This window comes from Neorhizobium sp. IRS_2294 (genome assembly GCF_050500145.1).
GTDB classification, from domain to species: Bacteria; Pseudomonadota; Alphaproteobacteria; order Rhizobiales; family Rhizobiaceae; genus Neorhizobium; species Neorhizobium soli.
Genome location: NZ_CP191440.1, coordinates 866,980 through 980,905, shown reverse-complemented (window position 1 = coordinate 980,905; position 113,926 = coordinate 866,980). Strand labels below are relative to the sequence as shown.

Sequence of the window (113,926 nt, the reverse complement as noted above, 5' to 3'; positions counted from 1 at the left end):
CAAGCCATTTTGGCGGCCGCATGACTGAAAATTTCCATCGGCTTTTCAGCCGGATCGGCGAGTTCAACGCACGCATTGAGGAAAACGTCGGTGGTATGCGTGTCGTGCAGGCTTTCGCCAACGAGGGTCACGAGCGCGCGCTGTTCGAAAAGGACAACCAAAGCTATCGCCGCGTGAAGCTGGAAGCCTACAAGCTGATGGCCGCCACCAGCTCCATGAGTTACCTCAGCATGCGGCTGACCCAGATGGTGGTGATGGTGACCGGCGCCTATTTCGTGCTCGCCGGCGAGCTGACGGCGGGCGGCTTCATCGGTTTTCTGCTTCTCGTCGGCATCTTCTTTCGTCCGGTGGAAAAGATCAATTCGGTGATCGAGACCTATCCGAAGGGGATCGCGGGCTTCAGGCGGTTTACCGAACTGATCGATACGGAGCCGGATATTGCCGATGCACCGGATGCGGTCGCCGTTGATCACCTGAAAGGCGAGATCGCGTACCGGTCCGTGACCTTCGGATACACCGCGACGAAGACTGTCTTCGAAGAGATCAACCTCGACATCCGTGCTGGCGAGACGATTGCGTTCGTCGGCCCCTCTGGCGCCGGCAAGACGACCATATGCTCGCTTCTTCCGCGCTTTTATGAAGTCGTGTCGGGCAGCATCACGATCGACGGGATCGACATCCGCAAGATGACGAAGGAATCCCTTCGCCAGCAGATCGGCATCGTGCAGCAGGATGTCTTCCTGTTCGGTGGTACGCTGCGGGAAAATATCGCCTATGGAAGACTGGGTGCTTCCGAGGCCGACATTGTCGAAGCGGCGCACCGCGCACGTCTGGAGGACATGCTAGCAAACCTGCCGGAGGGGCTCGACACTGTCATCGGTGAGCGTGGCGTGAAATTGTCCGGCGGCCAGAAGCAGCGGGTCGCGATTGCCCGCATGTTCCTCAAAAACCCACCGATCCTGATCCTCGATGAAGCGACCTCCGCGCTTGATACTGAAACCGAGCGTGCGATACAGCGTTCGCTTGCCGAACTATCGCAGGGGCGGACCACGCTGATCATCGCCCACCGGCTCGCCACGATCCAGGGCGCCGATCGAATCGTCGTCATTGATGATTCTGGTATTGCCGAACAGGGCACCCATCAGGACCTGATCGAACGCAGGGGCGCGTATAACCGGCTGCATTCCGGCCAGGTCGGCATGGTCTGATCGGTGATCAGGATCGAGCCACGCAAGATCGCCCGACTTTAGCCGACACCGACGTAGCGGGACAGAAGAGACGGATCGGCTCTCAGCGCCTCTACCGGCATAACCGCCTGCGCCTTGCCGTTCTCGACGAAACAGACGCGGTCGGCGATCGACAACACGGCCTCGACCCGCTGCTCGACCAGCAGGATTGCTTTCCCCTGATTGCGCAGCGTCAACACGACATTGCGGATCGTGGCGATCATCGAGGGCATCAGGCCTTCGGTCGGTTCGTCCAAAAGGATGACCTTGGGATCGAGACATAAGGCGCGCGCGGTCGCCAGCATCTGCTGCTCGCCGCCGGACAGCGTCCCGGAGACTTGGCCGAGCCGCTCCTGCAGCCGGGGAAACAGAGCCAATGTTTCGTCGAGCACGCGCGGCGGACTGCGGCGCGTCATCATGCCGATTTCGAGATTTTCCCGCACGGTCAGCTCGGAGAACAACCGGCGGCCTTGCGGCACATAGCCGATGCCGAGGCGTGGCCTTTCATGCGCCGGCAGCGCGGAAATCTCGGTGCCATCCAGCCGGATACTACCGGCACCGGTCTTTGCGAAACCCATGATGGCACGCAGGGTCGTCGTCTTGCCCGCACCATTGCGGCCGAGCAGGCAGAGAACCTCGCCCTTCTCCACCGTAAGCGACATACCCTGCAGCGTCTTGCTGCTGCCGTGATAGACATCGAGATTGGAGACTTCGAGCATATCAACCGGTTCCCAGATAGGCGGCCTGCACGGCTGCGTTGGCACGGATGTCTCCGGGCGACCCCTCGGCGAGGATTTGACCGTGGTTGAGAACCGTGATCGTGTCGGCGAGTTGCATGACGACGGGCATGTTGTGCTCGATCAAAAGGACCGTTGCAGACGTGGCGATTTCCTTGACCAGCCGGCAGAAACTTTCGATCTCGCTATCCGACAAGCCTTGCGTCGGCTCATCCAGGATCAGGAGTTTCGGCTCCAGCGCCAGTCCCATCGCGACTTCGAGAAGCCGCTGGTGGCCATAGGCCATGGTCCCGGCCTTCTCTCCCATTCGATCCGCAAGGCCAACGCGGTCCAGGGCTTCCTGCGCCTTCTCGGCAATATCAGACCGCTTCGAGCCGGGGTGACGCCTTAAAGCGCTTTGTGCCGACAGCGCCACGTTGTCGAACACGGTCAGCGTCGGATAGATGCTGGTGATCTGGAATGTATAGGCGATGCCGTCGCGCACGCGCTTATGCGCCGGTAGGTTGGTGATGTCCTTGCCCAGGAACTCGATCGAACCGGCGCTCGGCGCGATACGACCGGCCAGCAACGAGACGAAAGTCGTCTTTCCGGCACCGTTCGGACCGATCAGCGCGCGGATCTCGCCTTCTCTGATGGTAAAGTCGACATTGTCAACGGCTTTCAGCCCTCCAAAATGGCGGCTGAGACCTTTTGTCGAAAGCAGGCTCACGGAAGCCATGACAGCCACCTTTCGCGGATCGTCCCGAGAATGCCTTTCGGAAAGAAGAGGACCAGAACCACAAGCGCGACGCCGGTCACGAGCAGATAGGCCTGGGTGTATTCGCTGGTGATGTCGATCATGTAGAACATGAGGATTGAGCCGAGCAGCGGACCAAGGATCGTTCCGGCACCGCCGAGCAACGTGAAGAGCAGCGCTTCGATCGAATACTGGATCGTGGCAAAGGTTGCGCCGACATAGGCGAACATCAGCCCGTAGGCGGCACCGGCCATGGCGGATATCGTGCCTGACAGGACGAGCGCACCGAGCTTCAGCTTGAATGTGTCGAAGCCCAGCATCAGCGTGCGCGTCTCGTTTTCGCGGATCGCGATCAGCACCCTGCCGATCGGTCCGCGGACGACGATGAAGATGACGAGCAGTGTCAAAGCCAGAAGGCCGAGCGCCAGGTTGTAGCGCTGCACGGCATTCGTCAGGTCGATGTGGAGTCCGAGGAGATCGAAACTGCGGGCGGCTGCCGGCATCGTCAGGCCTTCTTCGCCGCGGGTATAGTCGGTGAAGTAGGTGATCGTGAGATAGGCAACCTGGCCGAACATCATGGTGACAATCATGAAGGCGACGCCGGTCGTTCGCAGAGCAATCACGCCGATGACGAGCGACAGGGCGGCACCACAGACAATTCCGATGAGAAACGCGAGTGGCACGCCGAGATCGGTGTAATAGGCCGTCATGCCGGCGCCATAGAGACCGGCGGCGAAGAACATCGCATGTCCGAGGCTGAGCAGGCCCGTATAGCCGAACAGCATGTTGTAGCCCATGGCATAGATCGCCAACAGCATGACGCGGGTCATGGCGAGGTGGTGATAGTCGGGCAGCACGAACTGGACGAGAAAGAGAGCTGCCAGCACGCCGACATGAAGCGCGATGACGCGCATGGTGTTGTCGCTCCTCATCGCGCCTTTGCCCCGAACAGACCTTCCGGCTTGAACACCAGAACAAGGGCGACAAGCAGGGTCGAGATGATCTTTGCAAGCGTCGGTGAGAAGAACACCGAAATGATGCCGTCGCTCAGTCCGATCAGAAGGGCTGCAATGACGGTGCCGCGCAGACTGCCGAGGCCGCCAAGGATGACGACGATGAAGGAGAGAAGCAGCGGATCGAGCCCCATTAGGTAATGGGCCTGACGGATCGGCACGATCAGCACCGCTGCTATCGCCGCCAGCATGGCGCCGGCGGCAAAGACGAAGGCACAGACCCGTTCGATCGGTATGCCGAAGGCCTGCGCCATCTCGCGATCAAACTGCGTTGCCCGCATGATGAGCCCAAGCCGGGTGCGGCTGAGCACGAACCAGACGGCGAGCAGCAACACGATCGCCGCTGCAATGACGAAGAGGTTGTAACCGGAATAGCCGAACCACGGCAGCTGGATGCGGTAATGGAATGGAGCCGACACCGGCCGCGCATCCGGACCATAGGTCAAAAGGACCGTCTGCTGGATGATGTAGAGCATGCCGATCGTGGCGACGATGGTCGATTCCGGATCGTAATTCAGGCGCTTCAGGATCAGCCGCTCGCTGGCGAATGCGATCGCCCCGACAATCAGCGGGCTGATGACGAGTGCCGCGAAGAAGCCGACGGCTGGATGCAGCGAAAACATCGATGCCACCCACCACGCAACGACCGCACCGAGCATGTAGAATTCGCCATGGGCGACATTGACGACGCGCATGACGCCGAACACCAGAGACAGGCCGAGTGCGGTCAATGTGAGGACCGCGGCCTGCAGCAGTCCTTCCAATGTCGCCAGCAGCAGAAACGGACCGAACGCCAAACCCTAGCTCCTATGCACGGACACGACTGTCCCCTTGCCTTATTTGCTGCGGTTAGACAGGAAAAACGACGCGGGGTGAAGAGCGAAGGGACCTGACAGCCGATCCGTCCGGAAAAGACCGGTCAGAGCGACATTTTCGTGTAGTCCGCCGTCACCTCGTACATCCCGTCTTCGATCGAGGTCCGGTGCACGACATCCATCCGGCCGCCTTCGACCTTCGAGATGTTCTGATGGCCGTAGACCTGATGGTTCTTGCCGTTGAAGATCTTGTTGCCCTGCGGATGATCGCGGCCTTCCTCGAATGTCTCGATCGCTTCCAAGGCTTCGATGAATTTGGCCTTGTCCTGCGGGCCGCTATATCCGGATGCCTGCATCGCCTGCTTGATGGTGAACAGCGTTTCCCAGACCCCGTACATATGGGCGTAGGTGGCGATGTCCTTCGGATCGGCGATGCTTGCACCATTCTCGTTGACGCCGACTGCCGTGCGATAGAACTTGTCCCATTCGCTCTGGTCCTTCTGGGCGTAGCGGGGCATGCCCTCCCAGAAATAGGTCCCATCGAGGAAGCTCAGTTGCGGCGTCGAAAGATCGACGGCCTCGACGCTATCGATGAAGCCGAAGATCTGGGGTCGCTGCGAGCCGTAGAACTGACCGAGCTCGGTGACGAAGGTGAGAACCGCCGGACCGACCATGATGTGGTAGAGCACGTCGGTGTCTGCGGGAATTCGCGGCAGGTAGCGCGTAAACGATGTTTCCGTCGGTGGCACCGCAATCATCTCGACGACCTCACCACCCTGCGCCTTGATTGCGGGCGGAAGATTATCGCGGTGGTCATAGCCGAAGGCGTAGTCCGGGAAGATCATCGTGACTTTCTTGCCGAGGTTTTGCGTGATCCAAGGTGCCACTGACGTGACCTGGCTGCGAACGTCGGTGATGCCGGGCTGGAAGCAATAGCGGTTGAGGCTGCCCGAGGATACGTGGGTGCCTTCCGATACCACGAGATAGGGCATTTTCAATTCGCCCGCCCGCGGCGCGGCGGCGACGACGACGTGTGAAAACAGCGTCCCGAACACAGCATCGACCTTATGCTGGGTCGCGAATTTCTCAACGACTTCGGCGCCTCGTTTCGGATCCGTGCCATCGTCTTCAACGATCAGTTCCACGGGACGACCGTTGATGCCGCCCTCATCGTTGATGATCTTGACGGCAGCGCGTGCGACGCGCTCGTACCAGCGACCATAGGATGCGCCGATACCGGTGCGGTGGCATTCAAAGCCGAGCTTGATCGGGGCGGAGGTCTGGGCGTGCGAGTATCGGACGAAGCCCGGCGAGACGGAAGAAAGAATGCCCGCACCCGTTGCCGCGCCCATTCCAAGAAGGGTCGTCCGGCGGGTCACCGAGGATTTCGGTGCTGAAGTCTTGTCGGTCATTCGAAATTTCCTCTCAACGGTACTGACGCCCATCATGCTGATGCGATAGTCGATGGTCTACCAGGTGCCACCGACAATAAGAGCCCTACCATGTCCTATAGCAAAGAATTCCGCTGTTCAGGAGACCTGACAGGAGCGGCACGAGGCCCAGTCTGAGCGAAGATGTCGTGTTATGGGATACGCTTCTCCATCCCGGCATGATGTTTCAGCCGATCACGCCACCAGACGCAGGATGAACCCGTTGCCGTCATTTCCCCGAAAACACCGGTTGCCGGCCTGTCCATCGGCGACGGCAGCTCTCTTGTGGACGCTCATGCCCTGCACGGCCAGCGCGCACGGGACGGAACGCGGGCTGGTGATGCTGCTGCCGACCGAATATTACCTGACAGGCGGCGCGATCGTCGTCGCAGTTACCTTCGTCGCATTGCTGCTGGTTCCGTCGCGCTGGTTCACACATGCTGGCAGTGCCTCCATCACGCTCGATCGCCGGCCGGTGCCGCCGATCGTGATGGTCAGCACTCTGAGCTTCGTGCTTCTGCTGGTACTGATCGCCGCCGGCCGCTATTCGACAGGCGATCCGCTCGAAAATCCGCTGCCGCTTGTCGTCTGGACGCTGTTCTGGGTCGGCCTGACCTTGGTGCAGGCCTTGGTTGGAAACCTGTGGCCATGGCTCAATCCCTGGACGGGTCCTCTTCGCCTCCTGCGGCGAGCGACGGGCGGCAGGCTTGGCGAAGCTCCCCTGTTGAAGCTGCCGGAGGCCGTCGGTTACATCCCCGCGATCCTCCTGTTTCTGATGTTTACCTGGTACGAGCTGGTTTCGCTCGCCCCGGAGGACCCTCCCCGTCTCGCCATCGCCGTCTCGGTCTACTGGATTCTCAATTTCATCGCCATGCTGGTTTTCGGAGAGCGAGATTGGACAGAGCGGGGCGAACCCTTCTCGGTGTATTTCCGCATGATCGGCATGATCGCGCCCTTTGAAATCACGCCGCCGAAATCCGGAATATGGACGAGTGTCCGGTTCCGCTGGCCGGGGCAAGACTGCGTCGCGGCGGAGCCGCCGCCGATCAGCGCGGCCGTATTCCTGCTGCTGACGCTCGGAACGGCGTCCTTCGATGGCTTTGCAGAGACCTTTACCTGGCTCTGGATGATCGGGGTGAACCCGCTGGAATTTCCCGGCCGCAGCGCTGTGACCCTGCCGAATACGTTCGGTTTGATCGCCGCTCCGGCGGTGCTCGCAGTGATCTATTTTACGGCTGTCATATCAGGAGCCCGGCTTGCCGGAGAGGCACGATTAGTCGCTGATCGAGGGCTGATCACGCATTTGGTCTATTCGATCATTCCGATAGCGGTTGCCTTCCATGCAGCCCACTATCTCAGCCTGCTTCTGATCAACGGGCAATATCTCTACTCTGCGATCTCGGATCCCTTTGCGCTTGGCTGGGATCTGTTCGGCACCGCCGATCGCCACGTCACGGCATCGATGCTGATCGACATCAACAGTGTCGAAAAGCTCTGGATCGCACAGACCGCGATCATCGTGGCCGGGCACTGCATCGGCATTCTGATCGCCCACATGATTGCGCTCAAGCACTTCGTGAAACCGGCAAGCGCCACCATCAGTGAGGCTTTTCTGGCCCTTGCGATGATAGGCTATACCGTCTTCGGCCTCTGGCTTCTTTCCACCCCGACAGCGGGATGATCGGGGTGGCAACCAATCAGCGGAGGAGAAGCATATCCCAGTGCCCGACTTCGCAGGCCGAACGCGATGCCATCTCGAGACGCATCCGTCGCCAGTCGTCCAGCATCGCCTTCTCTATTCGGTCCGTCTCAGACGCAGCGTTTGCCATGCCGTCAATGAACTGTCGCTGCAATTCGGCTTGATCGCCGCCGAGGCGCCAGGGGCTCTGACCGGTAAGAACCTTGAAGCCCGCCTGCTCTGCCAGTCTGGCCAAGACCGCTTCCGCCGTTGGACCAAGCGCCGGTCCAAAGCCCTTGTCGCGGCGTTGATGGGTATTGAACGCTTCGACAACCAAGGCATCCGCCTCGTGCGCGATCTCCCAGCTGCAGACGCCATCGTAGTTGAGCGCCGTATAGAGGCCGATGTCACGCTTCGCGAGGAGATGCAGAAGACGCTCCAGAAATTCGGCGGAGACCAGGTCGAAAAGCGCAGATGCTGTCACCAGCCTCGCATCCGTGAAGAGCTCAGGCGCCAACTGGCTAAGGTCGGCCTGCAGGCATTTCACCTGGTCGGGCATGCCGAGCCTGTTTGCCGCTTCTTCGAGCAGTTGCGGATCGTTGTCGACAAGCCGCCAGTGCCAGGACGAACTCTGGGGCGCGAGTGCGCGGACAGTGGAGCCGGTTCCGCAGCCGAGATCGACGACCGTCGCGCCGTTCCCGTCTGCGGTCACACTTTCAATGGCCGACCGCCGGAGGTCGGGATCGCGCGCAGCGTTGTCCGCGGGCTCGCGCAGATCGAGCCAGACCGTGTCGAAACCACTCATCGCATTTCCTCCAGGAAATCGGAAAGCACCTTTGCCGTTGCGGGCCAATCGGGCAGCTGCTGGCCAACGGCAAGTGCGCCCGCAGAATAAGCTTGTCGCGTTTCCGGCTGGTCGATCAGCAGCGCCAGAGCTTCGGAGAGCCCGGCGATGTCGCCCGGTTCCACGAGTATCCCGGCATCGTCAGTCACCAGATCCGGTATCGCCCCGCCGCGACAGCCGACGATGGGCAGGCCGCGCACCATGGCTTCCGCAAAGGCCATGCCGTAGCCTTCGTAGCGGCTGGCGAGAGCAAAAATATCCGCTTGGGTATACTCGGCTGCAACATCTTCAAGCGCGCCCGTCAAAGTCACCCGGTCGGAGAGCCCGCACGCCTCGATCTGTCGTCGCAGATCGGCCGCGCAGTGACGATCCATGTCATCGCTGCCGACGATCCGGCACTGCCACTTGCGATCGGAGATGCGCTCGAGCGCTGAAATCAGCGCCGCATGATCCTTGCGCTGCGTCAGCGATCCCACCGACAGGATCATCACCCCGTCTCCGCCTGTGCTGCCTGATGCAGGCTTTCCCTGCTCCGTTCCGGGCACCGCGACACGCACGAGATCCGGCGCCACGCGGAATTGCGACACCAATGTCCGGGCCGTGCTGGGGCTTGTGACGACAACACCCTTGGCGGCACCAAGTGCTGTCATTTCGCTCTTCCTCAACCGCTCGGCAGCGGCGACCGGAATACCGCTTTCAAGTGCCAGCGGATGATGGACAAGTGCTACCAGCGTGAGGCGGGCCGCCTCCAGCGTGGCAATCGCCGGCATCGCGCCAAAGGCCAGGCCATCGACGAGAACGAGACTTCCATCGGCAAGAGCTGCAAACTTTTCTGCAGTTTCGGCCAGCTCGCTTTCGCTAGGCTCCGGAAAGCCACCGGGAAGCTGCAGGTGCTCCACAGTCCAGCCGATCGCCCTGAGCTCCTCGATCATCCGCCGGTCATAGCCATAGCCGCCGCTGCGGATCTCGATGTCGCCAGGGATGGCGAACACGAGCCGTCGCTCTTGTGATGCGGCGTTCAAATTGCGGCCTCGTACCAGGCACGCGCCACATGGCTTTCATGCAGCGTCACCTTGAGACGGCGGATGCGGACACCGCCGGGACCAAGATCGCCGGCAGCGATGCCGGCCTTCAGCTGATCGAACACGTGCTTGGCAAGCACCTCCGTCGTGGTGACCTTGCCGCGGAAAATCTCCAGCTCGTCGAGGTTCTGATAGTTGAGCGGCGCAACGATTGCTTTCAGCACCGTCGTTGCAAGGCCGATATCGACACCGAGCCCGTTTTCATCGAGGTCTTCGGTCATGAAGGCGGCATCGACGATAAAGGTCGCTCCATGCATCGCCTGGGCCGGGCCGAATACCTCCCGTGGCAAGCTATGGGCAATCATCATGTGGTCGCGAACTTCAACTGCAAACATGCGGGGAATGTCCTTTCAGACTAACGGTATCGGATACGGTGGCAAAGGGTGCCGGGATCGGCGAGAATTTGGCAATAGTCTTGGGCAAGGTCGGGAAAGTCCGTCTCGCCGGAGAAGAGTTTGTCGAGGCGGTCATCCGCAAGCAGTGCAAGTGCCGCGGCCAGACGCCGCGAAAAAGGCCACCTTGCGCGCCTTTGAACCGGTACGTTGCCGACCTGCGAAGCGACGATCGACAGGCGTTGACTGTGGAAACGACCGCCCAGCGGAATATTCACGCTGCCTTCGCCATACCAGGACATCTCGACGATCCGCGCCTCGAAGCCGGCGAGCGCAATGGATGTGGCAAGACCTGCGGCCGTGGCTGACGTGTGGATCACCACATCGCATCCGCCGTCACCGTCGTTCGCCTGTTCGGGTGATGCAAACCGGCATCCGAAATCTTCGGCAAGACCGCGGCGATCGCCATTGACGTCCACGACGGTGACTTCGGTGCCCGGGATCCTTGCGGCGAGATAGGCAATCAGAAGCCCGACGAGCCCTGCACCGACGACCGCGACCTTGTCTCCAGGAAGAATGCCGGCATCCCAAACGCCGTTGAGGGCCGTCTCCATATTGGCTGCAAGGACGGCGCGCGAGGCGGGCACGCCTGCTGGAACCGGCACGACCATCTCAGCGGGGGCGTGGAAGGCATCCTGATGCGGATAGAGGCAGAATACTGTCCGGCCGACAAGCGCTTCCGTGCCGTCCTTTGCGGTTCCGACCACCGCGTAGCCGTACTTGATCGGAAACGGGAATTCTCCATCCTGCAACGGCGCCCGCATGCTGTCATATTCGCTTTCGGGGACCGAGCCGGCTGCCACCAGGGATTCCGTGCCGCGGCTGATGGCGCCGAAGAGGCTCTCCACCAGAACATCGCCGTTTCCGAGCGGACCAAGCGGTGTCACCCGCAATTCAGGCTGGTTCTCTCGCACCAGCCACAAGGCCTGCGCTATCGTCATGCTTGGCCATCGCGTGCCGGCTTGGGAAACTTGCCTTCAACTCTGGCGGACGGACGACGCCAGAGACGGGCTTCATGCGGAACGAGGCGGGTGAGGACCCGCGGAAGACAGCCTTCCTCGGGAATTGCGAACAGTCCGAGACGGGTCGTCCAGTAACCGAACCGCTGCGAGGCCGTGAAGACGGTGAACGGGATCGCCAGACAGAGACCGGCGACCACAGGCAGAGCCCAGAAGATCGCGTACCCACCGATCAGGCCCGTTATGATCGTTGCGAGGCCAACGCCGATCAATGTCTGAAGGCCCATCGCCTTAATAGCTGTGCCGAGCGTAACGCCGAGCCGGTCGCGGTTCTGACCGCTCCAGGTGACCGAACGTCCGAACAGAAGACCGATCAGGAACACCGAGACATAGACGGCAACGATGGGCGCCATGATCATCGAGGCCAGAAGTTCGATCACCGCCGACAGACCGAAGCGCAATGGTCCGCCATAGGAGCGGATCGCGCCGGGGGTAAGCAGCACATCGACGACGCCGGCGATCTTGGGGGTGACCGACAGAAGAAAGATGGTGATGAACGACCAGAAGCCGAGTTCGATATAGGTCGCATCAAAGCCGCCGGTCACACCCTTCCATGCGGCGGCAAACGTGGCAACGATCCAGGCCGGCGGTGCGACATACATCAGGACCGCCTGAAAAAGCTGGAACCTGCTGAGCGGCTTAAGGCCCGGCTCAAAAAGGAAACGCCAATACTGCATGTTGCCCTGGCACCATCGCAGATCTCGCTTGGCAAACTCCAGCAATGTCGGTGGGTTGGCTTCGAAGCTCTGTGTCTCGATCGGCAGCACACGAACTTCGTAGCCGCCCCGACGCATATAGGTCGCTTCCAGCTGGTCGTGGCTCAGCACATGGCCGCCCAATGGCGGCGATCCCGGGAGAACGGGCAGATTGCAGTGGGCCTCAAATGCCGCGGCGCGGATCAGTGCGTTGTGCCCCCAGTAAGGCCCGCAATCAGCGCTCCACCATGCGGAGCCGAGCGTGAAAGACCGCATTCCGTGACGCATACCGAACTGGAACATCCGGGCAAAGCCGCTTTCGGCGGGCACTCCGACGACGAGGGTTTGAAGAATGCCGAGCTCCGGTCGTGCCTCCATGGCGGCGACCAGCCGTATCATCACGTCGCCGGACATGACGCTGTCGGAATCCAGCGGCAGGAAAAAGTCGTAGCGGCTTCCGTGTTCCTTCAGGAAGTCCTGAATATTGCCCGCCTTGTAACCGGCATTGTCAGCACGACGACGATAGACCGGCCGGTTACCGCCATCCGCCACGACATGAGCGGCAACGAGATCGAAGCCCGCTTCTTCCAACTGGATGATGTCGGGCTCGGACGTGTCGCTGAGGACGAAGAACCGAAAGTGGCGTTGGAGGCCGGTCGCCTGAAGGCTCTTCTGCATCGCCTCTATCCGGGCAAAGACGGGTCGCGGATCTTCGTTGCGCAGGAATATCGTCAGCGCTGTCCGCGACGACAAAGCGATCGGCTGGCTTCCCTGACCCTGCGGATAGAAGGGGTAGATGCTTTTGGAGGGGTCGCCGGGGCCGTGCTGGAGGACGATCCCGATCACGGCGTTCCAGAACCCAAGCACCGTCCACGGCGTTGCCAGCATGAACCCGATCAGCATGACGGCTTCCGCACCATCAATGCCATCTGGGGAAAGAAGTCGGTAGACGACATACCCAAGCCCCGCGATCGTTGCGAGGTTGAGCGCCAGAACAATACGACGGCGCCACCGGACTGGAAGTCCGGAATATTGGAAGTCGGGACTTCGTTCGGGATCCGACTGCCAGCCCGTTGCACTTTGGTCGGCAGCCATCGCGTTGAGAACGCCTTCTTTTAAATTGCCCATGCGCAACACTTAGGCTGAACCTCCGTCCTAGCAAGCGCCGAGCGATTTCAAATGAAGTTTACCGACGCCGTTGCCCCGCTCCAGATCCGCGCCAGTGCGCAAACAGCCGCAGGTTTTACTGGGATCCTTTTGGATCGTCCGTCACCGCTCGAGGTAGGATGATCCTTCATCCGTCGCCTGGTCAGCTTGCATCGACTTCATTGGGGCGCACCGGAACGACACCGTGCGTCGGCGTTCTTTGCCCGCGTATATTGTATAGATGATCCCCAGAATTGACAGGGTTGCAGTACTGGACACAAAGAAAAACACTCAGTAGAAAGCTCAAGCGACGTTGTCAGACATCGGACAACAGATTGACGGGTGGAGGCCTGATCGATCGGCCGCGTGGAGGATCATAATGACTATACATGGCGGGCTGACGCCCGAACTGATTTTACCGCAGGATAGCGAGACCGCCACTCTGGTTGGTCGTGTCTGGTCGAAGGCTGCGGACGGCCCCTGCCCTGTCCTTTACCGGAATGGTAGGCTTCTGGATCTTTCGTCGCTCGCTGCGACGCTGTCAGCACTGCTTGAGATCGACGGCCTGGTGGAGCGCCTGACGGCAGCCACCGATTGGACGGATCTCGGCTCTCTCGATGACTTCCTAGACGGCACTGCCGGAACGCTGCTGGCGCCAGTTGACCTGCAGGCGATCAAGGCCGCGGGCGTAACTTTCGCAGACAGCATGCTGGAACGGGTCATCGAGGAACAGGCCAAGGGCGATCCGCTTCGGGCCCAGGAGATCCGTGGTCGCTTGGCGCCGGTACTGGGCGACAGCCTCAAGGGGCTTGTGGCCGGCTCGGAAAAGGCAGCAAGCGTGAAGGCGCTGTTGCAGGATATGGGGCTTTGGTCGCAGTATCTCGAAGTCGGGATCGGTCCGGATGCGGAAATCTTCACCAAGGCCCAGCCCATGTCGGCCGTCGGCTGCGGGTCGCTGGTCGGGATTCACCCGAAGTCGGATTGGAACAATCCCGAACCGGAAGTGGTGCTTGCTGTCACATCCACGGGTGCGATTGTCGGTGCGACGCTTGGCAATGACGTCAATCTTCGCGATTTCGAAGGACGGTCCGCCCTCCTTCTCAGCAAGGCAAAAGACAACAACGCATCCTGTTCTCTCGGTCCCTTCATCCGACTGTTCGACGGCGAATTTTCGCTCGAAGACGTCAAGAAGTCGGAGATCTCGCTTGTCGTCAAAGGCCCTGAAGGTTTCGAGATGACGGGCGTTAGCCCGATGCAGGCAATTAGCCGCACGCCGGAAGATCTCGTTTCGCAGCTTCTCAACCGCAACCATCAATACCCTGATGGCGCCGTATTGTTTCTCGGCACCATGTTTGCACCGGTCAAGGATCGGCGCGGCAAGGGTCTGGGCTTTACGCACGAGATCGGCGACCGCGTCGAGATTTCGTCGCCAAGGCTTGGGCGACTGGTGAATTGGGTGGAAAATAGTGAAGCCTGCCCGCCCTGGGACTTCGGGCTGACGGCTTTGATGAAGAACCTCGCGAAGCGCAAGCTCTTGTAGCCGCCGCGGTTGATGGGAGGAGGAACCCGATGCAACGAATAAACGATCTCTTTTACCGCTTTCTGGAACTGCTGCTGATCCTGCTTTTGGCAGGTATGGCAATCATGGTGTTCCTCAACGTGGTGCTGCGCTACGGTTTCAACTCCGGCCTCAACATATCGGAAGAGCTATCGCGCTACTTCTTCGTCTGGCTGACCTTTATCGGTGCAGTCGTGGCGTTTCGCGAACATTCCCACCTTGGTGTGGAGTCGCTGGTCGCCATGCTCGGTCGCTCGGGCCGTATCGCCTGCATGATCATTTCGAACCTGCTGATCATCCTGTGTTCGGCAATTTTCTTCTGGGGCACATGGGTCCAGTTGCCGATCAACGCCAGCATGGTCGCACCTGTGACCGGGCTTTCCATGGCGTGGGTCTACGGCATCGGCTTCTTCACCGGTGGAGGATGCGTGCTGATCGCGCTGGAGCGGCTGTTGCGTCTCGTGACCGGTCGCGTCACCGACGCGGAAATTGCGGCGTTCACGGGTGAGAACCTCACGATCGAACAACTGGCGGAGCGGACCTAAATGACTCTTTTCGTCTTTGTTGGATCGCTGCTCGGCGCGATGGCCGTTGGCGTCCCCGTTGCCTTCTCGCTGATTTTCTGCGGCGTCGTGCTCATGTGGTACATGGACATGTTCAACAGCCAGATCATCGCGCAGAACATGATCGCGGGCGCTGATACATTCACCCTGCTCGCTATCCCCTTCTTCATTCTTGCCGGCGAATTGATGAATTCCGGCGGTTTGTCGAAACGCATCATCGATTTCGCAATCGCCTGCGTCGGCCATATCAGAGGCGGCCTCGGGATCGTCGCGATCTTTGCAGCGCTCATCATGGCCAGCATTTCGGGTTCGGCCGCTGCCGATACGGCCGCCCTTGCCGCCATCCTCATCCCGATGATGGCCAAGGCAGGCTATAATATTCCCCGCTCTGGCGGTCTGATCGCTGCCGGCGGCATCATCGCCCCGGTCATTCCCCCGTCGATGGCGTTTATCGTATTCGGCGTTGCCGCAAACGTGTCGATCACCCAGCTCTTCATGGCTGGCATTTTTCCCGGCATCCTGATGGCCGTCTCACTGATCATTACCTGGCTGATCGTGGTGCGCAAAGATAACGTCCAGGCGCTTCCGAAGACTACCTACAAGGAACGCCTGCACGCAACCGGACGCGCTGCCTGGGCGCTCGGCATGCCTGTGATCATCCTCGGCGGCATCAAGATTGGCATCGTGACGCCGACCGAAGCTGCCGTCGTTGCCGCCGTCTATGCGATGTTCGTCGGCATGGTAATCTACAAGGAACTGAAGCCGAGAGACCTTCCGCACGTCATTCTGCAGGCCGCCAAGACGACTTCGGTCATCATGTTCCTCGTCTGCGCGGCACTCGTATCGGCATGGCTCATCACGGCTGCGAATATTCCGGCAGAAATCGCCGGCTATATCGAACCGCTGATTGATCGCCCGACGCTGTTGATGTTCGTCATCATGATCCTGGTTCTGGTTGTCGGTACGGCACTCGATCTGACGCCGACCATCCTGATCCTGACGCCGGTTCTCATGCCGATCATCAAGCAGGCGGGGATCGATCCGGTATATTTCGGCGTGCTCTTTATCATCAACAACTCGATCGGCCTCATCACGCCGCCGGTCGGTGTTGTGCTCAACGTCGTCAGCGGTGTCGGGAGAATACCGCTTGGCAAGGTGACGGCCGGGGTGTGGCCGTTCCTTCTGGCGCAGTCGCTCGTGCTTTTCCTGCTCGTGCTGTTTCCCGATCTTGTGATCGTGCCCGCACGTTGGTTGCATTGACGGCCTGCCATTCAACCTGTTCACATCAACGTCCAACTGGGAGGACTACTATGAAGAGACTGCTTCTTGCCACCACCGCGATCGCGCTTGCCTGCTCCACAGCGGCACCGGCCTTCGCCGAATTCAAGAGCCGCAACATTCGCGTTTCTAACGGCATCAATGCCGACCATCCGGTCGGTAACGGCATCAAGGCCATGCAGGAATGCCTGGACCAGAAGTCCGGCGGCAAGCTGAAGCTGACCGCTTTCTGGGGCGGCGCTCTTGGCGGCGACCTTCAGGCAACCCAGGCCCTGCGCTCGGGCGTTCAGGAAGCCGTCGTCACATCCTCGTCTCCGCTCGTCGGCATCATTCCGGCACTCGGCGTCTTCGACCTGCCGTTCCTGTTCCGCGATGCGCCGGAGGCCTACAAGGTGCTCGACGGCAAATTTGGCGACGAGATGAACAAGAAGCTCGACGGCGCCGGTCTGGTCAATCTTGCCTATTGGGAAAACGGGTTCCGCAACCTGTCGAATTCCAAGCGCGCCGTCACCAAGTGGGAAGATTTCTCGGGGATGAAGGTTCGCGTCATGCAGAACAACATCTTCCTCGACACCTTCCAGAACCTTGGTGCAAACGCGACCCCGATGGCCTTCGGCGAAGTCTATTCGGCGCTCGAGACCAACGCGATCGACGCGCAGGAAAACCCCTATGTGACAATCGACACGTCGAAGTTCTTCGAAGTGCAGAAATACGTCACCGAGACCAACCACGCATATACGCCTTTCCTCTTCCTCTTCTCCAAGGCGATCTTCAACACCTATTCGCCGGAAGAACAGACTGCACTGCGTGAATGCGCAGTGGTCGGTCGCGATGTGGAGCGCCAGGTGATCGGCGATCTCAACAAGAAGTCGCTGGAAAAGATCAAGGCCGCCGGCCTGGAGGTGAACACGCTGTCGCCTGAGGAGCAGGCTCGCATTCGTGAAAAGTCGCTTGCTGTCTATGAAAAGCACAAGGAACAGATTGGTGCCGATGTGGTTGATGGCATCCTGGCGGAACTTAAGGAAGTCCGTAAGTAAGCATCAGCCTTCGGCAGACGAGCCCGCGACGTTACCGTCGCGGGCTTTTTTCATGGCTATTCAACCGCGATCGGCTGCACCCTTTGGCGCTTCTTCAGCGTCTGCTCGCGCAGGAAGATGAAGACGCCGGAACCGACGATCAGTGCTGCACCGATCAGCATTCCGAATCTCGGCATATCGCCAAAGAACAGCCAGCCGAACAGAACCGCCCAGAGCAAAAGCGTGTACTGTAGGGGAGCGACCGTTGCCGCATCCGAGATCTTCAATGCTCTGTTAACGAGAACATGAGCGGTCATTGCTACTATGCCGAGCAATGCAAGCAGGCCAAAATCGCGGGTAGAAGCGATCGGCGACCAGTCGAAAGGCGCAAAAGCAAGGCCTGCAAGTGCCGCACCGACAATCTGGAAAAAGACAAGCGTCCGGTCTGGGGTGGCCCTCAGGAAACGACCTGAAATCATCATGAACGCGAAGGCGGCACTGCCGAAGATGGATACGATCGCTGGCGGACTGATCATCGCGCTCGACGGTTCGAGCGTGATGACGACACCGATAAAGCCGATGCCGATTGCAGTCCACCGACGCCAGCCTACTCTTTCACCGAGTAGAAGTGGCGATGCCGCGGCGACATAGATTGGTGCTGCGAGCCAATAGGTCATGACGTCTGCGAGCGGAAGATACATCACGGCATAGTAGAAGCAGAAAACCTCGGCAGTGGAGCAGAACACCCGAAGGGCCTGCATGCCGGGTCGTTCGACCTTCAGCAGAGAGCCGAATCCCTGAAAGAACAGGAAAGGCAGCAAGATGACAAGCGCGGCGAGGCTGCGCAGAAGCACGACCTGTCCAAGGCCGTAGCTCGAAACGAGCCACTTCCCCATGGCGTCGTTAAGCGCAAACATGACCATGCCGAGCAGCATGATGAGGGGCCCGGCCATGCGCGCCGAGACGATTTGCTTGGAGATGGATGCGATCATGCCGCGATGCCCTACATGTCTGCGAGGTTTGAGAAACGCCGTGTTACGGTGAAGACCTTGTCCAGGTCTGGATTGAGGTCCATTCCGAGGCCAGGACCAGGCGGAACCGTGATCATGCCGTTCTTCACCTCAGGCAGTGCGGTGACGAGATCGCGGTACCACGTCTTGTAGAAGGCGCGCACACTTTCCTGCACCAGCGCATTGGGTGCGTTAAGCGACAGGTGCGTCGATGCGCCGAGGACAACCGGACCGGTGCAATCGTGCGGAGCGATCGGCAAATGCCAAGCCTCCGCCATCGATGCGATCTTGCGTGCTTCCGACAGCCCGCCGCACCAGGAGATGTCCAGCATGACGATGCCGGCGACGCCCGTTTCGAGATAATCCCGGAAACCCCAGCGCGTTGCCAAGGTCTCAGATGCTGAGATTGGTGCGGGCGTTACGTCGGCATAACGACGCAGGCTCGACAGGCTATCCATCTTGATCGGGTCTTCATGCCAGAACGTGCTGTAGGGCGTCAGCGCCTTGGCAATCTGCATCGCTGGCAGGAGCTGCCACATGGAGTGAAACTCCACCATGATGTCGATCTTGTCGCCGACAGCGTTGCGGATCTTTTCGAATGGCTGAAGCGCTGCGTTGAGATCGGAAGGTGAAATATACTGTCCCCTCGTCTTTTCGGCGGCGGCATCGAAGGGCCAGATCTTCATCGCCGTGATCCCCTCCTCCAGCAGCGAATGTGCCAATTCGTCCGCCCGGTTGAGAAATCCGTTGAGATCGTCGTAGTCCGAGCCGGTCGACAGGCCATAGTTGCCCGTGGTCTGGCCAGTGGATTTCTTGATATACTCGGTGCCGGCGCAGGTATTGTAGGTGCGGATTTCCTTGCGGCTGAAGCCGCCCAACAACTGCGCGATCGGCTGGCCCGTGACCTTCCCGAACAGATCCCACAACGCGATGTCGAAAGCCGAGTTGCCACGCACCTCGGCACCCGAGGATCGGAACCCGACATAGCCCACGAGGTCCTGTGCGAGAAGATCGATGGCAAGCGGATCGCGGCCGAGCACCCGCGGTGCAACATATTCGTGAATGTAGCTTTCGACCGTCTCTGCCCCGAAGAACGTCTCGCCGAGACCGGTCCGCCCTTCATCCGTATGAACCAGAACCCAGATCAGGTTTGCGCGCTCTGCAACTCGCACGGTTTCGAGTTTCGTGATCTTCATTGATGCCTCCCTTAATGTCCTCCACGACATACCCTCATCATTAAGGGATCGTTTGGACGATAGAAAGGCCGGGAACACTCGTTTCAGTTCGCTTTTGTCTTTATTTGCAACGCGTTAACCCGTCAGATCAAAGTATTCCCCAGGCGCGAAAGCGCCCTCGCCCGGTAAATTCACGAAGATTGAGTTCGGCAGCAATTTTCAGCGCGCCCTGCGGGGTTATCTCCAGTGCGTCGGCAATCATCCCGCTCGAAACAAGCGGGCGCGACAAGACAAGTTCGATTAGCTGGGGAAGCCGCGACGACTGTCGCCGACCCACCAGACGGCGCTCGAGCTGCTGCTTGGCGAGCAACAACCGCTGGTGCTCTTTCATGCCATGCTCGGACGCGAGCGCAATTGCTTCCGTGAACGCGAGAAGCCTCACCATGCGGTTCCTGCTCATTCTGCGCTCCCGCGACACCTGCCGGAGACCGAAGTTGGCCGCGGACAACTGCGTTTCGGTTAACCCGGCTTCGCGCAACACCGCGCTCGCCAGCAAACGTCCAAGCCATGGCGCATGCTTCGACACCTGCAGGTGAAACCAAGCGTCCCACGCAACGGCGGCCCTGAGGAGGGGCGGCATGGACTGCGTTTCGTCCAGCACCACGCGCCATTCCGACAGACGAGCGTCCTCGTCCCAGTCCTCGTCATAGATGAGAGCGTCCCGGCCTGGTATCTTCATCGCACGAACGCTTACGGCGTCCGCAAGCAACGCCTGGCTTCGCGCGAGAACAGCATCGATAGCTGCCAAGGGATCCTCGAAATCATCGTCACGCGAGATCGTTGCGAGCCCTCTCGGTGCCGCTTTGATCTCAATGTCTTGAGCCTCGTCATGACGACCGGACCGCAGCGCGGCAAGACCAGCAGCGCTCAATGCCCATTCCGGTTCGCTCGCCGCAATTCGCCGGCGCGTTCGCAGTACGTCATGGGCAACTGTCAATTCGTGAGTGGAGGCTCGAACTGCCATCCCTGCGTCATGAAGAACAAGGTCTTCGATATGGACAAGTTCCCCATCGATCCACAGGGACGAGCAGGCTTCCAAGAATTGGGCGCGATCGATCCAGCCTTGCCGTACGGGGGAACTAGCGATCCGCTCATCGAGTCGTACAACGCCGGCTGTCGCTGCGGAGATCGGTCCGAACAACTCACCAAAGTCTATTTTTGAGAGATCGTAACGCATTGAAAGCGTTATAGTTCAATGCCGTTGTGAAAGCTAGCGTCAAGTTCGGTTTCTCTACCGGACACAAGATGGATGCGTCCGTGAGATGGAACCGTTTAGCTTCTGGCGTGATGGATCAAGCTAGCATCTGTATGGTGATAAGCAAGCACCATAAACACTTACAGACAGGTTAAAGATGGCAAAGGTTTAGCGATCCACTCAGCAAAATCTGATACCTTACCCCGCCCCACTTCCCGTTGTCCGCGGACAACGAGCGCGACTTTTGCTCTCCACAGGCGCAAAATTCATTTGCATTGAATCATTTGTACAACTCGTGCGAATCGGGGCATATTCAACTGCGCAGTTTTCCGAAGAACTTCGCCAATTGCGCAGTTGGAGAGAAAGATGCCGCAGCCAAGCTTGAAAGTCAACGAACCTCAGGAGCACTTGCCAACGACTCTGGCAACAGATGCCCAGGAGCTTGCGCATCAACTTCAGATGCATCAAGCGAAAATCTTCGCACCGACATCTCAAAAGACGATCCGGCCCTTCCAGCCAGCCGAAGCCGCGAGCTTCATCGGCATCGGAGAAGGCTATCTCCGTCAGGTTGCCGCAGAAGGATACGGACCCGAGCCGCTGGCGAACGGTCGGCGTGTTTATCTTCCGACCGACATGGATCGTATTCGGCAGGTTCTCGACGAAAAGAACGGCGTGGCGAAATACGTACCGGCCCGCCGTCCTGGCGAAAAGCTGCAGGTCATTTCCGTCATGAACTTCAAGGGCGGAAGCGGCAAGACGACGACGTCCGCGCATCTCTCCCAGTATCTTGCCCTTCGTGGTTATAAGACGCTCGCGATCGATCTCGATCCGCAGGCGTCTCTGTCGGCGTTGTTCGGGCATCAACCCGAGCTCGATGTGGGCGAAGGCGAGACGCTCTATGGTGCGATCCGCTATGAGGATCCGCGCCCTATTTCGGAAATTGTCCGCTCCACCTACACACCGAACCTGCATATCCTGCCGGGCAACCTCGAGCTGATGGAGTTCGAGCACGAAACACCAAAGGCCATGGCGTCGGGACAGGTTGCGACGATGTTCTTTGCCCGCATCGGCGAAGTTCTTGCCGATATCGAAGACCTTTACGATGTCGTCGTCATCGATTGCCCGCCGCAGCTCGGCTTCCTGACCATGTCGGCGCTTTGCGCCTCGACATCGACTTTGATTACCGTTCACCCGCAAATGCTCGACGTCATGTCGATGTCGCAGTTTCTCTCGATGACCAGCGAACTGATGTCGGTTGTTGAGCGGGCAGGGGGGCGGACAAGCTATGACTGGATGCGATATCTTGTGACGCGGTTTGAACCCAATGACGGCCCACAGAGCCAGATGACGGGCTTTATGCGCGCCATCTTCGGCAATCGTATGCTTCACAACGCCATGTTGAAGTCGACAGCGATCTCCGATGCCGGCGTCACGAAACAGACACTGTATGAGGTCGAGCGCAATCAGTTCACCCGCGGCACCTATGACCGGGCGATGGACTCGCTCAATGCCGTGAACCTCGAGATTGAAGAATTGATCCGGTCCGTGTGGGGGAGGCGCTAAGAGATGGCACGTAAAAACCTGATCGGCATCTTCGAACCTTCGGCGCCGGACAACAATTCAGCACCAGCGCCGACACCGGTTGCACCCCCGGCTGCTCAATCGTCACGCCCTTTGGCCGGAATGGCACCCGCCGTGCGCAGCGGTGTCCCCGTTGGTGGCATCACGAGAACGCTTGGCAGCATCACGCAGAAGATGGAACGGGCGCAGGATCTCGAGCGGCAGCTTTCGGAAGGGCTTTCCGTCGTTGAACTGGATCCATCGCTGATCGACAGTTCCTTTGTTTCCGACCGTATGCTGATCGATGGCGAAGCGCTTTCCCAACTGGTCGAGCAGGTTCGCGAGCATGGACAGCAGGTGCCGATCCTCGTGCGGCCTCATCCCGACCAGTCGGGCCGGTTCCAGGTCGCCTACGGTCACCGCCGACTTGCAGCCGTCCGACAGCTGGGCCTCAAGGTCAAGGCGGTTGTCCGCGTTCTGACCGATGACCAGCTGGTCGTCAGCCAGGGCCAGGAAAACAACGCCCGAACGAACCTCTCGCATATCGAACGCGCCTTGTTCGCCACCCGTCTTGAGGATCGTTCGTTCACGCGCGATATCATCATGGCAGCACTTGGCGTCGACAAGGCAGCCTTGTCAAAAATGATCAGCCTGGTCCGGGCGATTCCGATGGAAATCATCGATGCGATCGGTCCGGCACCTGAGGTTGGCCGTAGGCGGTGGACGGAGCTGTCGGAAAAGCTCAATGCCGGGAACATTCCAAAGCTGCTCTCGTCCCTTCAGAAGGGCAGGGCAGAGGGTAAGACAAGCGACGAGCGTTTCCAGCTCGCGTTTACACAGTTGTCCGCGAAACCTGAGGATAGTGGCAAGCCGGCTCAAGCACAGCTGAGCGGTCTGCCGGTTGTCATGCGCAAATCGGGAAACCGGTCGACATTCGTGTTCGATGCGAAAAGCGCACCGGGTTTTGACGATTTCGTCAGCGAACGGCTCACGGGCCTTTTCGCAGAATTTAAACGCAACAAGGGAGTTTGATCAGCAAAAGAAAAAGGCCCCCGAACGACCAAGGTCGTGGAAGCCTCTCTCCGATTTCTAGCAAGATCGAGAATCGCATTTCCACGAATCACAGTCAATAGTCTTTGGCACCGTTTTGGTGAGCGGCTTTCTTTTGCCTGAAAAAAGGTGAGAGAAAATGGAGAGTGGAACTGTAACGACGCCCTTTGGGCGGCGATCGATGTCGTATGGGCTTTTGGCAAACCACCAAAAAGCGAGCGAAATCGCATCGGGAATCAAGCGGTCGAAGTGGAAACTGTTTCGGTCGATATGCGAATCACGGTCGTCCCTTGGGATCAGTGACCGGGCACTGACCGTGCTCGACGCTCTCCTGACCTTCTATCCAGGCGATGAACTTTGCGAAGATGGCAATCTCATTGTCTTCCCGTCGAATGTCCAGTTGTCTTTACGCGCACGCGGAATGGCACCGGCAACGCTGCGCCGCCATCTTTCCGTACTTGTGGAGACCGGACTGATCCTGCGCAAGGATAGCCCCAACGGCAAACGTTATGCGCGCCGTAGTTCAGGTGGCAAACTCGATGACGCTTTCGGTTTCAGCCTCGCACCGCTTCTGGCGCGTGCACGAGAGATCGAAACACTCGCCGCAGAGATTGCCTACAAGCGAGATCAACTTAAAGCTGCAAAGGAGAGAATTACCCTCTGCAGACGGGATCTTGCGAAACTTATCACATTCGCGATTGACGAGAACATCTCAGGCGATTGGCAGCAGGCGCAAACCAACCTGCAGGTCGTGCTGAGTGCAATCCCACGGGTCCTCACGCTCGATATCGCGGAACCGCTGATCGCCAAACTTTCCACGTTGCGGGAAGAAGTCGTCAACCAGTTGAAATCGCATATTAAATCGCACGAGATGAGCGCCAATGGATCTCAGAGTGAGCGCCACATACAGGATTCAAAAACAAATATCATCTCTGAATCTGAAATCGCATCCAACAACAGTTTCGGCCTCAACCATGCGGAAGATGCTTTGATCATTGAGACCGCAATCGAAGAAACTGATGATCAATTCAATGCTCCAGACAAACGCAGTCCTTCGAACCGCATCAGTTCCACCAAGTCGCTACCATTGCCGTTCGTTCTCCAGGCCTGCACCCAGATCAACGATTATGGGCCAAGAGCCGGGATCACGTCTTGGAGGGATCTGATTACGGCAGCCTACGTGGTTCGTTCCACGCTGGATATAGCGCCAGCCGTCTATGAGCGCGCAGCTATCGTGATGGGGCCCGAAAATGCCGCGACAGTGCTTGCCTGCATGCTCGAACGAGCGGAGCATATTACGTCTGCTGGAGGCTATCTGAGGGACCTGACACGCCGGGCAGAAAAGGGTGAATTCGCGACAGCACCGATGCTGATGGCCCTGATTAGGGGCGGTCGATCGAAACCCGATGCGTATCCCACTACGGCCCAACTCCGACCAGAACCCGCCAAAGCCGCCTGGGTTTGCTGATGGGGAAATCGACAGCTCTCACCTAGGAGGCGGTAACAAGGACTTCGGCCGCACCATCACTGAGCGTTCTAGAAATCACTGAGACCGCCTCCGTGCTGACCATCAGCGTGTCTGCGGTTCGCGTCTACGAGTGGAAATCGAACACACAGACAAACGTCACATCCGCGTAACATTGGTCCCCTAGAGCTACCCCAAGTCAGCGGCGCGGTTGAGGGTCTTTCCCAAACACGCGGCCAGCCGGCTCAAACTTGTTTGTCGATTTCGAGTGGCATCTGACGCGGAAACCATTGTGTTTTCCGTGAACGCATTCACTCGCCCACAGGAGAGATCCAATGCTTTCTATCAACCGTCGCCACGCTTTGGGGCTGATGTCAGCCGCAGCAGGCACCATTGTCCTTCCTCGCATGTCCTTTAGCCAGTCGACACGCCCATCGGTGACGATTGCCGTTCAGAAGATCACCAACAACAACACGTTGGACGTCTGGAACGAACAGTCGAACGTTGGCGAACGCGTGTTCTTCCCCAACCTCTGGGAAGGCCTGATCGGCCGCGACTGGATGGGCAATCAGGGTCCTGTTGCCAGTCTCGCCACCGAATGGAAGCGCATCGACGACAAGACGCTTGAATTGAAGCTCCGTCAGGGCGTGAAATTCCACAACGGCGACGAACTGACGGCTGAAGATGTTGCGTTCTCCTTCTCCAAGGAACGCCTGTTCGGCAATACCGAGCCAAAGGGCGGCAAGACCGTCTTCGAAGCCGACAACAAGCCGACCACGGTCAAGGAACTGCCGGCGATCGTTCCCGGTGTCGCTCGTCGCCTCTGGCCGGCACTGGCCGGTGTCGAAGTCGTCGACAAGCACACCGTGCGTTTCCACAATGCAACGCCTGACATCACGCTCGAAGGCCGCCTTTATTCCTTCGGCAGCCAGATCACCAACCGCCGCGCCTGGGACGAAGCCAAGAGCTATACGGATTGGGCCCGCAAGCCGGTCACGACCGGTCCTTACATGGTCTCCGAATTCAAGCCAGACGTGTCGCTGACGCTCGTCGCTTTCGACGAATACTGGGGTGGCCGTCCGCCGCTGCAGCAGATCCGCTTCGTCGAGGTTCCGGAAGTCGCTTCCCGCGTCAACGGCCTCCTGTCCGGCGAATACGACTTCGCCTGCGACCTGCCGCCGGATCAGATCTCCGCGATCAAGGCCGCTCCGGGCCTCGAAGTGCAGAGCTCGACCATCTGGAACCACCGCATTTCCACGTTCAACACGCAGAACCCGGTTCTTGCCAACCCGCTGGTCCGTCGCGCGATGACGCATTCGATCGACCGTCAGGCGATCGTGGAAGCACTGTGGGCTGGCCAGACAGTCGTTCCGGCCGGACTTCAGTTCGACTCCTTCAAGACATCCAACATGTATGTCGAAGGCTGGGCTGCGCCGGAATTCAACCCGGAGCTTGCTCGCAAGCTTCTCAAGGAAGCCAACTACAAGGGCGACGCCATCCCGTATCGCCTTCTCAACAACTACTACACCAACCAGACTGCGAACGCGCAGATCATGGTCGAGATGTGGAAGCAGGTCGGCCTCAACGTCGAAATCCAGATGAAGGAAAACTGGGCGCAGATCCACGATCCGGCAGGCGTCAAGGGTGTTCGCGACTGGTCCGCTTCCAACTCGATCAACGATCCGATCACGCCACTCGTCGTCCAGTTCGGACCAAACGGCGAAGCGCAGCAGAAGAAGGACTGGACGAACGAAGAGGTCAACAAGCTTTCCGTCATCATGGAAACCTCGACTGACCGCGCCCAGCGCCACAAGGCTTTTGCCCGCATGCTGGAAATCTGCGAACGCGAAGACCCCGCCTATCAGGTCCTGCACCAGAACGCCGTCTTTACCGGCATGAAGAAGTCTCTGAAGTGGAAGGCAGCACCTGCCTTCGCCATGGACTTCCGCACAGCCAACTGGAACGCCTGATCGTTCTGATGTCTCACGCCGGCCGCGGAATTCGCGGCCGGCGCATCTGCTTATAAAATGGAGGTGCGTTCCATGGTGAAAAACCTTGTGGAACTGCGCGGCCTGAAGGTCGCTTTCGACGGCGTTCAGGTACTGCATGGTATCGATCTCGATATCGCCCGCGGCGAGGCGATTGGCCTTGTCGGTGAATCCGGTTGCGGCAAGTCCGTCACCTGGCTCGCGGCACTCGGGCTTCTGCCCGGAAAAGCAACGGTCAGCGGATCAGTCCGCGTCGACGGACAGGAAATCCTGGCACAGCCACGACACGTGCTCGAAGGCGTGCGCGGCAAGCGGATCGCAATGATCTTTCAGGATCCGTCCAGCTCGCTCAATCCGGTTCTGCGCGTCGGTCGCCAGATCACCGAGGCGTTGGCGATCCATCGCGGCCTTCACGGGGAGGCTGCAAAGGCGGAAGCGCTGCGGCTGCTCGATATGGTCGGCATTCCGGATGCAGGGCGGCGCATCGATCTCTTTCCGCACGAATTCTCGGGCGGCCAGTGTCAGCGCGTGATGATCGCCATGGCGCTTGCCGGCGAGCCGGATCTGCTCGTTGCCGACGAGCCGACAACGGCTCTCGACGCGACGATTCAGGCTCAGATCCTTGATCTTCTCATCGCATTGCGCGCCGAAACCGGCATGGCGACCATCTTTATCAGCCATGATCTGGGCGCTGTCTCGCAGGTCTGCGAGCGCGCCTGCGTCATGTATGCCGGCCGTATCGTGGAGCAGGGGACAATCCAGGCCCTGTTCGACAACCCGCGCCATCCTTACACGCGCGGTCTCTTCGATGCCATTCCGCGTCTGGATGGTCCGCGCGACCGATTGATCCCCATTCCCGGCACGGTTCCCAATCCACGCGACCTGCCGGAAGGCTGCGCTTTCTCGCCGCGCTGTTCGCATGCCGCAATCGACTGTCGGACCCGCATGCCGGCTCTTCAGTCCACGGATGATGGGCGGCTTCTGTCCTGTCACCATCCCGTCGGTTCCCATCCTCCGATCGGCGTCACGCATCCCGTCGAGGCACGCGTTCTGGAGCCGCTGTCATGAACGACCGTTTCAAAACGCCGCTCATCGAAGCGAAAGGTCTGGTCCGAACATACGAGGTTCGCCAGGGCATGTTCGGACGCGCGACACCCGTGCGCGCCGTCGATGGCATTGATCTGAAGGTCATGCCGGGAGAGACGCTCGGCATCGTGGGCGAGTCCGGATCCGGCAAGTCGACGCTCGGCCGCATGCTGCTCGGCATCGATCCGCCGCAGGAAGGCCAGGCTCTCTTCGAAGGCAAGCCGATGCCAAAGCTCGCAACGCCGGAATGGCGTGCATTGCGGGCAAAAATGCAGTTCGTCTATCAGGATCCGCTGGCAGCGCTCGACCGCCGTCTGACGATTGCCGAGCAGATCGGCGAGCCGCTCGCCATCCACAATCTCGTGCCGAAGCCCCATCGGGAAACGCGCGTCGCCGAGTTGATGTCGGCCGTTGGGCTGAGACCCGATCAGGCGGGTCGCTATCCGCATGAACTTTCGGGCGGTCAGCGTCAGCGCGCCGTCATTGCCCGGGCGCTTGCGTCGCGGCCGAAGCTTCTGGTCTGCGACGAACCCGTTTCGGCGCTCGACGTGTCGATCCAGGCGCAGGTGGTCAACATGCTGCGCGACCTGCAGGAAAAGAACCAGATCGCCATGGTCTTCATCAGCCATGACCTGAAGGTCGTGCGCAATATCGCCGACCGCGTCGCCGTCATGTATCTCGGCCGTATCGTCGAGGAGGCGTCCTCGGACGTCATCTTCAAGACGCCGCTGCATCCCTATACCAAGGCGCTGGTGTCCAGTGTGCCGGTGCCGGGCAAGCTGCTTCAAGGCCGCGTCATCCTGCAGGGAGAGCCGCCGAACCCTGCCAACCGCCCATCCGGCTGTGCCTTCCATCCCCGCTGCCCGCTCGCCGCCGATATCTGCCGCACCAGCGTGCCGCAGCTTCTGTCGGTTGCCGACGGCCGAACCGCGGCCTGTCACATGGTGACCCGCGCCGAGGCGTCGGTCGCGGCCTAAAGGATTTCCCGATGTTTCGTTTCGCTTCCATCCGCCTTCTTCGCGCGCTCATCACCATCCTTGCCGTCATCACCTTTGCCTTCGTCGTGTTGCGGCTGTCGGGTGATCCGGCCCAGGTCATGCTTGGTCCCGATGTTCCGCAAGAATCCGTCGATGCCTTCCGCAAGGCCTGGGGCCTCGATCAGCCGCTGTGGATCCAGTACCTCTCCTATATCCGGGCGATCTTCACCGGCGATTTCGGCGTCTCCATGCGTGACAAGGCCTCGGCCATGCAGCTGGTGATCGAGCGAATTCCGGCAACCCTTCAGCTGACGATCCCGGCGCTGTTCCTGAAGGTCGTGATCGGCATCCCGGCCGGCGTCTATGCGGCCCTGCATCGCCAGAGCGCGATCGATCGCGGCGTTATTCTGGCTGCCATTTTCGGCTTCACCATTCCGTCCTTCGTCATGGGCCTGCTTCTGGTGCTGATCTTTTCGATCACGCTCGGGCTGCTTCCATCCGGTGGGCAGGACACGTGGCAGCACGGCATCCTGCCGACGCTGACGATGAGCATCGGCGGTATCGGCATTCTCGCGCGCTTTTCGAGAAGTGCGATGATCGAGGTGATGGGCCAGCCCTATATCCGCACGGCTTCTGCCAAGGGGATGAAGTGGCAGGATGTCGTCTGGAAGCATGCGCTGCCGAATGCGGCAGTTCCCATCGTCACCATCGTCGGGTTCATGGTCGGCACGTTGATCGCCGGCGCGGTCGTGGTGGAATCGATCTTCTCCTGGCCCGGCATCGGTCGCCTGCTGGTCGTCTCGGTCAGCAACCGGGATCTCGCTGTGGTCCAGTGCATCCTGCTCCTGGTCGCCGCAACCATGGTCGTGTCGAACCTTATCGTCGACCTGCTGTACGGCTTTCTCGATCCACGGCTTCGCGCCCAGAGCGCTCACTAGAGAGGAGGCCGGTCATGACTGTTACTGATATCGCCCGCCCACAATCGCCCAACCTGTCTCTCTTCACACGCTTCATCAAGCAGGTCCGCAAGGTTCCGTTCTCCGTTTCCTTCGGCATCGTCTGGCTGATCGGGATGGTCCTGGTTGCCGTGTTCGCAGATGTCATCCGCCCCTATGGCATTACCGCCATGGATCTGCGCGCCCGTCTGTCGCTGCCGGGCAATCCCGCGCATCTGCTGGGCACTGACGAACTCGGCCGCGATGTCCTTTCGCGCCTGCTTCAGTCGATCCGCGTGTCGCTGGCGATCGCCTTTGGTGCAACGATCATCTCCGCCGTGTTCGGCACCGTGCTTGGCTTTGCCGCGGCAAAGTTTCGGGGCGCGGTCGAGCATCTCGTGCTCGTGCTCGCCGATTTCCAGGCTGCTCTGCCGTTCCTCATCATGTCGCTCGCCGTCCTCGCCTTCTTCGGTTCGTCGATGCCACTTCTGATCGGTCTGATGGGTTTCTACGGCTGGGAGCGTTATGCCCGCATCGCCCGCGGTCTCGCGATCTCGGCCAGTGCGCAAGGCTATGCGTCTGCCGTTGTGCAGCTCGGCGCCACGCCTGGGCGCGTCTACCTGCACCACATCCTGCCGAACGTGGCCTCGACCCTGATCGTCTCGATGACGCTGACCTTTCCGGAAATAATCCTGATGGAAAGCGGGCTCTCGTTTTTGGGACTCGGTGTGCAGCCGCCGGAAACCAGCCTTGGCAACATGGTGGGCTTCGGCCGCGAATACCTGACACGGGCGCCGTGGATCATGCTGGCGCCGGCCTTCGTCATCATGGTGACGACGCTTTCCATCTCGCTCGTTGGTGACTGGCTGCGCGACAAGCTCGATCCGACCCTTCGCTGATCACACTTCAGGAGACGACAATGACGAAGATCACCGGCCACCGGGGAGCCCGCAATCTCTGGCCCGAAAACTCCATGACCGGCTTTCGCAACGTGCTGGATCTCGGTGTTGATGCGATCGAATTCGACGTGCATCTGACCGATGCTGGCGAACTGGTCGTCATTCACGACGCGACGCTGGATCGCACGACCGACAAGACCGGCCCGGTCCGCTCGCTGACGCCGCACATGCGCGGCGAAACGCATCTCGACGGTTCTGATGACACGGTGCCGACGCTGGCCGACGTCCTCGCCGTCCTGGCGACATCCGAGGGCAAGCAACTGCATGTCGAAATCAAGTCCGACGAAGCAAAGCAACCCTATCCGGGCATTGCGGAAAAAGTCGTCGCGGAAATCGAGCGGTTCGGTCTGGCCGAGCGCTGCCACCTGACCTCCTTCGACCTCTCCGTTCTCGAGGAATGCCGACGCGTTACTCCTGATATCGCGCGCCTCGTGTCCGTCAATGCGGAATGGGCTGACAAACAGGGCGGTCTCGAACGCTTCCTCGAAAAGGTAGACGGCCTCGCCGATATCGTTGCCATCCACCACGAGCTGATGGATGCTGAATGGGCGCTTATCACCGGCAAGCTTCCGCTCGAAAACCTTTGCGTCTGGACACTGAACGACGAGGCCCTGGTTCGGCGATGGCTCGAGCGCGGCGTCGGCCACCTCACGTCCGACAGCCCGGACCTCGCGCTCAATCTGCGACGCGAAACCCAGTTCCAATCCGAACCTGCCTGAAAAGGAATACGACAATGAGCAATATCATCGGCACAGGCTTCAATGCCGGCTCCACCAATGGAGAGCTTGAGAGCCTAGAAAAGGAACTTCGCATCCTGAGCGAGATCGGCGTCGATACCGTCGAACTCGGCCTGACCAGCCTTGATCTGATCTCGGGCGGCCGGATCATCGAAGAGCGCGCCGCGCGGCTCGTGGCGCTGACGAAGCAGTTCGACTTCCGCTACACGGTTCATGGCCTTGTCTCCTCGAACTTCATGGAACCGGAAACCTGCCGCTACCAGCTCGACGCTGCCAAGGCGCTTGCGCAGATCTGCGACCGGATCGGTGCCGGCATTCTGGTGCAGCACGGCGGTAACCTCCGCGCCGAGCAGATCATGGAGCGCGCCGAGGCCGACGCCCGAGAACGCGAAGCGCTGTTCGAACTCGCCGAATTCTGCAAGCCTTACGGTGTTCGGGTCGCATTCGAAAACATCTTCACCACGGAGCCTGGCCAGTATCGCCAGACGCCGACCCAGATCGCCGAAACGGTGAAGACCATCGGGCATCCGAACCTCGTGGCACTGATCGACTTCAGCCACGCCTATATCGAATCGACCTATCGCGGCCTGAACTTCCGCGAGGAACTGCGGGCCATGGCGTCTGTTGCGGGTCATCTGCATGTCCATGACAGCTTCGGCCGCCCGCAGGCTTTCTACAAGGGTTTCCACGTGCAGGAAAATACCGCGCTCGGCATCGGCGATCTGCACATGCCGCTCGGCTGGGGTGACATCGACTGGGAAGATATCTTCTCCGAACTGACCTTCCTGCCCGGCACCGTGCTGATGATGGAAATCGGACGGCGCTACCATGCCGAACAGCCTGCAAGCCTGGAACGGGCAAAGGGCCTCATGGCTTTGAACGGACGCCTTTCGGCGATCGCTGCAGAATAACGTCGAAAGGGGCGGGGGAGAGAAACTACCCCCGCTCTGGCCCTTTGAGGTCCGCCCTTAGGGAACCGTGAGTTCCAGATTGAGACGGCCGGACGCGCCATCGAGATGATCGCGCATGGCGCTTCTGGCCCGGGACGCGTCGCGGGCCGCAATCGCGTCGCGGATTGCCACATGCTCGGCGATCGTCACTTCCACGATCTCTTCCAGCACGGCCTTCGCCCTCGCGGCGTTGATCGTGAGCTGGATACGCTCGGCGATGAAGCCGATGAACTGGATGAAATAATCGTTGCGGGTTGCAGCCGCGACGGCGCGGTGGAAGGCAAGATCGGCAGCGATGCCTTCCTCAGTCCATTTGGCGGCACCGGTCATCTGAGCCAGAACCTCGTCGAGACGCTTCAGATCATCAGGCGTATGGCTGACGGCCGCAAGCGCTGCCGCCTCGACTTCGAGCGCCAGACGCAGCTGAAACAGGTCTCGGAAATTCTCGGGATCGGACAGGTCGGCCGGCTCGACGCGGATCATCTGTCGACGATCCATTTCCGTTGCAAAGGCACCGACGCCCTGGCGTGTCTCCACCAGTCCTTCATTGCGCAACTGTGCAATGGCTTCGCGCACGACCGATCTGCTGACGCCGAATGTCTGGGCAAGCAGATGTTCGGTCGGCAGCTTTTCTCCGGACGCGATCCGTCCCTCGACGATCTCGCGTCCGATTTCCGCGGCGATCCGGGCCGGTAGATGCGCGTTGCGCCTGATCTGGTTGAAGTCCGTCAAAGCCAAGGCCGCCTTCCTGTTCCGGATGGTTTCTACGACTCTGCCGATAAATTCAACTGGCATCCCGGGTTCATCACGAGGTCGGGATCGATCGCCCGCTTGATCGCAGTCAGCAACCTGCGTTTTACCTCGGGCAGTCTGGTATCGAAATCCATCTGCTTCAGGCGGCCGATGCCGTGTTCGGCGCTGATGCTGCCGGCATATTGGTCCACCACCTCATTGAGCACGGTCTTTGACCGATAGATCCGTTCAGCTTTGTCCGCTGCCGAAAGATCCGAAGGCGGCAAACAGTTGAGATGAACATTGCCATCGCCGACATGTCCGTAGGACACGCAGATGCAATCGGGCAGGGTGGCATGGATCGCATCTTCCGCATCACGGACGAAGGCCGGCAGTTGCGACAGTGGCACGGAGACATCGCTTCGCATATGCGCGCCCCGCTTTGCCTGTCCCTCGTTCATGCCCTCGCGGATCAGCCAGAGGTTCTTGGCCTGCGCCTGAGAGGATGCGAGTGTCCCGTCGAGGACGAGACCGTCCTCCATCACGCCTTCCAGAAAGCGCTCCATCAGGTCCTGGATGTCGACAAGGCCGCATCCGGATATTTCCATCAGAACATAGGCGGGATAGTCGCCCGACATCGGTAGCGGCAGGTCCGGGATCGCTTCTCTCGCGAGCGTCAGGGCGAGCGGCGGCATGAATTCGAAGGCCGACATCAGATCGCAGCAATCCCGGCGCGCCCGCCGGTAAAGGGTAATAGCGTCCTCGAGTGAGGCGAGGCCGAGCAGCGCAGTCGCAACCTGATCGGGGTAGGGGGTAAGCTTTACCGAGACGGCGGTGATGATCCCGAGCGTGCCCTCGGCGCCGATGAACAGTTGCTTGAGGTCAATGCCGCGGTTGTCCTTGCGCAGGGTCGAGAGCCCGTTGAGGATCGAGCCGTCGGGCAGCACCACTTCAAGGCCCAGCACCAGCTCGCGGGTCATGCCGTAACGCAGCACGTTGATGCCGCCGGCATTGGTCGAGACGTTGCCGCCAATCCGGCAACTGCCCTGTGCGCCGAGTGCGAGCGGAAAGAACATCGCCTTGTCGGCGATCGCGTCCTTGAGTTCGGACAGGATGCAACCTGCCTCGACCACGGCGGAAAAATCGTCTGCGTCGATATTGCGGATCGCGTTCATCCGATCCAGGCTGATTACGACCTGATGGGCCGGATCATCAGGCGTGCCTCCGAGCACGAGCCCGGTATTGCCGCCCTGCGGGACGATCGCTAGGTTCAACGCACGACAGGCCTTTACACAGGAGGCGACGTCCTGCGTCGAGCGCGGGCGTAGCACTGCAACCGCACTGCTGGAAACGTCGCCGTGCCAGTCGCGGCAGTAGCGCGCAATCTCCATCTCGTCGCGTATCACGATATCGCTGCCCAACGAGGCGGCCAGCGAAAGAGCAGGGCTATCCTCAAGATCCAATGCCATGATGTCTCTCCCTTGGGCTCATCCGTCCGCTCTTTGGAAAGGCGCGGCTTCTTGATAACCTCTTTTTCACCCGGTAAGGCTGGACAAACCATATAAGGTTATCAGACAACCGTACAAGAAAAATCATGCCGGGTTCGCAACGCTCTGCGAACTCTTCGGAAAAGGGAGGTTCCATGCATATCTTGATTATCGGCGCGGCCGGAATGGTCGGGCGCAAACTGACGACGCGGCTGCTTCGGGAGGGAGCGGTCTGTGGCGCCGCGATCGAAAAATTGACGCTGGTCGACGTGGTCAGTCCGGAAAAACCCGAAACCACCGTGGCGATCGACAGTTTCGCGGTGGATCTGTCGACGCCGGGCGTCGCCGAAACCCTGGTCGAAGGTCGCCCGGATCTGATCTACCATCTCGCGGCCATCGTCTCGGCCGAAGCCGAACTCGATTTCGACAAGGGTTACCGGATCAATCTCGACGGCACGCGCTATCTGTTCGATGCGATCCGCCTGGCCCACCAGGCTGACGGCTACAAGCCGCGCGTGGTCTTCACATCGTCCATCGCCGTGGTCGGCGCGCCCTTGCCGCTGTCGATCCCTGATGATTTCCACCTGACGCCACTCACCAGCTACGGTACCCAGAAGGCGATATCCGAACTGCTGCTGGCAGACTATTCGCGCCGGGGCTTCTTCGACGGCATCGGCATTCGCCTGCCCACCGTCTGCATCCGGCCGGGCAAGCCGAACAAGGCCGCATCCGGCTTCTTTTCCAACATCCTGCGCGAACCGCTGATCGGCGAGGAGGCCGTTCTGCCGGTGCCGGAAAGCACCCGCCATTGGCACACATCGCCGCGCTCGGCGGTCGGCTATCTCATCCATGCGGCGGATCTCGATCTGGCGCAGCTCGGGGCGCAGAGAAGCCTCTCGATGCCAGGCGTCAGCGCCACGGTCGGCGAGCAGATCGAAGCACTGCGGCGGATCGCGGGCGACAAGGCGGTCAGCCTCATCCGGCGCGAGCCGAACGAGATGATCATGAAGATGGTCGCCGGCTGGGCGCCGGGTTTCGAGGCAAAACGCGCGATCGAACTGGAGTTCACGGCCGAGAAGAACTTCGACGAGATCATCCAGGTCCATATCGAGGATGAACTTGGGGGGAAGCTGCCATGACTGTCGCAAACCCCTCGAAAAAGATCGCCTTCCTCGGAACAGGTCTGATGGGTGCGCCGATGGCGCGCCGGCTGCTTCGCGCGGGATGTTCTCTCACCGTCTGGAACCGTAATACGGATAAGGCCAAGGCGCTCGAGAGCGATGGGGCTACCGTCGCGGCATCACCGGAAGAGGCCGTCGATGGCGCCGATATCATCATCACCATACTGACGGATGGCAAGGCCGTTGGCGACGTCCTGTTCGAAAGCGGTTGTGCCGATCGTCTGGCCAAGGGCGCCAAGGTGATCGACATGAGTTCGATTGCGCCTGCCATCGCCAAGGAGCATTCAGCAAAGCTTGGAGAATTGGGCATCGCCCATGTGGACGCGCCGGTTTCCGGCGGTGTGGTCGGAGCGGAGGCTGGCACGCTTGCGATCATGGCGGGCGGTGATGCGGATGTGGTCGCAAGCCTCCAAGACATGTTTTCGGCAATGGGTCGGGTAACCCATGTGGGCCCGAGCGGCGCGGGACAGATCTGCAAGCTCGCCAACCAGCAGATCGTTGCGGTCACGATCGGTGCGGTCGCCGAGGCCATGATCCTTGTCGAAGCCGGTGGCGCTTCCCGCGAAGCCTTCCGCAACGCAATCCGCGGCGGTTTCGCCGACAGTCGCATCCTCGAAATCCATGGTCGCCGTATGGTGGAGCGGGCGTTCGACCCCGGTGGCACGGCAAAGAACCAGTTGAAGGATCTCAACGCGGTCATGGACGTTGCCGACGCCCTCTCCCTCACGCTGCCTTTGACGAGTGGCGTAAGGGCGGAGTTCACGGATTTCGTCGAGGACGGCGGCGGGCCGCTCGATCACAGCGGATTGCTCCTTCATCTCGAAAAGCTGAACCCGTAGTTCTTTGGAAAGGCTTGACCCGGCTGGCTGAGGCGATACCTGATAGGCTGTCGATTGAAACGAAGCGCTGAGGGGGGATGCTTTTGTCAAAAGATACCGGGGAAAAGACCCAGGCCTGGAAAGCGCTTGCGGAACGGGAGCTGAAGGCTTCGCCTGACACGCTGGTCTGGCACACGGCTGAAGGGATCGACATCAAGCCGCTTTATACGGCAGACGATCTCGAGGGGATCTCGCATCTCGATACGATGCCGGGGATCAAGCCTTTCGTTCGCGGTCCGCGGGCAACGATGTATGCCGGTCGCCCCTGGACGATCCGTCAATATGCGGGTTTCTCGACGGCGCAGGCCTCGAACGCCTTTTACCGGCGCAATCTTGCCGCCGGCCAGAAGGGCCTGTCCGTCGCCTTCGACCTTGCCACCCACCGCGGCTACGACAGCGACCATCCGCGCGTCGAGGGCGATGTCGGCAAGGCGGGCGTCGCGATCGACTCGGTCGAGGACATGAAGATCCTGTTCGACGGCATTCCGCTGAAAGACATGTCCGTATCGATGACCATGAACGGCGCGGTGATCCCTATCCTTGCCTCTTTCATCGTCGCCGGCGAGGAACAGGGTTGCGAGCGCTCGCAGCTTTCGGGCACGATCCAGAACGACATCCTCAAGGAGTTCATGGTCCGCAACACCTATATCTATCCGCCCGAACCCTCGATGCGGATCGTTGCCGACATCATCGAATACACCGCAAGAGAAATGCCGCGCTTCAACTCGATCTCGATCTCCGGCTATCATATGCAGGAGGCGGGTGCGACGCTGGTCCAGGAACTGGCCTTCACGCTGGCCGACGGCCGCGAATATGTGCGCGCCGCGATCGCCAAGGGCCTCGATGTCGACGAGTTCGCCGGACGCCTTTCCTTCTTCTTCGCCATCGGCATGAACTTCTTCATGGAGGCGGCGAAGCTGCGGGCCGCCCGTCTTCTGTGGTCGCGGATCATGGAGGAGTTCGCGCCAAAGAAGCCGGGCTCGCTGATGCTGCGCACCCACTGCCAGACTTCCGGCGTCTCGCTGGCCGAGCAGGATCCCTACAACAACGTCATCCGCACGGCATACGAGGCAATGTCGGCCGTGCTTGGCGGCACCCAGTCGCTGCACACCAACGCGCTCGATGAAGCGATGGCGCTGCCGACCGAATTTTCCGCCCGCATCGCGCGCAACACGCAGCTGATCCTCGCCCACGAGACAGGCGTCACCAAAGTTGTCGATCCCTTAGCCGGCTCCTATTATGTCGAAAGCCTGACCAGCGAGTTGGGCGAAAAGGCCTGGGCGCTGATCGAGGAGATCGAGGCGCTCGGCGGCATGACCAAGGCTGTCGCCGACGGGCTGCCGAAACGGCTGATCGAGGAGGCCGCGACGTTGCGGCAGGTCAAGGTCGACCGCGGCGAGGAGATCATTGTCGGCGTCAACAAGTACCGGCTAGAGACGGAGGACGACATCGACATCCTTGCCATCGACAATACGGCCGTGCGCAACGGCCAGATCGAGCGGCTGGAAGAGGTGCGCCGCAAGCGCGATCCGCAAAAGGTGGAAACGACGCTGGCAGCCCTCGGCGACGTCGCGACATCCGGGCGCGGCAATCTTCTGGCGGCGGCCGTCGAGGCGGCGCGCGCGCGTGCCACGGTCGGCGAGATGTCGGACGCGATGCGCAAGGCATTCGGCGACCATGCGGCCATGCCGGATGTGGTCAGCGATATCTATGGCCCCGCCTATGAGGGCGACCCGGAATACGAGACGCTGACCAGGCGCCTTGCCGAATACACGTCGACCAAGGCCAAGCCGAAGATCATGGTCGCAAAGCTCGGCCAGGACGGCCACGATCGTGGCGCCAAGGTCATCGCCTCGGCATTCGGCGATATCGGCTTCGAGGTTCTGGCCGGCCCGCTGTTCCAGACGCCGGATGAGGCCGCCAATCTGGCAATCCAGCAGAAGGTTCAGGTGGTCGGCATGTCGTCGCTGGCAGCCGGTCACAGGACGCTTGCCCCGCAACTGGTCGATGCGCTCAGGCGCAAGGGCGCAAACGACATCATCGTCGTGGTCGGCGGCGTCATTCCGCGTCAGGACTACGACTACCTCCTCGAAAACGGCGTCGCTGCCGTATTCGGGCCCGGCACAAACGTCCTCGATGCCGCCAACGCCGTGATCGATCTCCTTGAAGGAAAACGCCGGAATGTGTGAGGCACAATGATCGGGAAGCTCAATCACGTCGCGATCGCGGTGCCGGATCTGGCGGCGGCATCCGATCAGTATCGCGGCCTCGGTGCTTCGGTCTCCGCGCCACAGGATTTGGCCGAGCACGGCGTGACCGTTGTCTTCGTCGAACTGCCCAACACCAAGATCGAGCTTCTCCACCCCTTCGGAGAGACGTCACCGATCACGAGCTTTCTGGACAAGAACCCGTCCGGCGGCATCCACCACCTGTGCTTCGAGGTCGACGACATCAAAGCCGCCTCCGCAAGGATCGTCGAGACGGGCGCACGCATTCTGGGCGACGGCCAGCCGAAGATCGGCGCCCACGGAAAACCGGTGATCTTCGTTCACCCCAAGGATTTTCAAGGCACGCTGATTGAGTTCGAGCAGGCCTGACGGGTAACTGTTGGCTGCCTGCGAGCGCCACCCAACGCAACGAACCAATCCAGATCATGTGCCGAAGTTGAGGCAGTCGCTCATACCGAAGCCGGGATCTCCTGGAGCCACGGGTGGAGTTCTCTGTCCGAGACCACGTAGCGGGCAATGTCGTCGGCATAGCTTGCCGTGAGGTCGAGATCATCCCAGCCGTTGAGGAGCTTGGTGCGCCAGACGGGCTCTATCTCGAAGCGGAAGACATGGTTGGCGAGCCGGATCTCGCAGGTTTCGAGATCGACAAAGGCACGGTTCTGGCCATTTTCGAGCAGGGAAAGAATGGTCTCCGCATCCTCTTCGGTCACCCGCGCCGGCAAGAGGCCGTTGTTGACCGAGTTCGATGCGAAGATGTCGCCGAAGCTCGGTGCGATGACACAGCGAAAACCGTAGTCGACAAGCGCGTAAACGGCCGCCTCTCGCGAGGAACCTGCGCCAAAATTCCGCCGTCCAACAAGGATTTCGGCGCCTGCGCGGGCAGGGTTGTTCAACGGGAAATCCTGGATCGGATTTCCTTCTCCGTCGAAGCGCATGTCGTAGAGAAGATACTGGCCGTATCCCTCCGATCGCGAGCGCTTCATGAAGCGCGCCGGGATCAGCTGATCGGTATCGACGCTTGCAAAAGGCAATGGCGCGGCTTTTGCGTCGAGGGTCTTGAACGGTCTCAACTGCGGCCTCCCATCAGATCTCGAACATCGGTCAGGCGCCCGGTCACCGCGGCCGCAGCGACCATGGCGGGCGACATCAGGTGCGTGCGCGACTTCGGGCCCTGTCGGCCTTTGAAATTGCGGTTGGTGGTGGAGGCGCAGCGTTCGCCGGGCGGAACGAGATCACCATTCATGCCGACACACATCGAACAGCCGGAATCGACCCATTCCAATCCGGCATCCACGAAAATCCGGTCCAGGCCCTCTTGCTCGGCCTGCTGTTTCACAAGCGACGATCCTGGTGATACCAGGCCTGGAACGGCAGATTTGCGGCCGGAAAGCACGGCTGCGGCTGCTCTGAGGTCTTCGATGCGGCTGTTGGTGCAAGAGCCGATAAAGACGCGGTCAACCGGAATATCCGTCAACGGCATGCCGGGCTTCAGTCCCATATAGTCGATCGCTTCGCGCGTATGGGCCGCGCGTGACTCGTCGGTCATGTCGTCGGGCAACGGCACCGCGGACGTGATCGGCAGCGCGTCTTCGGGGCTGATACCCCAAGTGACGACAGGTGCAATCTCGCTGCCGTCAATCACCAGCTCGCGCTCGAAGGGGGCGTCGTCATCGCCGCGCAGGGAAAGCCAGGCTTCGGCTGCACGCCCGAACAGATCACCTTTCGGTGCGAGCGGCCGGTGGCGCAGGAAATTCACCGTCGTCATGTCAGGGGCGATAAGGCCGCAGCGCGCGCCGCTCTCGATCGAGAGGTTGCAGAGTGTCAGCCGACCTTCCATCGACAGCCCCTCGACCGCCGAGCCGGTGTATTCGATCGCATGGCCCTGGGCGCCATCGGCACCGATCGCGGCGATCATCGCCAGTGCCATGTCCTTGGCGGTGATTCCAGGCCCAAGCTTGCCGTCGAAGCGGACCCGCATCGATTTCGGCTTTTTCTGCCACAGCGTCTGGGTCATCAGGACATGCGCCACTTCCGAAGCGCCGATGCCGAACGCGATTGCGCCAAAAGCGCCATGCGTCGAGGTGTGGCTGTCGCCGCAAACGATCGTGGCGCCGGGCAGCGTGATCGCCTGCTCCGGACCGACCACATGGACAATGCCCTGGCGCGGGTCGTTTAGTCCGAAGATGCGGACATCGTTGGCAAGACAGTTCTCCTCCAGCTGGGTGATCATCCCAGCGATGGCGGCATCGATCTTCGAAATGTCGCGTATCCGCGTCGGCGCGTAATGATCGACGATGCCGAAGGTGAGGTCTGGCCTCGAAACCCGCGCGTTCTTGTCCTTCAGCTTGTTGAAACCGTGGAACGATCCTTCGTGAACCAGGTGCCGATCGATGAACAGCAACTGCTGACCATCGCTCTGCGATGCGATCACGTGGTTCTGCCAGATCCTGTCGAACAGTGTCTGTGGACGGTGTTCCCTCAGCATTATCAACTCCTCAAGGCCCGCGAAGGCCCTCAAAATCTGTATTGAGATTAAGACAGATTCAATTTGCAAATCAAGCGATGATGACAGACGATCCGAAGCGTTCGAATTCTCCTGAAGGGTGATGCATGTTTTCTCCTCAATGCCTTGAAGGCCGCGTCGCCATCATCACCGGCGCGGGCGGCGATATCGGGCGGGCGATCGCCAAGAGGTTCGCCTCGGCTGGCGCAAGCGTCGCGATGTTCGATCTCGACGCCGTTCCACCCGATGGCTTTGACGCGGATCGCTGCCTTGCCATGCCATGCGATGTTGCCGATCCGGCTTCGGTCGAGGCCTGCATCGACGCGGTCGCGAGCCGCTTTGGCCGTATCGACATTCTCGTCAACAACGCCGCAACCGAAACGCCGCTTGGCACCGTCTGCGACATCCCGTTCGAAAGCTGGCGCAAGACACTGGACGTTAATCTCACGGGCGCTTTCCTGATCTGCAAATACGGCGTGCCGCATCTCGCTAAACAGGGTGGGGTCATCCTCAATATCGCGTCCCAGCTCGGCCATGTGACGACTCCCGGGCGTGCCGCCTATTCGGCGAGCAAGGCGGGGCTGCATTCGCTCACCCGCAGTCTCGCGCTCGACCACGCCGACCAGGGCATTCGTGCCGTCAGTCTTTCGCCGGGTGCGGTGCTGACGAGCCGCGTCACCCGACAGGCCGGCAGCGAGGCGGCGGTCATCGAAAAGCTCGCTCCGCTTCATCCGATCGGCCGGATCGGCACACCGGAGGAAATCGCCGGGACGGCTCTTTTTCTCGTCTCCGACGAGGCAAGCTTTATCACCGGCACCGACGTGCTGGCCGATGGCGGCTATACGGCGCGGTAGTTCACGCGCCATGGGTCTGATCGGCAAGCCAGCCGACATAATCTGCGCAGGCCTCGTCCGGCGCCATGAAGCGGAAGCCGAAATCCGTTTCGAATTTCTTGGCCGAGACCGCATGGCGACGTCGGGAGAGGTCGTCGTTGAAGGCGATCGCGCTGTCGCTGCCATCGGCCTTTCCCTCAGCAAAGCACCAGCCGGGATAGGATTTCGCGAGATGTGCACAGAGGCGGCTCACATGCCAGGTTTCGCCAACGCTGAGATTGTAGAGATCGGACGGCAGGCTTTCCCGCGTTGCAAGCAGCGCAAGCGCTTTCGCGATGTCTCGGCTGCTCGTCCAGTCTCGGGCACCTCCTGCAGGCAGGAGAACATCCTCACCCGCCACGGCCTTGGCGGCGATCTGAAACGGCGGGCTCATCGTCTCGCGCACGCCGGTTTCATGCTCGTGCGGCCCGAACACCGCGGTGATGCGCGCCCGCACAGTGGACATGCCAAAACTTTTTCCCGCTTCGACAACCAGTCTTTCGCTGGCAAGCTTGGTAAAGCCGTAAAGCGTGGCGGGCATCGGGTTCGTCGCTTCGGTCACGGCTGCGCCATCGAAGGGCGCCGTGCCGTAGACGGCGGATGAACTCGGGTAGACGAAGCGACTGATGCCGGCTTTTCGACCCTCCTCAAGCAGGATCGCGACCGAGACCGTATTGACGTCGAAGGCGTCGCTCGCCGATGCGATGGCACTCTTTGGCCCAAGGGTGATCGCCGCGGCATGGATGATGGAGGTAATGTCGTGGCGCGAGAGAATGTCGGTGATTGCCGTGCGATCCCGGACGTCCGCCAATTCGACGGTGACACCCGGCTTTGCGGCAAAGGCTGCGGGAAGGGCGCGATCATTGAGGGCAACCACCGGTTCGCCCAAGGCATTCAGCACCTCGATCAGGTTCAGCCCGAGGAAGCCGCCGGCACCCGTTATCAGAATGCTCATCGAGTGTTACTCCTTCCAGATCTCATAGGTGTCGAGCCGAGAGATGGCCGTGATAGACGGCTTCAAGGGCCGTGCGGGGCGCAAGGTTGTCGCCGATCTGCCGGACGGGCACGTCAAGATGACGGAGCTGCTGGAACAGAGACTGGTCCGCGAAATTGTGTTCGGCGGCGACGAGACCGGTGAACCCCATATGCAACTCGCTCTCGCCGGTCGAAAGATCCTCGACCGTCAGGGTCTTGCCGTCGAAGCCTGTAACCTTCCGGAGCGTGGCGATCCTCACCTTCTTCTCGCGCAGCCGTTTCAGGTTTGCGAGTGTCGAATAGACGGTCGTGCGCCAGGCGATGCCGCCAGCCGGCGAGAAGAACGTCACCTTTTTGCCGAGGTCGGCGAGATGTTCCGCAAGCGTCAGTGCGGCCCATTCGCCGGTGCGGTCGAACAGAGCCACGTCGCTTCCGAGGGCTGCCGGATCGTCAAGTGCCTCGACGATCGTGAAGGCCTTTCCGCCACCGGCAAGCTCTGCGCGAACCGGCATCGAACCTGTCGCCAGAAACACCGTATCGGCCGCAAAATCGGCAATCGATGCGGCATCGGCATGCTTGCCTGTTACCACCGAAACACCGAACCGACCGAGATCGGCAATCTGCTCTGCCATGAGCGTTCGGAATTCGGCGCGCTTGGGCATCTTCACCGCGTCGCGAAACTGACCGCCGAGATTTTCCTGCTTCTCCCACAGCGTCACGATATGGCCGCGCTCCGCTGCCGTCCGGGCCGCCTCCAGTCCTGCCGGTCCGCCGCCGACCACGAGCAATCGTTTGGGTTGTTGCGTGCCGGTCTTGGCAAGCTCCGGCCATACGCCTTCCAGCCCGGCGCGCGGATTGACCAGACAGCGGATCGGCAGGTTCTTTTCCAGCATCCCGGCGCAACCCTGATTGCAGGCAATGCAGGTGCGGATTTCGTTCATCCGTCCCTCGATCGTCTTGTTGACGATGGCCGGCTCGGCAAGGTGGGCACGCGCCATACCCACCGCATCCGCGCCACCGGCCGCAATGATCGCGTCGGCCTCCGCCAGCGTGTTGAACCGACAGACGGCGAAGACGGGAATGTCGTGGCCTTCGTCGCGCAAAGCGATGCGGATCCGCGCCGGCAACGACCGGAACGGTTCGGGATCGATCGCCATGTCGGCCATCTGCGAAGCGAGCGAATAGGAGGCGTGATAGGCGGAATGCGAGACATTGAAGAAGTCAATCTTTTCGGCCGCCGCAAGCGCCACCGCGGTCCTCTCGGCCTGATCGATGGTGATCCCGCCCTCGACATACTCATCGCCACTGAGGCGAATACCCAGACAAAATTCGCGACCGACTTCCGCCCGGACAGCCTGAAGCACCTCAAGCGGAAACCTCATCCGGTTTTCCGCCGAGCCGCCATACGCGTCGTCACGTGTGTTCGAAAGCGGTGACAGGAACTGCTGCAGAAGATGGCCATGTGCCATCTGCAGCTCGATCCCCTCGAAGCCCGCCGCCACGAGATGGCGCGCGGTCAGCACATGCCCGTCGATGACAGCATCCATGTCGGCGCGATCCATCGGGCGCGGCGGCAGGGCAGACGTCGCCCACGGAATCGGCGACGGTCCAAAGGAGACGGTCCGCTCGAAATCGCCCTCAACCTGCCGGCCGAGATGGATGATCTGGCCAAGGATGCGCGCGCCTTCCGCTTTGACAGCATCGGTAATCCTGCGGAACGGTTCGATACAGGCAGGGTCGAAGCCACAGACGGCCTGCGGCCTGCCAAGCGAGTTCGCGTGAACGCGGATGGATTCAAAGATGATCGCACCGACACCGCCCCTCGCACGTTCGCGGTGGTAGGCAAAGTGGCGCTCGCTCGGCAGGTGGTTTTCGCCGAAATTTGTCGTATGCGCCGGAACGAGAATGCGGTTGCGAAACGTGAGATTGCCGACGGCAAGCGGCGCCATCGCATGTGAAAACTCGGTTTCCGCAAATCTCTCTTGCATCGCACAATCTCGCATGTTGCACTGCATATAGGCAAATACGTCTGCTGAGTGTTATATGGGCATTGACGAGATCTGTCAGCCGTTTTATACAAAACCTGTATTAAAAATAAGATAGATTGGGAGCTCACGTTGAGGCCGGCGACCGAACCCTTGAAGACTCAGAAGGTCTATCTTCTGCTGCGGGACAAGATCGTTTCGGGCGAGCTGAAGGCCGGCATGCGCCTGCCGAGCGAGCTTGCGCTGGCTGAGCAATACGGGGTTTCGCGGGTCACCGTCCGGCTCGCGCTCGATCTACTTTCCGCGGAAGACCTGGTCGACAAGCGGGTCGGGTCAGGCACCTATGTACGGGGCTCCAACTTTGCCCAGATGGCAACGGCGGACCTGTCGAATGCCTTTGCTCACCTCATTGAAATGGGGCGCACGACGGCGGTCAAGCTGATCTCTTTTGACTATATCGAGGCGCCCGAGAAGGTTGCCGAGGCGCTGCGGCTCGAAGACGACGAGCGGGTTCAGAAGTCGGTGCGTGTGCGCTCCTTCGACGACCTTCCCTTCTCCTATCTGACGGCCTACGTGCCCGAACGTGTCGGTCGAGAATATTCGCGTGAAGACCTTGCCCATATGGCTCTCCTTGAGCTGATGGAGAGAGCCGGCCTGCGTGCCGAAACGGCATGGCAGGAAGTCGGTGCGGTTCTCGCCAATCCGGAAGTGGCCGAGGCGCTTGGTATCGGTGTGGGCTCGCCCCTCATCGCGCTGACCCGCGTCGTCTACGGCAAGGGAGGGCGCGGCATGGAGTATCTCCAGGCTCTCTACCGTCCCGACAGATACAGCCTGCAAATGAACCTCGTACGCAAGGGCACTGAAGGGAGCCGGCACTGGAGCCCTACGTCCGAGGTCTACCGTAACGAGCGGGCATCCGGCCCCCGCAATCCTAAGAGGGTGGTGAAGGAATGAAGAAGCTCACGAACTCGGTCTCCCGGCGCACGGTGCTGAAAGTTGGCGGTGTCTCGGCGATGGTCCTTGCGGCACCCGGTCTCAGCCGGGCACAGGCGCCGACGGTCAAGATCGGCCTGCTGCAGCCGATGACCGGTGGCTTTGCCGGCGACGGCGATCTGGCACGGATCGGCGCGGAATATGCGATCAAGGAAATCAACGATGCCGGCGGAATCAAGTCGCTCGGCGGCGCCAAGCTCGAACTTCTGATCGGCGACAGCCGTTCGAATGCCGAAGCCGGCGCCCAGGCGACCGAACAGCTGAAGGCGGATGGTGCTGCGATCGTCGTCGGCGGTTTTGCCAGTGGCATTTCCATGACCGCAACCCAGGCCGCGGCCCGCTACGAGCTTCCCTTCATCATCGATTGCGCCGTCTCCGATGCACTGATGACCCGCAACCTGAAAAACGTCTTCCGTTTCAACCCCAGCTTCTCGATGGCGGCCGACGTCGCGCTGAAGAACCTCGTGACCATCAACGACGCTTCCGGCAAGGTGGCAAAGACTGTGGCGATCGTTCATGAAGACGGTCTTCTCGGCTCGGGTCTCGCCAAGCTGATGCAGGCTCGCCTGCCGGCCCTCGGCTTCGAAGTGGTCGAGGCGATCTCGCACCCGACACCGGCGCGTGACATGTCGAATGTGGTTCTGCGCCTACGTTCGCTGCAGCCCGACCTCATCATTCCCTCGCATTACTTCAACGAATTCGTGCTCTTCGCCCGCACACTGCAACAGCAGCGGGTCAAGCCGAAGGGGGGTATCTATGCTCTCTTCGGCGGTGCGGCTTCCAGCTACCGGTTCGTCAAGGAGTTCCCGGAAGCGGCTGAAGGCGTGATGGACGTCAACCACTGGGGCGATCCCAAGAACCCGACCAACGACAGGCTGATGGAAGCCGTCAAGGCGGCGGGCAAGTTCTACGCCTACAACGCGCCGATCAACTACTCGGTCGTCAAGGTCGCAGCGCAGGCGCTGGAATTTGCAAAGAGTGCCGAAAGCGGCGCGATCATCGAAGCGCTGCAGAATAACGAGTTCGACAGCGGTGTGATGCCCTACGGCAAGTCGAAGTTCGATGCGACCGGCCAGAACGTCAACGCGCTTCCGCTCAATACCCAGGTTCAAGGCGGCCAGATCAAGGTCATCTATCCGGACCAGTTCGCCCAGGCCAAGCCGAAATTCCCGGCCAACGGCTAACCATCCCCAGCGAGTGCCGCAGGCCCGGGGCGGCGTTTTTGTCCCGGGCCATTCCGGCAAGCCCTTCTTCGAAGGAACATCATGTATTCGCCGACAATCATTTTCGAAGCGTTGATGAACGGCCTGATGCTCGGTGCCGTCTACGCGCTGATCGCTCTTGGTCTCACCCTCATCTATGGCGTGCTGCATATCGTCAACTTCGCCCACGGCGCATTGTTGACGGTCGCGATGTATCTCGTCTGGCTGGCCTCTGACAGGTTCGGCCTTGATCCCTACGTGGCCATCCTTGTCGTCACGCCTATGATGTTCGCGATCGGCTATTGTCTGCAGCGCTTTATCATCGGTCCGGCCAGTCGCGGCTCGGACAACGGCATTTTGCTCGCCACCCTTGGTCTGTCGATCGTCATCCAGAACCTGCTTCTCGCCGGGTTCAATTCCGATACCCGCACGATTGCGACAGATTACGCGTTCGAGATCGTGCCGCTCGGTCCGCTCCTCCTCTCACTGCCGAGGGTGATCGGGCTCGGAGTCTCGGTCGTGACCGCCGTCCTTCTGTGGGCGATCCTCAACCGCACCGATATCGGCAAGGCGATCCGCGCCGTTGCCAAGGAAAAACTCGGCGCCAGCCTTGTCGGGATCAATGTCGCGCATGTCTATGCCATGACATTTGCGATCGGTACCGCCTGTCTGGCGATTGCCGGCGGGCTGCTGATGCCCTCCTTCTATGTCAGCCCCACGACAGGGGCGGCATTCGTTCTGGTCGCTTTCACCATCGTGGTTCTCGGCGGCATGGGATCGATCCCCGGCGCCCTGATCGGCGGCCTTCTGATCGGCGTTGTCGAAGCCATTTCCAGCCTCTTCCTCGGCGATAGCCTCGGCCAGATCGGTATCTTCCTTATTTTCATTCTCGTGCTTCTGGTGAAGCCCACCGGCCTGTTTGGAGCACGCGCATGAAGAAGAACTTCGAATTTATCGCGGCCCTTGCCTTTCTCGGCGTGGTCGGCATCGCCGCCATTGCCGGGCTGCCGGGCAATATTCTCAACCTCCTGATCTTCATGATGATCATCGCGCTGACGGCGCAGGGCTGGAATGTTCTCGGCGGCTATGGCGGGCTCTCCTCCTTCGGACACGCGGCCTTTTTCGGTACTGGCGCCTATACGACGACGATCCTGCAGACCAGCTTCGGCATCAATGCCTGGGTCGGCCTTGTCTGCGGCGTCATCCTCGGTGCGGCCGTCGGCGCCCTGATCGGCTTTCTGAGCTTCCGGGCAGGCCTAAAAGGATCCTATTTCGCGCTGATCACGCTGGCATTTGCGGAAGTGCTGCGCATCCTCGCCAACAGCTGGGATTTCACCGGTGGCGCTGCCGGCATGATGGTCTCGATCAACAACGGCTTTGCCTATCTGCAATTCTCCGACCGCCGCTGGTTCCTGCTGATCCTCATCGGCTTCGTGGCAGGCGGCTTGCTTCTGACCCGTTGGCTGGAACGATCCGCCTTTGGCGCCTATCTCATCGCGCTTCGTGAAAACGATCAGGCGGCGCAGGCGCTCGGCGTCGATATCTTCAGGATCAAGATGCAGGCGATCACTCTGTCTGCCGCAATCACCGCGCTTGCCGGCTGCCTCTACGTCCAGAACTTCCTCTTCATCGATGCCAATGTCGCCTACGGCTCGTGGATCTCGATCGAGGCGCTGTTTGCGGCGATCGTTGGTGGTGCAGGCACGATGCTCGGGCCGCTGATCGGCTCGGTCCTTCTTTTGGGCCTTGGCGAAATCACCAAGTCGTTTTCGGGCGGAATCGCCGGCGTCGATCTTGTCGTCTTCGGCATCATTCTCATTCTCTGCGTCGCTTTCGCACCGAACGGGATCAGGGGCTTCGTGTCGGATCTCTGGTATCGGCGCAAGAGCCGCGGCAAGGCGATGTGAGGGGCATGACCATGTTGAAAGCGCACAATCTCACCAAGCGATTTTCCGGGCTTCTCGCCGTCGACGATGCGACGATCGACGTTGCGGAGGGGTCGATCACCGGGCTGATCGGTCCGAACGGGGCAGGCAAGACGACCCTGTTTGCAATGATCGCCGGCTTCCTCAACCCCAATGCGGGAACCGTCACATTTCAGAATGAGGATATCACCGGCGAGAAACCGCATCTGAGAGCGCGCCGCGGATTGGCGCGTACGTTCCAGATCGTCCAGCCCTTTGCGGGTCTCGACGTTCGCGACAACATCGCCGTCGGTGCCTTCCTGCACACGAAGGATCCGGCCGAGGCGAGGCGCCTTGCGACCTTGACCGCCGAAAAAGTCGGTCTCGGCCACGAACTCGACAAGCTTGCCTCGGGCCTCACGATTGCCGGCCGCAAGCGGCTCGAACTCGCACGGGCATTGGCGACGCAGCCGAAGCTGTTGCTGCTCGATGAGGTGCTGGCGGGGCTCAATCCATCCGAAATCCGCGACGTCTTGCCGATCATCCGGCAGATCCGCGAGGAGGGTGTCACGATCCTGATGATCGAACACATCATGCAGGCGGTGATGAACCTCTGCGACACCGTCTACGTCCTCTCGCAGGGCAAGATGATTGCAAGCGGCGAGCCGCGTTTGGTGTGTACGGATACGGCTGTCATCGAGGCCTATCTCGGCCACGGCGCTGCAGCGCGTATCAAGGCGGAAGGGGCAGCCCATGCTTGAGATCGCAGACCTGCGCGCCGGCTATGGCGGAACCGAAGTCCTTCGCGGCCTCAGCCTTTCCGTCGGCAAGGGCGAGGTGGTCGCCGTGCTCGGATCGAACGGCGTCGGCAAGACCACGCTCAACAAGGTACTGTCAGGAGTACAGCCCGCCCGCAGCGGCTCGGTGCGTTTCGACGGCCGTGAAATACTGGGCACCAGCGCCCGCGATATCGTCGCATCCGGCCTCATCCACGTGCCGGAAGGTCGCAAGATCTTTCCAAACCTCACCATTCTCGAAAATCTCGAACTCGGCGGCTATTGCCGGCCGAAGCGCGGCCGGGCCGGCAATATCGAAAAGGTGTTCTCGATCTTTCCGCGGCTGAAGGAACGGACCCGGCAGTTCGCAGGCACGCTTTCGGGCGGCGAGCAGCAGATGCTGGCGATCGGGCGCGGCCTGATGAGCGAACCGAAGCTGCTGATCCTCGACGAACCGTCGCTCGGGCTGTCGCCGCTTCTGGTCGAGGAGATGTTTTCCCTCATCCGCCGCCTGAGCGACGATGGCCTGCCGATCATGCTGGTGGAGCAGAACGTCATGCAGTCGCTGGACCTCGCGAGCCGGGCCTACATCCTGGAGAATGGTTCGGTCGCACTATCAGGCGATGCCGCCAAACTTCGGGACGATCCAGATTTGAAACGGGCCTATCTCGGCCTTTGAACGAAGAAGAATACGGTCCAGAGAGACCGACGAACCAAGGAAACACACCATGAATCTCAGCCAGGATTTGAAGAGCGGCATTCCGATTGTCGCGCCTGGAGTGTTTGACGCCCTGACGGCATCGATCGCAGCGGGCGCCGGCTTTCGGGCAGTTTACCTGAGCGGCGCGGCAATCGCCTATACCCATCTCGGGCGCCCCGATATCGGGCTCGTCTCGATGGCGGAAGTGGCCGACCGGATCGCGATGATCTGCGACCGTATCGCTGTGCCTGTGATCGTCGATGCCGATACCGGCTACGGCAATGCCCTCAACGTCCAGCGCACCGTGCGGCTGTTTGAAAAGATGGGTGCCCAGGGCATCCAGCTTGAGGATCAGACGACGCCCAAGCGCTGCGGGCACCTGAACGACAAGTCGGTCGTCTCTGCCGCAGAGATGGTCGGAAAGATCAAGGCAGCTGTCGACGCAAGGGCAAGCGAGCAGACGCTGATCATCGCGCGCACCGATGCGCTGCAGATGGAAGGGATCGATCGGGCACTGGAACGCGCGCATCTTTATGCGCAAGCCGGTGCCGACATCCTGTTCGTCGAGGCGCCGAAGAGTGGCGAGCAGCTGGGCGATATCGCCGGCGCGCTGAAGGGCGTCAGGCCACTGGTTGCCAACATGGTCGAGGGCGGCACCACCCCGATCCACAACGCGGCTGAATTGTCGGAACTCGGCTTCCAGATCGTCATCTTCCCGGGCGGTATCGTCCGGGCAATGGCAAAGACGGCGGTCGATTATTACGCCTCGCTGGCCGCTGCCGGATCCAACGCGCCTTTCGCGGACCGGATGTTTGATTTCAACGGGCTCAATGCGCTGATCGGCACGCCCGACATGCTCGCGCTCGGCAAAAGCTATGAAGATACCGATCGTAAGGACACACGAGAAGAGGACGCGAGATGAGCTTGCACGCTAACGTCACGACTGAGGCCGTGACGCTTGATCCCGTAACTTTGGCGGTGCTGAAGGGACGGCTGGAACAGATCGCGGACGAGATGGATGCGACGCTCTATCGCTCTGCGTTCAACCCGACAATCGCCGAAGCAAAGGATGCCTGCCACGGCATCTATCACGCCACGACCGGCGACACGCTGGTGCAGGGCACGTCCGGCCTGCCGATCTTCGTCGGGGCCATGGCGTTTGCCGTGCGCGCCGTCATCTCCAAGGTCGAGCGGGAAGGGGGCTTGCAGGAGAACGATACGTTCATCTTCAACGACCCTTACGAAGGCGGAACGCATCTCAACGACTTCCGCCTGGTGCGGCCGATCTTCCGCGATGGAAAGCTGTTCTGCTGGATGGCCTCGGTCGGTCACTGGCTCGACATTGGCGGTAACGTCGCCGGCAGCTACAATCCGAAGGCGGTTGAAAGCTTTCAGGAAGGCGTGCGGATCCCGGTCGTCAAGCTGATCTCCGCAGGCACGATGAACAACGACATCATCGAAATCCTGTCCGCCAATTCCCGTGTTCCAATGTCGAACTGGGGTGATCTCAACGGTCAGCTCAATGCGCTCGATCTCGGCGAGAAACGGCTTGGCGCTCTTCTCGGTGAATATGGTCCAGCGACAGTCGATGCGGCTTTCGAGGCTTTCTCGAACCGCGCCGAAGCGCTGATGCGCTCGGCAATCGCTTCGATCCCGGATGGTACCTATTCGTTCGAAGACGTACTCGACAATGACGGCATCACCGACGAGATGCTAACGGTGGCGCTCGACCTGACAATTGCCGGCGACACGATGGCGCTCGATTTTTCGCGCTCCACCCAGTCGGCCCAGGGTCCGATCAACATTTCGCGCTCGACGACGATCGCCGCCTGCTACGTGGCGCTGAAGCATATCTTCACCGAAGTGCCGGCGAATGCGGGTTGCCTTCGTCCGATCTCGTTCAACATCGTCGACAATTCGCTGCTCGGCGCAAATGCTCCAAAGCCGGTTGCCGGCTATACGGAAACCATCCTGCGGCTGATCGGCGTCGTTCTTGGTGCCATTGCCCAGGCTGATCCGGCGCGTGCGACTGCGGCGCCGTTCGGCACGATCAACGCATTGTCGCTCGCCGGTCACAGGGCAGACCACAAGCGATGGGTGATGTTCTCGTTCTTCGGTGGCGGTCTCGGCGGCAATCCGATGTCTGACGGCTTGAACCATGCCAACAACCCGATTTCGACGGCGACCATTCCGCCGGTCGAGATCCTGGAAGCCGCTTATCCCGTCATGTTCACGCAATGGGCGCTGCGGCCGGATTCGGCCGGTGCCGGCACCCATCGCGGCGGCGTCGGTTCTATCTATGAACTGGAGCTTCTCACCGGCGGCGACGTGGCGCTGCTCGGCGAACGCGGCAGACGCGCGCCGTTCGGCGTCGTCGGCGGAGAGTCTGCGGCATTGAACAGGTTCTCGTGGCAAACGGAAGACGGCGGCGAAGCCGTTCCGCCGATGGCGTCGAAGATCACCGATCTGCGGCTGAAGCCCGGCAAGCGGATCCGTTTGGAAACACCTGGCGGCGGCGGCTGGGGCGATCCGCATGGGCGCGATCCGGACAAGGTTCTGCATGACGTGCGGCTCGGATTCGTCAGTACCAGCCAGGCGGAAGCCCTTTACGGCGTGGTGATCGGCGCAGATGGCGAGATCGACCACGAAGCAACCGACAAGCTGCGCAAGGGAGTGGCCGCGTGAGCGATCTGGGAACAACAAAACAACAAAATGAAAAACTGGGCCAGTCGGGATTGGGCAGGATCGTCGGCGTCGATGTCGGCGGCACCTTTACCGATCTCTTCTATTTCGATGAAGCGTCGGCGAAATTTCGTACCAACAAGGTCCCTTCCAACCGGGGCGATGAAGCGGTCGGCTTCCTCGACGGACTGAAGGGTTTCGGCGCCATCGCAGACCTGTCTTCGATCGTGCATGGCACGACCGTCGGCACCAACGCGCTGCTTGAGCGCAAGGGCGCCAGGGTTGGCCTGATCACCACCGAAGGCTTTCGCGACGTTCTGGAAATGCGCCGCCGGGACCGGCCCAATACCTGGGGCCTGTGGGGCGATTTCATACCCGTCGTCGAACGCGACATGCGTCTGGAAGTGGCGGAACGCACGCTCGCCGACGGAACGATCCGTCTGGGCGTCGATGTCGATGCCGTCCGCGTCGCTGCCGAAAAGCTGAAGGCAATGGGTGCGGAGGCGCTCGCGATCGTCTTCGTCAACGCCTATGCCAATCCCGAAAACGAGGAGCGCGCGGTGGAAGCCGTCCGTTCGGTGTGGGACAACGAAAACCTCGCCTGCTCGACGCAGATCCTGCCCGAAATCCGCGAGTTCGAGCGCACGTCGACGACGGTTCTCAATGCCTATCTGCAGCCGGTTGTCGGCTCCTATCTCGGCAAGCTGGAAACGGCGCTGGCAAGCGAGGACTTCGCCGGTCGCTTCCATATCGTCCAGTCGAACGGCGGCGTCATGTCGACGGAGACCGCGCGCAGACTTCCGGCCCGCACAGCGCTGTCCGGTCCGGCGGCAGGCGTGATTGCCGCGGCGGCAATCGCAAAGGCGGCAGGCTTCCCGAACGTCATTACCGGCGATCTCGGCGGTACGTCCTTCGACGTCTCGCTGATTGCCGACGGCAAGGCAGCGCTCGCGGCCCAGACGACGATCGATTTCGGCCTCGTTATCCGCACGCCGATGATCGAGATCACCACGATCGGTGCCGGTGGCGGTTCGATCGCGCATGTGGATGCCGGCGGCCTGCTGCAGGTCGGCCCCGAAAGTGCCGGTTCACGGCCGGGCCCGGTCTGCTACGGTCAGGGCAACACGCGTCCGACGCTGACGGATGCCAATGTCGTGCTCGGCCGCATCAATGCCGACCGGCCGATCGGTGGCAAGCTTGCCCGTCTCGATGTGGAGGCCGCCAAGGCGGCTATCGACCAGCATGTGGCAAAGCCGCTCGGCCTCGGTGTGATGGAAGCGGCCGAAGCGATCGTGAAGATTGCCGACAGCCGCATGGCCGGTGCGATCCGGCTGATGTCGATCGAGCGCGGTCACGATCCGCAGAAGTTCGCGGCCGTTCCCTTCGGTGGCGGCGGGGCATTGCATGTCTCGGCGCTGATCCGCGAAGTCGGCCTGAAGGCGGCGCTTGTGCCGCGTTATCCGGGTGTGACATCTGCTCTCGGCTGCGTCATCGCCGACATCCGCCACGACCAGGTGCAGACCTTGAACCTCTCGCTCGAGGGAATCGACGTTGCGGCGATCGACGCCCGCATGGTCGAGGAGGCCGGCAAGGCGCGCGCCGTCGTCGAGGATGCGCATCTGACGGTCGAGCGGATCGATACGCTGTTCGAGCTCGACATGCACTATGTCGGTCAGACCCATACGGTCCGTGTCACATTGCCGGCAACGATCGAGGGAAGCAAAACCGATGTCAGCCAGGCGATGATCCAGCAGGCTTTCGAGGATGCCTATCAGGCAAGTTTCAGCCGGCTTCTGCCGGGCGTTCCGATGCGGATCGTCAACCTTCGCACCAGCGCGATCGGCATTCGGCCGAGCTTCGATCTGAAGGCCCTGGCCGCACCTGTCGACACGACGGTCGCCTCTGCAACGATCGGCTCGCGCCAGGTCTGGTTCGACGGCGCCTGGCATGAAACGACGATCTACGATCGCCTGCAACTGCCGGAGGGTTCCGAAATCCAGGGCCCGGCGATCCTCGAACAGCCGGATGCCACGACAGTCGTCTCGCCGGAATTCAAGGCGCGCGTCGATCTCTACGGAAATATCATCGTGGAGCGGAAATCATGAGCGGACATTCGATCCCCATCGAAAAGACCGGCCTGATCATCGTCGATCTGACCAATGATTTTCTGGCCCCCGACGGCGCCTATGGCCGTGCCGGTCAAGGCGCAGCTGAGATCGCGGCATTGCCCGCGCGCATCAAGCCTCTCGTGGAGGCGATGCGCGCAAAAGGCGGCTACATCATCTCGGCGCAGTTCACGCTGGTGCCGGGCAAAGGTGGCGAGCCGATCATCTCGCCCCATCTGAAGGAACTTCGGCCCTTTCTCGGCAAGGGCGATTTCGCACCCGGCACTTGGGGCAACAGCCTGATCGACGACCTCGCGCCAGCCGATCTCATTGTCGAGAAAGTCGCCTATTCGGCGTTCTACATGACCCGGCTCGAATGGGTCCTGCGCAAATGCGGCATCGAGAAGCTGGTGATCGGCGGTATCGTCACCAATGGCGGTGTCGCCTCCACCGTTCGCGACGCCCATGTCCGCGATTTCGAGACGATCACCCTGTCGGATGGTTCGGCAGCCTTTTCGCAGGAAACGCACGAGACCGCGATCGCAGCATTGAAACCGGTCAGCCGGATCGCAACGATCGCGGACATGATCGCCGAGTTCGAGGCCCGATGAGCAAGGTCGAAGTCTCGGACCGGGAATTCGAGGTGACGGTGCCGCTGGTCGTGATCGGCGCCGGTGCCGCCGGCATGATTGCAGCATTGTCGGCCAAGGCAGACGGCGTCGATGTGCTTGTGCTGGAGCGCGATCCGCTGCCGCGCGGCTCGACGGCGCTGTCAGCCGGCCTCATCCCGGCAGCAGGCACGCGCTGGCAGCTCGCGATCGGCGTCGAGGACACGCCGGAAACCTTCGGGGCGGATATCCTGCACAAGGCGGATGACGAGCCGGATGTGGGCCTCGTTCGGCTGGTAACCGAAACGGTCGGCCCAACGCTGGAATGGCTGGCCGAGGAGCACGGCCTGGCATTTTCGCTGGTCGACAACTTCCGGTATCCCGGTCACTCGCACCTTCGAATGCATGGTCTTCCCTCCCGGTCCGGCGAGGAGTTGATCGATCGTCTGCGCGACGCCGCGGAAGAAGCCGGCATCGATATCCTGACGGAAGCTCATGTGGACACGCTCGTCGTTGGCTCCGACGGCAAACCGCGAGGCATGACCCTGTCGCGACCGGATGGGTCCCGCGAAGACATCGGCTGCGAGGCCGTGATCCTTGCCTGCAATGGCTATGGCGGCAATCCGGCGCTGGTTGCCGACCACATTCCGGACATGCGGGATGCACTCTATTTCGGCCACCCGGGCAACCAGGGCGATGCGATCGTCTGGGGTGAGGCGCTGGGTGCTGCGACGCGGCATCTGAGTGGTCATCAGGGCCATGGATCGGTCGCCCATCCTGCCGGGATCCTGATCACTTGGGCGACCGTGATGGAAGGCGGCTTCCAGGTGAATGTCGCAGGCGAACGCTTTTCCAACGAGGCGAAGGGGTATTCCGAGCAGGCGTCCAACGTGCTTGCCCAGCCGGAAGGGATCGCATGGACCGTGTTCGACACGCGGATCGCCGAGATCGCCGGCCAGTTCGAGGATTTCAGAAGCGCCGAGCGTATGCAGGCGATCATCGAGGCCGATACGATCGAGGCGCTTGCGGAGCGGATGCAGGTCTCGCCGGAGAAACTGACGGCAAGCTTCCGTGCTTTCGAGAATTGCAAAGCCGAGGGTGGGGCGGACCCGTTCGGCCGTTCTCTGGCAGACGTGCCGCCACTTCGAGCGCCCTTCAAAGCGGTAAGGGTCACCGGCGCACTCTTCCACACCCAGGGCGGGCTTGTTGTTGACGGCGAGGCACGTGTGGTTCGACGCGACGGTTCGACCATCGCAAACCTTTTTGCCGCCGGAGGCGCCGCCTGTGGCGTATCGGGCAGCAAAGCGAGCGGCTACCTGTCCGGGAACGGTCTCCTGACTGCAGTGGCGCTCGGACGCATTTCGGGTCTTCGCGCCGCCGCTTACCTGCGCAACTGCTAGAATCGAAGGACAGCCGGAAACATCTCGTTCGTCACAGTTACCGTACCCAACCCGTCCATCTCTTGTTTCCACGCCAGTTTGCGCTAAGTCAAAAGTCGCAAAAGGAAAAAACATGATCGACGGCTTGAGTACAAAGGCGAGGACAGGCGTTCAGGGACTGGACGATGTATTATCGGGCGGTTTGACTCGCCGCCATGTTTTCCTGCTCGAAGGGACGCCGGGCACTGGCAAAACTACGATCGCGCTCCAATTTCTTTTGGAAGGCGCAACACTCAAGGAGCGCTGTCTTTATATCAGCCTGTCGGAGAGCGAAGAAGAACTGCGGGAAAGCGCGCTTTCGCACGGTATCGAATTCGGGGATTCGATCGAAATCTTCGAGCTCGTCCCCCCGGAAAGCCTGCTTGACGCAGACCAGCAGCAAAGCCTGCTTTACTCCTCAGATCTGGAACTCGGCGAGACGACCAAGCTGATCTTCGAGGCCTTCGAGCGTCTGAAACCGCAGCGTGTGGTGATCGACAGCCTGTCGGAAATCCGTCTGTTGGCACAGAGTTCTCTCCGCTACCGCCGCCAGATCCTGGCCATGAAGCATTTCTTTTCTCGATCCGACGCCACAGTCCTTTTGCTCGACGACATGACGTCGGACAATCTCGACAAGACCGTCCACAGCGTCGTTCACGGCGTTCTTCATCTCGAGCAGCTGGCTCCCGACTATGGTTCGGAACGCCGCCGCCTGCGGGTGATCAAATATCGCGGCCAGGCGTTCCGCGGCGGCTATCATGATTTCGTCATCAAGACCGGAGGCGTCTCGGTCTTTCCGCGGCTGCGTGCGATCGAGCACAAGACGGCATTCGACCGAGCTATTTTGAAAAGCGGCATTGCCGAATTCGACGATCTTCTTGGCGGTGGTATAGAACGCGGGTCGAGCACGCTGCTCATCGGACCTGCCGGTACCGGCAAAAGCCTGTTCGCGCTCCAGTTTGTAGCAGCTGCCGTGAAGCGCGGTGAGAAAGCAGCCGTCTTCATATTCGACGAGGAGCTCGGCCTGTTGTTCTCGCGTACGAAAGCAATGGGGATCGACCTAGAGAAGATGCGCGACGACGGCGCTATTCACATCGAGCAGCTGGATGCGGCCGAGCTTTCGCCGGGGGAATTCTCGCAACGCGTGCGGGATCGCGTGGCGACCTTCAAGGCCGGGACAGTCGTGATCGATAGCGTGAACGGCTACCAGGCGTCGATGCCCGAGGAAAACGCGCTGATCCTGCACGTGCATGAACTGCTGCAATACCTCAATCGGCAAGGCGCCAATACGTTTCTGACAGTTGCCCAGCACGGACTCGTCGGAGACATGAAATCCCCGGTCGATGTCACCTACCTCGCCGATACAGTTATCCTGCTGCGCTATTTCGAGGCACTGGGCAGGGTTCGGCGTGCAGTCTCGGTCATCAAGAAGCGAACCGGTCGGCACGAAGAAACCATCCGCGAGTTTCGCATCACCGATGCAGGGCTGACACTGGGCGATCCGCTTTCCGGTTTCCAGGGCGTGTTGCGCGGTGTACCGACGCTTGTCGGCGAAAAGCAGCAACTGCTGGAGCTTTCAAACGAGGACGAAAGCCATTCCTAACAGAGATGCCGTCGGCCTCATTCATGCCCCACACGGTCGCGATGCGCAGATTGCGGCATCCCTCCTGAAGGAAGCCGGTATCGCTTCGAAGGCGGCCCTGGACCTGTCCGGTTTCGTCGACAGCCTTGACGACAACATCGCGCTCGCTGTCATCACCGAGGAAGCTCTGCGCTCCGCCGACCTGCGCGCCATCTCCCAGTGGATCGAGAACCAGCCGAGCTGGTCGGATCTACCGTTCGTCATTCTGACAAACCGCGGCGGTGGTCCGGAGCGTAATCCCGCAGCTGCGCGGCTGTCGGAGGTCCTTGGCAATGTCAGCTTCATCGAGCGCCCTTTCCACGCAACGACATTCATCAGCGTTGCCCGTTCTGCCGCACGCGGGCGTCGGCGCCAATATGATGCACGTCTGCGGATGGAAGCTCTCGACGAAGGAGAGCGGCGTTTGCAGACAGCACTCGAGGCCGGTCGGCTCGGCGCTTGGGAACTGGATCTTGCAACCGATGTCCTGAGCACGTCTGCGACCTGCAAGAGCATTTTCGGACGCGGTCCGGAAGAGGCGTTCACCTATCAGGACCTTTTTGCCAGCATCCATCCCGATGACCGGCAACGCGTACAGGATGCTCATACCGCAACAGCCGAGAGCGGTGAGGATTATTCTGTCGAATACCGCACCGTCTGGCGCGACGGCACCGTGCGCTGGGCAGAGGTGCGGGCACAGCTCTACCGCGACCACTCGGGCAAGGCGGTCAAGCTGGTCGGCGTATCCGCCGACATTACCGACCGGGTCATCAACGAGAAGCAGCAGCGGCAGATCAACGAACTGCTTGAAGAGCGTGTCGCCGAGCGGACGCGTGAACTTGAACAGGCCCATTCGGTCGTGATGGACGAGGTGTCGCAGCGTGAGCGGGCGGAAGATCAACTGCGCCAGGCGCAGAAGATGGAGGCGATCGGCCAACTGACCGGCGGCGTCGCCCACGATTTCAACAACCTGTTGATGGCAGTGCTCGGCAATCTCGAATTGCTCCGCAAGCTCGTTGCGGGCGATCCGAAAGCCGAACGCCTGATCGATGGCGCACTTCAGGGTGCAAGACGCGGGGCGTCGTTGACCCAGCGGCTGCTCGCCTTTGCCCGCCGCCAGGATCTGCAGATCGGCCCGGTTGACCTTGGCGCTCTGATCGGTGGCATGCGCGACCTTCTCGAACGCTCGGTCGGGTCGACCATCCTCGTCGAGACCTCGATACCGGATCATCTGCCGAAGGTTTCCGCAGATGCCAACCAGATCGAGCTGGCGCTTCTCAACCTCGCCGTCAACTCGCGTGACGCCATGCCCGACGGTGGCACGCTGCGGATCAGCCTCAGCCAGGAAGAGCAGAGGTTCTCAAACGATACGCTTGCAGCCGGGCGTTACGTCGTGCTCTCGGTCAAGGACGAAGGCCAAGGCATGGACGAGGCGACGCTGCAGAAAGCCATCGAACCGTTTTTCTCAACGAAGGAACTGGGCAAGGGAACGGGCCTCGGATTGTCGATGATCCACGGTCTGGCGTCCCAGTTAAAGGGAGAGTTGAAGTTGTCGAGCAGGATTGGTTCCGGCACCACCGCCGAATTGTGGATTCCGGTCTCTTCCGCTGCCGAGCAGCCGAGGCAGGCCGAGGCACCATTGCCTCCGGCAGAATATCAGGGTGGTCCCAAGCGTATCCTGCTTGTCGACGACGACGTCCTCATCGCCATGAGTTCCGCCGACATGCTGCTGGATCTCGGACACGACGTTGTCGAAGCCCATTCCGGCAAGGAGGCGCTGGAGCATCTGGGTAAGGGACCAAAGTTCGATCTGATGATCACCGACTACTCCATGCCTGGCATGACCGGGGGCGAACTCTCGAAGGCTGCACGAGCCTTGCTGCCCGAATTGCCAATCCTGATCGCCTCCGGCTACGCGGATCTTCCGCCTGGCGTTGATCTTGAGGTTGCGCGGCTCGGAAAGCCGTATACGCAGGCACAGCTGGCGGAACAGATCGGCAAGCTTACGTCGCCGCGCTAGGTGCTCTCGCAACCGGGCGCGACGTCATAAAGCTCAAAGGGTCAGAAACTCGGCACGGCTATTACGCCTGCCCGTCTCCGCCCATCGGCAGTTCGTCCGTGATCACTTCGAACCTTGCCAGGATCGCTGGGCCGAAGGCCGTCGACAACGCGACATCGGTCGCATCGCGACCGGTCGCCATCAGGATCCGGCCGATACGAGGTTTGTTGTGACGGGCATCGACAGTGTGCCAGCGTCCGCCGAGATAGACTTCGAACCATGCACTGAAGTCCATGGGATTGTGATCCTTGGGAACACCAATGTCGCCGAGATAACCCGTGCAGTAGCGTGCGGGAATGTTCATGCACCGGCAAAGGGTGATCGCCAGATGCGCGTAGTCCCGGCACACGCCCGTCTGGTCGTTGAAGCCGCCGAACGCGGTCCGCAGCGAATCGGCGTTCTGATAGTTGAACGCAATGCGGTTATGCGCGAAATCAAGAATGGCTTTGACGCGCGGCCAGCCCAGATCAGTTGAGGAAAACGTGTTCCAGGCGAAGTCTGACAGACGGTCCGTGTCGCAATAACGGCTGCCCAGCAGGAACACCAGAACGTCGTCGGGTAGATCCTGGATGAGGTGCTGCTGCGCATCTTCCGGGATCGGGTCCGGAAGCCCGGTGTCATAGATCTCGAACTCGGTCGAGATCGTCGTCAGGCCGGGCGGTGCAACGATGCGGCTGCAGGCGTTCCCGAAGACATCCTGATAACCCCAGGCCTCGATCGGTCTGTCGAAGGTCAGCACCTGTTCGGTCAATAGATCTACGCGACGGGAGGGGTGGATATTCAACGCCAGAAGCATGGCAGTCGGCTGTTGGCATTCATAGCCCAGATGAAAACCGGCGCGTATCCTCATGAAGCGATGTCTCCTAAATACCGTTGACGAGATGGCAGCAATGCGGCAATGCCCGGGCGTTGATACGGTTCCGTTTAGCCATGAAGTTTGGCCTGGAACTCGTCGGTCGTGACGTTGACCTGCACTGACATGCTTTTGAAATCTTCCGCCTCACCGTCATAGCTGCCACGAAGCGGGATAGCCTGTTTCGGGTCGCGGGCGACGCCGACGCGAATGAGGTCGCGGTTGCCGACAATGCCGTTGGTCGGATCAAATTCCACCCATCCGGCTCCCGGCAGGTAGACCTGGCACCAGGCGTGGGTAGACCCGCCTCCAAGCGTCGTCGATCCGTCGCGATCGGGAACGTAGATATAGCCGGTGACGAAACGTGCAGCGAGGCCGAGGGCCCGTGCGGCTTCCATCATCAAAAGCGCAAAGTCGCGGCAGGTCCCGCGACGCAGCTGCAGCGTCTCGAGCGGAGCCTGGGTGCCATGTTCGTGGCGACGGGCATAGACGAAGCTTTCACGGATCGCGTAGCAGAGCGTCATCAGCAATCGGCCGGTCTCGGTCGGCTGGCCGGGTTTGACGAACTGCCGCGCCCATTTGCCAACCTCGTCGTTGGCATCTGGGTAATGGCGACGGATGGTGCATTCCAGATCGAACGCTTCCACCGGGTCATAGGTGAAGGGATAGGTGAGGGCTTCCTCGTCGATCTGAAAATCCATCGCGAGCTGCGGCGTATGATCGAGCCTGATAGTCGTTTCGAACTGGAGTTTCTGCGACGCACCCTCAAACCCGACCAGCGCCACGCAGTTGCCAAACACGTCATGGATCCAGCGAACATAGGCAGGCTTTGGAAAAACCTCAAGGCGCGACACGAGCAGCGTCTGATCGAAACTGTCCCTTGGTCGGAACAGCAGCCTGTGTTCGCCGAACTCGACCGGCTTATGATACTGGTAGGACGTAAGGTGACGAACCGAAAAGATCGTCATGCGATCACCGAGCCGAGTTCGACTGACATTGGGTCAGATCGGAAAAATACATCATGTCGGGACGATGAGCGATGGCGCTCAGCAGAAGTCTGTTCATTTGAAGTTCTCGAGATCTAGCATGATGGATTGTGCGTTTTTAGCCTTGTAGGCAGCCTGGGCCGCCTTCAGGATCTTCGGTCGTAGCGCATCGAAAGAGGCAAGATAATCATCGCTGACGGCAGTTCTTTCAACAAGGTTGCTGCTGAGAACTTCAGCAGCGACGAAGAACCGAACCTCGAACATGCCGTCATGACCCAGAAAGCGGACGCGTCTTTTCGATTCATCGTAACTGCGCGCGGGATTTGGGAAAGAAAGTGTCATGGCAGCCTCTGTCGTCAGCGTGGCTCCGAATGTCGGACTACCACGTTTGCATGTCGGGTATCTTGCTGCCATCCGCTTAGTCGATGATAACAAGCCCAGTGACGTTTCGCAGGTAACCGGCTTTTTGGTCCCGCAGTCCGTATTGAGGCAGCGCCGCCAATTTTCCAAACGCCGGATCGATGGCATTCTATGCCGACGAACCATATGACTAGGTCACGTTGAGCCCCCGAAGTCCAACGCGAAATGGCGAGCCTGCTGCGACAGACCGCATTTTAAGCCTGAATGGGCGGGGGGAGGCTTGGGGTGGGCAAACCGGTCTCAGCTCGAGGCCGGAGCAAAGCGTGCAGTGATCGCATGGCTGTCGGAAGGGTAGCTGAACCGCACCGACGTCACGGGGCCGGAAACGTCCCAGGTCTTGCGTTCTACCACGAGGCAGGCAGACTGCGGCGGGATTTCCAGCCGCCTTGCCAGCTCTTCGTCCGCAAGCTGGGCCGAGATCCGATGTTCCGCAGCGGTCCATGGTATCTGCGCGATCAGCCACTTGCCCGGTGAAACCGTCGAGAAATCCATGTCCTTTGCCTGCGGCACGGTCTTCAGATTGATCAGTCGTTCCTCAAGACAGAACGGCTTCCCGTCGGAGAAATGCAGGCAGACGACGTAGATGGATTTTTCCTTGCCGGAGACGCTCAGGCGCAGCCGGTCCGTTGCCACAGTCTTCCGCTCCCGGCATTCCTCCATCCGGAAATGGTAGTCCTTGTTCAGCGCGCGGACTTCATCTTCGATGTCGTAGATCTCAAGAATGGCAGCCTGGTTGCGCGGCTGGGCAACAAAGGAGCCCGATTTCTTGCGCCGCTCGATCAGTCCGGCATTGGCAAGCTGGGTCAGAACCTTGTTCGCGGTCATCCGCGAGACATTGTAGTGCTTGGCGAGCTCGACCTCGAAAGGGATCCTGTATCCCGGGGGCCATTCGCCGCTGACGATATTGTTCTCGATGTCGCCCAGGATCTTCTGGTGCAGTGTGCCCACCGCACGCGTCGCCTTGATGTCTTTTTCTCCGGTCAAGGCGAAGTCCTTCGGCTCTCTGCATCAAACGGCTTCTCCACCATATCCGGTCAGCCGGCGTCAAGCAGAGCGGCCATCACGGCCTGGAACCTCGGGACGATTGTCTCTCGGCTCCCATGCAGGCCGCCCGTCACGAGCTTTTTGCCCGCCGCCCAGACGCAATCCACCTTGATCGTGTCAGCGAAGATCCACTGATCGAGAACCTGATCTGCCGAAAGGTAGGGTGCGGCCTCAAGATCGAGCGAGACGAAATCCGCCGATGCACCTTCGACGATGTCGTCCTGCGACTGCAGCGCGCGGGCGCCGCCGTTCAGGGCTTCCAGCAACAGACGCGATCCCGTCGACTGCTGCGGTAATGCGACGACGTTTCTCGAGCGTAGTCCAAGACGCTGCGAATATTCGAGCTGCCGAAGTTCATGCGCGACGGAAATCGAGATGTTCGAGTCCGAGCCGACGCCGAAATGGCCGCCGTTCTCGAGAAACGCCGGTGCCGGAAATATGCCGTCGCCGAGATTGGCTTCCGTGATGGGGCAGAGACCGGCAATGGCCCCTCGGCGTGCCATGTCGCGCGTTTCCGCCTCGGTCATATGGGTAGCGTGGATCAGGCACCAGCGCTCATCGACCGGCATGTTGGCGAGCAGCCATTCGACGGGACGTGCGCCCGACCACGCGATACAGTCCTCGACCTCTTTCGTTTGCTCGGCGATATGGATGTGGATCGGGCCTCCACCTGCCATCGGCAGAACGTCCCGCAGTTCTTCCGGCGTCGCGGCCCGCAGACTGTGCGGCGCGATGCCGAGTTGGCCGCCGGGAAGCGCAGACGTGATCTTCCGGCATTCCTCCATCAGCGTGGAAAAGCTTTCGACCGAGTTGATGAAGCGTCGCTGGCCCTCCGTCGGTGCCATTCCCCCGAAACCGGAGCGGGCGTAGAAGACCGGCAGAAGGGTGAGGGCGATCCCGGTGGCAGCGCTGGCCGCACCAATCCGCTCCGCGTGCTCGCCGATATTGGCATAGTGGCGCCCATCGCGGTCGTGGTGAAGGTAATGAAACTCGCCGACGCGGGTAAACCCCGCCTCCAGCATTTCCATATAGAGCTGCGCTGCGACCGCCTCGATATCGTCAGGCGTCATCGACAGGGCGAATTTGTACATCAGCGTGCGCCAGCTCCAGAAGCTGTCGCTCGTCGATCCGCGAACCTCCGTCAGTCCCGCCATGGCGCGCTGGAAAGCGTGGCTGTGAAGATTGGCCATGCCGGGCACGATCAGCCGGTGCCGCTCGTCGGTGGCCGCAGGGATCGCCTCACGCTCAATCGACAGCACCTTGCCATGCTCGATCGTCAGGCGAGTGTTGCTCGCCCATTGCCCGCCGACGAGTGCGTTTTCTGCAAAAATGGTGTTCACTGCCAACTCCATTTGTCGGTCCTGCTCGCAGCCGGCAGGCGCTCGCAAATTCTTCTTGCCTTGGTTTTTTATGTATATACATTAAAACAAAAAGAGGAAGGCTTCGTGGTCGAGAATAGCGATAATTCACAGGTGGCGCCAACCAGAACGCTGTGGCGCAACGCCCGGCTGCTCACGCTTGCCGACGAGGCGCAAGGCCTTGCACTCATCGAGCACGGTGCCATTGCCGTAGAGGATGGCCGGATCGTCTTCGCCGGCCCCCTGTCCGATCTGCCTACGACCTTTCCGGATGCCGACAAGATCATCGACGTGGAGGGCAGGGTGATCACGCCTGGCCTGATCGACTGCCATACGCATCTGATCTTCGGCGGCGATCGCGCGATGGAATTCGAAATGCGGCTCGAAGGGGCGACCTATGAGGAAGTCGCGCGCGCAGGCGGTGGCATCGTCTCCTCCGTCAAGGCGACCAATGCCCTTTCCGTCGACGGGCTTGTGAAGGCCGCGCTTCCAAGGGTCGATACGCTGCTCGCAGAAGGTGTTTCGACGTTCGAGATCAAATCCGGTTACGGCCTGTCGGTCGAAGGCGAGCTCAACATGCTGCGCGCCGCCCGGGCGCTCGAAAAGATCCGCCCGGTCCGCGTCGTCACGTCGTTCCTTGGCGCCCATGCAACGCCCGTCGAATACCGTGGACGCAACGGCGACTACATTACCGACGTGGTGCTGCCCGCTATGGACCTTGCCCATGCGGAGGGCCTCGTAGATGCTGTCGACGGGTTCTGCGAAGGCATCGCGTTCTCGGTTGCCGAGATGCGGCGCGTCTTCGATCACGCAACGTCGCTCGGCTTGCCCGTAAAGCTGCACGCCGAACAGCTTTCCAACCTCGGCGGTGCCGCGATGGCGGCATCCTACGGTGCCTTGTCCGCCGATCATCTCGAATATCTCGATGCCGAAGGTGCTGCCGCGATGGCTGCCTCCGGCACGGTCGCGGTTCTTCTCCCGGGCGCCTTTTATGCGATCAACGAAACGCAGAAGCCGCCGGTGCGGCTGCTGCGCGATGCCGGCGTCCGGATCGCGATTGCGACCGATTGCAATCCCGGCACGTCGCCGCTGACCTCGCTGCTGCTGACGATGAACATGTCGGCGACGCTCTTCCGGCTGACCGTCGAGGAATGCATCGCCGGTGTGACGCGCGAGGCGGCGAGGGCACTCGGTCTTCTCTCCGAAACCGGCACGCTGGAGGCTGGCAAATCCGCGGACTTCGCCATCTGGGACATCCAGCGACCGGCCGAGCTGGTTTACCGCATCGGCTTCAACCCACTTCATTCGAACGTCTTTAGAGGTCAAAAGCTATGACGATCACGCTTCACCCCGGCAGCGTCACGCTGGCCGAGCTTGCCGATCTCTACTGGAACAACGGTTCGGCGGTTCTCGATCGCTCCTTTGATGCCGGTATCGAAAAGGCAGCGAGACGGATCGCGGAAATCGCCGCCGGAAACGCACCGGTCTACGGCATCAACACCGGCTTCGGTAAGCTTGCCTCGATCAAGATCGACAGTGCCGATCTCGCCACCCTGCAGCGCAATCTCATCCTCTCGCATTGCTGCGGCATCGGGGCGCCGCTACCGGAGAATGTGGTACGTCTCATCATGGCGCTGAAGCTCATCTCGCTCGGCCGCGGCGCCTCCGGTGTCCGTCTCGAGTTGATCCGCCTGATCGAAGGCATGCTGGAAAATGGCGTCATTCCGGCCATTCCGGAAAAAGGCTCGGTCGGCGCATCCGGCGATCTGGCACCACTTGCCCATATGGCCGCCACGATGATGGGCGAAGGCGAGGCCTTTCTGCAGGGAGAACGGCTGGCATCGGCCGATGCGCTCGCCAAGGTGGGGCTGCCCCCCGTCGTTCTTGCCGCCAAGGAAGGGCTGGCGCTGATCAACGGTACCCAGACCTCCACCGCACTGGCGCTTGCGGGACTGTTTCGCGCCCATCGCGCCGCCCAGACGGCACTTGTTACGGGCGCCCTGTCGACCGACGCCGCGATGGGCTCGTCCGCGCCGTTTCATCCTGACATCCACACCCTGCGTGGCCACAAGGGCCAGATCGATGCGGGCGCCGCGCTTCGCAACCTTCTCGAAGGCTCCGAAATTCGTGCGAGCCACATTGAAGGCGACGAGCGCGTTCAGGATCCCTATTGCATCCGTTGCCAGCCTCAGGTCGACGGCGCCTGCCTCGATCTGTTGCGGTCCGTCGCAAGGACGCTGGAGATCGAGGCGAATGCCGTCACCGACAATCCGCTGGTTCTGTCAGACAATTCCGTCGTCTCCGGCGGCAATTTCCATGCCGAGCCGGTTGCCTTTGCCGCCGATCAGACGGCGCTCGCGATCTGTGAGATCGGTGCGATCGCCCAGCGCCGTATCGCGCTTCTGGTCGATCCTGCCCTCTCCTATGGACTGCCGGCATTTCTCTCGAAGAAACCAGGTCTCAACTCGGGGCTGATGATCGCCGAAGTCACGTCGGCTGCGCTGATGAGCGAGAACAAGCAGATGTCGCATCCCGCCTCGGTGGATTCGACGCCGACCTCCGCCAATCAGGAAGACCACGTGTCGATGGCCTGCCACGGCGCGCGACGCCTGCTCGGCATGACTGAAAACCTGTTCGGCATTCTCGGGATCGAAGCGCTGACAGCCGTCCAGGGCGTCGAATTGCGCGGGCCGCTCAAGACCAGTCCTGAACTCGAAAAGGCCGTCGCCGTGCTGCGGGCTTCCGTCCCTGCGCTCGAGGATGACCGTTACATGGCGCCGGATCTCAAGGCCGCAAGCGAACTGGTCGCATCCGGCGCCTTCGCCCACGCCATCTCGCCGGGCATCCTGCCGGTCCTTGAAGTTTGATCATCAGAAGAAATTGGGGAGCCACGTCATGACCAATCCACGCCACAACATCCGCGATGTCCGCTCGCCCAGAGGCAGCGAGCTCAATGCCAAGAGTTGGATGACCGAGGCACCGCTTCGGATGCTGATGAACAACCTTGATCCTGATGTGGCTGAAAACCCGCACGAACTCGTCGTCTATGGCGGCATCGGCCGGGCCGCCCGCACCTGGGACGATTTCGACAAGATCGTCGCGACCCTGAAGACGCTGACGGAGGAAGAGACGCTTCTCGTGCAGTCCGGCAAGCCGGTCGGCGTGTTCCGCACCCACAAGGATGCGCCGCGCGTTCTGATCGCCAACTCGAACCTCGTGCCCCATTGGGCAACCTGGGATCACTTCAACGAACTGGATAAGAAGGGTCTGGCCATGTACGGCCAGATGACCGCCGGATCGTGGATCTATATCGGCACACAGGGCATCGTTCAGGGCACCTACGAGACCTTCGTGGAGGCGGGCCGCCAGCATTACGACGGCAGCCTCAAGGGCAAGTGGATCCTGACCGGCGGCCTTGGCGGCATGGGTGGCGCACAGCCGCTCGCAGCCGTCATGGCCGGCGCCTGCTGCCTTGCCGTCGAATGCGACGAGACCCGCATCGATTTTCGTCTGCGTACCCGCTATGTCGACGCCAAGGCAAAGACGCTGGACGAAGCGCTGGCGCTGATCGACCAGTGGACCAAGGCGGGCGAAGCGAAATCGGTCGGCCTGCTCGGCAATGCCGCCGAAATCTTCCCCGAACTGGTGGCCCGCATGAAAGCCGGTGGCCCGCGCCCGGACATCGTCACCGATCAGACGTCCGCCCATGACCCGCGCAACGGCTACCTGCCGGTCGGCTGGACCGTCGAGGAAGCCAAGGCGAAGCGCGAAAGCGACCCCAAGTCCGTGGAGGTTGCGGCCCGCGCATCGATGAGGGCGCATGTCGAAGCGATGGTGGCGTTTTGGGATGCCGGCGTGCCGACGCTCGATTATGGCAACAACATCCGCCAGGTCGCGAAGGATGAAGGCCTGGAAAATGCCTTTGCCTTTCCGGGCTTCGTCCCGGCTTATATCCGTCCGCTGTTTTGCCGCGGCATCGGCCCGTTCCGCTGGGCGGCGCTGTCGGGCGATCCGGAAGACATCTACAAGACCGATGCGAAGGTGAAAGAACTGCTGCCCGACAACACCCACCTGCACAACTGGCTGGACATGGCGCGCGAGCGCATCGCCTTCCAGGGACTTCCGGCGCGGATTTGCTGGGTGGGTCTGGGTGATCGCCACAAGCTCGGCCTCGCCTTCAACGAGATGGTGAGGAGCGGTGAACTGTCCGCCCCTGTTGTCATCGGCCGCGACCATCTCGATTCTGGTTCCGTCGCCTCGCCGAACCGCGAGACGGAAGCGATGAAGGATGGATCGGACGCGGTCTCCGACTGGCCGCTCCTCAACGCTCTCCTCAACACTGCATCCGGCGCCACCTGGGTATCGCTGCATCATGGCGGCGGCGTCGGCATGGGGTATTCGCAGCATTCCGGCATGGTCATCTGCGCCGACGGAACCGACGATGCAGCCCGGCGGATCGAACGCGTCCTATGGAACGACCCTGCAACCGGCGTCATGCGCCACGCCGATGCGGGATACGAGATCGCGATCGACTGCGCCGAAGACAAGGGTCTTCGGCTGCCCGGCATCCTCGGGAACTGACGCGCATGCGCATCCTGCGTGCATCGGACCATAAGCGGATGCCCTGGAAGAACGGCAAGGGCGAGACGGTGGAGATCGCCGTCTTTCCCGAGGCTGCGTCGGTCGATGATTTCGACTGGCGTATCAGCATGGCGACGGTGGCCGAGGACGGCCCGTTCTCTGTGTTCGCGGACATAGACCGGACCCTCAGCATTTTGAAGGGCAACGGGATCGAGCTTTCGGTCGAGGGCGAGCCCGATCGTGTCCTGCGCCCCGACACGCCACCCCACGCGTTTCCGGCCGATGCAGTGACCAGCGCAAGGCTGCTCTCTGGCCCGATCACCGATCTCAATGTCATGACCCGGCGCGGAAAGTTTATTCACGGCGTGACGATGCTCTCCGTCAGTCAACGCGTCATTACGTCGAACGGTTCGGACGTGACCCTGGTTCTGCCGACGTCGGATTTGGTGCTGAAAGACGGCACATTGCTTGGCGCGTATGATGCGATCCTGCTGCATCCGGGCGATTCGGAGATCGAACTTAGTCAGGCGCCATCAAGCCGGACTTTTCTTGTCCGCATCGCCTCACGGCAAAAAGCCTCGGTTTCGTTACAGGTTTGACGCATTTGTGAAGATGCCGTGAGGCTGGCCGCAGCGATCGCGCTAAAGAACCGGAAACGCGATATTTCGTCTCTTTCGGTTGATCACATCTGCCCGGTTCCAGACCGGGTTTGGCGGAGGCGACGGCGCAGAAGGTGAAAGTTTTAACTTTCCGGTAACCGCCTCCTCCCCCTATGGGATCACTTACGGATGCATTCGTACCCGTATTTCCCTTGCCATTCCCAACAGGAGACGAGATGTCCTTCAAACCTTTCGCCCTTGCGCCTCTCTTTGCAGCCGTGATTGCCCTGCCGGCATTTGCCCAGCCGAGCCCGACGATGCTGAGGCAGTTCGGCGACTGGAACGTCTATTCCTATCAGGCGGGAGCTTCGAAAAGCTGCTACGTCCTGACCATTCCGAAACAGGCGACGCCCGCAAGCGTGAACCACGGCGATAACTTCTTCCTCGTGGCGCCCAAGCCTTCGGGCAGCGGATATTATCCGCAGGCCATCATGGGATATGATCTTCAAAACAGCTCACAGATAACGGTCACGATCGATGGCAAATCCTTTGCCATGACGCCGCGGGGCAACTCCGGCTGGACGCAGCAGGAAAGCAATGATTCCGCGATGATCGACGCCATGCGTACGGGAAGCAATATGACGCTTCAGGCGGTCTCGGGGAGAGGCACCCGCACATCCTACACGTTCTCGCTCAGCGGCGTGACCGCAGCCCTCAACCAAGCCGGTCAGTGCAACTGACGTCGATCTCTTAAGATCCCCGATGGGTGGAGTGCGAAACCGGCATTCGCCCATCGCCGATCTTGACAAGCTCGTCCGGTCAACGTCGGCGGATATAGGCGAATAGCCGCTCGGCCGCGTCTTCGATCTGCTTCGGGTCGCGCAGAAAACAGGCTCTCATGAATGGGGCGCCGCCGGGGCCGAATGCGGTGCCCGGCGCCATGCCGACGCCGGTTTCATCGACAATCCTGAAGGCTTCGGCGCGGCTGTCTGTTACGCCGTCGATCTTCAGGAACGCGTAGAGCGCCCCTTCGGGCTTTCGCGTTTCGACACGGTTGGTGGCGACCAGCGCGTCACACAGAATGTCGCGCGAGGTTCGGGCACGCTCGACATTGGAGCGAATGAACTCGTCGCCAAGGTCGAGTGCCGCAATCGCGCCCTTCTGCATGAATTGCGCAACGCCTGATGTGGAGTACTGGATGAGATTGGTGAGCGTCTGGCCGATCTCGGCCGGCGCTACCACCCAGCCGATGCGCCAGCCGGTCATGCACCAGTTCTTCGAGAAGGAATTGGCAAAGATGATGCGGTCTTCCGCGTCCATGACATCCATGAACGATGGTGCCCGCGTGCCTTCGAAATAGTAGAGCCCGTAGATTTCGTCGGCGATGATCCAGAGACCATGGCGGCGCGCAAGGCCGAGAATCGCCTCGAGATCATCCTTCGTTGCCGTCCAGCCCGTCGGGTTGGATGGGGTATTAATGAACAGCGCCCGGGTTTTCGGCGTGATCGCAGCTTCCAGTCGGCCCGCATCGAGCACCCACCTGCCATCGATGAAATCGAGGACGACAGGTACGGCCTTTGCTTCGGAAACACTCGCGGCATGGGCAGCGTTCGGCCAAGCCGGTGACAAATAGATCACTTCGTCGCCGGCCGATGCGACCGTCTGGATCGCCAGCACGATCGACTGCATGCCCGATCCGGTGACATAGATGTTGTCGACTGAGAGATCGGCCGTGTAGTGGCGCTGGTAGTAGCGCAGGATTGCCTGGCGAAGCTCCGGGATTCCTTGCGTCCAGGTATAGAATGTCTCGCCTGCGAGAAGCGCGTCGCTGGCAGCCCGGGTGATGAAGTCGGGCGTCGCAAGGTCGCCTTCGCCGATCCACAGCGGCATGAGGTTGTCACGACCGCGTGCATAGGTGACAATTTCGCCAATACCGCTACGCGGAGCGGCCGCAGCGCGGGCGCTGATGTCGGGTCGGATGATCGTCATGCGAATCTCGGCTGAGTATGGCGGGGAACTATGCCTAGGCCAAGTTCCGACGTACGGTCAACCGGTTGCAGGCCGCATCGGACACGGAACCTTCGGTCCGAAAGCGTTGATTTGGCGATGGTTTCGACGGCTCTTCGGGCGTGCCCGGTTTCGCCACCGGGGCGAAGGTCAGCGCCTCGATCAGGAAATACGCAGATTGGACAAGTTCGTCTTCGCCCATGTCATCCTCGAACTGCGGTTCGTCTTTGGAAAACTGCTCTTCAGGAAGGATTTTCATAAGGATGCGGTGCATTGCTGATTCAAGAACCGCTGCTTTACGCCGATTGGTCGAAAAAGGCCATGCGCGGATTGGCGCATGGCGTTGATTCGGTATCAGCTGCGGCGCATCGCCTCGATAAATAGCTTGGCCTTGGCCGCCACCGACGCAACATCGTCGCCCGGCTTGTAAAGCGATCCGCCGATGCCGAAGCCGTTCGTGCCGGCGTCGATAAAGGATTTCATGTTGTCAGGCGTAATCCCGCCAACGGCCAGAACCGGCATATCCTTGGGCAGAACCGCCCGCCAGGCCTTGATGACCATGGGCGGGATCGCCTCCGCCGGAAAGGCCTTGATGCCGGTCGCACCGGCGCCGATCGCCGCAAAGGCTTCGGACGGCGTTGCGACGCCCGGCAGGCTGATCATGCCGCGCGAGACGCTCGCTTCGATGACCGAGAGGTTCGCGTTCGGCGAGATGATGACAGTTGCACCCGTCGAGGCAACGTCTGCGACCTGAGCGGTCGTCAGCACCGTTCCCGCACCGATCAGCGCCCTGTCCCCGAACCGCTTTTGCAGTTTTTCGATGCTCTTCAGCGGCTCCGGCGAATTGAGCGGGACTTCGATGATGCGCCAGCCGGCTTCGATCAGCGCCTCGCCGATCGGCTCGGCCTCGTCAGGCGTGATGCCGCGCAGGATGGCAACCAGATTGCAGGCTTGCAGCGCGTCTTGGAACGTCATCGAACTATCCTTCATTCGTCAGTTGCAATTGTCCGGCGATCAACTGGACGCCGCGCTTGGCGGCATCGGTTGGGCCCGGCTCTATATCAAGATCAAACAGCGGCGCGACGCGGCTGTAACGGCTGTTCAGCACGTTGTTGCCGACAATGCCGATGGCTTCACCGGGTTTCAGCCAGCCTGCCGCGCGGGCCTGACGGAACTCCGAACCGATGACAAGACCGGAAACGTAGTCGCCGATATCATCAGGTGCCAGAACGCCGGCGAGCACGCCCGTGCGGGCGCTGAAGACGGCAGACAGGAACGCGTCGGCGGCACGCGCGTCGCTTGCGGCAAACCCGGCACCACGGTCAAATGCCTCCCAGCGCGGCTCGGAGCCCGGTGCCGGCTCGGATGCCTTGGCGATAAATGAATGCTTGGTCAGCAGAGCGAAGATTTCACCGGTCGCATAGGTCTGGAAACCGGCGATCCGGCCACTCTCGACCCGTGCCCATTTGCTGTGGGTTCCAGGCAGAACCAGGGTCCGGTTCTTGTCCAGCCCGAAGCCGACGATCTGCGTTTCCTCGCCGCGCATCACGTCCGGAAACGGCTTTGCGGCGGGATCGCGCATGCCGGGCAGGAAGGTGACGATGGCGCCGTTGGCAAGCGTGATCTGCCGCGTGCCGGCTGCCAGTTCGGCAAGACCCGCGGGCGCATCGACGTAAGGCACCTCGATCCAGCCATTGCGGCTGGTGATCATGCCGCTAGCGAGGACTGGAATTGCGCCGTGCGCGTCGAACCATGCCCCGACCGTTTCCATCAGGGCGGCCTCGAAGGCCCCATCCTTAACGAACTGGATGCCGCCGCTTGTCGTATCCCGGGTATCGAGCGTTTCGCCCGTTTCAGATACGAGCGCGGCACGGAGCGAACTCGTGCCCCAATCTAGGATGATCGACTTAGGCTCTGGCATCTCTCGGTTTCCTCCCCGAACATTTTGGCCTTCGATAGCGCGGGCAGGCCCGCCTTGTCGAGAGCAAGTGCTGCGAAAAGTCATACTTTTGAGGAGGGGCTTGAGGTTTGTAAATCGAGGCTCAGGCTTCGGGATCGAGAATGCAGCACTGTTCCGGTACAGGCACCAGAACAGCGCTCGTGCCAGGGTCGTATGGTTCGGATAGTGCTCCATTCGCCGTGATCTCGCCGGCGACGGTCACACACTTGTATTGGTAGGCGCGGCCGAGATAGGTGCGGGTGCCAAGGGTCGCGGGAATGCCTTCGCCGGACTGGCGGGCGACAAGGCCGTCGGCGCGGGTGGCCAGAACGAAATCGTCCTTGATCGCACCGAAGACATCCTGCGAGAACGACAATTGCGCACCGCCGGCAGCCTCGGCTGTGACGGTCGCGCCGTCGCGGGAGACCACCTTCATCGGAACGAGGTTCTCGAAGCCGACAAAACTGGCGACGAAGGCGTTGGCCGGTTTGCGGTAGAGGACTTCGGGCGTGTCGAGCTGCATGATGCGGCCTGCATTCATGATCGCCACGCGGTCGGAGATCGACAAGGCTTCTTCCTGATCGTGGGTGACATAAAGCGATGTCGTACCGTTCGCCTTCTGCAACTGGCGGATTTCGACGCGCATGTCCACGCGCAACTTGGCATCGAGGTTCGAAAGCGGCTCATCGAACATCAGGAGCGGTGGTTCGATGACGAGCGCACGGGCCAGTGCCACGCGTTGCTTCTGGCCGCCTGACAGTGCCGACGGCAGCCGGTCGGCCAGGTGCGAAAGGCCGACGCGGTCGAGCATGCTTCCTGCGCGCTTGGCCCGATCGGGTTTGGCAATGCCGCGCTGCTTCAGACCGAAGGCGACGTTTTCCATCACGGTCAGGTGAGGAAAGAGCGCGTAGTTCTGGAACACAAGCCCGATATCGCGGGCATGTGCCGGAAGCGTGGTGAGATCGCGATCTCCAAGCCGCACGCGGCCGCTGGTCGGCTCCAGAAAGCCTGCGACGATCCGCAGCGTCGTCGTCTTGCCGCAGCCGGATGAGCCAAGCAGCGACACGAGCTCGCCGGCCGCGACCGAGATCGACAGGTCCTTGAGGACCTGTGTCGATCCGTAATGGGCGGAAAGTTTTTCGATGGTGAGCGATACGGTCAAAAGGGTTCTACTCGTCTTACTTGGTCAGGAAGGTGAGGCCGAGCGTGGCTTCGACGATGGCCATCACGCCAACCGTCACCAGCATCAAAAGCACGGAGACGGAGGCGATGGTGGGGTCGAAAAACTGCTCCATATGGGCCAGAATCTGGATCGGCAGCGTGGAAATGCCGGGACCGGTCAGAAACACCGAGATGGACACGTCGTTGATCGAGGTGATGAACGCGAGGATGAAGGCGGCGATGACGCCGGCGCGAATGTTCGGCAGCACGACCGTCATGAAGGTCTTGAGCGGCGGGCAACCAAGGCTGATCGCAGCTTCTTCCACGGAGAAGTCGAAGGCCGCAAGGCTCGCACCGACGACGCGCACGGAATAGGGAAGAACAAGAAGCGCGTGGCCGAGGATCAGGCTCGGATAGACCGGCAGGCCGAAGCCGATGGTAATCGACTTCAGAAGCGAGAAGCCGAACACGATTTCGGGGACCAGGATCGGCAGGACGAACAGCGTGGAAAGCCATTTCGGCAGTTCGACGCGGTACCGGTTCAGCGCATAGGCGGCAGGAATACCCATCAGCAGCGACAGCGCCGTTCCGAGGATCGCCACCTGAAAGCTGGTGATCGCGGTGTTCCGGAAGGCGGAGATCTCGAAAATATTGGCAAACCACCGCAGTGTCAGGCCCTGCGGCGGAAACGTCAGGTAGGATGTGTCGGAAAGCGACGCGCCGACGATGATGACGAGCGGCGCGAGCAGGAAAAGGAAGACGAGGGCGGCGAACGCGCCGAGGAGGGGATGGATGCGTGTGGTCATCTTGTCATACCGCCATCGGATTGAGGCGCCGCGCCATGCGGCTCATGATCGTCACGACGGCAATGGTGATGACCACCATGATCGCTGCGATGGTGGAGGCGCCCACCCAGTCGAAGGTGACCATGGCGCGCTGGTAAAGCAGCGTTCCCATCATCATCATCTGCTCGCCGCCCAGAAGCTGCGGCGTCGCGTAGGAGGTGAAGCTGCCGGTAAAGACGAGGACCGCGCCGACGATCAGGCCAGGCACGGCAAGCGGCAGGATGACCTGGAAGAATGTGGCAATCGGCGTGGCACCCAGAGAGGTTGAGGCTTCGACCACTTCGCGCGGAATGCCCTCGAGCACACCGGTCAGGGTGAGGATCATCAGCGGCACGAACAGATAGACCATCGCAACGATCACCGATCCCTCGGTGTAGAGCATCGACAGCGGCTCGGAGATGATGCCGAGCGACATGAGCGTGTCGTTGACGATGCCGTTCTTGCCGAGGATGATCAGCCAGGCGAATGAGCGAACCACAACGCCGGTCAGAAGTGGGAAGACAGCAGCGATGATCGCGACAGACTTCAGCCGCCCCGGCATCCGGGCGATCACGTAAGCCGTCAGAAAGCCGATGACCAGCGAGATCGCGGTGGTGATCAGCGCGATACGCAGCGTGCGGTAGAGGATATTGGTGCGGAAGCCGCTGTTGAAGAAGGCGGTGTAGGTCGAAAAGGCGCCTTTCGGCTCACCGAACGTGGTGGCGATGGTCAAGAGAACCGGAATAACGAGAGCGACGACGACAGCAATCGTCGCCGGCATCGTCAGCCCCCATTTGGCAAAACGCTTCATGTCTGTTCTTTCAAATTCCGGGCTGCCCTGCGCCTTTTAGGCACCGGCGTTCCGGCAGCGGATGTGCTCCGCAATCCCCGCCCGGATCAGGAAAAGCCCTCTCCTTGGATCGAGGAGAGGGCTCGTCGTCTGTGACTGGGATTACTGGCCGAAAACCTCGTTCCACTGGTCGATCCAGTCGGTCTTGGCGTCGTTCAGCTTGGCGTAATCGATGCGGCCCAGCTTCGAGACCTGGTCTGCGCCATAGGTCCACATCTTGGCCTGTTCCGGCGAAAGCTCGACCTTGCTGTTGATCGGCGCATCGACGCCCTGTTCGGCTTCCTTCTGCTGAACTTCCTTCGACAGAACGAAGTTGATGAACTGGTGCGCCAGCTCGACATTTTCGGAGCCCTTGGGAATGTTGACCATGTTCAGCGTGGCGATATCGCCTTCCTTCAGTGTCGCCCAGGTCATCGTCTTGACGGCTGCCTGCATCGAAGCAAGCGTGAAATCCTGCGCCAGGGCAACGCGCACCTCGCCGGTCGAAATCAGGTTCACCAGTTCGGAGCCGGTATTGTAGTTCTTGACCACATTCGGCTTCAGCGCGGTGATGGCCTCGAAGGCTTTTTCGGAATTCTCGTAGGCATCGACGCCCGCATGCTTGCCGGCCTGCAACACGACCATCGGGCCGGCCGTTGTAGTGATGCCCGGCAGCGAGACCGAGCTCTTCATGTCGGCGCGCCACAGATCGGCCCAGGATGTAATCGCCGGATCCACCTTGGCGCTGTCATAGACGAGACCGACGCGGCCGATCGTGTAGGCCGGACCATACTTGCCCTGCGGGTTGCGGCCGAGTTCGTAGATTTCCGAAAGGTTCGGGATCTTGGATGCGTCGACTTCCTGAAACAGGCCCTGTGCGACGCCGAGCTGGGAGAAGCTGTCCGAGAGGTAGATCACGTCCACGCCCTTGCCGTCGCGCAGCTTCAGCTTGTTCAAGCGGTCGGCATTGTTGCCGGTTTCAAACACAATGTCGCAGCCGCAGATATTCTTGAACGGCTCGATGATGTTGGCTTTCATCTTGTCGCCGTTATAGCCCCACCAGGAAATGGTGAAGGTCTTCGTCTGGGCACTGGCCGAGGCGACGCCGGAAAACGTGGCAAGAATTGCAAGCGCTGCAAACTTGGTGAGGCACTGAGCCTTCATGAGGTGATCCTTTGTCGAACAATCGGTGTTGAATTGGCTGCTCGGACAGCGCCGAGCGTAGAACGACAGTATTTTTTCATCGCTTTCCCCGCAAGCTCAATAATTGTGCACGCGCAATATCCATGTGGATATGCACTGCAATAGGAACGCACGTGTGGGCGTTTTCCCTCTTGCAGCTCTAGTGGCTAGAGGTTGTAGACACGAGAGGTGATCTGAGACGAACGGCAGGGAACCAGCACGATGACGGCAGTAAATCAGGCGCGATACAAGGTCGGCGGTATGGACTGCGCCAGCTGCGCCACCAAGATCGACACGGCTGTACGCCGCATGCCCGGCGTCGAGGATGTTTCGGTATCGGTTGCCGCGGGCACGATGACGGTCAGCCACAATGACAGCGTCGATCTTAGCGCCGTCGAAAAGCGTGTTTCCGGTCTCGGTTATCCGCTGAGACAGCTTTCGCAGCGGAATCGTTCGGCTGAGCCGGTCATTCCCGTTGCTGATCACGCCGACCATCATGATCACGATCATGGAAGCAGTCATGACCATTCCCTTCATGATCGGGACACAGCCGCCACTGAAGGCCTGCATGGGCATGACCACGGCCCGATGGAGGGCCCATGGTGGAAATCCGCCAAGGGCCGACTGACCATTATGGCCGGCCTGGCATTTGGAGTTGCCTATGGGCTCGGCCACCTGTTTCCCGCTTACGAGACCTATATCTTCACCGCCGCGATGCTGATCGGTCTGGTGCCGATCGCGCGACGCGCCATCATGGCGGCGCTGGCCGGCACGCCGTTCTCGATCGAAATGCTGATGACGATCGCCGCTGTCGGCGCGGTGGTGATCGATGCGTCGGAAGAAGCGGCGGCCGTCGTCTTCCTGTTTCTCGTTGGCGAATTACTGGAAGGCGTTGCCGCCGGAAAGGCACGCGACAGCATCAGGAGCCTCTCCGCTCTGGTGCCGAAGGAAGCACTTCTGGAGGAGGGCGGCCAGACGCGAACCGTGCCGGCCGAAAGCCTTGCGATCGGTTCGATCATCCTTGTGAGGCCCGGCGACCGGATATCAGCCGATGGCGTCATCATGTCAGGCCAGAGCGCGGTGGATCAGGCGCCCGTGACGGGCGAAAGCACGCCGGTTGCCAAGGGCGTTGACGATGTCGTGTTTGCCGGCACCATCAACACCGATGGCGCGCTTCGGGTGCGTGTCACCGCTGCTGCCGAAGATAATACGATTGCCCGCGTCGTTCGCCTCGTCGAGGAGGCGCAGGAAAAGAAGGCGCCGACCGAACGCTTTATTGACCGCTTCTCGCGCTACTACACGCCCGGCGTCGTTGCGGTTGCCGCTCTGGTCGCCATCCTGCCGCCCCTCTCTGCCGGCGGTGACTGGAACGAATGGATCTACAAGGGTCTTGCCATCCTGTTGATCGGTTGCCCCTGCGCACTGGTCATCTCCACGCCTGCGGCGATCGCTGCGTCGCTCTCATCCGGTGCTCGCCGTGGCCTGCTGATCAAGGGCGGTGCCGTGCTGGAGACACTCGGAAAGCTCACCGCCGTCGCCCTCGACAAGACCGGCACGCTGACCGAGGGACGGCCGCAGGTCACCGATGTCATTGCGTTCGGCCACAGTGCCGATGCGGTGCTGCGGATTGCGGCCGCGCTGGAAATCGGCTCCAGCCATCCACTTGCAAAAGCCATCCTCGCGAAAGCTGAAGAAGACGAAGTGGTCATTCCGCAGTCGAGCGATGGCAAGGCGCTCGGCGGAAAAGGTTTGACTGCAGAGGTCGAGGGACAGGACGTATTCTTCGGCTCTCCCAAGGCTGCCGCCGAGCGGGTGTCGATGTCGATGGCGCACAGCCGCCGCATCGCAGCGCTCAATGACGAGGGCAAAACGGTTTCCGTGCTCATCGTCGGCAGTGTGCTCGCTGGTGCGATCGCCATGCGCGACGAGCCGCGGGCTGATGCCAAGGCTGGGCTTCTGGCTCTGACCGAAGCGGGCGTAAAAACAGTCATGCTGACCGGCGACAATGCGCGCACGGCAAGTGCAATCGGACAGGAGCTCGGGATCGAGGTTCGCGCCGACCTGCTGCCGGAAGACAAGAGCCGGATCGTTGGCGAACTGAAGCGTGACGGTTTCGTCGTCGGCAAAGTCGGGGACGGGATCAACGACGCGCCGGCGCTGGCTGCGGCGGATGTCGGCATCGCCATGGGCGGCGGCACGGATGTTGCGCTCGAAACCGCCGATGCCGCTGTGCTGCATGGCCGGGTGGCAGATATCGCAGCAATGATTGCCCTGTCGAAGAAGACGATGCGCAACATCCACCAGAACATCACCATCGCGCTCGGGCTGAAGGCCGTCTTTCTGGTCACGACGGTGATCGGCGTGACCGGGCTCTGGCCGGCAATCCTGGCTGACACCGGCGCAACGGTTCTGGTGACGATCAATGCGCTCAGGTTGTTGCGGAAATAGGTGTGTGGCCTGCGCTTACGGGCGCAGGGCTCTCTAAAACTGAAGACTTTTCGTCATGGCATCCGGTGCAGGATGGCGAGGGCCTCATACGGCTTCAGAACCACCGTCTCACCCAGCGCTTCTATCGGCTGGTAGTTGGAGATGAGGCAATTGCCGGATATCTTCAGTTCTTTCGGCAGGTCCAGACTGACCTCATGCGCTGAAAAACTGCCGATGACGACCAGTAGGTCCCTGTCCAGTTTGCGGGTGTAAACAAAGACGTAGGGATTGTCGTCGAGCCACGACTGGTATTTGCCGTAGACGATGACCGGATGGGATTTCCGCAAGGCAATCAGCTGGCGATAATGGTTCCAGACCGAACGCTCGTCGCTCATCGCCACGTCCGCATTGATCGACGCATAGTTCGGATTGACGCCGATCCAGGGTTCTACGGTGGAAAAACCGCCATAAGCTGCGCTGTTCCACTGCATCGGCGTGCGGGCGTTGTCGCGGCCGTTCGCGTTGGCGCCCATGATGAAATCCTCAGGCGAACGGCCGGCATCCACATGCAGCTGATACATGTTGAGCGTCTCGATATCGCGGTACTGCTCGATCGCGCTAAACGGCATGTTGGTCATGCCGATTTCCTCGCCCTGATAGATGAACGGCGTGCCTTTCAGCAGATGCAGGACCGTCGCCAGCATCTTGGCGGATTCGACGGGATAGCCTGTAGCGTCACCATATTTCGAAACGGCACGCGGCAGGTCATGATTGCCCCAGAACAGGGAATTCCAGCCATCGTCGGCCAGCGCGTTCTGCCATTTGCTCAGCACCGACTTCAGTTCGACGAGGTCGAAGGTTTTCGGCTGCCATTTGCCGTAGGTTTCATCCCATTGGCGGGTCACGTGTTCGAACTGGAACACCATCGAGAGTTCCTGCCGCTCGCGACCGGAATAGAGAAGTGCCGATGCAGGTGTGGCACTCCACGCCTCGCCGACGGTCAGGACGTTGCGGCCACCGAAGGTCTCGCGGTTCATCGCCTGCAGATATTCGTGCAGGTGCGCACCGTCGGTCACCACGCCCTGGTCCACCTGTTTGCCGATGTAGTCGATGACATCCATCCGGAAACCGGAAATGCCGCGTTCCAGCCACCAGTTCATCATGTCATGAACTTCGGCACGGACCTTAGGGTTTTCCCAGTTCAGATCGGGCTGGCGGCGCGAGAAGAGATGCAGGTAGTATTCGCCGGTCGTCTCGTCGAGCGTCCAGGCGGGGCCGCCGAATGTCGACTGGAGATCGTTGGGCGGTCCGCCGTCAGGACCCGGCTTGCGCCAGACGTAGAAGTCACGAAACGGATTGTCGAGAGAGGCTCGTGAGTTCTGAAACCACGGGTGTTCGTCGGACGTGTGATTCACAACCAGATCGAGCAAGATGCCGATGCCTCGGCGTCGAGCCTCGGCAACCAGCAGATCGAAGTCGGCAAGCGTTCCGAATTCCGACGCGATATCGCGATAGTCCGAAATGTCGTAACCGTTGTCATCCATCGGCGATTTGAAGATCGGGGAGAGCCATATGACGTCGATGCCGAGAGATGCGATATAATCCAGTTTCGAGATAATGCCCGGAATATCGCCGATGCCGTCACCGTTCAGATCGCAGAAGCTGCGCGGATAGATCTGGTAGACGGTCGAGCTATGCCACCACTGCCGTTCGAGGGGTGGCGCCGCTTCCTGGACAAGTGCTGCCAGCTGATCCTCGAGCTGGTCCCGTAACTGGTCCATCCATGTCTCCTTGAGATATATTCGACAACCGAACGCCAACGCCGCATGGAGAGTTCCAAACGAGCGTCTCCCGGATTAGATCAAGACTGCCTGGACGATCGTGTGGCGCCCCTCGCGGGCTCATTGCCCTCACCTGACGACCTCGTGACTGAAGTGTTATCGATTTCGCCTCTCTAGACGTCATCCTGCAGGGCTCTGAGCACCTCCGTAAAGATTGCATTCAGTATTTCCCGGTAAGGTCCCGTTAGTAAACGTGCGGCGCTGATCGTCTGCTGCACGGATTCCGTTTTGTATCGAGTACGGGTTCCTTATGCGTCTTACGGCTGTATCACTGCTCGTTCTGGCCCTCGCTGCGACTGGATGTACCTCCAGCAGCGATCTGGAATCCGCTGTGCCCGCTTCATCCGGGTCTGCAAAGACGTCCCGTCTGGCTGCAAGAACGGCTCCGCTGGTTCCCGCCGTCGACGTCGGGACGACGGCCGGAATTCCGTCGCCACCGCAAAAGCCATTGGCGTGGGGCGGGCCTGTGCCGCAGTCGCCGGCGTTCCGCAACATCGCGCCGGGTCCTTCGGTCGAAGCGCCAGGCAATCCGATGGTCACCACCGTCGGCATGCCGATGCCGGCTCAGCGGCCCGTATCGGCGCTCACTCCGGTTTCCCTGCCCGACATGAGGCCAGGCCTCGGGGTTTCGCCGGGTGGCCGCTCGCGGATCTACAGCCACAGCTTCCGCGATGCCAAACCGATCAATTTCGGCAAGGTCTCGCCACGAAAGATGTCCGTTCACGGCGTCGACGTTTCTCGCTGGCAGGGCGATATCGATTGGGCAAAGCTGCGGACGCAGGGCGCCAACTTTGCCTATATCAAGGCGACCGACGGCGGCGATCATCTGGATCCGATGTTCAAGACCAACTGGCGCAAGGCCAAGGAGGCCGGCGTCAAGCGCGGTGCCTACCACTTCTTCTACTGGTGCCGCGTTGCGAGCGACCAGGCCGAATGGTTCATCCGCAATGTTCCGAAAGATCCCGACGCGCTGCCGCCTGTGATCGACGTCGAATATAACGGCGAGTCGAGCTGCAAAATGCGTCTGTCGCGCGCCAAGGTGCTCGAAAAGATGCAGGTCTTCATGGACATGCTGGAGCGTCATTACGGCAAGCGGCCGGTGATCTACACGGCGCCGGATTTCTACAAGGACAACCTGCGCGGCGAATTCCTCAACTACCCATTCTGGCTGCGCGCGGTCGCTCAGCATCCGTCGGTCGTCTATCCCGATCGCAGATGGGTGTTCTGGCAGTATTCCGGATCCGGCCTCTCGCAGGGCGTCGAGGGTAAGATCGATCTCAACGTCTTCCGCGGCGGCGAGGGCGATTGGCATGACTGGGTCGCCCGCAACTGACGGGATCGACTTCAGACGATAATCGGCGAGCGCCCCGCGTCAGCGTCTGATGCGGGGCGTTTTGCTATCCGGGATATGCGGGTTCCGCTGACGCCATCGCCACTTCGGCTTAGCGCGTCTCTACCTCCGCAGCTGCTGCACCCTCCTGAGCGATATCGATCTTGGCCACGACGGACATTCCGGGCACAAGACGGTCCGTCAGGGCCTGATCGGTATCGATGGCAATGCGCACCGGAATACGCTGAGCGACCTTGGTGAAGTTGCCGGTCGCGTTGTCGGATTTGATCACGGAGAATTCCGAGCCTGTCGCCGGGGCGAAACGCTCGATTGTTCCAGTGAACGCCTGATGGCCCAGAGCATCGACCGTGAATGTCACGCGCTGGCCGACGGTCATGTTCTCCAGCTGGGTTTCCTTGAAGTTTGCGACCACCCAGACGTGATTGGGCACGAGCGAAGCGACCTGTGTGCCAACGGAAACATATTGACCGATGCGGCCGGTCACCTCTCCAAGGGTTCCGTCCTGCGGTGCGATGATCCTGGTGTTTTGCAGGTCGATCCGCGTGAGTTCGACCGCTGCCTTGGCGCTTCCGACGCTCGCTTCCAGCGAACGACGACTGACCACGATCGTGTTGAGGTCCTGTTCAGCCACCAGTTCGGTCGCCTGTGCCTGGTGGAGGCTCGCCTGCGCCTGGTCATAGGCGGCGCGGTTCTTCTCCGACTCGCTTTGGGTGGTGACGTTGTTTTTTAGCAGAGTCTCGGTGCGCTCATAGGTCAGCTTGGCCGCGTTAAGTGCTGCCTGCGCACTTTCGATGCCGGCCTTTGCCGAGACGATATTGGCCTCCGCCGATTTGCGGCTTTGCTCGGAATTGTCGAGCGAAGCTTCAGCGGTGGCGAGTTGCGCCTCTGCCTGTTCGAGCTTCTGGGCATATATGCGGTCATCGATCTTGACGATCAGATCGCCCTTCTTCACCTTCTGGTAGTCCTGCACCGGCACGTCGACGATGACGCCCGCCAGTTGCGGACTGAGCAACGTCACCTGTCCGCGGACATAGGCATCGTTCGTGGTCTCGACCGTGCCGTGGAAGGGGGGCAGGTTCCAGGCGTAAAGCACGATAAACACGCCGACGATCCCGACGATGAGCGCGACGTATGTGGAAATGGATCTGAAGGCAGCGTTCATAGCTCTGTTCTTTTTCTAAAGTGTATCGAATTGACGGTCAGGCCTGCGTGGAGGCAGACGCATGCGGCATGAGCCGATCGCGGTGGGTCCACGCGAGATGGCATACAAGCATCACGATCGCGCCGATTGCGATCAGGAAAGTCACGTAGAAGGCGTCGTTATAGGCGAGCACATAGGCTTGTTGCTGAACGGCCTTGGCGAAGGTCGTGGTGCCCTGGATCGTGCGCTGGGTCAGATCGGATGTCGACCGAGCGTAGGCGCCGACATACTGCTGGATTCTCGCCGTCACCATCGGATCGGTGGGCAGAAGTCGCGATGTCAGGATCGACGAGTGATATTGCTCGCGCCAGGTGACAAAGGTGCCGAACAAGCCGCTGCCGAGGAACGCGCCGACCTTCTGGGTAAACAGGAAGACGGCGATAAAGCTGATGACGTAGGTCAGGCCCTTCTTCAGCGCGGCGGCAAAACCCACCGCCATGGCCGGCGGTAGAAACAGACCGCTTCCGAATGCGATCATGGCCTGGCTGACATACATCTGTTCCGGCCGGGTCAGGACCGTGGATTGGCTGTCCATGTAGCATCCCGCCGCAATCAGGATCAACGCGACGAGGTGGATGAAGCCTTCACGGCCGGGCTTCATCACAAGCGCGCAGACGAGGCCTGAAATCACGCTGGCAAACAGGATCGCCCAGTAGAGCCCAGCCATCTGTTCGTTGAACAGCCCGAGCTGCTTGAAGAAGTTGATCGCGCCTGTGGATTGCTCGGTCAAAAGCATGCGGAAGACCAGGAGAACGCCTGCAAAATGGATGATCTCGCGCGAGGTGATCCAGCGCACGTCGATCAGGTTTGTCTTGCGGTTGAGTTCGATGATCGTCATCAGAACGCCGGTGACGATCGCGACGACAAGCAGCCAGCCGAGCCAGTCCGCTTCCAACCACCAATACAGGCGGCCCATGGTGAAGACGACGGCAAGGCATCCCATGCTGGTGGCCAGAAGTGCATAACTGACAAAGTCGAGCGGCGCGATCACCTTGGCTCTTGGAGGCGAGGTGAGTGGCAGCAGGAACACAAGGCCGAACACGATCAGTGCGAGGCCCAGTTCCAGAAGGTAGAGGCCCTGAAGGTCGCGCTCGTCGAGCAGCGATGGCGACACGAGACCGGCAATCGGCGTTGCCAGAAGCAGACCGATCAGCGCCAGACAGATACCGATATTCAGCTTCTTCTCCGGCGGAAAGATCTCCAGCATGTAGAGAATTGCGATGGAGGAGACAGGCGCGGCCGCGGCTCCCGCAAAAAACCGGAGGGCAATGGCAACGCTGAGATCGTTCACCCACAGATGTGCCAGGCTGATGATCACGTAAGGGATAATGGCGATTTCGCAGAAGTTGCGGATACCGTATTGCGTGCGGACCTTGAACAGGAACAGACCAAGGCTGGCGTTGGGAAACAGATAGGCGGCCACCAGCCAGGACGCTTCGGTCTGGGTCGCTTCCATCGGGCCGGCAATCTGCTGGAGGTTGGCCGAAATCAGACTTGTGCCCAGGCCCTGCATGACCGCCGCGGCAATCGACGCGAATGCATAGAGGAGCGCAATCGGAAGCGGTTTCGGAACGAAAGCCGGGGGGGCTACAGGCGGCGCAACGGCAGGGGCCGCATCCTGCACAGCTGAGGCGGCCGATCGCCCCGCATCGGGGCTCGCATCTGAATTTTCGACGTCGTCTTTCACGACTGTTGTGTCACGTGATGACATTGAAGCTCTCCAGATCGGCAAGATTGGTGCCGATCGCGTCCAGAAGGTCGTTGGCACGGCGGATATCGTCGTGGTCGAGGCCTGCAAAAATCTGTTTCCGGATCTGGTCCGCGAGGGAGCGCACGAAGTCTGCCTGCTCCTTGCCGTGGGACGTCAGCGAGATCAGTTTCGCGCGTCGGTCGCCGGGATCGGGCCTGCGCTCGATCAGGCCGTTCTGTTCCATGCGGTCAAGCAGCCGGACCAGTGTCGCCTGCTCGAGCTCAAGCTCAAACGCAAGCTCGGTCTGTGTCATGCTCTGCTTTTTAGTCAGCCGAAACAACGCACGGGCGCGCGGATAGGTCAGGCCGTGGGCGGTGACCTGCTGATTGAACGCCGTGCGGATTTTCCGGCTTACCTTGGTAAGCGATTCCAGAAAATCAGAGCTTGCGAGATCCTGATCCATAAAAGGTTAGTGTGCTAAGTTTATGATGACCATTAGTTAGCATGCGTACTATTCCGGTTCAAGGTCGGGATCGCCCTGTCTGCCGGCTTCAGCAACGCCATTATCGCATTGCGGACCCCGTTCTGCTGCATGGGTCCGGAGTGTCCGCTCCCATACTGACGTGCCTATTCCATAGAAAATGCCGCGCTCTTGGGAAGCGCGGCAGGACTTATCGCTGTATCGCAGAAAACCTGCGGCCAGCACTTGGTGTTAGCGGCAAACCTTCGTTTCCTTGATGATCACGGCACCGTGACGCATCGTCTTGACCTTCTTCACGACGCAACCGCGGCGCTGATGATGACGGTCACGTTCGCGCATCATGCGCGGCGGCGGCGGTCCACGGCGGTCGTCGGTAACGATCGTAACGCTCTGAGCCTGTGCAAAAGGTACAAATGATACAGTCGATGTAATAGCAATAGCGGCTGCGATAATAAAATTCTTCACGTTTCCTGCCCTCCTTGATGGCGGACAGTAACGCGAATGTCATCGACTGGTTCCACGCCTTTACATCTTAGCGAAGAAGGCTTTGCCCGCCGTCGACGAAGATCGGCGTTCCAGTGATGTGACGGGAGCGATTGGACGCGAGAAACAGCACGACGTCAGCAACATCCTCACTTTCGCCTGCCTTTCCTCCGGTGATCGGAATTTCACCTGCCGGGAAAACGACAGGGACAGCCGTTTCCTCCTTGCCGCGAAGGCTTGTATTGTCGTCGATGCTTGTCCCGATCGATCCCGGGCAGATCGCATTCACGCGGATCCTGTGCTTGCCAAGTTCGAGTGCCAGTTGCTGCACCATCGCAACCTGGGCAGCCTTGGTGGCCGAATAGGCGGTAGCGCCCGGCGTTGTGAACGTGCGGTTGCCGTTGATCGAGGAGATTACGACGACCGACCCGCCCTGTTTCTTGAGATGCGGCACGGTGACGTGAAAGGATAGGTAGGTGCCGCGCAGGTTGACGCGGATCGTGGTGTCCCACTCGTCCGGTTTCATGTCGTCGATCGGGGCCCAGACGCCATTGATACCGGCGTTGATCACAACGATGTCCAGTTGGCCATAGGCTTCGACCAGATGATCAACCGCTGCTCTCATTGCGGCTTCGTCCGCAACGTCGGCATCCAGCACGAGGGCGTCGCCGCCTCCGGCCGTGATTTCGTCAGCCGTCTCTTCCAGTTCGCTGCGCGTATGGCCGAGAAGCCCCATTTTGGCTCCCGATTGGGCCAGCTTGAGCGCTGCCGCCTTGCCAATTCCAGATCCGGCGCCAGTGACCAGTGCGACCTGCGTTTTCAATTCCATGAGCACATTCCTTGCTGCGACGCGAAAATCAGCGAAGGGCAAACGGCAAACGTAAATCGAGGTTCCCAATCCGGACGTCAAAAGTGACCGCATGGAGAGACCCCGGTCGCCGGCGTCTCTTAATAGGGGCTCCAGGATCAAGGGCAGCGTCCCGCATTCGAGCCCGTCACAGTTCTCGTTAAGGCTCCGCCGGATCCTGCTTTGGAGGAGGGGAACTCCAAACGCGTTTGCGACGTTGGGTAGCAATCTCAGATGGAGCCAACCCATGCGCTTTCGCCGCCCGATCCTCGCCTGCATCGCCAGCCTTCTCAGCTTGCCCGTATCGGCACAGGAGTCTTCCTTTCTTCCGACGCTCAAGGGCAGCTGGACCGGCGTTGGCACCGTCGTGACCCGCATCGGCGCAAAGCCGATCAACGTGACGTGCAAATTCGATATGTCGGGTGGGCGCACGGCGTTTTCGATGGACGGCACCTGCCGCGGCCTGCTGGTCGTCCAGCGCAAAATATCCGCCACACTTCAGGAAAGCGGCAATGGCTACCGCGGCACCTATACCGGCCCTTCCGGTCAGCCTTCGACCCTTTCGGGAAGACAATCCGGCAACCGGATCAATCTGTCCGTCCGTTGGGCACGTGTCATCAACGGCGATCGGACTGCCAGTATGACAATCGAATCGCGCGGTGCTGGCAGCCTGCGTCTGCAGACGGTCGACAAGGATCCGAGCACGGGCAAGACCGTCGTAACCAGCAGCATCAATTTAACCCGGTAGGCGCTCGAAATCGCCTCACCACGCACCTCGACCGCAGAGCAGTGAAATGAACTTTTCGCTGCACTGCACGTTGTCTTGCGCCATTGATCATTCGGAGAGATAATTTTGGACATCATCCGCATCCTTTTTGCCTTCCTCCTGCCGCCGCTGGGCGTGTTCCTCCAGGTCGGCCTCGGCCTCCACTTCTGGCTGAACATCCTCCTCACCCTGTGCGGCTTTCTTCCGGGTATCGTGCACGCGCTGTGGGTCATCCTGAAGAAATAACAGGATCGCGGCGCTTGACGCGCCGTCGCGTCTCACTCGGACTTTCGCGATACTGCGCTCTGTAGCTGCGCGATAGGGCGGAAGCCGAGTTAAAACCTGTCTCTGCGGCGATGTCGGCGATTGCCGCTGAGGTCTCGATGACCTTTCGTCGGGCTGCGTTCAGACGCAGGGCAATATAATGAGTGTGTGGTCCCACACCTATCGTTGTCTGAAACATGTCTTGAAGATGCCGCGCGCTTACACCGACGCGCTTTGCGAGCCTGGTGAGAACCAAGGGAGCATCGACAGTCTCCTCCATCAATCGCACCGCCGCCTGAACTCTGGCGTCGCGTCCATGTCTGACGGGAGTGACGGCTGAACCATGCTCGCGGTCTAGGCGGTGACCGTATTCATAGAGAAACAGCCTGGACACTTCGAGCGCCAGCGTATGGCCATGGGCCCTGCGGATCAGTTCCAGCATCAGGTCGAGCGTCGGAACCGGTCCGCCTGTCGTAATGCGCTTGCTGTCGATCACGAAGCGGTCTCGAACAAGCTCGACCTCCGGATAAACCAGCGAAAAGGCCTCCAGATCCTCCCAGTGGATGGTTGCACGCGACCCGTTCAGCAGGCCAGCCTCGGCCAGCACGAAGGTTCCGGTCTCAATACCCGCGATCAGGCTTCGATGTCTCGCTGTGCGAGCAAGCTGCGCCTTCAGGTCGTTCGTGACGCTTTTCTTCCAGTCATAACTCGACAAGACGAACAGCGGGTCCGTTTCCCTTGCCGGTCGAAACGCGCCAGCCACCGCGATCGGTATTCCGCATGTCGTGTCGACCGGCGTTCCATCAGGAGAATGCAGTGTCCAGCGATAGAGGTCGCCCCCGGCAATGCGATTTGCAGCCCGCAACGGTTCGATCACAGACGCCAGAAGTATGAGGTTGGTCTCTGGCAGAAGAAGGATATCGAAGTGCTGACTGGGGGCCTTTTGGCTCATTCACCGTAATCCGTGCTGATTGCCGATAGTGTATGAAATGGCTCCGATAATGCAAAGCATTCCATCCGCCTCTCGGTCGTAATACGCTCAATCAGAAGGAGCATATGATGCCGCTTGAGATGAACCGCGAGGTTTTCATAACCTGCGCCGTGACGGGTGCCGGAGATACGACATCACGATCGTCACACGTGCCCATCACGCCGAAGCAGATCGCCGATTCTGCGATCGACGCGGCGAAGGCGGGAGCCGCCGTGGTTCACTGCCATGTGCGCAACCCGGAAACCGGTGCCGCGGCCCGCAATATCGAACTCTACCGGGAAGTGACCGATCGCATCCGCTCGGCCGATGTCGATGTGGTCCTGAACCTCACCGCCGGCATGGGCGGCGATCTCGTGTTCGGCAATGTCGAAGCGCCGTTCCCGGTCAATCCTGATGGAACCGACATGGCCGGCGCGACCGAGCGTGTGGCGCATGTGGCGGAGTGCCTGCCGGAGATCTGCACGCTCGACTGCGGCACCATGAATTTTTCGCTCGGCGATTACGTCATGACCAACACGCCGTCGATGCTGCGCGAAATGGCACGGCAGATGACGGCGCTCGGTGTGCGTCCCGAGATCGAGGCTTTCGATACCGGCCATCTGTGGTTTGCCAAGCAACTCGTCGAGGAAGGCCTGATCGAGGATCCGGTGCTGATCCAGCTCTGCATGGGAATTCCATGGGGCGCGCCCGACGACCTGAACACGTTCATGGCCATGGTCAACACCGTTCCGAAAACCTGGACGTTCTCGGCCTTCTCGATCGGCCGCAACGCGCTTGCCTATCCGGCGGCAGCGGTGCTGGCCGGCGGCAATGTGCGGGTCGGTCTTGAAGACAATCTCTATGCCGGCAAGGGGCAACTCGCGACCAATGCGCAGCTCGTCGAAAAAGCGGTCGGGGTGATCGAGGGCATGGGCGCAAAGATCATCGGCCCGGCCGAGGTGCGCGAAAAACTCAAGCTGCAGAAAAGGTGACCGGCATGAGCAAGATCAAGAAGGCAGCCTGTATCGGCGGCGGTGTCATCGGTGGCGCCTGGGCCGCGCGTTTCCTGCTTGGCGGCATCGACGTTTCCATCTTCGATCCGCACCCCGATGCCGAGCGCATCGTCACGGAGGTGGTGGCCAATGCGGAGCGCGCCTATGGCATGCTGACCATGGCGCCGCTGCCGCCTCGGGGAAAACTCACGTTCTGCGCGACGCTGGAGGAGGCGGTCGCAGGCGCCGACTGGATCCAGGAAAGCGTCCCGGAACGGCTGGACCTGAAGCGTGGCGTTCTGACGAAAATCGATGCGGCTGCCGATCCGAAGGCGCTGATCGGATCGTCCACTTCAGGGCTGATGCCGACGCAACTGCAGCGCGACATGCGGCATCCCGAGCGTATGTTCGTCGCGCATCCCTACAACCCTGTCTACCTCCTGCCGCTGGCCGAACTGGTCGGCGGCGAACGCACAAGCCCGGAGACCCTGCTTCTCGCCCGCGAGCAGCTGGCGCCGATCGGCATGAAGGGCGTGATCCTCAAGAAGGAGATCGAAGCCTTTGTCGGCGACCGTCTGCTGGAAGCCTTCTGGCGCGAGGCGCTGTGGCTGATCCATGACGATATCTGCGATACCGAGACACTCGACGATGTGATCCGCTATTCCTTCGGCATCCGCTGGGCGCAGATGGGACTGTTCGAAACCTACCGCATTGCGGGTGGCGAAGCGGGCATGCGGCACTTTCTGGCGCAGTTTGGCCCCTGCCTCGCCTGGCCCTGGACCAAGCTGACCGACGTGGTCGATCTCGACGACGCTCTGGTCGACAAGATCGCAGCCCAATCGGATGCCCAGTCCGGCGCCTATGGCATCCGTGATTTGGAGCGGATCCGGGATGAAAACCTCGTCGGAATCATGCAGGCGCTGAAGGCCGGCGACGGCGGCAAGGGCTGGGGCGCGGGCAAAATCCTGTCCGAGTTCGAGACGCATCTTTGGTCCGAAGGTGGCGGAAACGGCAAGGGGACAAGCCTGTCCGTCGACACCTCGGCCCCGCTGCGGCTGGTCGATACCAAGGTCAACGCCGCCTGGGTCGATTACAATGGCCACATGACGGAGCACCGATACCTCCAGGTGTTCGGCGACACGTCCGATGCCCTGCTGCGCCTGATCGGCGTCGACTTCGCGTATGTCGAGGCGGGCCACAGCTATTACACGGTCGAGACGCATATCCGGCATCTGGGCGAGGCCAAGCTCGGCCAGGCGATCTACGCCACACTGCAGATCCTGTCCGTCGACGAAAAGCGCGTCCGATTTTTCTCGACCATTCACGACTCGAAGACTGACGGCATCATCGCGACGGCAGAGCAACTGATGCTGCATGTGGATGCAAGCGCCGGCAAATCCGTTGTCGCTCCTCCGGAAGTGATGGCAAAGCTTGCGCCGATTGCGCAGGCGCATGCCAAGCTAACGTTCCCGGACGGGGCAGGCCGCTCAGTCGGGCAGAAAAATTAGCTCAGCGGAAGCGTTAGGCGGCCGGAACAATAACCGCATCTCCTCTGTTTCTGACAACAAGGAGAGATGCGCCATGACCTACGAGTTAAGGGCCGTCCGAGGCGATCAGATCATTCGGGAAAGTTTCGCAACGGCGCAGGATGCCGTCTCTTCGATCGATGCGTTGCGTGGACAGGGGGTGCGGGTGGAAGTAGCCATCGACAGCACCGCAGTCCAGCCTGATACACTGACGGATTCGGAACGGCTGATCATCCTGAAAGAAGGCCGGAGGTCCGCGGCAAGCGGCAACACGCTGGACACCTGCCCTTACACGGATGATCTTGACCGTCGCGCACTTTGGCTGGAAGGATATCAGGATCCGAGCTGATTGATTTTTCTGCCGGACGATCACACGTATCGCAATAAGGCAAAAATCATGCAGATTCGTCCGTTTAGCGCCGGGGACACCGATGAACTTGCGGGACTGCTCGAGGAAATGCAGGACTATTACGGCGTGTTCTGCCCTCCGCGGGACGCAATCGTCGCGGGGATTCTCAACCGGCCGCTCAATACCGAGATCATCGTCGCCGGAACCAGCCGCGTGATCGGCTTTGCCGCCTTCGCTTCGATCTTTCCCGGTCCCGGCCTGGTGCCGGGCCTGTTCCTCAAAGAGCTTTTCGTGTCAGCTTCCGAGCGGGGCCAAGAGGTTGGTATCAAACTGATGCAGCGGCTTGCAGCGATTGCCGTCGAACGGAAGTTTGGCCGCGTCGATTGGACGGCGGCGCGCACGAACCAGCGGCTTTTGAAGTTCTACGACGACCTCGGCGGCGAGCGGAAGGAAACCCACATCTTCTACCGTCTCGAGGGTGCGAAACTGAACGCGCTGGCTGAACGGAGCTAGCTTAGAAAGCGCCGTCCTATCCAGGAAGCACGGACAGCCAGCACCCTCGCTATGACATTCCTGCCACAGTTTGACCCCGCTTTCCCGTTCCGGGCAACTCTTGCTTTGAGCAAAAGAGTTCAGCCGTTGACTTGCAAAAGCCCTCCCGATAATTCCTGATCAAAATAATCATGATTTCTTTTCCGCTTGGTCTGCAGCGGCGGGGCGTCGTGGCAGGAATTTTAGTACGAGGGGAATTTCGCGTGGCGTTTCGGTCAAGACCTTTTCAAGTCAATGGTTTTTCACGGATTTCGATGGGGCGCCGGGTAAGCGCCCAACGGATAGCGCTTCTTTCCAGTGTGGCAATCCTGCTGCCGCTGCAGGCTCTTGCACAGACAGCTGATGCCACCGGCACAACGCTCGCGCCGATTGTGCTCGAAAGCGGTGGCAGTGGAGTGGGTCCCGATGCGACGATCGTTGCCAAGGCTTCCCGTTCCAGCAGCAAGACCGATACCCCTCTGCTCGACGCGCCCGCTTCGGTTTCCGTCGTGACGGAAGAAGAACTGGAAAAGCGCGGCGTCACGACGCTCGACGAGGCTCTGGCCTACACGCCGGGTGTTTCGACCGACATCTACGGCTCCGACAATCGCTACGATCACTATCTGATCCGCGGGTTCTACTCGACCGGCAACGCCACCTATCGCGACGGTCTGCCGATGTATACGGGTGGCGATTTTACGACCAACCGTATCGAACCCTACGCGATGCAGCGCATCGAAGTGCTGAAGGGTTCCAACTCGTCTCTGTTCGGACTGTCGGGACCGGGTGGTATCGTCAATGCGGTGACCAAGCTTCCGCAGGACGAGAAATTCGGCGAAGTCTACACGACACTCGGCGACGGTCATGTCGAGACTGGAACCGATTTCGGCAGCCCGCTGGATGCAGACGGTATCTGGAGCTATCGTTTGACCGGCAAGTGGCAGAATGCCGACGCAGGGATCGACGAGACCGAGGACGATCGCATCTACGTCGCGCCGGCGCTGACCTGGTCTCCGACCGCGGATACGTCCTTCACGCTTCTGATGGACTACAACAAGCGTGACGGCAGCACGTCTCACGGCATTCCGCTCGGCTCCGGCATCGATTCCGAGACCTATCTCGGCGAGCAAGATTTCGACAACATGGACGTAATCGAGAAGAATATCGGTTACCAGTTCCGCCACGATTTCGGCAATGGTCTCGAGTTCCGCCAGAACGCCAGGTACACCAAACTCGATGTCACCTACGAGAGTGTCTACAATTCGGCTGATCCAGCCACGAGCCGGAACGCTCTTGCAGTCTACGGCGAATCCACGCGTTTCCACATCGACAACCAGCTGCAATACGAGGCGAGCTTTGGTGCCTTCGACAGCCGGACGCTGTTCGGCTTCGACTACGGTCGCGACAGCAACGAGGAAATGCGGTTTGACGGTACTGCACTCGGCGTCGGCGATATCCGCAATCCGGTATACTGCGGTCGAAGCTGCGTGTCATTCGGTGCCGGCGTTGCGTCCGAGTCCGATCTCACGACCAAGGGTCTCTATATTCAGGAAGAGCTGACCTACGACGATCGTCTGATCTTTACCGTCGGCGGTAGGTATGACCATGCCGAAACTGAAAGTACCTCCTACGGCACCGACTACGACGCGGTCGACGAGAATTTCTCCAAGCGAGCCGGTGTGACCTACAAGGCCACGAGCGAAGTCTCTGTCTACGCCAACTACTCGGAATCCTTCCTTCCGGTTGCGGCCAATCGCAGCTACTTCATCGGCACCCCTAAACCGCAGGAAGGCAGGCAGTACGAAATTGGCATCAAGTATGAGCCGACCGGCATCGATGCGCTCTTCACGGCGGCACTGTTCGACCTGACGCAGACCAATGTTGCACAATGGGCACCGGACTATTCGGCACAGTACCAGGTCGGAAAGATCAACGTTCGCGGTCTCGAACTGGAAGCCAAGGTCGCGCTGTCCAATCGGATCAACTTTACCGCCGGATATTCCTACCTGGATGCAGAGATCGAGGAGGATGTCGACCCCACTCTCGTCGGCAACCGGCCGTATCTGGTTCCCAAGCACATGGCGTCGGCATGGTTCGACTACACGCTTCCCGGCAACGGCGCGCGCGGCGATCTGACGCTCGGCGTTGGCGGACGCCTGGTCGGCAGTTCCTATGCCGATAACGCCAACACGGATCCCGTTCCGTCGAGGGTCCTGTTCGACGCAGCCGTGAAATATCAGATCCGCGACAACGTCGCTCTCTCGGCGAACGTCACGAACCTGCTCGATAAGGAATATATCAGCCAGATCGACGGCTTCAGCAACACCGCCTATTACGGCGATCGCCGTACGGTTCTCGCAACGCTGAAATACACTTGGTAACCGGGCTTCGCCTCAATGGGGCACTCGAACTGTGAAACCTGATTATACCAAGACATGACTGTGGAAAGGACCGTTTACAGATGCCTATCTGCCAGACAGCGATCGGCTTCGGTATCGTTGCACCCACCAGACGACAGGTTCTGACGGCTATCGCGTCGGGGTTTGCCGCTGCGGCGACCGGAGGCCTTCCTGGTGTCGCGGTGGCGGAAGACGAACTTCGCTTTGTCCATGCCTTCGGTGAAACGGTACTGCCGCAGCCGGCCAGGCGTGTGGTCTCGCTCGGGTATTCCACCCATGATCCTCTCCTGGCGCTGGGTGTCGTCCCTGTCGCCACGCGCCAGTGGTTCGGAGGCTATCCCTACAACGTCTGGCCTTGGGCCCAGGCGCTGATGGGAGATGCCCAGCCGCAGGTCATCTCGGGTGAAGTGTCAATGGAGATCGTCGCTTCGCTCCAACCGGACCTGATTATCGGCATCGGATCAGGTATCTCGCAGGCCGAATACGATATCCTATCCCAGATTGCGCCTGTCCTGATGCAGGAAAAGGGCGATCTCGCCTATGGCACCACCTGGGACGCCCAGACCCGCGTCATCGGTCGCGCGGTCGGCAACACTGGCAAGGCTGAGGAACTCATCGAAGGCGTCAAGTCGAGGTTTGCGGACATCAGGACACGGCATCCGCAATGGGCGGAACAGACCGCTGTCTGCGCCTACAATTTCGGCGGAGAAACCGGTGCCTTCATCGGCACCGATACCCGCGCGACGTTCCTGAAGGAATTGGGTTTCAGGCCGCCGCCAGCACTCGCCAACCTCGAAACAAACGAGGGTTTTTACGCCCGGCTTTCCCCGGAGGATCTTTCCAGTCTCGACGCGGACCTGCTGATCTGGGTCTCCACGTCCGATGCCGTGCCGGACATCGTCTCAATGCCGATGCGCAAGACGCTGAAGGCTCATGTCGAGGGTCGTGAGGTTCTGGCCGGAGCGCTTCTGGCCGGAGCGTTGACCTTCGGCAGCGTTCTTTCCCTGCCGTTCGCGCTCGAGCGGCTCGAAGCGGAGATCGGGTTGGCTCTGGACGGGAAAGTCGAGACACAGGTTCCGTCAAGCGTTGCCGCCGGGCTTGCCCCGTGAAATCAGCCGCCGTCCTTGGCCTGATTTTCCTCTTCGCCGTGGTGCTGACACTTGGCGTCGGGGTGCGCGATGTCACGCCTATCGATGTGTTCCAGGCAATCTTTGCATATGATGAGAGCAATCCGGTCCATATCGTCATCGGTTCCGTCCGAATGCCGCGCCTTGTCGCGGCGCTGATCGCCGGTGCGGGCCTCGGTATCGCCGGCACGATCATGCAGGCGCTCACTCGTAATCCGCTGGCGGATCCCGGCATCATGGGCGTCAACTCCGGTGCCGCCTTCGCAGTGGTGATTGCGGCTTTGCTGACAGGGCGGTCCGATAGTGGCTTGATGTCTGCCATGGCCTTTCCGGGCGCAGCACTCGCCGCCGCCGCCGTGTTCATGCTGGGCGGCGGACTACGCGGCGATGCAGGCCCCGTCCGGCTGGCGCTCGCGGGCACAGCGCTCAATGCGATGCTTCTGTCTCTGGTCTCGGCCATCGTCCTTGCCCGCAACGAGACGCTCGAAATTCTCCGTTTCTGGATCACAGGATCGCTGGCACAGGCTGGCGCGCGTCCGCTCGCCGGCATGGGGAGCGCCGCTGCCATCGGTATCGGGGTGGCTCTCCTGATTGCGCCGCGCATCGAGGCACTTTCACTCGGGTCTTCGCTTGCCCGCGGGCTGGGCACGAAACCGGCGCGCGTGCAGGCCGGAGCTCTCGTGGCGATTACGCTGACGACGGGTGCTGCGGTCGCGGTCGCGGGCCCCATCGCTTTCATCGGCCTTCTGGTCCCGCCACTCGCACGGCGCGTCGCCGGACACACCCTGCGGTTCGAGCTGATGGCGGCCGCTGTCATCGGCGCGTCGATCCTGCTCTATGCGGATACGCTCGGGCGTATCCTTCTCGCGCCATCGGAAATTCGCGTCGGCATCATGACGGCGCTGATCGGGGCTCCGGCTTTCGTCATCATCGCACGGCGGCTTCGTCCCGGAGCGACATCGTGAAGGCGCGCGGCAATGGTCGGGCGAGGGGTGGCGGCAGGGCTGGCGTCGTCCTGCTGGTTGGCCTGCTGCTTTCCTCCATTCTCGCATCGCTGATGCTCGGCCAGATCTTTTTGACACCGCAGGATCTGTGGACCGGTCTATGGACGGGGACCGGGCCAGGAGCGCTGACGCTGCGTGTCCTGCGAGGCCCGGGAATTGCGACGGCAGTCGGTGTCGGGGCAGTTCTTGGTGCGTCCGGCACGATCTTCCAGATCCTGCTGCGCAATCCGCTGGCGGCGCCGGATGTGATGGGTTTCATGCAAGGCGCTGGCCTTGCGGTGATCTGCGGCGTCGCCTTCGGCCTTTCCCTGCCGCTGCCATTTCTGGCCGCCGCCGGCGGATTGATTGCGGCTGTCATTGTTGCGGGACTTTCTTACCGGCGGCACGGTACGCAGGCGGCGCTGACACTTATTCTCGTCGGCCTCGGGATGGGTTTTTTCTGTTCTGCTGCAAGCAGCTTCCTGATGACCCGCCTGCCGCTCCAGGAGGCTGCGGATGCGCAGCGCTGGCTTGCAGGCTCTCTGGCCGCCCGCAACTGGGGACATGCGCTTCAGGTTTCCGCCACCGGCGGCGTTCTGTTTGCTTTGCTGGCCTTTCAGGTGCGCTCGCTCGGCCTGCTCGAACTGGGCGATGAGCTTGCAACGGGTCTCGGCGCGCGTGTGCGCCGGTCGAAATATCTGCTGATCACCACGGGTGTGCTGCTGGCCGGCGCCGGTGTCGCCGTGGCGGGGCCGGTGCCGTTCGTGGCGCTGATGGCCGGGCCGCTCGGCTCGCGGATGACTAAGGCCAGCAGGCCGGGATCGCGGCTTGCAGCAGCCGCCGTCACAGGTGCCACAATTACTGTACTCGCGGATCTCGTCGCGCGCTCGCTTGTGCCGGGTCTGCAGCTACCGGTCGGCGTGATGACAGGGATCCTGGGAGCGCCCTATCTACTGTGGCTGCTCTCGCGTGAAATGGAGACTGGAGACCTGTGACAGGCAAGGCGCTGAAAACCGAACTCCTGACCCTTGGCTATCGCGACCGGATCGTGATCCAGGATCTGTCGCTCACACTGCCGGACGGCAAGATCACGACCATTCTCGGGCCGAACGGATGCGGAAAATCGACGCTTCTGAAAGCGTTGGCACGGCTTATCCCGCCGCTGCACGGCACTGTGACGCTGGGCGGGGATGATATTGCGAAGATCGACACGAGAGCTCTCGCACGAAGGCTCGCCATCCTGCCGCAGGCATCCAAGGCCCCGGAAGGCATCAGTGTGTCTGATCTGGTGCGGCGAGGCCGCACACCCTGGCGCGGACTGCTCGCGCCCTGGAGCGAGACCGATGCGATCGCCTGCGAACGGGCGTTGTCACAGGTCGGCCTTGCCGATCTCGCCGACAGGCCGCTCGACGAACTGTCCGGCGGCCAGAGGCAGCGGGCCTGGATCGCGCTCGTGCTCGCACAGGATACGCCCTACCTTTTGCTCGATGAGCCGACGACATGGCTTGACCTCAGCCACCAGATGGACGTGCTTTCCGTGCTGCGCGAGCGCAATCGCAACCACGGAACGACGGTTGTGGCCGTACTGCACGATCTCAATCTAGCCGTCCGGTTTTCCGATCATCTCGTGTTGCTCGGCAGTAACGGACTGGTGGATGTGGGAAGCCCCGAGCAGGTCATGACGGAAGCCAATCTCGACGCGGCTTTCGGTTTGAAATCAATGATCATTGCCGATCCGGTGACGGGAAAACCGATGGTCGTCCCGCGGTGAACTGGTCGATGCCGGCGGCATGCCGACAAGCCTCGCGCCAGAAACGTGATATATATTCACATCACGGGGAAGATCTCATTCATAAAAACTAACAGTGATTGTTTTCGCTTAAGAATTTGGACTGTTTATTGCCGCGAAGCAAATCCATGCCGGATTCACGAATCTATACTGTTGCGCTAGATTCTGCTCAGCAAATGATTCGCCGTCACGATGCATTTATCTAGTGAGGCCACATTGGACGCAGTAAGCCACAGGTTTGAAGACCAGAGTTCATCAGTCGAATACTGGGCCATGAACAGGGCCCATCAGATTGTCGTCCACCACGGTATGAGCCTGATCGAAGCCGCGCAGTGCCTTGACCGCAAGCGAACCAGCGCAAGCACCTACGCGCTCAGAAAAGCGATCATGGATTGCCTTGTCGAAGCGCTCACACAAGGCGCCCAGCAGGAGGTGACGCCTGCAGAATGAGTCTCATCACTGAGAGTTGAAGTCGAGTTCGCGCAACTGCATCGAAGCTTTTCAATCCTGTGTTACTGTTTTCACCAGTACAAACGCAGTGATTGGAGTGCAGATGCTTGCAACACTCGCGATGCTGATCAGCCTGTCTTCGGCTGCAATGCCCGTCGTACAATCGCCTGCCACTGCGGGCGGTCCGTCCGGCGAGGTCGATGTCGAACTCGTCCTCGCCGTCGATACCTCCCGTTCCATGGATTTCGAAGAGGTCGCCATCCAGCGCGAAGGCTATATCGAAGCTCTCCAGCACAGGGAATTTCTCGATGCGGTCAGGTCAGGCATGACCGGCCGCATTGCGATCAGCTATTTCGAATGGGCTGGCGGGGTCGTGCCGGGGTCGGTCATCGACTGGCACGTGATCGAAAATGCGCAGGATGCGCTCGTCTTTACGCAAAAACTGGCAGCGCGTCCGATCGAGACACAGAGGCGGACGTCGATTTCCGCGGCGATCACGCAAGGGGCGACGATGATCGTCTCCAACCCGCTGAGGGGCATGCGGCAGGTCATCGATATCTCGGGCGATGGGCCCAACAATTCCGGCAACCCGGTTGAGCCTGCAAGGAACAAGGCGGTCGAGGCCGGAATCGTCATCAACGGTCTAGCTCTGATGCTGCGACCGTCAGGTGCACCGGGCGGCCTGGACAAGTATTACGCGGATTGCGTGACGGGTGGTCCGGGCTCCTTCGTTCTCCCGGTTCACCGCATCGAGGATTTCGCAGTCGCGGTGCGCCGCAAGCTGGTGATGGAGGTGAGCGGCATCACGCCTCCGGAGAAAGTCATGAAGATTGCGTCCGGGCCGAAAAGCGATTGCATGATGGGCGAGAAACAGTGGCAGGACATTTTCGACCGTTAGACCGGGACTCAAGACGGGGCAGTAAGCATCAAAGCCGCGCGGACCAGCTTTTGACGTGGGCCGCAACCGTCTTCAGGTGATCGTCGGCGGAATAGCCTGAAACGGTTTTTCGCGGCTTCAGATCGTGATCGCCATCGGGAAGCCACAGGAGTTCGATCGCGTCCGAAAGATCGTAGCCTTTGACCTCCTCTTCGCTGCCGAGCGTGTCGCGGGTTCCCTGGCAGATCAGCGTCGGCGTCTTAAGGTCGCTCAGGTGCGCGGTGCGGAGCTTATCCGGCTTGGCCGGCGGGTGGAACGGATAACCCAGGCAGAGGAGCCCGGCGATCCTGCCATCGGCAAACTCCTGGTCGGCAATCATGCTGGCGACGCGTCCGCCCATGGATTTTCCGCCTATAACCAGCTTCGATTTCCCATCGAGATCGCCGATGGCCTCGCGGTATTCGTCCTGCAATCGTTCGGCTTTCGGTGGCGGCCTTTTGCTGCCGCTTTCACGCCGCGCCGCCATGTATGCGAACTCGAACCGCGCCACGCGAAACCCTTCGGCAGCGAGAGCCTCAGTGACGGCTGTCATAGCGCCTGAATCCATCAGGGCGCCTGCGCCATGCGCAAGAAGGATGGTCACCGGCGCGTCTTGTCGTCCATCGATCAGAAATTGTGTCGCCATCGTCAAGAAGCCCTTCCGCAAACTGAGGATAAGTCCCTTTATCGGCAGAGGGATAGCTAGCCAATTGGGGCCATGTTCCTATCTATGCCATTCAGGCGTGTAAGCGAAAGCGACCGGTTTGGGCGGAACTGCCAGTATCGAAAACAGCAAGACGCAAGCCGATGGCGAATTGCGGCGCTTTCTCGTGGGCCTTGGCCGGGGTGCCGCGGGCGCGATGCTGTTCGGCATTCCCATGCTGATGACGATGGAGCTGTGGGAACTGGGTTTCTATATCGAGCAATCCCGGCTCCTGATCCTGCTCGTCTTCAACATCCCGCTCCTGATCGTGCTTGCGCATCTCATCGGGTTTGAGCGGACCTCTACCTTCTGGCAGGCCGTGCGCGACGCGTTGACGGCCTTCGCGCTCGGGATCGTCATAAGTGGTGCGGCACTTGTGATGCTCGGCGTGCTGAAGGCCGATATGCCCATGGCAACCATCATCGGCAAGATCGCCATCCAGGCGGTGCCGGCAAGCATCGGCGCCATGCTCGGGCGCTCCCAGCTGGGTGGAGAGGATAACGCTGACGACGAGGACGACGAGACGTCCCAGTCATCAGATGCCGTTCCCGACAGTCTTTCGACGAACTACGTGCGCGAGCTGTTTCTGATGGCGATCGGTGCGCTGTTTCTCAACCTCAATGTCGCGCCGACGGAAGAAGTCGTCCTGATTTCCTACAAGATGATGAACTGGCACGGGGTGGTAACGATCCTGGTGTCGATCGCCATCATGCACTGTTTCGTCTACGCGGTGTCTTTTCGCGGCGGGCACAGAATGCCGGAAGACAGCTCACGCTGGCCTATCTTCTTCCGCTACACGCTTCCCGGTTATATGGTCGCGATGCTGGTCAGCCTCTATGTGCTGTGGATCTTCGGCCGGCTGGACGGCATGGCAGCAACGCCGGTGCTGATCTCGGTCATCGTCCTCTCATTCCCGGGGGCGATCGGCGCTGCCGCGGCCCGACTGATCCTTTAGCGAGGCCCTGATGAAAGACACGAGCGATATCGGCAAGGTCACCGAAAAGGGTGAGGCACACTGGATCGAATGGGTCACTGCGATCGTTTCGACGCTGATTGTTGCGGGCGTCCTAGGCTGGGTTGGCTGGCGCGCCGTAAGTGAGGAGAAAGTCCCGCCCGCGTTCCGTATCGAGATCACCGAGCGCATGCCCGTCGAGGGCGGCTACCGCATCCGGTTCGATGTTTCCAACAGCGCTAACCGAACGGCGGCAGCGGTCGTCGTGCGCGGCGAGGTCATGGATGGTGATGCGGCCGTCGAACAGGCGGATGTCACCTTCGATTACGTTCCCGCGCAATCGAAAGCCTCGGGAGCCATCCTTTTCGCCCGTGAGCCGCGTCAGGATCAGATCCGGTTGCGGACGATCAGCTTCACCGATCCCTGAACGGACGCCGCCAGCCGATCATGGCTTTTCGACGGGCGCCGCCAATGCAATCCACTCACGTTCTGGAATCCGGCGTGACATTTCGTGTAGCGATGACGGGATCGATTCGGAGTCATGTGCGTTTATGTTCGCTGCCTGCGACCGACCAAGAGGTGAGGTCGCGGTAAAAGAAGAATTAAATGGAGTACAGGGATGAATAAGACTTTCGCCGCGGCTGTTGCCGCCCTGCCGATCGTTCTCACCGCAACGACCGCCTTTTCTGCTGACGTGATTTCGCGCAGGGATGCACCATACCAGGAAGCTGACCAGCGCGGCGGCGTCCGTATCGGCTATCTCGATTGCCAGGTCGGCGGTGGCGTCGGTTACGTCATCGGTTCCGCCAAGGAAGCCGAATGCACCTTCTCGTCCACGATGGGCAGCGAGCCGATCGATCAGTACACCGGCGTCATTCGCAAGATGGGTGTCGATCTCGGCTTCACCACGCGCAGCCGCTTGATCTGGGCAGTCTTCGCACCGACCGCTGGCTATCACCACGGTTCGCTCGGCGGCCTCTACCAGGGCGCAACGGCTGAAGCGACTGTCGGTGCCGGCATCGGCGCCAACATTCTCGTCGGCGGCACATCCGGTTCGATCCATCTCCAGACCGTCAGCATCACCGGTCAGCTCGGCCTGAACGTTGCTGCGACAGGTACTTCGGTTACGCTGACCCCAGCCAACTGATCTATCGGCCAGACGTCAAGTCATTTGGAAGGCCGCCGGGTAACTCCGGCGGCCTTTCCATGTCTGGTAGCAACCTCTTGAACCGGTCCGCGCAAAATCATATTTTGACCCTGTCGCTTGGAAACAGCGTGCAGTTTGCGATCAATCAATTCGGCTAGGCGGCCGCGCCCCTACCGCGACAAGATAAGGATCGGCATCATGGATATAGAGAAAATCTTGGCGTCCGTCGTCGCGGTACGCGCCTCCATTCCCGATAACGCGTTCACGGCCGATGCTCTCGGCGTCCGGCGCGAAGGCAGCGGTGTGGTCATCCGGGAAAACGGTCTTATCCTGACGATCGGCTATCTGATTACCGAGGCCGATGACGTGTGGATCACGAGCCGTGATGGCCGCAAGGTCCCGGGCCATGCACTCGCCTACGATCAGGAAAGCGGCTTCGGTCTCGTGCAGGCCTTGGCGCCCTTGGAACTGCCTGCGCTCGAGATCGGGGATTCCGACAATGCTGCTGTCGGAGATCCGATCGTTTTTGCGGACGGGGAGGGCCAGTATGTGCGCGGCAATATCGTCGCCAAGCAGGAGTTCGCAGGATACTGGGAGTACCTGCTCGACGAGGCGATCTTTATCACGCCGGCGCATCCCTCCTGGGGAGGCGCCGCGATGGTCGATGCCGAAGGTCGGTTGATCGGCGTCGGCTCGCTACGGCTGCAGATGAGCAAGGGCGGAGAGATCGCCGATATCAATATGGTGGTCCCGATCAACCTACTGGCTCCAATCTTGGATGACCTGCTCAACAGCGGCGAATTCAAGCGCCAGCCGCGCCCTTGGCTCGGCGCGTTCTCGGCAGAAACGAATGGCGACGTCGTTGTCATGAGCGTCACCGAAAATGGCCCGGCCGCAAAGGCAGGGCTCAAGCGTGGCGACGTCATCTCGGAAATCCGCGACGGCGAGGTCGACGGGTTGGCTGACTTCTACCGCAAGGTTTGGGAAAGCGGTCCGCCCGGTGCGGAAATTCCCATGCGTGTTCTCCGTGACGGCCGTGAAGCCTGGCTTCGCGTGAAATCGGCGGACCGCAACGACTTCCTTCTGAAACCGCAACTGCAGTGAACGACAGCCGGATTACCGGATCAGGATCGCCCTGAAATCGTTGACATTCGTGCCCGTCGGGCCGGTGACGAACAGGTCACCGGTCGCTTCGAAGCCGGTATAGCTGTCGTTGCGTGACAGAAGCGCGCGTCCATCCTGTCCGGCCGCGATCAGTCGCCTTGTCGTGCTGCCGTCGCAAAAGGCGCCGGCGTTGTTTTCGGAGCCGTCGATCCCATCCGTATCGGCTGCGAGCGCAGTGATCTCGAGGCCGTCGATCGCGAGCGCAAGGGCCAGTGCGAATTCGCCGTTGCGTCCGCCACGTCCGCCGTCGGAGCGCAGCGTCACAGTCGTCTCGCCACCTGAGAGAAGCACGGCAGGCTTGGCGAACGGCCGGTCGTGCTTTGCAATTTCCCGCGCAATCGCTGCATGAACGAGCGCCACATCGCGCGCTTCACCTTCGATGGAATCCGACAGGATATGCGGCGTCAGGCCGTGTGCCAGCGCTATCTCGGCGGCGGCCTGCAGCGAAACGCCGGCCGAGGCGATGACGTGATGCTCGTTCCGGGCGAAAACCGGGTCTGAAGGATCCGGAGCATCGGCCGCGGGCGACGTCAGATGCGCCATCATGGCCCGCGTGAGATTGAGTCCGTAGTTTTCGACGATGGCCAAGGCATCGTGCCGCGTGCTTTCATCGGGGATTGTCGGGCCGGACGCGACAAAGGCCGGATTGTCGCCGGGGATGTCGGAGACGATCAGGCTGACGACCCTGGCCTGGGTTGCTGCCGCAAGACGGCCACCCTTGATCGTCGACAGATGCTTGCGGACAACGTTCATCGCTGAAATCGGCGCGCCCGATGCCAGCAGGGTCTCGTTGAGCGCGATCTCGTCATCGAGCGTCAGTCCCTCCGGTGGCGCCGGCAGAAGGGCAGACCCGCCGCCGCAGACCAGTGCAATCAACAGATCCCGTTCCGTCAGATTAGAGACCGTTTCCATGATCTTCACCGCAGCGGCGAGACCGGCCGCATCGGGCACAGGGTGAGACGCCTCCAGAACCTCGATCAACCGTGTTTCGCACCCGTAGCCGTAACGGGTGACGACGACGCCTGAGAGCTCGCCGAGCCATATCGTTTCCAGCGCTGCTGCCATCTGGGCTGCACCCTTGCCGGCGCCAACGACGACGGTACGGCCGTTCTGTGGCGGCTCAGGCAGGTGCCGGCTGATGCCGGTTAGAGGATCGGCTGCCTTTACCGCTGCGCGGAACATCGCCTCCAACAATTCCCGATCCTGCATTCCACGCTCCCTCATGCCTTTATTCGTCCGTTCGATCACGGTGATCTGCGGTCGTCAATCGCGTTTGCCCGCCGCCCCTGCAATGTCGCGCGCCGCCTGGCGGATCGTCTGCATCAGAATATCGAGCGGCGCAGGGACGCCGGCCTCGGCCTTGAGGGTCAGCCCCACCGGACCCTTCGTCTCCGCCGTGTCGATGGGCAGCGTTGCCAGCAGGCCGTGGGCGATATCGGCCGCGACAACGCCGTGGGAGATGATCCAGATAGCGTCGCTGGTCTGGACGAAGGCGCGACCGAACGTATCGGAAACCGTCTCGATCTGGACCGGGAGATCGGTAATGCCGTGGGTGATCAGAAACTGCTCGACGACGGGCCGAATGATCGATCCGCGCGTCGGCATCAGGATCGGGAAATGACCGAGCGTCTCAAAGAGCGACTGTTTCGCCTCGAACAGTCGATGCCCGGTGCGGACCGCAAACACGACCTGTTCCGAATAGAGATGCTCGAAGCTCAGCCCCGCCATTTTCTCGGGCGCCGCAAGCCGTCCCACCACCAGATCGAGATCGCCGAGGCGTAGCTGTTCCATCAGGACGGCATTCTCGCCCGTCACGATCTTGACCTGGCCGCCTGCATTCTCGGCAAGGAAAAGCGTCATTGCCAGCGGCATGATGTTGCTGGCGACCGTCGGGAGCGCGCCGATCCGCAGCGGCATTGTGTCACCAAAGCGGGTGGTGGAGACGGCATCCATGCCCCTCTTCAAGGAGGCGAGCGTGGTTCCGGCGTGGCGCAGAAACACTTCCCCTGATCGCGTCAAGCGCAGACCGCGGCCTTCGCGCTCGAACACCGTCACGCCAAGCGCCTCCTCCATCTCGCGAATGGTCTTCGTCACCGCCGGCTGGCTGACATTCAGCACCTTGGAGGCCTGCACGACACTCTTCTGCCGGGCGACCTCGACAAAGGTCTGCAGGTGGCGGAACTTGATCTTGAGATTGTCCAAATTCATAACCCATGGGTTAAGCAATCGGCAGAAATTATCATTTTACTTAACCGCATGCCAGTGCGAACACTATGCCCGGGAGGATTTGGTTCATGCAGTTTGTCGATCTTGGCGGCGTCACAGTTCACTATGACATCGACTGGGCGGGAGATGGCCGGCCGGTCGTGGTGCTCGTCAACTCGCTCGGCACGGATAGCCGCATCTGGCATCACGTCATCCCTAAGCTGGCGGGTGACTATACGGTTCTCACCTATGACAAGCGTGGTCACGGATTGTCGGATCTCGGAAATCCCCCTTATTCCATAGAGGATCTCTCCGGCGAACTTGCAGCCCTGCTCGATCATCTCGGCCTGTCCGATGTCATCGTCTGCGGCCTTTCCGTGGGTGGATTGATTGCCCAGAGCCTCTACGTGTCGCGGCCGGATCTCGTTCGCGCGCTGATCCTTTCCAACACGGCGCACAAGATCGGGACACCGCAGATGTGGGCTGACCGTATCGGCGCCGTCGAGCAAAACGGGATCGGCAGCATTCTCGAACCTGTCATGCAGCGATGGTTCACCGCAGCATTCCGCGAGCCCGGAAATGCCGCCTACAAGGCCTATTGCAACATGCTGGTGCGCCAACCCGCCCTCGGCTACAGCGGCACATGTGCTGCGATCAGCAAGGCGGATTACACGGAGCAGGCAGCCCGGATCGCGGTGCCGACGCTTTGCATCGCAGGCGATCAAGATGGATCGACCCCGCCCGAACTGGTGCGGTCGCTTGCGGATCTCATTCCCGGTGCACGCTATGAAGTCATCGAAGGCACGGCGCATATACCCTGCATCGAAGCGCCTGGCGCCTACGCGGCATTGGTCCGCGGCTTTCTCGAAGAACTGGAGTCCTGAACGACATGGCAGAAGCTTCCATCCCGTCGGAACGCTACAAGCAGGGACTGGCGACGCGCCGCTCGGTTCTCGGCGAGGCGCATGTGGACCGTGCTCTTGCCAACGAGACGCCGTTCGACCAGCCGTTCCAGCAGTTGATCACCGAAGGCGCCTGGGGCTCGGTCTGGTCGCGGGACCAATGGTCGAAGCGGGAACGGTCGATGGTGACGATCGCGCTTCTGGCCGCACTCGGCCATGATGAAGAGTTGGCGATGCATATCCGCGCCACGGCCAATACGGGAGCGACGCGCGACGATATCTGCGAGGCGCTGATGCATGTGGCGATCTACGCCGGCGTGCCCGCCGCCAACCACGCTTTCAAGATCGCCAAGGCCACCTATGCCGAAATCGATGCGGCTAAGCCTGCTGCGGAGGAGCAGAAATGAGCAACGCACCACCAGAAACGACACCCTTCTTTGCCCGAGACCGGGAGAGGCACCCTCCGGCATACACGCCCGGCTACAAGACCTCGGTCTTGCGCTCGCCGCAGCGGGCGCTGATCTCGCTCGAAGGCACGCGCAGCGAAATCACCGGGCCGGTGTTCGGTCACAACATTCTCGGCGAATTCGATAACGACCTGATCGTCAACTACGCCAAGCCCGGTGAATCCGCGATCGGCGAGCGCATCATGGTCTATGGCCGTGTGCTCGATGAACGGGGCAGGGGCGTTGCGGGGGCTCTTGTCGAATTCTGGCAGGCCAATGCCGGCGGACGCTATCGCCACAAGAAGGAAAGCTATCTTGCACCGCTCGATCCCAATTTCGGCGGTTTCGGCCGGGCGATCGCGGATGCAGAGGGCTATTACTGTTTCCGGACGATAAAGCCCGGTCCCTATCCCTGGCCGAACGGCGTCAACGACTGGCGTCCGGCGCATATCCATTTCTCGGTATTCGGGCACGGTTTTGCCCAGCGCCTGATCACCCAGATGTATTTCGAGGGCGATCCGATGATCTGGCTCTGCCCGATCGTCAAGACGATCCCGGACCGGCACGCGATCGAAAGCCTGATCGCACCGCTCGACATGAATGCCTCGATCCCGCACGATCTGCGGGCCTACAAGTTTGATATCATCCTGCGCGGGCGCCGCTCGACCCTTTTCGAAAATCGTCTGGAAGGCAATTGATCATGGCGCAGCCGCTGAACTACCTCAAGGAAACGCCATCACAGACCGCCGGGCCTTACGTGCATATCGGTTGCACGCCGAATTTCGCAGGCCTTGAAGGCATCTACGACCAAGATCTTGGGTCCGGGCCGATGGCCAGCGACAAGACCAAGGGCGAACGGATCACCATCAGGGGTTTTGTCTATGACGGTGCCGGCGCACCGCTGAAGGATGCGCTGATCGAGATCTGGCAGGCCGACGCGGACGGGATCTACAACAGCCCGTCGGAAACGCGCGGTGCAGCCGATCCCAATTTCCCGGGGTGGGGCCGTTGTCCCGGCGATATGGCAACCGGCGAGTTCGCGTTCGAAACGATCAAGCCCGGGCGGGTGCCGTTCCGGGACGGCCGGCTGATGGCGCCTCATGTCACGTTCTGGATCGTGGCGCGTGGCATCAATCTTGGCCTGCAGACGCGGATGTATTTCTCCGACGAGGAAACCGCCAATACGGAGGATCCGGTCCTTGCCCGCATCGAGCATCGCGTGCGGGTGCCGACCCTGATCGGGCAGCGGGACGGTGATACGGTTCGCTTCGACATCCATCTCCAGGGTGACAAGGAAACGATATTCTTCGATATCTGACGGCTACTTTCGAGAAAGACCAGCAAGGTGACAATTCTGGCATGACCGTTTCCGCATTCGAACATCCCTTCCTGTCCGGTCTGCTCGGCGATGAGGAGGTCTCAAGGCTTCTGTCTCCAGAGGCCGAGATCACGGCGATGCTGGCGTTCGAAGCGGCTCTCGCCACCGCGCAGGCAAAAAGCGGTCTGATACCGGATGCATCCGCGAAGGCGATCGCTGCGGCATGCGCGTCGTTTTCGCCCGATATGGCCAAGTTGAAGCAGGCGACAGGCCGCGACGGTGTCGTCGTGCCGGAGTTGGTCCGACAGCTGCGCAGCGCGATCGGTGGGGAGGCGGCCCCGCATGTTCATTTCGGCGCGACAAGCCAGGACGTGATCGACACCGCCCTGATGCTGCGCCTGAAATCGGTCGCCACCCTTCTGTCGGGGCGACTGCAGGATTTGGCCGAGCGGTTCGGTGAAGTTGACCGGGCGCACGGTTCCCGCGCGATGATGGGGCATACGCGCATGCAGGCGGCTTTGCCGATCAAGGTATCGGACCGCGTGGATGCCTGGCGCCATCCGCTTATCCGCCAGAAACATCTACTTGCCGCCTTTGCCGAGGATGGCTTTGCGCTGCAGTTTGGCGGTGCCGTCGGCACGCTGGAAAAACTGGGTGATCACGCGGCTCAAGTGCGCGCCATGATGGCCGCCGAGCTCGGCCTTGCCGATGCGCCGCAATGGCAGAGCCAGAGAGGAAGGCTTGCCGAGTTCGCCGGCATCCTTGCGACAATTTCTGGAAGCCTCGGCAAATTCGGACAGGATATCGCTCTTCTCGAGCAAATGGGGGGCGAGATAACACTGTCTGGCGGTGGTGCCTCATCGGCCATGGCGCACAAGCAGAACCCGGTGGCGGCCGAAGCGCTTGTCGCTCTTTCGCGCTACACTGCGGTCCAGCTTTCCGGCATGCAACTCGCCATGGTCCACGAGCAGGAACGCTCGGGCGCTGCCTGGACGCTGGAATGGCTGGTCCTGCCGCATATCGTAATGGCGGCGGGTGCGGGCCTGCGGCTGGCCGGCGAGCTCGCTTTCAACATCACCGCGCTCGGCCGCGATGCCCCGCGCGATATTTGACGAATAGCAATCGGCTGACACGCCGATTTCGGTTTTACATTGCAGCACCGCATGCAATCTTCTCGCAACGTTACATCGGGAGGCGATGCGACACATGGCACGGGAGAGCCTAATGAAGACGCTGATTTCAACTGTTTTCGCACTGACGCTGATGTCGGGAGCCAGCTATGCCGAGACCATCAAGGTCGGCGTCGTCGGTCCCTTCTCGGGCCCATTCGCGCTGCAGGGAAAAAACTTCAAAGCCGGTATCGATGCCTTCTTTGCCCTGAACGGCAAGAAGGTTGGCGATAACGAGATCGAGGTGGTCTATCGCGACGTGCCGACCGCCGATCCCGCCAAGTCCAAAGCGATGTCGCAGGAGCTGATCGTTCGCGAGAAGGTCCAGTATCTCGCCGGATATTATTTCACGCCAGACGCGATGGCGGCGGCCCCCATGCTGCAGCAGGGCAATGTGCCGATGGTTGTCATGAACGCCGCCACGTCCGCAATCGTGAACGCGAGCCCTTATGTGGTGCGCACCTCGTTTACCACCTGGCAAACTGCCACGCCGCTCGCCAAGGTCGCCAAGGACGGCGGCGTTACCAAGACGATCACGCTGGTCAGCGATTACGGCCCAGGCGCCGATGCCGAGACGGCTTTCAAAACAGCGTTCGAGAAAGAGGGCGGGCAGGTTGTCGAATCCATCCGGATGCCGCTTTCGACAACGGATTTCGCACCCCTGATGCAGCGGATCAAGGATTCCGGCGCACAGGGACTGTTCACCTTCCTGCCATCGGGCCCGCCGACGCTTGCCTTTGTCAAAGCGTATAACGACACCGGCCTCAAGGCCGCGGGGATCAAGTTCTTTGCGACGGGCGATCTGACGCAGGAATCCGATCTGCCGGCTCTGGGCGAAGCCGGCCTTGGCCTCACCACCAGTTTTCACTACGCGGTGTCGCATGACTCGGCCGAAAACAAGGCTTTTGTCGAAGCAGCGCAGAAGGCGATAGGCAACCCCGCCGAACTTTCCTTCCCGGCCGTCGGCGCATTCGATGGCATGCATGTCATCGCAAAAATGATCGAGGCAACCGGCGGCAAGCAGGATGCGGCCAAGGCCGTCGAGGCCGTCAAAGGCCTGTCATGGACCAGTCCGCGTGGACCCGTCACGATCGATCCGGCCAGCCGGCACATCACCCAGAACATCTATCTGCGCAGCGTTGAGAAAGGCGCAGACGGCAAATACTTCAACAAGGAAATTCAGACCTTCGAGAAACAGGGCGATCCGGGTCTGGCCTTCGCCAAGAAGTAGGCGTTCCGGCTGAGAGCTGCTCCGGCCTGTCAATGGGTTTGTAGGACCAACCCAATTGTCAAAAAGGCCCTGCTGAGCCCGTGTTCAGCAGGGTTGGAAAGCCTTCGAGTTAGGATGCCCGGCTCGCCGACACGTTCACAGCATCCGTTAGTTTGCAAAGCGCCATTACCCTTCTTACTCATGTCGAGCGGATCGTAGGCGTCCTCAGTCGGGCTACGCGTCGGAGAACCCAAACGGAG

107 protein-coding genes (2 of these 107 running past the window's edge) are annotated in these 113,926 nt (G+C 60.8%); 64 read left to right on the top strand and 43 right to left on the bottom strand.

Translation table 11 applies throughout. The annotated features are described in order from the left end of the window. Positions 1-1,208, top strand: the 3' portion of a protein-coding gene (locus tag ACQY1K_RS21720) for an ABC transporter ATP-binding protein (RefSeq protein WP_092664368.1). 511 nt of this gene lie to the left of the window's left edge; 1,208 of the gene's 1,719 nt are visible here — the last part of the coding sequence; the start codon falls outside the window, past its left edge; its stop codon occupies positions 1,206-1,208. A 38-nt stretch (positions 1,209-1,246) separates the two neighbouring features. Here the strand turns inward: ACQY1K_RS21720 and ACQY1K_RS21715 are convergent, their stop codons facing one another. The 5 genes from ACQY1K_RS21715 to ACQY1K_RS21695 form a co-directional block, all read right to left on the bottom strand. Then, positions 1,247-1,945, bottom strand: coding sequence for an ABC transporter ATP-binding protein (locus tag ACQY1K_RS21715; protein ID WP_430259388.1), 699 nt, complete (start codon positions 1,943-1,945; stop codon positions 1,247-1,249). 1 nt (position 1,946) lies between these two features. Then, a complete protein-coding gene (locus tag ACQY1K_RS21710) occupies positions 1,947-2,681 on the bottom strand; it encodes an ABC transporter ATP-binding protein (protein ID WP_174197437.1) in 735 nt (244 codons plus the stop codon). Beyond that, on the bottom strand, positions 2,669-3,631 hold the full coding sequence (locus tag ACQY1K_RS21705; protein ID WP_430259386.1) for a branched-chain amino acid ABC transporter permease: 963 nt from the start codon (positions 3,629-3,631) through the stop codon (positions 2,669-2,671). The genes ACQY1K_RS21710 and ACQY1K_RS21705 overlap by 13 nt, the downstream gene beginning before the upstream one ends. Continuing rightward, positions 3,628-4,509, bottom strand: a complete 882-nt coding sequence (locus tag ACQY1K_RS21700) for a branched-chain amino acid ABC transporter permease (protein WP_430259384.1) — start codon at positions 4,507-4,509, stop codon at positions 3,628-3,630. The genes ACQY1K_RS21705 and ACQY1K_RS21700 overlap by 4 nt, the downstream gene beginning before the upstream one ends. A gap of 122 nt (positions 4,510-4,631) precedes the next feature. Then, positions 4,632-5,939, bottom strand: coding sequence for an ABC transporter substrate-binding protein (locus tag ACQY1K_RS21695; protein ID WP_430259382.1), 1,308 nt, complete (start codon positions 5,937-5,939; stop codon positions 4,632-4,634). 313 nt (positions 5,940-6,252) lie between these two features. Here ACQY1K_RS21695 and ACQY1K_RS21690 point away from each other — a divergent pair, with 313 nt between their 5' ends. Further along, entirely contained in the window at positions 6,253-7,638 is a 1,386-nt protein-coding gene (locus ACQY1K_RS21690; RefSeq protein ID WP_430259380.1) for a hypothetical protein, read from the top strand. 16 nt (positions 7,639-7,654) lie between these two features. On the opposite strand, the gene ACQY1K_RS21685 is transcribed toward ACQY1K_RS21690, so the two are convergent. Genes ACQY1K_RS21685 through mdoH form a run of 5 tightly spaced genes read right to left on the bottom strand, consistent with a single transcriptional unit; the run spans position 7,655 to position 12,795 of the window. Then, the gene (locus ACQY1K_RS21685) at positions 7,655-8,440 is read right to left on the bottom strand and encodes a class I SAM-dependent methyltransferase (RefSeq protein ID WP_430259378.1); all 786 of its coding nucleotides are present in this window, start codon (positions 8,438-8,440) and stop codon (positions 7,655-7,657) included. Next, positions 8,437-9,471, bottom strand: coding sequence for a glycosyltransferase family 4 protein (locus tag ACQY1K_RS21680; protein WP_430259376.1), 1,035 nt, complete (start codon positions 9,469-9,471; stop codon positions 8,437-8,439). The genes ACQY1K_RS21685 and ACQY1K_RS21680 overlap by 4 nt, the downstream gene beginning before the upstream one ends. Before the next feature lie 26 nt (positions 9,472-9,497). Continuing rightward, positions 9,498-9,896: a 6-pyruvoyl trahydropterin synthase family protein gene (locus ACQY1K_RS21675; RefSeq protein WP_062458601.1), complete on the bottom strand. Its 399-nt coding sequence runs from the start codon at positions 9,894-9,896 to the stop codon at positions 9,498-9,500. 20 nt (positions 9,897-9,916) lie between these two features. Beyond that, positions 9,917-10,894 (bottom strand): zinc-dependent alcohol dehydrogenase, encoded by a 978-nt coding sequence (locus tag ACQY1K_RS21670; protein WP_430259374.1) that lies wholly within the window; start codon positions 10,892-10,894, stop codon positions 9,917-9,919. Then, positions 10,891-12,795 carry a glucans biosynthesis glucosyltransferase MdoH gene (gene mdoH / locus ACQY1K_RS21665; protein WP_430259372.1) on the bottom strand — a complete coding sequence of 635 codons (1,905 nt, stop codon included), beginning with the start codon at positions 12,793-12,795 and terminating at the stop codon, positions 10,891-10,893. Before mdoH ends, ACQY1K_RS21670 begins: the two co-directional genes overlap by 4 nt. A gap of 397 nt (positions 12,796-13,192) precedes the next feature. On the opposite strand from mdoH, the gene ACQY1K_RS21660 reads away from it, so the two are divergent. From ACQY1K_RS21660 to ACQY1K_RS21645, 4 genes are read left to right on the top strand one after another with little or no spacing between them, the layout of a single operon-like run. Continuing rightward, positions 13,193-14,353, top strand: coding sequence for a fumarylacetoacetate hydrolase family protein (locus ACQY1K_RS21660; RefSeq protein WP_430259370.1), 1,161 nt, complete (start codon positions 13,193-13,195; stop codon positions 14,351-14,353). Between the two features lie 29 nt (positions 14,354-14,382). Further along, positions 14,383-14,916, top strand: coding sequence for a TRAP transporter small permease (locus ACQY1K_RS21655; protein WP_430259368.1), 534 nt, complete (start codon positions 14,383-14,385; stop codon positions 14,914-14,916). Continuing rightward, positions 14,917-16,194 carry a TRAP transporter large permease subunit gene (locus ACQY1K_RS21650; RefSeq protein WP_062458589.1) on the top strand — a complete coding sequence of 426 codons (1,278 nt, stop codon included), beginning with the start codon at positions 14,917-14,919 and terminating at the stop codon, positions 16,192-16,194. It abuts the gene before it with no gap. Between the two features lie 50 nt (positions 16,195-16,244). Further along, positions 16,245-17,249, top strand: a complete 1,005-nt coding sequence (locus tag ACQY1K_RS21645; RefSeq protein ID WP_430259366.1) for a TRAP transporter substrate-binding protein — start codon at positions 16,245-16,247, stop codon at positions 17,247-17,249. Between the two features lie 56 nt (positions 17,250-17,305). Here the strand turns inward: ACQY1K_RS21645 and ACQY1K_RS21640 are convergent, their stop codons facing one another. The 3 genes from ACQY1K_RS21640 to ACQY1K_RS21630 form a co-directional block, all read right to left on the bottom strand. Further along, on the bottom strand, positions 17,306-18,220 hold the full coding sequence (locus tag ACQY1K_RS21640) for a DMT family transporter (protein WP_430259364.1): 915 nt from the start codon (positions 18,218-18,220) through the stop codon (positions 17,306-17,308). 11 nt (positions 18,221-18,231) lie between these two features. Further along, the gene (locus ACQY1K_RS21635) at positions 18,232-19,434 is read right to left on the bottom strand and encodes a mandelate racemase/muconate lactonizing enzyme family protein (RefSeq protein ID WP_430259362.1); all 1,203 of its coding nucleotides are present in this window, start codon (positions 19,432-19,434) and stop codon (positions 18,232-18,234) included. A 127-nt stretch (positions 19,435-19,561) separates the two neighbouring features. After that, on the bottom strand, positions 19,562-20,650 hold the full coding sequence (locus ACQY1K_RS21630) for an RHE_PE00001 family protein (protein ID WP_430259360.1): 1,089 nt from the start codon (positions 20,648-20,650) through the stop codon (positions 19,562-19,564). 384 nt (positions 20,651-21,034) lie between these two features. Here ACQY1K_RS21630 and repA point away from each other — a divergent pair, with 384 nt between their 5' ends. The 10 genes from repA (at position 21,035) to ACQY1K_RS21580 (ending at position 32,336) form a co-directional block, all read left to right on the top strand. Beyond that, positions 21,035-22,231: a plasmid partitioning protein RepA gene (gene repA / locus ACQY1K_RS21625; protein ID WP_430259358.1), complete on the top strand. Its 1,197-nt coding sequence runs from the start codon at positions 21,035-21,037 to the stop codon at positions 22,229-22,231. A 3-nt stretch (positions 22,232-22,234) separates the two neighbouring features. Next, positions 22,235-23,260 (top strand): plasmid partitioning protein RepB, encoded by a 1,026-nt coding sequence (repB, locus tag ACQY1K_RS21620; RefSeq protein ID WP_430259356.1) that lies wholly within the window; start codon positions 22,235-22,237, stop codon positions 23,258-23,260. A 157-nt stretch (positions 23,261-23,417) separates the two neighbouring features. Continuing rightward, positions 23,418-24,746 (top strand): plasmid replication protein RepC, encoded by a 1,329-nt coding sequence (repC, locus tag ACQY1K_RS21615; RefSeq protein ID WP_430259354.1) that lies wholly within the window; start codon positions 23,418-23,420, stop codon positions 24,744-24,746. A gap of 332 nt (positions 24,747-25,078) precedes the next feature. After that, positions 25,079-26,713, top strand: a complete 1,635-nt coding sequence (locus tag ACQY1K_RS21610) for an ABC transporter substrate-binding protein (protein ID WP_113110141.1) — start codon at positions 25,079-25,081, stop codon at positions 26,711-26,713. 72 nt (positions 26,714-26,785) lie between these two features. Beyond that, positions 26,786-27,799: an ABC transporter ATP-binding protein gene (locus ACQY1K_RS21605; RefSeq protein ID WP_062576657.1), complete on the top strand. Its 1,014-nt coding sequence runs from the start codon at positions 26,786-26,788 to the stop codon at positions 27,797-27,799. Beyond that, on the top strand, positions 27,796-28,794 hold the full coding sequence (locus ACQY1K_RS21600; protein ID WP_430259352.1) for an ABC transporter ATP-binding protein: 999 nt from the start codon (positions 27,796-27,798) through the stop codon (positions 28,792-28,794). Before ACQY1K_RS21605 ends, ACQY1K_RS21600 begins: the two co-directional genes overlap by 4 nt. A gap of 11 nt (positions 28,795-28,805) precedes the next feature. After that, complete coding sequence (locus ACQY1K_RS21595; protein ID WP_062458560.1) at positions 28,806-29,732, top strand: ABC transporter permease; 927 nt, start codon at positions 28,806-28,808, stop codon at positions 29,730-29,732. Between the two features lie 14 nt (positions 29,733-29,746). After that, positions 29,747-30,628 (top strand): ABC transporter permease, encoded by an 882-nt coding sequence (locus tag ACQY1K_RS21590; protein WP_325264329.1) that lies wholly within the window; start codon positions 29,747-29,749, stop codon positions 30,626-30,628. Positions 30,629-30,648: 20 nt separating this feature from the next. Continuing rightward, positions 30,649-31,407: a glycerophosphodiester phosphodiesterase family protein gene (locus ACQY1K_RS21585; protein WP_430259350.1), complete on the top strand. Its 759-nt coding sequence runs from the start codon at positions 30,649-30,651 to the stop codon at positions 31,405-31,407. A 14-nt stretch (positions 31,408-31,421) separates the two neighbouring features. Further along, complete coding sequence (locus ACQY1K_RS21580) at positions 31,422-32,336, top strand: TIM barrel protein (protein WP_430259348.1); 915 nt, start codon at positions 31,422-31,424, stop codon at positions 32,334-32,336. Between the two features lie 57 nt (positions 32,337-32,393). On the opposite strand, the gene ACQY1K_RS21575 is transcribed toward ACQY1K_RS21580, so the two are convergent. Both ACQY1K_RS21575 and ACQY1K_RS21570 read right to left on the bottom strand, forming a co-directional pair. Further along, positions 32,394-33,113, bottom strand: a complete 720-nt coding sequence (locus ACQY1K_RS21575; protein ID WP_325264323.1) for a FadR/GntR family transcriptional regulator — start codon at positions 33,111-33,113, stop codon at positions 32,394-32,396. 26 nt (positions 33,114-33,139) lie between these two features. Then, the gene (locus ACQY1K_RS21570) at positions 33,140-34,576 is read right to left on the bottom strand and encodes an FAD-binding oxidoreductase (RefSeq protein WP_430259346.1); all 1,437 of its coding nucleotides are present in this window, start codon (positions 34,574-34,576) and stop codon (positions 33,140-33,142) included. A 173-nt stretch (positions 34,577-34,749) separates the two neighbouring features. On the opposite strand from ACQY1K_RS21570, the gene denD reads away from it, so the two are divergent. The 4 genes from denD to mce all read left to right on the top strand — a co-directional run bounded on the left by denD (position 34,750) and on the right by mce (position 39,250). After that, complete coding sequence (gene denD, locus ACQY1K_RS21565) at positions 34,750-35,733, top strand: D-erythronate dehydrogenase (RefSeq protein WP_430259344.1); 984 nt, start codon at positions 34,750-34,752, stop codon at positions 35,731-35,733. Further along, positions 35,730-36,614, top strand: coding sequence for an NAD(P)-dependent oxidoreductase (locus ACQY1K_RS21560; protein ID WP_430259343.1), 885 nt, complete (start codon positions 35,730-35,732; stop codon positions 36,612-36,614). Before denD ends, ACQY1K_RS21560 begins: the two co-directional genes overlap by 4 nt. A gap of 83 nt (positions 36,615-36,697) precedes the next feature. Further along, positions 36,698-38,842 (top strand): methylmalonyl-CoA mutase, encoded by a 2,145-nt coding sequence (gene scpA, locus ACQY1K_RS21555; RefSeq protein WP_430259341.1) that lies wholly within the window; start codon positions 36,698-36,700, stop codon positions 38,840-38,842. A 6-nt stretch (positions 38,843-38,848) separates the two neighbouring features. Further along, complete coding sequence (mce, locus tag ACQY1K_RS21550) at positions 38,849-39,250, top strand: methylmalonyl-CoA epimerase (RefSeq protein ID WP_325264313.1); 402 nt, start codon at positions 38,849-38,851, stop codon at positions 39,248-39,250. Positions 39,251-39,330: 80 nt separating this feature from the next. Here the strand turns inward: mce and leuD are convergent, their stop codons facing one another. Next, complete coding sequence (gene leuD / locus ACQY1K_RS21545; RefSeq protein ID WP_325264311.1) at positions 39,331-39,951, bottom strand: 3-isopropylmalate dehydratase small subunit; 621 nt, start codon at positions 39,949-39,951, stop codon at positions 39,331-39,333. After that, complete coding sequence (gene leuC / locus ACQY1K_RS21540; RefSeq protein ID WP_430259339.1) at positions 39,948-41,366, bottom strand: 3-isopropylmalate dehydratase large subunit; 1,419 nt, start codon at positions 41,364-41,366, stop codon at positions 39,948-39,950. Before leuC ends, leuD begins: the two co-directional genes overlap by 4 nt. Before the next feature lie 125 nt (positions 41,367-41,491). On the opposite strand from leuC, the gene ACQY1K_RS21535 reads away from it, so the two are divergent. Continuing rightward, complete coding sequence (locus ACQY1K_RS21535) at positions 41,492-42,238, top strand: SDR family NAD(P)-dependent oxidoreductase (protein ID WP_430259337.1); 747 nt, start codon at positions 41,492-41,494, stop codon at positions 42,236-42,238. Between the two features lies 1 nt (position 42,239). Here ACQY1K_RS21535 and ACQY1K_RS21530 read toward each other — a convergent pair whose 3' ends face one another. Then, a complete protein-coding gene (locus ACQY1K_RS21530) occupies positions 42,240-43,211 on the bottom strand; it encodes an NAD-dependent epimerase/dehydratase family protein (protein ID WP_430259335.1) in 972 nt (323 codons plus the stop codon). Positions 43,212-43,233: 22 nt separating this feature from the next. Further along, positions 43,234-45,219: an FAD-dependent oxidoreductase gene (locus tag ACQY1K_RS21525; RefSeq protein ID WP_430259333.1), complete on the bottom strand. Its 1,986-nt coding sequence runs from the start codon at positions 45,217-45,219 to the stop codon at positions 43,234-43,236. Positions 45,220-45,369: 150 nt separating this feature from the next. Between ACQY1K_RS21525 and ACQY1K_RS21520 the strand changes: the two genes are divergently transcribed. The 13 genes from ACQY1K_RS21520 (at position 45,370) to ACQY1K_RS21460 (ending at position 61,245) form a co-directional block, all read left to right on the top strand. Beyond that, positions 45,370-46,170, top strand: coding sequence for a GntR family transcriptional regulator (locus tag ACQY1K_RS21520; protein WP_430249487.1), 801 nt, complete (start codon positions 45,370-45,372; stop codon positions 46,168-46,170). Beyond that, entirely contained in the window at positions 46,167-47,393 is a 1,227-nt protein-coding gene (locus tag ACQY1K_RS21515; RefSeq protein ID WP_430259331.1) for an ABC transporter substrate-binding protein, read from the top strand. The genes ACQY1K_RS21520 and ACQY1K_RS21515 overlap by 4 nt, the downstream gene beginning before the upstream one ends. 81 nt (positions 47,394-47,474) lie before the next feature. Beyond that, on the top strand, positions 47,475-48,347 hold the full coding sequence (locus ACQY1K_RS21510) for a branched-chain amino acid ABC transporter permease (protein ID WP_092664425.1): 873 nt from the start codon (positions 47,475-47,477) through the stop codon (positions 48,345-48,347). Continuing rightward, positions 48,344-49,318 (top strand): branched-chain amino acid ABC transporter permease, encoded by a 975-nt coding sequence (locus ACQY1K_RS21505; RefSeq protein ID WP_430259329.1) that lies wholly within the window; start codon positions 48,344-48,346, stop codon positions 49,316-49,318. The genes ACQY1K_RS21510 and ACQY1K_RS21505 overlap by 4 nt, the downstream gene beginning before the upstream one ends. Before the next feature lie 11 nt (positions 49,319-49,329). Beyond that, positions 49,330-50,076 carry an ABC transporter ATP-binding protein gene (locus ACQY1K_RS21500; protein ID WP_062576853.1) on the top strand — a complete coding sequence of 249 codons (747 nt, stop codon included), beginning with the start codon at positions 49,330-49,332 and terminating at the stop codon, positions 50,074-50,076. Further along, positions 50,069-50,770: an ABC transporter ATP-binding protein gene (locus ACQY1K_RS21495; RefSeq protein ID WP_430259328.1), complete on the top strand. Its 702-nt coding sequence runs from the start codon at positions 50,069-50,071 to the stop codon at positions 50,768-50,770. The genes ACQY1K_RS21500 and ACQY1K_RS21495 overlap by 8 nt, the downstream gene beginning before the upstream one ends. Positions 50,771-50,819: 49 nt before the next feature. Further along, entirely contained in the window at positions 50,820-51,713 is an 894-nt protein-coding gene (locus ACQY1K_RS21490; protein ID WP_430259326.1) for an isocitrate lyase/PEP mutase family protein, read from the top strand. After that, positions 51,710-53,476 carry a hydantoinase B/oxoprolinase family protein gene (locus ACQY1K_RS21485; protein WP_430259324.1) on the top strand — a complete coding sequence of 589 codons (1,767 nt, stop codon included), beginning with the start codon at positions 51,710-51,712 and terminating at the stop codon, positions 53,474-53,476. Before ACQY1K_RS21490 ends, ACQY1K_RS21485 begins: the two co-directional genes overlap by 4 nt. 5 nt (positions 53,477-53,481) lie before the next feature. Next, complete coding sequence (locus ACQY1K_RS21480) at positions 53,482-55,578, top strand: hydantoinase/oxoprolinase family protein (protein ID WP_430260621.1); 2,097 nt, start codon at positions 53,482-53,484, stop codon at positions 55,576-55,578. Continuing rightward, entirely contained in the window at positions 55,575-56,189 is a 615-nt protein-coding gene (locus ACQY1K_RS21475; protein ID WP_430259322.1) for a cysteine hydrolase family protein, read from the top strand. Before ACQY1K_RS21480 ends, ACQY1K_RS21475 begins: the two co-directional genes overlap by 4 nt. Further along, positions 56,186-57,586: an FAD-dependent oxidoreductase gene (locus ACQY1K_RS21470; RefSeq protein WP_430259320.1), complete on the top strand. Its 1,401-nt coding sequence runs from the start codon at positions 56,186-56,188 to the stop codon at positions 57,584-57,586. Before ACQY1K_RS21475 ends, ACQY1K_RS21470 begins: the two co-directional genes overlap by 4 nt. A 112-nt stretch (positions 57,587-57,698) precedes the next feature. Continuing rightward, a complete protein-coding gene (locus ACQY1K_RS21465; RefSeq protein WP_092664441.1) occupies positions 57,699-59,207 on the top strand; it encodes an ATPase domain-containing protein in 1,509 nt (502 codons plus the stop codon). Continuing rightward, entirely contained in the window at positions 59,149-61,245 is a 2,097-nt protein-coding gene (locus ACQY1K_RS21460) for a PAS domain-containing protein (protein WP_430259318.1), read from the top strand. The genes ACQY1K_RS21465 and ACQY1K_RS21460 overlap by 59 nt, the downstream gene beginning before the upstream one ends. A gap of 61 nt (positions 61,246-61,306) precedes the next feature. Here the strand turns inward: ACQY1K_RS21460 and ACQY1K_RS21455 are convergent, their stop codons facing one another. The 5 genes from ACQY1K_RS21455 to ACQY1K_RS21435 all read right to left on the bottom strand — a co-directional run bounded on the left by ACQY1K_RS21455 (position 61,307) and on the right by ACQY1K_RS21435 (position 65,927). After that, the gene (locus tag ACQY1K_RS21455; protein ID WP_062458483.1) at positions 61,307-62,134 is read right to left on the bottom strand and encodes a transglutaminase-like domain-containing protein; all 828 of its coding nucleotides are present in this window, start codon (positions 62,132-62,134) and stop codon (positions 61,307-61,309) included. Between the two features lie 74 nt (positions 62,135-62,208). Beyond that, complete coding sequence (locus ACQY1K_RS21450) at positions 62,209-63,105, bottom strand: transglutaminase family protein (RefSeq protein ID WP_062458480.1); 897 nt, start codon at positions 63,103-63,105, stop codon at positions 62,209-62,211. Between the two features lie 93 nt (positions 63,106-63,198). Next, positions 63,199-63,537, bottom strand: coding sequence for a DUF1488 domain-containing protein (locus ACQY1K_RS21445; RefSeq protein ID WP_430259316.1), 339 nt, complete (start codon positions 63,535-63,537; stop codon positions 63,199-63,201). 246 nt (positions 63,538-63,783) lie between these two features. Continuing rightward, a complete protein-coding gene (hutC, locus tag ACQY1K_RS21440) occupies positions 63,784-64,527 on the bottom strand; it encodes a histidine utilization repressor (RefSeq protein ID WP_430259314.1) in 744 nt (247 codons plus the stop codon). 50 nt (positions 64,528-64,577) lie between these two features. Beyond that, positions 64,578-65,927, bottom strand: coding sequence for a formimidoylglutamate deiminase (locus ACQY1K_RS21435; protein ID WP_430259312.1), 1,350 nt, complete (start codon positions 65,925-65,927; stop codon positions 64,578-64,580). Between the two features lie 105 nt (positions 65,928-66,032). On the opposite strand from ACQY1K_RS21435, the gene hutI reads away from it, so the two are divergent. From hutI to ACQY1K_RS21410, 5 genes are all read left to right on the top strand, one after another. Beyond that, positions 66,033-67,280: an imidazolonepropionase gene (gene hutI / locus ACQY1K_RS21430; protein WP_430259310.1), complete on the top strand. Its 1,248-nt coding sequence runs from the start codon at positions 66,033-66,035 to the stop codon at positions 67,278-67,280. Further along, entirely contained in the window at positions 67,277-68,812 is a 1,536-nt protein-coding gene (hutH, locus tag ACQY1K_RS21425) for a histidine ammonia-lyase (RefSeq protein ID WP_430259308.1), read from the top strand. Before hutI ends, hutH begins: the two co-directional genes overlap by 4 nt. Before the next feature lie 28 nt (positions 68,813-68,840). Then, on the top strand, positions 68,841-70,526 hold the full coding sequence (gene hutU, locus ACQY1K_RS21420; protein WP_430259306.1) for a urocanate hydratase: 1,686 nt from the start codon (positions 68,841-68,843) through the stop codon (positions 70,524-70,526). 5 nt (positions 70,527-70,531) lie between these two features. Continuing rightward, complete coding sequence (locus ACQY1K_RS21415; RefSeq protein WP_430259304.1) at positions 70,532-71,125, top strand: HutD/Ves family protein; 594 nt, start codon at positions 70,532-70,534, stop codon at positions 71,123-71,125. A gap of 236 nt (positions 71,126-71,361) precedes the next feature. Continuing rightward, positions 71,362-71,865: an invasion associated locus B family protein gene (locus tag ACQY1K_RS21410; RefSeq protein ID WP_062576716.1), complete on the top strand. Its 504-nt coding sequence runs from the start codon at positions 71,362-71,364 to the stop codon at positions 71,863-71,865. Positions 71,866-71,944: 79 nt separating this feature from the next. Here the strand turns inward: ACQY1K_RS21410 and ACQY1K_RS21405 are convergent, their stop codons facing one another. The 8 genes from ACQY1K_RS21405 to ACQY1K_RS21370 form a co-directional block, all read right to left on the bottom strand. Continuing rightward, positions 71,945-73,114, bottom strand: coding sequence for a pyridoxal phosphate-dependent aminotransferase (locus tag ACQY1K_RS21405; RefSeq protein WP_113165003.1), 1,170 nt, complete (start codon positions 73,112-73,114; stop codon positions 71,945-71,947). 34 nt (positions 73,115-73,148) lie between these two features. Next, positions 73,149-73,406 carry a hypothetical protein gene (locus ACQY1K_RS21400; protein ID WP_192087861.1) on the bottom strand — a complete coding sequence of 86 codons (258 nt, stop codon included), beginning with the start codon at positions 73,404-73,406 and terminating at the stop codon, positions 73,149-73,151. A gap of 80 nt (positions 73,407-73,486) precedes the next feature. Then, positions 73,487-74,107 carry a 2-dehydro-3-deoxy-6-phosphogalactonate aldolase gene (locus ACQY1K_RS21395; protein WP_092664457.1) on the bottom strand — a complete coding sequence of 207 codons (621 nt, stop codon included), beginning with the start codon at positions 74,105-74,107 and terminating at the stop codon, positions 73,487-73,489. Between the two features lie 4 nt (positions 74,108-74,111). Next, the gene (locus ACQY1K_RS21390) at positions 74,112-75,053 is read right to left on the bottom strand and encodes a 2-dehydro-3-deoxygalactonokinase (RefSeq protein WP_062458447.1); all 942 of its coding nucleotides are present in this window, start codon (positions 75,051-75,053) and stop codon (positions 74,112-74,114) included. 121 nt (positions 75,054-75,174) lie between these two features. Continuing rightward, positions 75,175-76,233 carry an ABC transporter ATP-binding protein gene (locus ACQY1K_RS21385; RefSeq protein WP_430259301.1) on the bottom strand — a complete coding sequence of 353 codons (1,059 nt, stop codon included), beginning with the start codon at positions 76,231-76,233 and terminating at the stop codon, positions 75,175-75,177. Between the two features lie 16 nt (positions 76,234-76,249). Next, positions 76,250-77,038 carry an ABC transporter permease gene (locus ACQY1K_RS21380; RefSeq protein ID WP_062576729.1) on the bottom strand — a complete coding sequence of 263 codons (789 nt, stop codon included), beginning with the start codon at positions 77,036-77,038 and terminating at the stop codon, positions 76,250-76,252. A 4-nt stretch (positions 77,039-77,042) separates the two neighbouring features. Next, entirely contained in the window at positions 77,043-77,867 is an 825-nt protein-coding gene (locus ACQY1K_RS21375; RefSeq protein WP_092664465.1) for an ABC transporter permease, read from the bottom strand. A 141-nt stretch (positions 77,868-78,008) separates the two neighbouring features. Then, a complete protein-coding gene (locus ACQY1K_RS21370; RefSeq protein ID WP_430259298.1) occupies positions 78,009-79,049 on the bottom strand; it encodes an ABC transporter substrate-binding protein in 1,041 nt (346 codons plus the stop codon). Positions 79,050-79,289: 240 nt separating this feature from the next. Between ACQY1K_RS21370 and ACQY1K_RS21365 the strand changes: the two genes are divergently transcribed. After that, on the top strand, positions 79,290-81,515 hold the full coding sequence (locus ACQY1K_RS21365; protein ID WP_430259296.1) for a heavy metal translocating P-type ATPase: 2,226 nt from the start codon (positions 79,290-79,292) through the stop codon (positions 81,513-81,515). A 53-nt stretch (positions 81,516-81,568) separates the two neighbouring features. On the opposite strand, the gene ACQY1K_RS21360 is transcribed toward ACQY1K_RS21365, so the two are convergent. Further along, positions 81,569-83,275: a glycoside hydrolase family 13 protein gene (locus ACQY1K_RS21360; protein WP_430259295.1), complete on the bottom strand. Its 1,707-nt coding sequence runs from the start codon at positions 83,273-83,275 to the stop codon at positions 81,569-81,571. 310 nt (positions 83,276-83,585) lie between these two features. On the opposite strand from ACQY1K_RS21360, the gene ACQY1K_RS21355 reads away from it, so the two are divergent. Continuing rightward, positions 83,586-84,668, top strand: a complete 1,083-nt coding sequence (locus ACQY1K_RS21355) for a glycoside hydrolase family 25 protein (RefSeq protein ID WP_062576737.1) — start codon at positions 83,586-83,588, stop codon at positions 84,666-84,668. Between the two features lie 109 nt (positions 84,669-84,777). Here the strand turns inward: ACQY1K_RS21355 and ACQY1K_RS21350 are convergent, their stop codons facing one another. The 5 genes from ACQY1K_RS21350 to ACQY1K_RS21330 form a co-directional block, all read right to left on the bottom strand. Then, positions 84,778-85,848, bottom strand: coding sequence for an HlyD family secretion protein (locus ACQY1K_RS21350; RefSeq protein WP_113167453.1), 1,071 nt, complete (start codon positions 85,846-85,848; stop codon positions 84,778-84,780). A gap of 37 nt (positions 85,849-85,885) precedes the next feature. Beyond that, complete coding sequence (locus ACQY1K_RS21345; RefSeq protein WP_430259293.1) at positions 85,886-87,598, bottom strand: MFS transporter; 1,713 nt, start codon at positions 87,596-87,598, stop codon at positions 85,886-85,888. Beyond that, a complete protein-coding gene (locus ACQY1K_RS21340; protein ID WP_062576743.1) occupies positions 87,585-88,040 on the bottom strand; it encodes a MarR family winged helix-turn-helix transcriptional regulator in 456 nt (151 codons plus the stop codon). Before ACQY1K_RS21340 ends, ACQY1K_RS21345 begins: the two co-directional genes overlap by 14 nt. Before the next feature lie 249 nt (positions 88,041-88,289). Continuing rightward, entirely contained in the window at positions 88,290-88,523 is a 234-nt protein-coding gene (locus tag ACQY1K_RS21335; protein ID WP_113110177.1) for a hypothetical protein, read from the bottom strand. Between the two features lie 67 nt (positions 88,524-88,590). Then, positions 88,591-89,370, bottom strand: coding sequence for an SDR family oxidoreductase (locus ACQY1K_RS21330; RefSeq protein ID WP_430259291.1), 780 nt, complete (start codon positions 89,368-89,370; stop codon positions 88,591-88,593). 265 nt (positions 89,371-89,635) lie between these two features. Here ACQY1K_RS21330 and ACQY1K_RS21325 point away from each other — a divergent pair, with 265 nt between their 5' ends. Both ACQY1K_RS21325 and ACQY1K_RS21320 read left to right on the top strand, forming a co-directional pair. After that, positions 89,636-90,136: a hypothetical protein gene (locus ACQY1K_RS21325; protein WP_430259289.1), complete on the top strand. Its 501-nt coding sequence runs from the start codon at positions 89,636-89,638 to the stop codon at positions 90,134-90,136. A gap of 105 nt (positions 90,137-90,241) precedes the next feature. Further along, positions 90,242-90,400 carry a YqaE/Pmp3 family membrane protein gene (locus ACQY1K_RS21320; RefSeq protein WP_082471680.1) on the top strand — a complete coding sequence of 53 codons (159 nt, stop codon included), beginning with the start codon at positions 90,242-90,244 and terminating at the stop codon, positions 90,398-90,400. Here ACQY1K_RS21320 and ACQY1K_RS21315 read toward each other — a convergent pair. Further along, the gene (locus ACQY1K_RS21315) at positions 90,384-91,370 is read right to left on the bottom strand and encodes a GlxA family transcriptional regulator (protein ID WP_430259288.1); all 987 of its coding nucleotides are present in this window, start codon (positions 91,368-91,370) and stop codon (positions 90,384-90,386) included. The genes ACQY1K_RS21320 and ACQY1K_RS21315 overlap by 17 nt on opposite strands. A 107-nt stretch (positions 91,371-91,477) precedes the next feature. On the opposite strand from ACQY1K_RS21315, the gene ACQY1K_RS21310 reads away from it, so the two are divergent. The 11 genes from ACQY1K_RS21310 to ACQY1K_RS21260 all read left to right on the top strand — a co-directional run bounded on the left by ACQY1K_RS21310 (position 91,478) and on the right by ACQY1K_RS21260 (position 102,432). Beyond that, positions 91,478-92,380 (top strand): 3-keto-5-aminohexanoate cleavage protein, encoded by a 903-nt coding sequence (locus ACQY1K_RS21310; protein WP_430260619.1) that lies wholly within the window; start codon positions 91,478-91,480, stop codon positions 92,378-92,380. A gap of 5 nt (positions 92,381-92,385) precedes the next feature. Continuing rightward, entirely contained in the window at positions 92,386-93,888 is a 1,503-nt protein-coding gene (locus ACQY1K_RS21305; RefSeq protein WP_430259286.1) for a carnitine 3-dehydrogenase, read from the top strand. A gap of 73 nt (positions 93,889-93,961) precedes the next feature. Further along, a complete protein-coding gene (locus ACQY1K_RS21300) occupies positions 93,962-94,255 on the top strand; it encodes an Rmf/CrpP family protein (RefSeq protein WP_092664492.1) in 294 nt (97 codons plus the stop codon). A gap of 48 nt (positions 94,256-94,303) precedes the next feature. Then, positions 94,304-94,768 carry a GNAT family N-acetyltransferase gene (locus tag ACQY1K_RS21295; protein WP_249406523.1) on the top strand — a complete coding sequence of 155 codons (465 nt, stop codon included), beginning with the start codon at positions 94,304-94,306 and terminating at the stop codon, positions 94,766-94,768. A 293-nt stretch (positions 94,769-95,061) separates the two neighbouring features. Further along, positions 95,062-97,167 (top strand): TonB-dependent siderophore receptor, encoded by a 2,106-nt coding sequence (locus tag ACQY1K_RS21290; RefSeq protein WP_430259283.1) that lies wholly within the window; start codon positions 95,062-95,064, stop codon positions 97,165-97,167. A gap of 80 nt (positions 97,168-97,247) precedes the next feature. Continuing rightward, complete coding sequence (locus ACQY1K_RS21285; protein WP_430259281.1) at positions 97,248-98,294, top strand: iron-siderophore ABC transporter substrate-binding protein; 1,047 nt, start codon at positions 97,248-97,250, stop codon at positions 98,292-98,294. After that, positions 98,291-99,277 (top strand): iron chelate uptake ABC transporter family permease subunit, encoded by a 987-nt coding sequence (locus ACQY1K_RS21280; RefSeq protein ID WP_192078733.1) that lies wholly within the window; start codon positions 98,291-98,293, stop codon positions 99,275-99,277. Before ACQY1K_RS21285 ends, ACQY1K_RS21280 begins: the two co-directional genes overlap by 4 nt. Then, positions 99,274-100,290: a FecCD family ABC transporter permease gene (locus ACQY1K_RS21275; RefSeq protein WP_430259278.1), complete on the top strand. Its 1,017-nt coding sequence runs from the start codon at positions 99,274-99,276 to the stop codon at positions 100,288-100,290. Before ACQY1K_RS21280 ends, ACQY1K_RS21275 begins: the two co-directional genes overlap by 4 nt. After that, positions 100,287-101,066, top strand: coding sequence for an ABC transporter ATP-binding protein (locus ACQY1K_RS21270; RefSeq protein WP_062454446.1), 780 nt, complete (start codon positions 100,287-100,289; stop codon positions 101,064-101,066). The genes ACQY1K_RS21275 and ACQY1K_RS21270 overlap by 4 nt, the downstream gene beginning before the upstream one ends. 291 nt (positions 101,067-101,357) lie before the next feature. Next, complete coding sequence (locus tag ACQY1K_RS21265; protein WP_192078735.1) at positions 101,358-101,534, top strand: hypothetical protein; 177 nt, start codon at positions 101,358-101,360, stop codon at positions 101,532-101,534. 103 nt (positions 101,535-101,637) lie between these two features. Beyond that, entirely contained in the window at positions 101,638-102,432 is a 795-nt protein-coding gene (locus ACQY1K_RS21260; protein WP_430259276.1) for a DUF1194 domain-containing protein, read from the top strand. 28 nt (positions 102,433-102,460) lie between these two features. Here ACQY1K_RS21260 and ACQY1K_RS21255 read toward each other — a convergent pair whose 3' ends face one another. Beyond that, the gene (locus tag ACQY1K_RS21255; RefSeq protein ID WP_430259274.1) at positions 102,461-103,096 is read right to left on the bottom strand and encodes an alpha/beta hydrolase family protein; all 636 of its coding nucleotides are present in this window, start codon (positions 103,094-103,096) and stop codon (positions 102,461-102,463) included. A 118-nt stretch (positions 103,097-103,214) separates the two neighbouring features. Between ACQY1K_RS21255 and ACQY1K_RS21250 the strand changes: the two genes are divergently transcribed. From ACQY1K_RS21250 to ACQY1K_RS21235, 4 genes are all read left to right on the top strand, one after another. Further along, positions 103,215-104,108: a TIGR02587 family membrane protein gene (locus tag ACQY1K_RS21250; RefSeq protein WP_430259272.1), complete on the top strand. Its 894-nt coding sequence runs from the start codon at positions 103,215-103,217 to the stop codon at positions 104,106-104,108. Between the two features lie 10 nt (positions 104,109-104,118). Beyond that, entirely contained in the window at positions 104,119-104,532 is a 414-nt protein-coding gene (locus ACQY1K_RS21245) for a TIGR02588 family protein (protein WP_062454440.1), read from the top strand. A 192-nt stretch (positions 104,533-104,724) separates the two neighbouring features. Further along, entirely contained in the window at positions 104,725-105,252 is a 528-nt protein-coding gene (locus ACQY1K_RS21240; protein WP_062454438.1) for a DUF992 domain-containing protein, read from the top strand. A 198-nt stretch (positions 105,253-105,450) separates the two neighbouring features. Further along, on the top strand, positions 105,451-106,356 hold the full coding sequence (locus ACQY1K_RS21235) for a S1C family serine protease (protein WP_062454437.1): 906 nt from the start codon (positions 105,451-105,453) through the stop codon (positions 106,354-106,356). A 12-nt stretch (positions 106,357-106,368) separates the two neighbouring features. Here ACQY1K_RS21235 and ACQY1K_RS21230 read toward each other — a convergent pair whose 3' ends face one another. Next, positions 106,369-107,625 (bottom strand): glycerate kinase type-2 family protein, encoded by a 1,257-nt coding sequence (locus ACQY1K_RS21230; protein ID WP_430259270.1) that lies wholly within the window; start codon positions 107,623-107,625, stop codon positions 106,369-106,371. A gap of 54 nt (positions 107,626-107,679) precedes the next feature. Further along, on the bottom strand, positions 107,680-108,624 hold the full coding sequence (gene pcaQ / locus ACQY1K_RS21225; RefSeq protein ID WP_430259268.1) for a pca operon transcription factor PcaQ: 945 nt from the start codon (positions 108,622-108,624) through the stop codon (positions 107,680-107,682). Between the two features lie 86 nt (positions 108,625-108,710). On the opposite strand from pcaQ, the gene pcaD reads away from it, so the two are divergent. From pcaD to ACQY1K_RS21195, 6 genes are all read left to right on the top strand, one after another. Next, complete coding sequence (gene pcaD, locus ACQY1K_RS21220; RefSeq protein WP_430249554.1) at positions 108,711-109,505, top strand: 3-oxoadipate enol-lactonase; 795 nt, start codon at positions 108,711-108,713, stop codon at positions 109,503-109,505. Positions 109,506-109,510: 5 nt separating this feature from the next. Further along, positions 109,511-109,930, top strand: a complete 420-nt coding sequence (gene pcaC / locus ACQY1K_RS21215) for a 4-carboxymuconolactone decarboxylase (RefSeq protein ID WP_430259266.1) — start codon at positions 109,511-109,513, stop codon at positions 109,928-109,930. After that, the gene (gene pcaH / locus ACQY1K_RS21210) at positions 109,927-110,667 is read left to right on the top strand and encodes a protocatechuate 3,4-dioxygenase subunit beta (RefSeq protein ID WP_062454428.1); all 741 of its coding nucleotides are present in this window, start codon (positions 109,927-109,929) and stop codon (positions 110,665-110,667) included. The genes pcaC and pcaH overlap by 4 nt, the downstream gene beginning before the upstream one ends. 2 nt (positions 110,668-110,669) lie before the next feature. Then, positions 110,670-111,287, top strand: a complete 618-nt coding sequence (gene pcaG / locus ACQY1K_RS21205) for a protocatechuate 3,4-dioxygenase subunit alpha (protein ID WP_430259264.1) — start codon at positions 110,670-110,672, stop codon at positions 111,285-111,287. A gap of 41 nt (positions 111,288-111,328) precedes the next feature. After that, positions 111,329-112,399, top strand: coding sequence for a 3-carboxy-cis,cis-muconate cycloisomerase (locus tag ACQY1K_RS21200; RefSeq protein ID WP_430259262.1), 1,071 nt, complete (start codon positions 111,329-111,331; stop codon positions 112,397-112,399). Positions 112,400-112,511: 112 nt separating this feature from the next. Beyond that, positions 112,512-113,687: an ABC transporter substrate-binding protein gene (locus tag ACQY1K_RS21195; RefSeq protein ID WP_430259260.1), complete on the top strand. Its 1,176-nt coding sequence runs from the start codon at positions 112,512-112,514 to the stop codon at positions 113,685-113,687. Between the two features lie 213 nt (positions 113,688-113,900). Here the strand turns inward: ACQY1K_RS21195 and ACQY1K_RS21190 are convergent, their stop codons facing one another. After that, positions 113,901-113,926 carry the end of a helix-turn-helix domain-containing protein gene (locus tag ACQY1K_RS21190; RefSeq protein ID WP_430259258.1) on the bottom strand. 1,375 nt of this gene lie beyond the right edge of the window, so 26 of the gene's 1,401 nt are visible here — the last part of the coding sequence; the start codon falls outside the window, past its right edge; its stop codon occupies positions 113,901-113,903.

What these genes read in the sequence shown, in the direction of transcription:
- ACQY1K_RS21715 (WP_430259388.1), bottom strand. Translation starts at nt 1,945, where the DNA reads ATGCTCGAAGTCTCCAATCTCGATGTCTATCACGGCAGCAGCAAGACG.
- ACQY1K_RS21710 (WP_174197437.1), bottom strand. Translation starts at nt 2,681, where the DNA reads ATGGCTTCCGTGAGCCTGCTTTCGACAAAAGGTCTCAGCCGCCATTTT.
- ACQY1K_RS21705 (WP_430259386.1), bottom strand. Translation starts at nt 3,631, where the DNA reads ATGAGGAGCGACAACACCATGCGCGTCATCGCGCTTCATGTCGGCGTG.
- ACQY1K_RS21695 (WP_430259382.1), bottom strand. Translation starts at nt 5,939, where the DNA reads ATGACCGACAAGACTTCAGCACCGAAATCCTCGGTGACCCGCCGGACG.
- ACQY1K_RS21690 (WP_430259380.1), top strand. Translation starts at nt 6,253, where the DNA reads ATGCCCTGCACGGCCAGCGCGCACGGGACGGAACGCGGGCTGGTGATG.
- ACQY1K_RS21685 (WP_430259378.1), bottom strand. Translation starts at nt 8,440, where the DNA reads ATGAGTGGTTTCGACACGGTCTGGCTCGATCTGCGCGAGCCCGCGGAC.
- ACQY1K_RS21675 (WP_062458601.1), bottom strand. Translation starts at nt 9,896, where the DNA reads ATGTTTGCAGTTGAAGTTCGCGACCACATGATGATTGCCCATAGCTTG.
- ACQY1K_RS21670 (WP_430259374.1), bottom strand. Translation starts at nt 10,894, where the DNA reads ATGACGATAGCGCAGGCCTTGTGGCTGGTGCGAGAGAACCAGCCTGAA.
- mdoH (WP_430259372.1), bottom strand. Translation starts at nt 12,795, where the DNA reads ATGGGCAATTTAAAAGAAGGCGTTCTCAACGCGATGGCTGCCGACCAA.
- ACQY1K_RS21660 (WP_430259370.1), top strand. Translation starts at nt 13,193, where the DNA reads ATGACTATACATGGCGGGCTGACGCCCGAACTGATTTTACCGCAGGAT.
- ACQY1K_RS21655 (WP_430259368.1), top strand. Translation starts at nt 14,383, where the DNA reads ATGCAACGAATAAACGATCTCTTTTACCGCTTTCTGGAACTGCTGCTG.
- ACQY1K_RS21650 (WP_062458589.1), top strand. Translation starts at nt 14,917, where the DNA reads ATGACTCTTTTCGTCTTTGTTGGATCGCTGCTCGGCGCGATGGCCGTT.
- ACQY1K_RS21645 (WP_430259366.1), top strand. Translation starts at nt 16,245, where the DNA reads ATGAAGAGACTGCTTCTTGCCACCACCGCGATCGCGCTTGCCTGCTCC.
- ACQY1K_RS21640 (WP_430259364.1), bottom strand. Translation starts at nt 18,220, where the DNA reads ATGATCGCATCCATCTCCAAGCAAATCGTCTCGGCGCGCATGGCCGGG.
- ACQY1K_RS21635 (WP_430259362.1), bottom strand. Translation starts at nt 19,434, where the DNA reads ATGAAGATCACGAAACTCGAAACCGTGCGAGTTGCAGAGCGCGCAAAC.
- ACQY1K_RS21630 (WP_430259360.1), bottom strand. Translation starts at nt 20,650, where the DNA reads ATGCGTTACGATCTCTCAAAAATAGACTTTGGTGAGTTGTTCGGACCG.
- repA (WP_430259358.1), top strand. Translation starts at nt 21,035, where the DNA reads ATGCCGCAGCCAAGCTTGAAAGTCAACGAACCTCAGGAGCACTTGCCA.
- repB (WP_430259356.1), top strand. Translation starts at nt 22,235, where the DNA reads ATGGCACGTAAAAACCTGATCGGCATCTTCGAACCTTCGGCGCCGGAC.
- repC (WP_430259354.1), top strand. Translation starts at nt 23,418, where the DNA reads ATGGAGAGTGGAACTGTAACGACGCCCTTTGGGCGGCGATCGATGTCG.
- ACQY1K_RS21610 (WP_113110141.1), top strand. Translation starts at nt 25,079, where the DNA reads ATGCTTTCTATCAACCGTCGCCACGCTTTGGGGCTGATGTCAGCCGCA.
- ACQY1K_RS21605 (WP_062576657.1), top strand. Translation starts at nt 26,786, where the DNA reads ATGGTGAAAAACCTTGTGGAACTGCGCGGCCTGAAGGTCGCTTTCGAC.
- ACQY1K_RS21600 (WP_430259352.1), top strand. Translation starts at nt 27,796, where the DNA reads ATGAACGACCGTTTCAAAACGCCGCTCATCGAAGCGAAAGGTCTGGTC.
- ACQY1K_RS21595 (WP_062458560.1), top strand. Translation starts at nt 28,806, where the DNA reads ATGTTTCGTTTCGCTTCCATCCGCCTTCTTCGCGCGCTCATCACCATC.
- ACQY1K_RS21590 (WP_325264329.1), top strand. Translation starts at nt 29,747, where the DNA reads ATGACTGTTACTGATATCGCCCGCCCACAATCGCCCAACCTGTCTCTC.
- ACQY1K_RS21585 (WP_430259350.1), top strand. Translation starts at nt 30,649, where the DNA reads ATGACGAAGATCACCGGCCACCGGGGAGCCCGCAATCTCTGGCCCGAA.
- ACQY1K_RS21580 (WP_430259348.1), top strand. Translation starts at nt 31,422, where the DNA reads ATGAGCAATATCATCGGCACAGGCTTCAATGCCGGCTCCACCAATGGA.
- ACQY1K_RS21570 (WP_430259346.1), bottom strand. Translation starts at nt 34,576, where the DNA reads ATGGCATTGGATCTTGAGGATAGCCCTGCTCTTTCGCTGGCCGCCTCG.
- denD (WP_430259344.1), top strand. Translation starts at nt 34,750, where the DNA reads ATGCATATCTTGATTATCGGCGCGGCCGGAATGGTCGGGCGCAAACTG.
- ACQY1K_RS21560 (WP_430259343.1), top strand. Translation starts at nt 35,730, where the DNA reads ATGACTGTCGCAAACCCCTCGAAAAAGATCGCCTTCCTCGGAACAGGT.
- mce (WP_325264313.1), top strand. Translation starts at nt 38,849, where the DNA reads ATGATCGGGAAGCTCAATCACGTCGCGATCGCGGTGCCGGATCTGGCG.
- leuC (WP_430259339.1), bottom strand. Translation starts at nt 41,366, where the DNA reads ATGCTGAGGGAACACCGTCCACAGACACTGTTCGACAGGATCTGGCAG.
- ACQY1K_RS21535 (WP_430259337.1), top strand. Translation starts at nt 41,492, where the DNA reads ATGTTTTCTCCTCAATGCCTTGAAGGCCGCGTCGCCATCATCACCGGC.
- ACQY1K_RS21530 (WP_430259335.1), bottom strand. Translation starts at nt 43,211, where the DNA reads ATGAGCATTCTGATAACGGGTGCCGGCGGCTTCCTCGGGCTGAACCTG.
- ACQY1K_RS21525 (WP_430259333.1), bottom strand. Translation starts at nt 45,219, where the DNA reads ATGCAAGAGAGATTTGCGGAAACCGAGTTTTCACATGCGATGGCGCCG.
- ACQY1K_RS21515 (WP_430259331.1), top strand. Translation starts at nt 46,167, where the DNA reads ATGAAGAAGCTCACGAACTCGGTCTCCCGGCGCACGGTGCTGAAAGTT.
- ACQY1K_RS21510 (WP_092664425.1), top strand. Translation starts at nt 47,475, where the DNA reads ATGTATTCGCCGACAATCATTTTCGAAGCGTTGATGAACGGCCTGATG.
- ACQY1K_RS21505 (WP_430259329.1), top strand. Translation starts at nt 48,344, where the DNA reads ATGAAGAAGAACTTCGAATTTATCGCGGCCCTTGCCTTTCTCGGCGTG.
- ACQY1K_RS21500 (WP_062576853.1), top strand. Translation starts at nt 49,330, where the DNA reads ATGTTGAAAGCGCACAATCTCACCAAGCGATTTTCCGGGCTTCTCGCC.
- ACQY1K_RS21495 (WP_430259328.1), top strand. Translation starts at nt 50,069, where the DNA reads ATGCTTGAGATCGCAGACCTGCGCGCCGGCTATGGCGGAACCGAAGTC.
- ACQY1K_RS21490 (WP_430259326.1), top strand. Translation starts at nt 50,820, where the DNA reads ATGAATCTCAGCCAGGATTTGAAGAGCGGCATTCCGATTGTCGCGCCT.
- ACQY1K_RS21485 (WP_430259324.1), top strand. Translation starts at nt 51,710, where the DNA reads ATGAGCTTGCACGCTAACGTCACGACTGAGGCCGTGACGCTTGATCCC.
- ACQY1K_RS21475 (WP_430259322.1), top strand. Translation starts at nt 55,575, where the DNA reads ATGAGCGGACATTCGATCCCCATCGAAAAGACCGGCCTGATCATCGTC.
- ACQY1K_RS21470 (WP_430259320.1), top strand. Translation starts at nt 56,186, where the DNA reads ATGAGCAAGGTCGAAGTCTCGGACCGGGAATTCGAGGTGACGGTGCCG.
- ACQY1K_RS21465 (WP_092664441.1), top strand. Translation starts at nt 57,699, where the DNA reads ATGATCGACGGCTTGAGTACAAAGGCGAGGACAGGCGTTCAGGGACTG.
- ACQY1K_RS21455 (WP_062458483.1), bottom strand. Translation starts at nt 62,134, where the DNA reads ATGAGGATACGCGCCGGTTTTCATCTGGGCTATGAATGCCAACAGCCG.
- ACQY1K_RS21450 (WP_062458480.1), bottom strand. Translation starts at nt 63,105, where the DNA reads ATGACGATCTTTTCGGTTCGTCACCTTACGTCCTACCAGTATCATAAG.
- ACQY1K_RS21445 (WP_430259316.1), bottom strand. Translation starts at nt 63,537, where the DNA reads ATGGCAGCAAGATACCCGACATGCAAACGTGGTAGTCCGACATTCGGA.
- hutH (WP_430259308.1), top strand. Translation starts at nt 67,277, where the DNA reads ATGACGATCACGCTTCACCCCGGCAGCGTCACGCTGGCCGAGCTTGCC.
- hutU (WP_430259306.1), top strand. Translation starts at nt 68,841, where the DNA reads ATGACCAATCCACGCCACAACATCCGCGATGTCCGCTCGCCCAGAGGC.
- ACQY1K_RS21415 (WP_430259304.1), top strand. Translation starts at nt 70,532, where the DNA reads ATGCGCATCCTGCGTGCATCGGACCATAAGCGGATGCCCTGGAAGAAC.
- ACQY1K_RS21410 (WP_062576716.1), top strand. Translation starts at nt 71,362, where the DNA reads ATGTCCTTCAAACCTTTCGCCCTTGCGCCTCTCTTTGCAGCCGTGATT.
- ACQY1K_RS21405 (WP_113165003.1), bottom strand. Translation starts at nt 73,114, where the DNA reads ATGACGATCATCCGACCCGACATCAGCGCCCGCGCTGCGGCCGCTCCG.
- ACQY1K_RS21400 (WP_192087861.1), bottom strand. Translation starts at nt 73,406, where the DNA reads ATGCACCGCATCCTTATGAAAATCCTTCCTGAAGAGCAGTTTTCCAAA.
- ACQY1K_RS21395 (WP_092664457.1), bottom strand. Translation starts at nt 74,107, where the DNA reads ATGACGTTCCAAGACGCGCTGCAAGCCTGCAATCTGGTTGCCATCCTG.
- ACQY1K_RS21390 (WP_062458447.1), bottom strand. Translation starts at nt 75,053, where the DNA reads ATGCCAGAGCCTAAGTCGATCATCCTAGATTGGGGCACGAGTTCGCTC.
- ACQY1K_RS21380 (WP_062576729.1), bottom strand. Translation starts at nt 77,038, where the DNA reads ATGACCACACGCATCCATCCCCTCCTCGGCGCGTTCGCCGCCCTCGTC.
- ACQY1K_RS21375 (WP_092664465.1), bottom strand. Translation starts at nt 77,867, where the DNA reads ATGAAGCGTTTTGCCAAATGGGGGCTGACGATGCCGGCGACGATTGCT.
- ACQY1K_RS21370 (WP_430259298.1), bottom strand. Translation starts at nt 79,049, where the DNA reads ATGAAGGCTCAGTGCCTCACCAAGTTTGCAGCGCTTGCAATTCTTGCC.
- ACQY1K_RS21365 (WP_430259296.1), top strand. Translation starts at nt 79,290, where the DNA reads ATGACGGCAGTAAATCAGGCGCGATACAAGGTCGGCGGTATGGACTGC.
- ACQY1K_RS21360 (WP_430259295.1), bottom strand. Translation starts at nt 83,275, where the DNA reads ATGGACCAGTTACGGGACCAGCTCGAGGATCAGCTGGCAGCACTTGTC.
- ACQY1K_RS21355 (WP_062576737.1), top strand. Translation starts at nt 83,586, where the DNA reads ATGCGTCTTACGGCTGTATCACTGCTCGTTCTGGCCCTCGCTGCGACT.
- ACQY1K_RS21350 (WP_113167453.1), bottom strand. Translation starts at nt 85,848, where the DNA reads ATGAACGCTGCCTTCAGATCCATTTCCACATACGTCGCGCTCATCGTC.
- ACQY1K_RS21345 (WP_430259293.1), bottom strand. Translation starts at nt 87,598, where the DNA reads ATGTCATCACGTGACACAACAGTCGTGAAAGACGACGTCGAAAATTCA.
- ACQY1K_RS21340 (WP_062576743.1), bottom strand. Translation starts at nt 88,040, where the DNA reads ATGGATCAGGATCTCGCAAGCTCTGATTTTCTGGAATCGCTTACCAAG.
- ACQY1K_RS21330 (WP_430259291.1), bottom strand. Translation starts at nt 89,370, where the DNA reads ATGGAATTGAAAACGCAGGTCGCACTGGTCACTGGCGCCGGATCTGGA.
- ACQY1K_RS21325 (WP_430259289.1), top strand. Translation starts at nt 89,636, where the DNA reads ATGCGCTTTCGCCGCCCGATCCTCGCCTGCATCGCCAGCCTTCTCAGC.
- ACQY1K_RS21315 (WP_430259288.1), bottom strand. Translation starts at nt 91,370, where the DNA reads ATGAGCCAAAAGGCCCCCAGTCAGCACTTCGATATCCTTCTTCTGCCA.
- ACQY1K_RS21310 (WP_430260619.1), top strand. Translation starts at nt 91,478, where the DNA reads ATGCCGCTTGAGATGAACCGCGAGGTTTTCATAACCTGCGCCGTGACG.
- ACQY1K_RS21305 (WP_430259286.1), top strand. Translation starts at nt 92,386, where the DNA reads ATGAGCAAGATCAAGAAGGCAGCCTGTATCGGCGGCGGTGTCATCGGT.
- ACQY1K_RS21300 (WP_092664492.1), top strand. Translation starts at nt 93,962, where the DNA reads ATGACCTACGAGTTAAGGGCCGTCCGAGGCGATCAGATCATTCGGGAA.
- ACQY1K_RS21295 (WP_249406523.1), top strand. Translation starts at nt 94,304, where the DNA reads ATGCAGATTCGTCCGTTTAGCGCCGGGGACACCGATGAACTTGCGGGA.
- ACQY1K_RS21290 (WP_430259283.1), top strand. Translation starts at nt 95,062, where the DNA reads ATGGGGCGCCGGGTAAGCGCCCAACGGATAGCGCTTCTTTCCAGTGTG.
- ACQY1K_RS21285 (WP_430259281.1), top strand. Translation starts at nt 97,248, where the DNA reads ATGCCTATCTGCCAGACAGCGATCGGCTTCGGTATCGTTGCACCCACC.
- ACQY1K_RS21265 (WP_192078735.1), top strand. Translation starts at nt 101,358, where the DNA reads ATGAACAGGGCCCATCAGATTGTCGTCCACCACGGTATGAGCCTGATC.
- ACQY1K_RS21260 (WP_430259276.1), top strand. Translation starts at nt 101,638, where the DNA reads ATGCTTGCAACACTCGCGATGCTGATCAGCCTGTCTTCGGCTGCAATG.
- ACQY1K_RS21255 (WP_430259274.1), bottom strand. Translation starts at nt 103,096, where the DNA reads ATGGCGACACAATTTCTGATCGATGGACGACAAGACGCGCCGGTGACC.
- ACQY1K_RS21245 (WP_062454440.1), top strand. Translation starts at nt 104,119, where the DNA reads ATGAAAGACACGAGCGATATCGGCAAGGTCACCGAAAAGGGTGAGGCA.
- ACQY1K_RS21240 (WP_062454438.1), top strand. Translation starts at nt 104,725, where the DNA reads ATGAATAAGACTTTCGCCGCGGCTGTTGCCGCCCTGCCGATCGTTCTC.
- ACQY1K_RS21235 (WP_062454437.1), top strand. Translation starts at nt 105,451, where the DNA reads ATGGATATAGAGAAAATCTTGGCGTCCGTCGTCGCGGTACGCGCCTCC.
- ACQY1K_RS21230 (WP_430259270.1), bottom strand. Translation starts at nt 107,625, where the DNA reads ATGCAGGATCGGGAATTGTTGGAGGCGATGTTCCGCGCAGCGGTAAAG.
- pcaQ (WP_430259268.1), bottom strand. Translation starts at nt 108,624, where the DNA reads ATGAATTTGGACAATCTCAAGATCAAGTTCCGCCACCTGCAGACCTTT.
- pcaD (WP_430249554.1), top strand. Translation starts at nt 108,711, where the DNA reads ATGCAGTTTGTCGATCTTGGCGGCGTCACAGTTCACTATGACATCGAC.
- pcaC (WP_430259266.1), top strand. Translation starts at nt 109,511, where the DNA reads ATGGCAGAAGCTTCCATCCCGTCGGAACGCTACAAGCAGGGACTGGCG.
- pcaH (WP_062454428.1), top strand. Translation starts at nt 109,927, where the DNA reads ATGAGCAACGCACCACCAGAAACGACACCCTTCTTTGCCCGAGACCGG.
- pcaG (WP_430259264.1), top strand. Translation starts at nt 110,670, where the DNA reads ATGGCGCAGCCGCTGAACTACCTCAAGGAAACGCCATCACAGACCGCC.
- ACQY1K_RS21200 (WP_430259262.1), top strand. Translation starts at nt 111,329, where the DNA reads ATGACCGTTTCCGCATTCGAACATCCCTTCCTGTCCGGTCTGCTCGGC.
- ACQY1K_RS21195 (WP_430259260.1), top strand. Translation starts at nt 112,512, where the DNA reads ATGAAGACGCTGATTTCAACTGTTTTCGCACTGACGCTGATGTCGGGA.